The following is a 112685-nucleotide window of genomic DNA, read 5'->3' on the forward strand; positions in this document are numbered from 1 at the left end:
GCCTGCCGCCAGCGTTCAATCTGAGCCATGATCAAACTCTTCAATTAAAGATTTGATGCTCAATGAATATCTGAATTGCTGCTATTTCTAGTGCACTTCACAAATCATTGAAAAACAATATTTTTTGTTTCTCAATCGACTGCGAGTGCCCACACAGTTTGCTTGATAAATTGTTAAAGAGCGTGACCGCTTTCGCTGGTCAGGGCTGCGTATTCTACGCAACTCTTGGTGTTCGTCAAGCGTTGATTTGAACTTTGTTTTGTTCGCTTTCAACGTTTGTGACCGTTGGCGTGTTGCCCCGTGTCAGTGGGTGCGCATTATAGGGAGCCGCGGATTTTGCGCAAGGGCTTTTTTGATAAAAACACGCCCTTTATCGCCAACCGCTCAACAACCCAGCAAAACCACATGTTAACCACAGAGTTATACACAAACTCCGCCTTTCCGACATCATTAGTGGACAATTTTTCACCAACAAGACCACTGTGAATGGCCCTTGATCACGTTTATATCAAGGAATAAACACTTCACCGAGGTCATGAAGCCCGATTGAAGCTATGCTGTGAGCGTGGTGTGCCATTTTTTACGTTTATTCATAAGAGACTCTATCATCAATGAAGCTACTCCAGCGTTATCCTCTTATTTGTCCCGTGTTGCTGGCCCTGCTTGGCGGCATACTGATCGCGTTTTTTACCGCATCCTCTTACGCACTTTGGTTTGGCTTTGGTGTGCTGGTTGGCGGTGTCGCCGTTCCGCTGCTCACCAAAGCCCCTGCTGACCGGGAAACGGCGACAGTGACGCTTTATGTTGGCAACTTGCCTTACCGTGCCAATGAGGCCGTGGTCCGGAATTTGTTTGAGCAGTTCGGCCAGGTGCTGTCAGTAAGACTGATGAAAGACAGAAACACCGGCAAACGCCGGGGTTTTGGTTTTGTAGAGATGCCGGAAAGTGAAGCTGGCAAGGCCAAAGAGGCCCTGAACGACAGCGAGTTCCAGCAGCGGACCTTAAAGGTCAGGGAAGCAAACGAACGTAAAGAAGAAGAAAACGATTCTTCTGACTGAGGGCTCAGCCTACGAACCGAGTAATGTCCTCAAATCCCTCCTGAGCAAAAGCACGGCCTTGGCTCCGTGCTTTTGCTGTTAGTTCTGTGCAATACACTTTACCGGCAGGCCCCTCTGCAACAGATGACTGCAACAACAGATCGGCAACCCGACGGGCAATCGCTTCGCCGGAGTCCATCAGTTCGACCCGAGGCAGACACTGGCTCAACTCACCAGCAAGCAATGGAAAATGAGTACATCCCAGCACCAGTACATCGGGGCCACCTTTATCTCGCCAGGGTGCAAGAATGCGGGAAAGACGGGTGATATCGACACGCTGGCCAGCCAGTTTATCTTCAGCCATTTTTACCAGTTCGGTCGTTCCCAGCATGGACACTTGCATATCAGCAGCAAAACGCTGTACCAGATCAGCCGTATAGCGGCGAGACACGGTACCCGGCGTAGCCAGCAGACCAATATGACTCAGCCCCTGCGAGCGGCAGTACTCTGCCGCCGGTTTGATGGCCGGCACCACTCCCACCACAGGAATATGCAGACGATCGCGCAGGGCTGGCAGCACATAAGTACTGGCGGTGTTGCAGGCAACCACCACAATATCAATGTTGTAATAAGGCACAAAAGAGGTCAGCAACTCGATCACCCGTTCCACCAGGCGAACCTCGCCCAGCTCTCCATAGGGAAAACAGGCATTATCGAACAGGTAGAAATACTGATGTCCCGGTAGTGCACGGTGTACCTCCCGATAAACGGAAAGGCCGCCCATACCGGAGTCAAAGATAAGAATGTTTGCCACTGACTGCCCTCGCTGTGCAAGGACGACATCATAACGCTAACGCTCTAAAAAGAAAAAAGCCGGCGCTGAGGCCGGCTTGGAACAGAACACCATGATCATCAGAAGCGGTAGTCGGCACCGACGTAGAACTCCATATCGGGCGCATCGTAGCCATCAACGACCTGATAATCCTTATCGAACAAATTATTGATCTTGCCGTTCAGGGTCAGGCTGGAGGTCAGCGGGTAGCTGGCCCCGATATTCCAGACAGTATAGGAAGGCATAACAACATTGCTGTAAGCACTGTCATTACGCTCCCCCACATAAAGCGCCTGAGCAAACAGGTTGGCATTTGCTACATCAATGTCACCAGTCCAGCTGAACTTGTTCTTGGCACGGCGTGCCAGCTGAAGACCATTATTGTTTTCATCTTTTGCATCCGTGTAATCATAACTGAAGACATGGTGCACAGGGCCGGTATCCACATTGGCAATCAGCTCAACACCCTTGATAAGTGCATCGGTGTTTTTCGTTGAGTTAACGTAGCCCCCCTGATACACAATCAGGTTATCAATCTTGTTGCGATACAGGTTTACCTGCCAGTCAACCAGTTCATAGTCACCGCTCAGGCCAAGCTCCCAGTTTTCAGATTCTTCGGGCTTCAGTTCAGTATTACCACCATACCCATACAAATTACTGAAAGTAGGTGCCTTGAAGGCGGTCCCATAGCTCAGCGTCACCTTGTGATGTGCAGGCAATGCCAGGGACAGGGCACTCTGCCAGGTACCATGAGTATCAAATTGCTCGTTGTCATCAACTCGCCCTGTCAGCTCCAGTGACAAGGGGGCCCACTGATGAAACACTGACGCATATACACCGGTATTATCCCGCTCCCGCGCATCGGCAGCGGTGCTTTTAGCCTTCAGTCTGTCCTGCTGCCAATCCATTCCGGTTAGCACATAACCGTGATCGGAATAATGGTACTGGAACAGACCGTCAATACGGGTTGTTGCCGTGTTGATAATACCGGCAGTATGACGGCCCTGCTCTTTGTTCCAGTCTTCGGCCTCATACTCGCCATAGCCGGCATTCAGCTGACCAGACAGCTGGTCACCTTTATATTGCAGGCCGGCGTCTACCTGATAGGCTTCGGTATGATTCTGATCAGAGCCAGCCGTTATCCATACCGGCTCGTAATAGTCATACTCAAGATTATTCTCCCAACCATTAAAGTTGGCGTTGGCGGTCCAGTACGGATTCAGCTGATGCTCAATACCCAGTGTCAGGGTTTTGCTGTCGAAGCCGTCCCTGTCAGTCTGACTATTGCCGGGGATCACATCAAATCCCCGGGTTTCCCGGTAGCCGCCAGCCAATTGCAGACGAGTAGCTTCGGTTACCCAGCGGTTAATGGAAACATCAGCCGCATAGTAATCATTGCTGCCGGCAGTTATCCCCACCTTGGCAGTATTAACCTGTGACGTGGTGATAATATTCACAACACCGCCAATCGCCTGAGAGCCATAAATGGCGGCCCGCGGGCCACGAATATATTCAATACGCTCTACGTTACTGACCGGAAGCTTGCTGAAGTCCACATTACTGGAAACCATCTGTGCCAATGGCCGGCCATTAAACAATACCAGTACATGATCAGAGTTGGTGCCACGCACAAAGAGACTGGAGCCCTGGCCAATTCCGCCATACTGGGAACCAAACTGCATACCGGGCAAGGTTTCCAGCAAATCTACCAGAGAACGAGGCTGACGCCGTTCAATATCTGCTTTGGTGATTACTTCCACCGGGGCCAAGGCACTGGTAAGCGGCTGCTCTACCCGGTTGTAAATGGTAATATTAGTGGGGTCTGTTGAATTCTGGGCAAAGGCGACCCATGGCAACAGTGCGGTTGCCAGCAGCTTTTTGGACATGTTCTTCCCTAGTTCGCGTAGTGAGGCCCACAGGCCTTGTGATTCTCTCTTTGGCAGGTATTCGGACTTAAAGGCTCGGACAAGTTGCCCTCCTACAGCGACGGCTTCCCACCTTACGGCAGTGCCCGGGTTACCCCATGTCGCTTTCGTTCCTTTTTACCGCTGCGCGCCAGCTCCGGATTTACACCGGATTCCCGTTTACGCCTGTCGGCACCAAAGCGCAGGCATTATAAAAAAAGGTTAACTGAGTGTATATGTATGAATGGTAAGGATTAGCCGACAGTGCAGACGCTTGTGAAATTTGAACCAGCTCCCACTCACAATTCATTTACATATATTTAACCACACTATATTTGATAGCCTTTCCTTTCGGTCACCTACTATTGAAATACAAACCTCAGGGAGAGAACATCATGGCCAGCGATTCCGACAATCATTCCAGCAATAAGTCCACCGAAGCTCAGAGGGGGTTACATGAACTCTACCGGGAAGACCCCATTAGCGCCGACCAACAGCTTTGGGGCCGTGAAACCGATCCGGGCAGCCGCCGCGGTTTCTTAAAACGCAGCGGGCTGCTGGCCATGGCAACCGCTCTGGGTGCCAGTATCCCCTTTGCCAAACACATGCCGGCAGGACTTATTCCCGCCGCATTTGCTCAGTCCGATGAGCCCTTTGCCTTACCGGGCAAGGAAGGCCTCACCGTGCTCAATGACAGGCCCATTAACGCAGAAACACCGCCTCATTTGCTGGATGATGAAATCACACCGGCCAAACACATGTTTGTTCGTAACAACGGCCTGTTACCCGACATAAAAGCACTCAACCCGGATAACTGGACGCTGGAAATTGCCGGTGAGTCCTGTGAAAAACCAACCACCTTTACCATTGCCGAGCTCAAGGAACGATTTGAACACCACAGCTATCAGCTGACGGTAGAGTGCGGCGGCAACGGCCGCAGCGAATACGTACCAGCAGCCAGCGGCAACCAGTGGACCACAGGAGCCGTCGCCAGCCCCAAATTTACCGGGGTACGGTTACGGGATGTGCTGGAAGCTTGTGGTATCAAGCAAGATGCCGTTTATATTGGCTATTATGGTGGTGATTTACACCCCAGTGGTGACCCGAGCAAAGCATCGATTTCCCGGGGAGTACCCATGTCCAAGGCACTGGAAGATGAAACCCTGATCGCCTGGGCCATGAATGACGAAGATATGCCCGTGCTTAACGGACACCCCCTACGACTGGTATGCGGCGGCTGGCCCGCTTCCACCTCGGGCAAGTGGCTGAAAAAAATCGTTATCCGTAATCAGGTACACGACGGCAACAAGATGGCTGCACCCTCCTACAGTGTGCCCAAATATCCGGTGGCCCCAGGCACTCAAGTACCGAACGAAGACATGGAAATCATCGAATCCATGCCGGTGAAGTCATTGATCACCTTTCCTGCAACCGGCATTACTCATACACAGGGTCAGCCTCTGGCGGTGCGGGGCCATGCCTGGGCCGGCGATCTGGAAGTTAACGAATTGCATCTGTCCATCGATTTTGGGGCTACCTGGCACAAGGCAGAACTGCGCAAGCCGGCCAATCGACTTGCCTGGCAACACTGGCACAGTGAACTGACCTTTCCTGAAAAAGGATATTACGAAGTCTGGGCCAAGGCCGTGGACAGCGAAGGTACAGCACAGCCTATGGTAGTACCGGGCTGGAACCCCAAAGGCTATCTCAACAATGCCTGTCATCGTATTGCGATACAAATCGTTTAGGAGGCTCCAGCATGATACGCACTGCCGCACTGGGATTAATGATAGGGCTGGCCAGCAGTCCGGGCCTGACCGCCGAACAGGATCCCCAAACCGGTTTTATTATCGCTCCCGGCTGGGAGACGGTACGCAATAACTGCATTGCCTGCCATTCATCCAAACTGGTGACGCAAAACAGCGGCAGCCGTGAACACTGGTTGTCACTGATTCGCTGGATGCAGGAAAAGCAGGGGCTGTGGCCCTTCGATGCCAAAACCGAAGAGACCATCCTGACCTACCTTAGCAGCGCCTACGGCCCGAAAGAAGGAGCACGCCGGCCACCACTACGGGCCGCTCAATTGCCAGAAAACCCCTATCGCCAGCCGCCAGCTCAGTAATTGACACTGATGTAAGGCTCTTCTTCCACATCTAACCTGGCCTTGATAACCACGGTCAGCACAAAAAAGAAGTTGGCCAGCACATTGGCAAAACGGGGCAGGGTTTCTTCGAAAGCTCTGCCCTCCTCCTCCAGCCGAACCAACATGCGGACTATCTTTTTACCGGTACAGCGGCACAGGTGCAGATATGTCACCGGCAGCGGGCCGCGCGGCAATACAAACCCCGTAACCCTGCCCTCTGTCTGTTGCCGGTAATGACTGTACCGACCTTTAAGCCACTCAATATCCCGCTCAAAAATTCCGTTTTTCCCCCGAACCGACCCATTGAGGTTATAAATGAGCGGTTGCAGCTGCTCAAGGTCAAGACGGATGTCATCACAACCCTCGGGCAAAGCCGCCAGCACCACACCGACATGGCAGCACAGTTCATCGGTAAGAATTTCATAATCACAAGTCAGACGGGTTTCATAGATAAAGGGATAACACCATTCCCGTAAATCCTCCGGCTTCGGTCTTCGCATGAGTTTGCTTCCTGAAAGAAATAGGCTGGTTGAAGTCTGGCAAACACGGCGCGGCCACCAGTACACCTGCGCCAACTGGACAAATCCGCCGCAACCCGTAGAATTTGCGCTCCGTTTTAAAGTGAGGCATGTCATGAGCACCCTAGACCACTACCAGGCTCAACTGGATGAAAAAGCCGCCCGGCTGGAGCAAATTTTTGCTCCCTTTAACCCGCCCCGTCTGGAAGTGTTTGCCTCCGAGCCCGAGCACTACCGTATGCGGGCCGAGTTCCGGGTGTGGCATGAAGGTGACGACCTCTACTACATCATGTTCAATCAGGCTACCCGGGAAAAATACCGCATTGAGCAGTTCCCCGCCGCCTCACGGCTGATTAATACCACAATGCCATTACTGCTGGAGGCTCTGCGCCCCAATCCGGTGCTGCGGCGCAAGCTGTTCCAGATAGACTTTCTGTCCTCTCTCAGCGGTGAGCTGGTCATCAGCCTGCTCTATCACCGTCAGCTGAATGAGGACTGGCAGGGCGCCGTGCAGGAGCTGCGCGTCTTTCTGCAAAGCCACGGTATTGAAGCACACATCATCGGCCGCGCCAAAAAGCAGAAACTGGTGCATGACCAGGATTATGTGGTGGAGAAACTGCAGGTAGCCGGCAAGGAGCTGGTGTATCAGCAGGTAGAAAACAGCTTCACTCAGCCCAATGGCCGAATGAATGAAAAGATGCTGGGCTGGGCACTGAACGTAACTCAGGACGCCAGCGGTGATTTGCTGGAGCTTTACTGCGGTAACGGTAACTTCTCACTGGCCATGGCGACAAACTTCCGCCGGGTTCTGGCCACTGAAATTTCCAGTTCGTCGGTGAAATCAGCCCAGTACAACATCGCCGCCAATGCCATAGATAACGTCACCATACTGCGCATGTCGGCAGAAGAGTTCACCCAGGCCATGCGCGGCGTGCGCGAGTTCCGCCGGCTCCAGGGCGTCGACCTGCAAAGCTATGAATGCAATACCATACTGGTGGACCCACCCCGGGCCGGACTGGATAAGGACACGGTACAACTGGTGCAGGAATACGAGAATATCGTGTACATCTCCTGTAACCCGGACACCCTCCGTCAGAACCTGGAGAGCCTCAGCCAGACTCATCAGATCAGCCGTTTTGCACTGTTTGACCAGTTCCCTTACACCCATCATATGGAAGCAGGTGTCTATCTGACGCGAAAATAGATAGGGGAAGTTGCCGGCATCCAGTAACGAAAAAGGGAAGCTCCGGCTTCCCTTTTTATCGTCGGCACTCGAGCTCAGGCCAAAAAAAGAGGAGCCGAAGCTCCTCTCTGACCTGCCCGGACGGCTTAGTCCAGCATGTAGTTGGCCGGCAGCTCAATACGGGCCACGCCGGATTCCACGGCGGCAACGGCCACGGCACGAGCCACTCGGGGCAACAGGCGCGGATCCATCGGCTTCGGAATAACGTAGTCTTTACCAAATTCCAGCGCCTCGTCACCGGAAGCAGTCAGCACTTCCTGCGGCACCGGCTCTTTGGCCAGAGCACGGATCGCCTCAACAGCAGCCACTTTCATCTCATCGTTAATCCGGCTCGCACGCACGTCCAGAGCACCACGGAAAATGAAGGGGAAGCACAGCACATTATTTACCTGGTTAGGATAGTCGGAACGACCGGTGCCCATCACCAGATCCTGACGGGTGGCATGAGCCAGTTCGGGCTTGATCTCCGGATCCGGGTTGGAACAGGCGAAAATAACAGGGTTCGGCGCCATCAGCTTGATCGCTTCAGCCGGCAACACATCCGGGCCAGACACACCGACAAATACATCGGCATCGGTGATAACGTCTTCCAGGGTACGCTTGTCGGTGTTATTGGCAAACAGCGCCTTGTACTCGTTAAGATCGTCACGACGGGTATGGATAACACCGTTACGATCCAGCATATAGATGTTTTCACGCTGAGCGCCACACTTAATCAGCAGCTCCATACAGGCAACGGCAGCAGCACCGGCACCCATACACACAATATGTGCATCGGCGATGTTCTTACCCTGAACTTCCAGCGAGTTAATCAGGCCGGCAGCCGTCACGATCGCAGTACCGTGCTGGTCATCGTGGAATACGGGCACGTTGCAGCGCTCGATCAGTTCACGCTCAATTTCAAAGCACTCGGGTGCTTTGATATCTTCCAGGTTGATACCACCAAAGGTGTCAGCAATGGACTCAACAGTCTGGATGAACTCTTCGGTAGTGCGGTGTTTCACTTCGATATCAACAGAGTCAAGACCGGCAAAGCGCTTAAACAACAGAGCCTTACCTTCCATAACGGGTTTGGAAGCCATGGGACCCAGGTTGCCCAGTCCCAGAATAGCGGTGCCGTTGGAAATAACCGCGACCAGGTTGCCTTTCGCTGTGTATTTGTAGGCATTTTCCGGATCGGCGGCGATTTCACGTACCGGCTCGGCTACACCCGGGCTGTAGGCCAGCGCCAGATCCTTGGCGGTTTCCGCCGGCTTGCTGATTTCAACGGAGATTTTGCCCGGCTTGGGGAAAGCATGATAGTCGAGCGCTTTTTGACGAAAGTCGGTCATTTTGCGAGTACCCTGATGCGGTTGTAGACATTTATTTGATTGCACTGTGAACAACTTTATCACAATGTTTATACAATGTGATATTAATCAACTTTTTTCACCTTGCCCAGTCCGATCCACTTATTTTTCACGGTAAAACTGCCAGGGATGATTCAGCCAAAGCAGCCAGCCTGAGTGACGCTGGTGAACCCTGCCGCGCACAAACAACCGATCGCCGGGCTCAAGCCGGCGCAGGATACTGAGCGCTGCAGCAGGCAGCTCTCGGCCGGCCCGGAGCTTCAGCCCGCTTTCACTCATCAGTGTGACACCATGGCGATAGGTATGGATGCCTTGCACTGTTACCAGCAGATACTGCCAACCGGGATTTACTGGCGCTGCCGGTATCGCACCGGACCAGATACCTTGTTGCTGCCCGCGGGCATGCTGCTCGGCCTGCAGCAGACACGACCAGTAATGGTGATTAGGCTCAAATAACATCAGTTCGCCCAATCCCTCTGCCAGCATGTTTTTTACCAGCAATTGCCCGTCATTTGTCAGTGGATAAGCCAAAAGGCGACCATAATCATCACGCCTTTTTGACGCAAAAACCAGTTTCATATGACTCCCTTCAGGTAATTTATTACGCAACCACTGCCGGGCTTTCCATGCACCGGGCTCAGGCGCAAAACGCCCGTTTTTGTATAATTCCGGCGTATCTATACCTATAAAGCGAATACGTCTACCACCAGCCAAATGGACAGTATCTCCGTCTATTACTTTTTTAACACGTGCAGTTTCATACTTGGTGAAAAGTGGGCAGGCGGAGAGGGCCTCAAACGAGAATAAAAGAAGCAAAAAAAGGCACAGCGAAGTCAGCATGGCGGCATACCGGGGTCGGTCAGGCCTGAGTAACCATGGTAGAAAAGGAACGGCAACGCAAATTACAGACAATAAAAAAGCGCCCGCAGGCGCTTTTTTAAACCGGTAAGACAGCTTATTTTTTGCTGCCCAGTACGCCGAAACGCTTGTTGAAGCGATCAACGCGGCCGCCGGTGTCAAGAATCTTCTGCTTGCCGGTAAAGAAGGGGTGGCAAGAAGAGCAAACGTCCAGGTTCAGATCATGGCCCAGAGTAGAGCGGGTTTTGATCTCGTTACCGCAAGAACATTTGGCAACAATTTCTTTGTATTCCGGATGGATACCTTGTTTCATGGACAACCTCTGTCAGTAGGCCGTGTCGCTATCTGATCCTGAGCCAGACACCACACGAGTGATACACGTTTTGTGAAGGGTGCGAATAATATAGGATCGCCTTTTTTCAGGCAAGGAAAATGCGGATGAAAAAATCAGCAATAACGCCACCGGCAGCCCAAGCCTTGCTACGGATAGTGCTGCCCGTACCGCTGCGCCGGGAGTTCGATTATCTTTGTCCGCTGCCATTGCCTGCCCCGGGCTGCCGGGTAAAGGTGCCTTTTGGCAACCGGACTCTGGTAGGGCTCGTGTTGTCCCATCCGCAACAAGCCGACATTGATATGTCCCGCATCAAACCGGTAACCGCTGTCATCGACAATACACCGGTGCTCTCCGAAGCCGAACTGCAGTTACTGGCCTGGGCGGCGCAATATTATCTGCACCCTCCGGGAGAAGTATACCTGCAAGCCCTGCCCACCCTGTTACGCAAGGGCGAGGATGCCGGCTACAAGCCGGTAGAGATCTGGCATTTACTGGAAGGCGACAGCAGCACACTCAGCCGGGCAATCAAACAACGCCAGGCCTATGAACTGCTGCAACAAGGCCCCATGACCCCGGGTGAGCTGGCAGCCCGGGGGGTCACTTCTGCCACGCTGAATGCGCTGGCCAAAAAACAACTGGCGGAAAAGCGGGAGTGCCTGCCTGATCGCATCGACTGGCACAGCCATATCCACATTAATGAGGATGGAAAACCACGCCTGACCACGGAGCAGGCACTGGCCGTCAGCCTGCTGCAACAGGCCGGCGGTTTCAGCCCCTTTTTGCTGGAAGGCATTACCGGCTCGGGCAAGACAGAAGTCTATTTGCAGGCCATGGAGCCGGTATTAAAAGCGGGTAAACAGGTGCTGGTGATGGTGCCGGAAATTGGCCTTACTCCCCAGACCATCGCCCGCTTTCAGCATCGCTTTCCCCTGCCGGTGTGCACCCTGCACTCGGCCATGAACGAACGGGAGCGGCTGGATGCCTGGCTGGCCTGCAAGGATGGCAGCGCCGCCATTGTTATCGGCACCCGTTCTGCCCTGCTGACTCCCTTTGCCGGGCTGGGGTTAATTATTATCGATGAAGAACACGACAGCTCTTTCAAGCAGCAGGACGGCTTTCGCTATCATGCCCGGGATCTGGCGCTGCTGCGCGCCCGCATGCTCAACATTCCCATTGTGCTGGGCTCGGCCACCCCCAGCTTTGAGAGTCTGCACAACGCCGCTTCCGGCAAGTATCAGTTACTTACCCTGAGTCAGCGCCCGGGCAGCGCGACGGTTGCCGAACATCTGCTGCTCGACAGCCGCCATGTGCAACTGGAAGCCGGGCTCTCCCCCCAGTTGCAGCAGCTGATGGCGGAAGAACTGGAAAAGGGCAATCAGGTAATGCTGTTTCTCAATCGCAGGGGCTATGCCCCCGTTCTGCTGTGCCACGACTGTGGCTGGCTGGCAGACTGTGAACGCTGTGATGCTCATTATACCTGGCACAAGAGCGGTAACCGGTTGCACTGCCATCATTGCGATCATCAGCGTGCCAAGCCCCCCCACTGCCCGCAATGCGGCAGTCTGCAACTGGTGGGCACCGGCCTTGGCACCGAGCAGGTAGAGCAGGCGCTGGCCATGCTGTTTCCTCAATACAGCACCATTCGTATCGACCGGGATAACACCCGGCGCAAAGGCAGCTTTGAGCAGCACCTGGAAGGAATTCGTGCCGGCAAATATCAGATTTTGATCGGCACCCAGATGCTGGCCAAGGGACACCATTTCCCCGATGTAACCCTGGTCGCCATGCTGGATGTGGACGGCGCCCTGTTCGCCGGAGATTTTCGTGCCGCTGAACGTCTGGCCCAGCTGTATATTCAGGTAGCCGGACGAGCCGGCCGGGCCAGCAAACCGGGGCGGGTTGTATTGCAGACCCATCATCCGGATCATGCCCTGCTGCAGGATCTCGCCAATCAGGGCTATCGCCATTTTGCGCAAACCGCACTGGAAGAACGACATCAGGCCGGATTGCCGCCCTACAGTTATCAGGCGCTGTTTCGCTGTCAGGCGACTCAGGGAGAAGCCTGCCGGGAATTCCTGGTACCGCTTGCCCAGCAACTGATCCCGGCTCTGCCAGCCACCGTACTGTGCCTGGGGCCATTCAGTGCCCGCATGGAACGCAAGGCCGGACAATATCGCTATCAGATGCTGCTGCAGGCAAGTAACCGGCGGGATCTGGCCAGTGCCTGCCGGCGGGCACTGGCTATTACCGACACCCTTGCTGCGGCCCGCAAAGTACGCTGGTCACTGGATATGGATCCGCAGGAATTGTGGTAAGGCTGCCAGTGTCTGCAGACAGTAAAGAGAGGAGGATCAATGCCGTTGGCCGGGCCGGGGATCCGGCGAGATCATCGACAACAGAAAGGTCAGCGCCCGGCGGCAACTGGGTTCATTCATCAGCAACTGGGTATAATCATTCTTGATCGGCAGTACTTCCAGCCAGCGCTGAGTTACCCAGGCCGCATCCTGCCAGCGGGGCTCGGGATGCAAGTCAGCCAGTTCGGGATATTCATCAAACACTTCCTGTAGTTTGTCGGACAAGATCTGCTCCACCGGAGACAGACGACACGAACGCCAGTTATCGAGCAATTCCACATCAGCCCGCAGCAGGCCATCCTCTTCTTCGACCAACTCCCGTATACGAAACCGTTCGGTGGCTTCCACGGTAATGCCCAGCATGCCGTCTTCCAGCGTATAAAAGTCCACAATTTTTACCCTGGCACCCAGCATGTACAGGTCACCTTGGCCATTGTCGTCAGGATCTTCCAGCATACCGATACCAAAGCCGCGGTCATCCTTGCCGGCTTCGGCGATCATACGCACATATCTCGGCTCAAAAATGCGCAGGGGCACCCTGCCTTCCGGCAGTAAATGCAGGGTCAGAGGTAGCAATGCCAGTCTCATGGACAACTCCTTGGTTACTCGCTTCAGCATGAGCAGTGAATACAGCTTTTGCCAATCGGTGGCCCCCAAAGCGCATAAAACCCATGCCGGAGGTGCTATGAAACATGACCCGTCAGACCTTATACGGCTTTCAGATAACCGCTACGGCCGCTGCAAGGTAGTTTTTGACGCTGGTTATGAGTAGAATTTGGGCCCCTCAGGTTTTCTTCGACCTTGTCTCAAACTTTGGTGAACAGATAATGAAAGAACATATTCAAGCGCTGCTTGAGCAGACGGTCTCTACTCTCAAGCAACAAGGCAAACTGCCTGCCGAGCTGGAGCCCCGTATCCAGGTAGACCGCACCAAAGACAAGGCTCACGGCGATCTGGCCACCAACCTGGCGCTGCTGCTGGCCAAACCCGCCGGCCAGAACCCCCGCGCCCTGGCCCAGCTGCTGGTGGACAATCTGCCCGCCTCCGAGCTGGTGGCCAAAACCGAGCTGGCCGGCCCCGGCTTTATCAACTTCTTTCTCGACAGCGCCTGGCTGGCCCGCCAGGTAGACACCATGGTGGCCGACGAGCGCGCCAATGTGCCGGCAGCCGAGCAACCACAAACCGTGGTGGTGGACTACTCCGCCCCCAACGTGGCCAAGGAAATGCACGTAGGCCACCTGCGCTCCACCATCATCGGCGACGCTGTGGTGCGAACTCTGGAATTCCTCGGACACAAGGTGATTCGCGCCAACCATATCGGCGACTGGGGTACCCAGTTCGGCATGCTGATCGCCTACCTGGAAAAGCTGGAGCAGGAAAACCCGGATGTGCTGTCTTCCGGCCTGTCTGATCTGGAGCAGTTCTATCGCGAGTCCAAGCAGCAGTACGACGCCGATCCGGACTTTGCCGAGCGCGCCCGCAACTACGTGGTCAAGCTGCAGGGCGGCGATGCCTACTGCCTGAATATGTGGCAAAAGCTGGTTGACGTCACCCTGCAACACAACCAGCAAGTATACGACCGCCTGGGTGTGTCGCTGACCCCGGACAATGTCATGGGTGAAAGCATGTACAACCCCATGCTGGCAGACATCGTCGCCGATCTGCAGCAACAAGGGCTGGCAGTAGAAGACGAAGGCGCCCTGGTGGTGTACCTCGACGAATACAAAAACAAGGACGGTGACCCCATGGGTGTCATCGTGCGTAAAAAAGACGGTGGTTTTCTCTACACCACCACCGACATTGCCTGCGCCAAGTACCGTTACCAGCAGCTGGGAGCCGACCGGGTGCTGTATTTCATCGACTCCCGCCAGCACCAGCACCTGATGCAGGCCTGGACCATAGTACGAAAGGCCGGTTATGTGCCCGACAGCATGAGCCTGGAACACCATGCCTTTGGCATGATGCTGGGCAAGGACGGCCGGCCGTTCAAGACCCGCTCCGGCGGCACCATCAAGCTGGTGGATCTGCTCGACGAAGCGGAAGAGCGTGCCGCCGCCCTGCTGGAGCAGAAACAGACCGATCTCAGTGCCGAGGAAAAGGCTCAGGTAGTGAACCGGGTGGCCATGGCCGCGGTGAAATACGCCGATCTGTCCAAGAGCCGCACCACCGATTACATCTTTGACTGGGACAATATGCTGTCGTTCGAGGGTAATACCGCCCCCTACCTGCAGTATGCCTACACCCGGGTGCAGTCCATCTTCCGCAAGGCCGGCGTCAGTGCCGACGCTCTGGCAGGCAAGGTGGTCATCGAAGCTCCGGCGGAAGAAGCCCTGGCCCAGAAGCTGGTGCAGTTCAATGACACCGTCAAGTCGGTGGCCGACAAGGGTATGCCACACCTGCTGTGCCTTTATCTGTATGAGCTGTCCGGCGCCTTTATGAGCTTCTACGAAGCCTGCCCCATCAACAAGGATGGCGTGTCCGCCGAAGCCCGAGCCAGCCGTCTGCGGCTGTGCGCCGCTACCGCCAAGGTGCTGCAACAGGGCTTGTCTCTGCTGGGCATCGATACTCTGGAGCGTATGTAAGCCATGCCCAGGGATTATGTTCGCCGCAGCCCGCCCCAGAAAAAGGGGGGTAATAAACCGCGTACCGGCAGCCGCAGCCGTGCGCCCGAGCGGCGTACTCCCTGGCTGGCCATCATCTTTGCTGTGCTGCTGCTGGGTGGCCTTGGCTATATCATTTTCCTGATCAAGGGTTCTGCCGGTCAGCCACCGGCGGCAACCCCACCGCCAGCAGCTCAACAGCCCCCTCCCGCCCCGGCCAAAAAGGTTAATCCCATCGATCAGAAGCCGGTGGAGAAGTGGCGCTATATCGAACAGCTGGAAAACAAGGAAATTGTTGTCAGCACGCCCAAGCCTGCTGAAGAGCGCAAAAAGCCCGATGCCAAGCCCAAAATTTATTATATGCAGTGTGGCTCGTTCCGTTCTTCGGCCCAGGCCGAACAACTGAAAGCCCGCATTGCCTTTCAGGGGCTGACCTCGGAAGTAAAACGCAGTGAAGGCAGCAACGGCGTCTGGTACCGGGTCGTCATGGGTCCGTACGACAGCAAGCGCAAGGCAGATCAGGCCAAACACAAAATGAACAGCATCAATACCAGCTGCATTGTGTTACAGGGCTGACGCAAACGCGCAGTACCACACAGGGAGCGATGCATTCGCTCCCTTTTCATTTCTCTCCCACAGCGCTTGCCGGATACCGTTCAGAACGTCAGTCATCAAGCTCAAGCCGCAGCCAACTGTCTATCAAGACTGAGGGTACAGGGTTGAAGTTTTCCTCACCCGCCCCCATCTTCGTGAACATGACATTCTCGCCGGCCCGGCCGGCAACACCGTCAAGTGAGGTTCACAGTGACAACAATCGTTTCAGTTCGCCGTAACGGCAAGGTAGTTATCGGTGGCGATGGCCAGGTTTCCCTGGGCAATACCGTAATGAAAGGCAACGCCCGCAAGGTACACCGGCTGCACAACGGTAAGGTACTGGCCGGTTTTGCCGGTGGCACCGCCGATGCCTTTACTCTGCTGGAACGCTTTGAAGCCAAACTGCAGGCGCATCAGGGCAACCTGGAGCGCGCCGCCGTAGCATTGGCTAAAGACTGGCGGACCGATCGCGCACTGCGCCGTCTGGAAGCCCTGCTGGCGGTAGCCGACGCTAAACACTCCTTTATCATTACCGGTAACGGCGACGTGGTGCAGCCTGAACAGGACCTGATCGCCATCGGCTCCGGGGGCCCCTTTGCCCAGTCCGCCGCCCGTGCTCTGCTGGAAAATACCGATATGGATGCCCGTGATATTGTGGAAAAAGCCCTGACCATTGCCGGTGATGTATGCGTCTATACCAACGGCAACCAGACCATTGAAGAACTCAGCTACGACCAGTAACACGAGCCACCGCAACAGGATTGAGATTATGTCTGAAATGACCCCGAGAGAAATCGTTCACGAGCTCGACCGTTTTATTGTCGGCCAGAATGAAGCCAAACGCGCCGTTGCCATTGCCCTGCGCAACCGATGGCGTCGCATGCAGCTCGAACCCGAGCTGCGCCAGGAAGTCACCCCTAAAAATATTCTGATGATTGGCCCGACCGGTGTGGGTAAAACCGAGATAGCCCGTCGCCTGGCCAAGCTGGCCAATGCGCCTTTCATCAAGGTAGAAGCGACCAAGTTCACTGAAGTGGGCTATGTTGGCAAGGAAGTCGACTCCATTATTCGTGATCTCACCGATGTTGCCATGAAAATGGTGCGCGAGCAGCAGGTGGACAAACACCGCCATCGCGCCGAAGAAGCTGCCGAAGAGCGGGTTCTCGACGCCCTGCTGCCCAACCCCCGCAATACCTGGGGTGAAGAAGAAAAAGCCGATAACAGTGGCAGCCGCCAGCTGTTCCGCAAAAAACTGCGGGAAGGTCAGCTCGACGACAAAGAAATTGAAATCAACGTAGCTGCGCCGCAAATGGGTGTGGAAATTATGGCTCCTCCGGGCATGGAAGAGATGACCAACCAGTTGCAGGGCATGTTCCAGAACCTGGCCGGTAATACCAGCAAGCAACGCAAGATGAAGATCAAAGAAGCCTTCAAACTGCTGGTAGAAGAAGAAGCGGCCAAACTGGTCAACCCGGAAGAGCTGAAAGAGCAGGCCATTCATGCGGTGGAAAACCACGGCATCGTGTTTATCGACGAATTCGACAAAATCTGTAAGCGCGGCGAAAGCTCCGGTCCCGATGTGTCCCGTGAAGGCGTTCAGCGGGATCTGCTGCCGCTGATTGAAGGCAGCACCGTCAACACCAAACACGGTATGGTGCGCACCGATCATATGCTGTTTATCGCTTCCGGTGCATTTCAGGTGGCCCGTCCGTCGGATCTGATCCCTGAGCTGCAAGGACGCCTGCCTATCCGGGTGGAACTGAGCTCGCTGACCTCTGAAGACTTTGAACGCATTCTTACCGAGCCCAACGCATCGCTGACCGAGCAGTACAAGGCGCTGCTGGCTACCGAAAACGTGAACGTCGAGTTTACCGATGACGGCATCCGCCGCCTGGCCGAGGCCGCCTGGCGGGTGAATGAGACCACCGAAAATATCGGTGCCCGTCGCCTGCATACCGTGATGGAGCGCTTGCTGGACGAACTATCCTTTGAAGCATCCGACAAATCCGGAGACACCATCACCGTGAATGCAGATTACGTGGACCGTTATCTGAAGAATCTGGTGGAAGACGAAGATCTGAGCCGCTTTATTCTCTGATCCTGCTGTTTACGGGAGCGGTCACATCATTGTGATTGAAAACCGCTCCCGCCTCTTTATACTGGAGCTATCTTGTCTTCAGGCGTGGCTGATTCAATGGAATACAATACTTCTGAACTGTGCGATACCTACATTGACATGGTCGACGTGGTCGAGCCCATGTTTTCCACTTTTGGCGGACGCAGCTCTTTTGGCGGCGTGGTTGCAACCGTCAAATGCTTTGAATCCAACGGCCTGATCCTTGAGGCAGTAAAACAAAATGGCGTGGGCCGGGTACTGCTGATCGACGGCGGCGGCTCATTGCGTCGCGCCCTGATAGATGCCGATATTGCCGAAACGGCAGCGGAGAACGGCTGGGAAGGCATTGTCTGCTACGGCTGTGTGCGGGAAGTGGACGCACTGGAAGACACCGATATCGGCATTCAGGCACTGGCTTCCATTCCGGTAAGTGCCGACGACAGTGATATTGGCGAGCTGGATGTGCCGGTCAATTTTGGCGGTGTCACCTTCCTGCCGGAAGATCATCTCTATGCCGACACCACGGGGATTATTCTCTCTCCCGAGGCTCTGGACATCGAGTAACCTCCTTTCAGCAATAAAAACGCCGGCAAATGCCGGCGTTTTTATTAGGTCATAGCGAATTAATTAAACGCTTTCTTCTACCTGGTCAATTTTGCCCAGCAGCGCTTGCAGGCGTTCCTGCCAGGCTTGCTGTTGCTGACGAAGTTGCTGGTTCTCGTTACCCAGCTTACCGTTTTGTTCTTTCAGCTCGTCAACTTCCATCTGCAGCAAAGAGATGGTGTCTACCGCAGCCTGGATTTTGGCTTCCAGCTTTTCCAGTACATCAAAAGACATGTTCTAACCCCTGTAAATCACATTAACCGGCCATTCGCTGCCGGCCGGCTCCACACCATCGAGCATACCTTGGCCCCGGGGCGACAACAAGATGCCGAATGAGGCGGAAGCCCGATTGCCGAGAAATTATGCCGGGCAGGTCATATTTGTACGTCAGATATTCTGACTCATATCCAGAGAAGGCTTGTCAGAGCCAGGCCGTCCGACTACCCGGGCCGGCACGCCAGCGACGGTAGTATGTGCCGGCACCGGATCCAGTACCACACTGCCGGCACCAATTTTGGCACCCTTGCCCACTTCTATGTTGCCCAGAATCTTGGCTCCGGCACCTATCATCACTCCTTCGCGAATTTTCGGATGACGATCGCCACCTTCCTTGCCGGTTCCCCCCAGGGTCACACTCTGTAAAATGGAGACATCGTCTTCAATCACCGCTGTTTCCCCAACCACAATACCGGTGGCGTGATCAAACATAATGCCTTTGCCAATGCAGGCGGCCGGATGCACATCCACGCCAAACACCACTGAAATCTGATTCTGTAAATACGTAGCCAGCGCGCGGCGGCCGTGATGCCACAACCAGTGGGCAATGCGGTACCCCTGCAGGGCATGAAATCCTTTCAGATACAGCAACGGCGTGGAAAACAAATCCACAGCAGGATCCCGCTCCTGAACGGCGCAAATATCCGTAGCCACCTTGTCCAGAATGGCAGGCTCCTGATCCAGTGCCCCCTCAATGATTTCCCGCAAACAGATGGCCGGCATAACGTTGCTGTCCAGTTTGTTGGCCAGAATAAAACTCAGAGCACATTTAAGGGTGTCATGGTTGAGAATGGTGGAGTGAAAAAAGCTGCCAAGCATGGGCTCTTCCGCAATCATACGCTGAGCTTCTTCACGAATACGCAACCAGGTTCTGGATTGAATGCCGTCTTCCATGGGTAAAACCTTGTTTTTAAAATGTATGTTCACTCGCTTTCGAGCCGGGTTTCGAAAGGTACTACCGACACGGGATCCATGTGGATGATGATATCGGCGTCGGGAAACAGCCGCCGCAGTTCACGCTCGGCTGTGTCGGCAATGACATGGGCACGGACCAGGGGCAACTGATCATCCAGCTCCAGATGCAGCTGAATAAAACGGGTCCGACCCGACCGCCGGGTACGCAGGTCATGCAGCCCCCTCACCCCTTTCACTGCCAGACAGCACTCCATAATGCGCTTTTGCTCTTCATCAGGCAACCGCCTGTCGAGCAACATCTGGGCAGAGTCGTAGCCGATTTTCAGCGCACCATACAAAATATGTGCGCCGATCAAGATAGCAAACAGGCCATCGGCCCAATACCAGCCATACCAGGACAACACAATGGCCAGCAGCACGGCAAGGTTAAGCAGTATATCCCCCCGGTAATGCAGCTGGTCAGCCTTGATGGCCAATGACTGAGTACGACGAATCACATACTGCTGAAAGGTAATCAGCAACAGCGTCAGCCCCAGTGACAACACCATCACCCAAATACCCGTGGCGGCATGAGTCACCGGCTCGGCATTCAACAGGCGTGCAATACCGTTAATGATCAGAAACACCGCTGAGCCGCTGATAAAGGCCGACTGGGCCAGTCCCGCCAGCGACTCTGCTTTACCATGACCAAAGCGGTGATCTTCATCGGGCGGCACCAGCGCATAGCGAATGGCCATCAGGTTAATCAGCGAGGCACTGATATCCAGAAAAGAATCGGTGAGTGAGGCCAGCATACTGGCAGAGCCGGTATAAAACCAGGCGATGAGTTTGGCGATAATTAACAGCCCGGCAACCAGGGTGGCAGCGATGGCCGCCGTGGTTACCAGACGAGAATAAGATGTTGTCATAAACCGGCCGGAATGTGCGTTTGAACTATTATAACGCTGGCCAGATTATCGTCAGGAGTTTTTGCGCAAAAGACGACCTCAGGCGAGATCGCACATCAGCTCTTCCAGCTCTTCCCGGCTCTGTTCCAGTAGGTGATACAGCTCAAAGGCATCCTGGGCGGACAGTGAAAGACACACCGGAGCACCGGCCACATCTTCACATATCACCACCATGCCCCGCTTCCCCCGGCGAAACAGCACGTGCTCAGCATCGACAGTGAAGTGCTGCCGTCGCTCAGCGACCTCAACTTCCAGCTCACCACCGGGGTGCAATAACATGTTCGCTTTCGCCGGATGAGCATCTGTCAGGACATAACTGCACTTTTTGATCAACATGAACCTATCCTCCCTGGGTGCCAACGCCTGCGACCAAGTGTAGGTCAGGCTGCTCAATAAACAACCAGGGAGAATGAATATTATTTACGGTTACCGGATGACGGCCGCCGCCCCTGCGAACCCTTGCTGTCGCCAGGCTTCGTAGCTGATCACCGCCACCGCATTGGACAGGTTCAGGCTGCGGCTGTCGGGCTGCATGGGGATACGGATGCGACAGCCGGCCTCAATACCCGCCAGCACGTCGTCGGGCAGACCACGGGTTTCGGGGCCAAACAGCAGGACATCTCCGGGCCGGTAGCAAGCTTCGTGATGATGGCGGCTTCCCTTGGTGGTACAGGCAAAAATACGCCGCCCGGCCATGGCCTGTACAAAGGCATCATAATCCTGATGCACGGTGATCTGACCATAATCGGTATAATCGAGCCCGGCCCGGCGCAAGCGCTTTTCATCCAGGCTGAACCCCAGCGGTTCAATCAGATGCAGCCGGCAACCGTTATTGCGCACCAGGCGCATGATGTTGCCGGTGTTGGGGGCAATCTCCGGCTCATAAAGGGCTATTTCAAACATTCATTTATCTCTTTGCAGACGGCACAAAAGCACATCGCTCATCCAGCTGCCACCAGGCCCAGGCCAGCGTCAGGCCCCGGGCCGCCATAAAACACAACATGGCCAGCCACAGCGCATGATTACCCATGCTCTGGCTCAGCCACCATACCGGAAAAAACACCCCCAGAGCAGACAGCAGCATCATATTGCGCATGGCCCTGCCTTGAGTGGCACCAATAAAAATACCATCCAGCACAAAGCACCAGCAGGATACCAGCGGCATGGCCACCAGCCAGGGCAGAAAACCATAGGCCTGCTGCCGCACGGAATAAATACTGGTGATCTGATCGACAAGCTGTTTGCCAGCCAGCCAGAACACCAGGGTAAACAGTACCGCCACCAGGCCCCCCCAGAACAGATTAAGCCCGCAGGCCAGCCGGAAATGCCGCCGGCTGCCCCGACCGATGGCCTTGCCCACCATGGCTTCTGCCGCATAGGCAAAGCCATCCATGCCGTAGGAGATAAACATGAGAAAGTTCATCAGCACGGCGTTGGCCGCCACTACCGAATCCCCCAGCCGGGCAGCCTGAAAGGTCATGAATACAAAGCTCAGTTGCAGGCAGAGTGCCCGGATAAAAATGTCCCGGTTCAGCCCCAGCAGGCGGCGAAAGGCTGTGGCGCTCAGACTATTGCGCCAGAACCCCATGGCCAGCACAGTGCCGCGCCGCTTAAGCGTGCGCCACACCAGCCAGAACCCCAGTGCGGTGGCGGCATAATCTGCCAGCACTGAGGCCGCCGCAGCTCCCTGCACCTGCCAGCCCAGCCCCACCACAAACCAGACATCCAGCACAATGTTGGCCCCGTTAGCCAGGATCAGCAGCCACATGGGGGCTCTGGCATTCTGGTTACCCAGCAGCCAGCCCAGCAGCACCAGGTTGGTGAGCGCTGCTGGTGCACTCCAGATGCGCACACTCACATATTGCCGGCCATAATATTCCACTTCGGCGCTGGCACCGGCCAGCTGAAAAGACAGCTCGATAATGGGGGTTTGCAGCAGTAATAAACCCAACGCCAGTATCCAGGCCAGCACCAGCGCCCGGATCAGTACGGCCAGCAGTTCCTGCTCATGGCGGGCACCAAACGCCTGGGCGGCAAGTCCCGTGGTAGACATGCGCAAAAAGCCCAGTAAGAAAAACAGCAGGCTGATTACTGTGGCCCCCACGGCCACGCCACCCAGATAATATGCCTGCTCCAGGTGACCGATCACCATGGTGTCGACCAGCCCCAGCAATGGTACAGTAATATTGGACAGCACCATGGGCATCGCCAGAGCAAATACCTGGCGATGCCGGCGGGCACTCATAAAGGAAGTGTTCAAGAACTGCTCGATATCAGAAAAAGTCAGCCACGCCAGCGGGTTACAATGCGCTCAAAGTCCTGTAACAACAGCTGGCCATCCACCAGCGGAATACCGCTGCCTTCATCAAATACCGGCCGGAACGACGCATGTAACTCACCGTTGGGATTCACCAGCGATACGGATGCGGAGTGGTCCACCAGATAGTCCTGTTGGTCACGCTCATGCACCCCATAAATCAGACCCAGCTGCTGCACGGCAGGCATCAGCTTGTCATGGCCGGCGGTGGCGGCAATAAATGCCGGATTAAAGTGCGCAGTATACGCCTTGAGTCGTTCGGGCGTATCCCGGTCGGGATCCGCTGATACAAACACCACCTGCGTTTTACTGCTCAGCTGCAACAGCTCCGGATAGATACGGCCCAGATCCGACAGCGTGGTCGGACAGATATCCGGACAAAAGGTATAGCCCACAAACACCAGGCTCCAGTGATCCTGCAAACGCGCCTCGGTAAAGGGCTGACCCTCGGCATCGGTCAGGGCAATACCGCTCAGCGGCCTGGGTTCGGGGTAAACGACCACGGCCTCGGTCAGGGTATTGGCCCGGTTGTTATACCAGGCAATGCCGCTCAGGGTACCTGCTACCAGCAGGGTCAGCGCCAGTAACCAAATCAGCTTGCTTGTATTAGCCATAGTCTATCCAGTGATCCGCCAGAATAAGAACAAAAAGCCACATCAGGTGACTGATTGAAAAGCGGAAACATTGTAATGCGGTTTGCGGCCCGGGTCTAAACTTGAGCCGCCATGCCCACTGTATAAAACGCAGATTCAGCGCCAGCGAACCCAGCAGATAGGCTGGCCCCGACATGCCCGTTATCCAGGGCAGCAAGCACACCAGAGTGAGCAGCAAGGTATAAAGCAGTACACAGGTCTTGGTAAATTCAATGCCGTGAGTCACCGGCAGCATGGGAATATCGGCTTTGGCATAATCATCCCGCCGGTGAATGGCCAGCGCCCAGAAATGCGGCGGCGTCCAGGTAAAGATAATCATGACCAGCAGCAACGCATGACCATGAAACTCACCGCTGACCGCCGTCCAGCCCAGCAGCGGCGGCATGGCACCGGCCAGGCCGCCAATCACGATGTTTTGTGGGGTGGCCCGTTTCAGCCAGACGGTATATACCACCGCATACCCTAACAGTGATGCCAGCGTCAGCCAGGCGGTCAGGGCATTCACCAACACCAGCAGGATAACCAGCCCTGAGGCCGACAGCACCAGCGCAAAGGCCAGTGCGTTGGTTGTGGCCACTCGCCCCTGCGCCACCGGCCGGTGATGGGTGCGGGCCATTTTGATATCAATGCGCCGGTCCAGCACATGGTTGATGGCCGCCGCCCCGCCAGCCATCAGGCCAATGCCCAGGGTTGCAGCCATCACGGTGAGCACCGATGGCAGTACCTCGGTGAGAAACATGCCAACCACGGCGGTCAGCAAAATCAGCGCCACCACCTTGGGTTTGGTCAGTGCGAAATAGTCCCGCCAGACTCGTATTCCCGTTGCGGACAATGCCAGGCTTCTTGCCATTTTGCCTCCCTGAAGCGCCCCAGGCGCTCTCCCGTTCCCGTTAACATCAACAGCAGCACCGCAGCGCCGCCGTTATGGGCCACCGCCACCCAAAGTGGCAGATGCAGCATCACATTGGCCACACCCAGAGCCAGCTGCAGCAACACCATCAGACCAATAGCCCGGCCAAATCCCCGTAACCCCGGCCGCCCATTCAGCCGCCAGGCCAGAGTCAGTAATATGCCAGCGGTGAACACGGCCCATAACCGGTGAGCCGCATGAATGGTGGCCCGTTCCTGCTGGCTGAGCACCCCGTACTGATAGGTCTCTGCCGGCATTCCATGGGGATGAAAGGCGCTCCACTGCCACTGCCCCAGCCAATCGCCCTGACACACCGGCAGTTCGGTGCAGGCCATGGCGGCATAATTGGCGGCAGTCCAGCCTCCCAGGGCAATCTGTAATATCAGTGCTGCCAGCGCCAGCCGGAACACACCGGCCAAGCCGCCCACCTCAGGCCTGGGCCCGGAATACGCACGATGCCGGCACCATAACCAGAACAATAGCGACAGTATGGTAAAACCGCCCAGTAAGTGCCCCATCACCACAAAGGGCATCAGATTCAGTGTCACCGTCAGCATACCCAGCGTCGCCTGCACCAGTACCAGCACCAGCAAGATCAAGACCGGCCAACGGTAACTGCGATAAACACATTTGAACGAGCAGAGCGCCATCAGCAAAATGGTCAGCCCGAGAGTGCCGGCGGCGTGGCGGTGGATCATCTCATTACGAGCCTTGGTTACTTCAAGCGGTGCCGCAGGAAAGCGCTCGGCAGCCAGGGCATGTTCACCGGGAGTGGCGGGTACATAATGAAAACCATAACAACCGGGCCAGTCAGGGCAGCCCAGGCCGGCATCAGTCAGCCGTGTCCAGGCTCCCAGTACCACGACAATCAGCGTCAGCACAAAAGCAAAGCCGCACAGCTTTCGCATAATGCCTCCTATCCGGCCCGGGAATATTTAAGCAGACGACGTAGATCCTCCAGCAGCGCCTTGCCGGTATGACGGTTCTGCCCGGCATCCGTCGCCATAGGGTAACGCATCACCAGCAGACCCGGCGGATCGGCAATATATACAAACCCTGCCTCCAGCAGCCCGCCGGCAGGCTGCTCCGTCACCATTACCCGGACTTCATCCCGGCCCAATGCCAGATCCAGGTTATTGAGCATGCGTTTGGCCGGAGCACAGTAGTCACAAGGATCGTCTGTCACCAGCACCAGCCGCCATTGCCCGGCAGCACTGATATTGCCCTGCACCCATTCTCCATGGCCCCGCACACCCGGCGTAAACCACCCCTGACTCAGCACCAGCGCGGCCAACAGAGGGGGGAGTAAAAAGACGGCTATCAGGCCCAATACCGGTTTATGCTTCATGCTGCCTCCGATACCACCACCACGCCAGCAGCCAGATCGCAGCCGTCATGGCAAACCACTGCACCGCATAGCCAAGGTGTTTTTCCGGTCCCATCACCACGGGCTGCCAGTCCCCGTTTTCCGCTCCGGTTTTCAGCACCATGGGCAACACCGGCTGTCCCCAGCGCGCCGCCAGCAGACCGGGAGCCAGGCTGCTCACCCGGCGGGCCTCAGGCTGATGTTCACCAAAGCTGAGCGGCGGTTGCCAGGGCCGGATAAGTACACCGGAAAGGTGTACCGGGCCGTCTTCCGGAGGTTCTGTTGCGGGTAGCAGGCTGCGGTCGGTACTGGCCGGCCACCAGCCCAAGTCGACGGCCAGCAATCCCTGAGCAGTTTGTAACGGCATGATCCGACGATAGCCGGGACGGCCATTTTCCGTCTGGTTATCAAGAAACAGCTCCCCACCGGCCAGAAACACCCCGCCGACCTGCAGCCGGTAACCAAAAGGACGATCCATCGCCAGTGCCTCTTTGAGCTCAAGCTGCACATCGCTACGCTGCTGCCATTCCTGCAGCAGCTGCTGTTTCTCATCGGCCCGGGATAACTGCCATATGCCCATGAACACCATCAGCCCGGATACGGCTGCGGTTAATACCAGTAATCCACCGCGTTTTCCTATACTCAAGGCTCACATCCTTTTGTTACGCCGGTATATATGCTGTTTAAATCACTGATTTTGCTTTTATTATTTCTAGTTATCGGCAACCTGATGCTGGGACTCAAAGCCATGCTCAGCCGCCAGGATCCGGCCCTTATGGCCCGTTATATCGGCCGCCGGCTATGGTTTGCCGTCCTGATTGTTCTGTTACTGGTCCTGGCCCTGAGCACCGGCCTGCTGACGCCCAACCCGACGCCACATTAAGATTCGTATGGATACTCACAAAATATAGACGAAGATAAACAGGCACAACCAGACCACATCTACAAAATGCCAGTACCAGCTACTGGCCTGAAAGCCAAAGTGCTGGGCCGGCGTGAAGTGCCCCTTATTGACCCTGAGCCACATAATGAACAGCATCAGGGTGCCCAGCGTGACATGAGCCCCGTGAAAGCCGGTAAGCAAAAAGAAAGTGTTGCCGTAAATCCCCGAATCAAGCCGCAGCCCCAGCTCCTCATAAGCATGCACGTACTCCCATATCTGCAGGCTGAGGAACAGAGCACCGAGTGCTACCGTTGCTCCCAGCCAGGCCTTCAGCCGGCTACGCTGTTGCTGCAACAGCGCCAGATGCGCTGCATGCACAGTGACCGACGACGTCAGCAGGATGATAGTGTTAATCAACGGCAGCCCCAGCCAGCCCATGGCGGTGGTTTCCATGCCTCCAGGGGTCGTCAGCAGTGGCCAGATGGACTCAAATTCCGGCCACAGTACCTCGTGGGTCATGGCGTTGTTACCGGCCCCCCCCAGCCAGGGCACCGCCAGCACACGCGCATAGAAGAGCGCACCAAAAAAAGCACCGAAAAACATGACTTCCGAAAAAATAAACCAGGCCATTCCCTGGCGGAAAGAGCGGTCCATCTGCTCGCTGTATAACCCCTGATGGGACTCACTGATCACATTGGAAAACCAGCCAAACAGCATCACTGTCATCACCAGCGTGCCGGCAGCAAATACCACCGGACCGGCAATGCCGCCCAACCCTGCCGACCACAACCCTGCCCCCGCAGCCAGCAGAAACAGCCCCAGAGCACCGGTCAGGGGCCAGGGGCTTTGCGCCGGCACATAGTATTTTTCCGTTTTGACCGCCATCATTGCCTCCTTGTCAGCCTTGTCCGGCCGCCTGCTCACTGATGTCGTAAAGGGTGTAGGACAGGGTGAATACTTCAATATCAGCGGGCAGCGCTTCATCCACATAAAAGGTCATGGGCATGACTGCCTGAGCCTGGCCATCGAGGGGCTGCTCCTGAAAACAGAAACATTCGGTTTTACGCAAATAGCCCGCTGCCCGTCCGGGTGATACCGAGGGTATGGCCCGCAGCACCTGACTACTGATGCCCGGATTGGTTACGGTAAAGTCCACTCTGTGCATCTCTCCCGGATGTACACTGAGGCGCTGTACCGAGGGCATGAACTCTCCTCTCAGGCCGGCACTCTGATAGGTAACAAACTCCACCGTCACGCTTCGCTGTTCATTCACACTCTGTGCCGCCACCGCCGCCGTGCTGTCGGTTTTGCCATTCAGTCCGGTAATATCACAAAACACGTCATACAGCGGCACCAGGGCAAAGCCAAAGCCAAACATGGCAAGCGCCAGCAGTCCCAGATTTCTGGCTTTTGTACCGTTGTTCATCACTTCACCTCAGGCGGCGTATCAAAGGTGTGATAAGGGGCCGGCGACGGCACTGTCCACTCCAGCCCTTCGGCACTCTCCCAAGGACGGGCTTCAGCCCGGACACCGCCGCGAATACACTTCACCACAACCGCCAGCAGCAGCAACTGCGACAGACCAAAGGCAAAGCCACCGATGCTGACCAGCGCATTGATGTCGGCAAACTGCAACGAATAGTCGGGAATACGCCTGGGCATACCACCGAGCCCCAGGAAATGCATGGGAAAGAACAAGACGTTTACGGACACCACCGAGCACCAGAAGTGCCATTTGGCCAGCCGCTCATCAAACATATGGCCAGTCCACTTGGGCAGCCAGTAATACACCCCGGCCAGTACCGAGAAAATAGCCCCGGTAACCAGCACATAATGGAAGTGGGCCACCACAAAATAGGTATCGTGATACTGAAAGTCCGCCGGTGTAATGGCCAGCATCAGGCCGCTGAAGCCACCGATGGTGAACAGCACAATAAAGGCCAGAGCAAACAACATGGGCACTTCAAAACTGATGGAGCCCCGCCACATGGTCGCCACCCAGTTGAACACCTTGACCCCGGTCGGCACCGAGATCAGCATGGTGCAATACATAAAGAACAGCTCGGCTGCCACCGGCATGCCCACGGTAAACATGTGATGCGCCCATACCAGAAAGCTGAGCCCGGCAATGGAGGCGGTGGCGTACACCATGGAAGCATAACCGAACAAACGTTTGCGGCTGAACGTCGGTACGATGGCCGAGATAATGCCGAAACTCGGCAGTATCATGATGTATACCTCGGGATGACCAAAGAACCAGAAAATATGCTGGAACATCACCGGGTCCCCCCCCCCGGCGGCGTCGAAAAAGCTGGTGCCGAAATATTTGTCGGTCAGCACCATGGTGGCGGCACCGGCCAGCACCGGCATCACCGCAATCAGCAAGAAAGCGGTGATAAACCAGGTCCAGCAAAACAGGGGCAACCTCATCCAGGTCATGCCCGGTGCTCGGAGGTTCCAGATGGTAACAATGACGTTGATTGCTCCCATGATCGAGCTGATCCCCATAATATGAATCGCAAATACAAACAGGGCGGTGCTGTCAGGGCCATAAGTGGTAGACAGCGGGGCATAAAAGGTCCAGCCGAAGTTGGGACCACCGCCGGGAACAAACAGGGAGCCCAGCATCAGCACAAAGGCAAAGGGCAATATCCAGAAACTCCAGTTGTTCATGCGTGGCAGCGCCATGTCGGGCGCACCGATCATCATGGGAATCATCCAGTTGGCCAGCCCTACAAATGCAGGCATGACGGCACCGAAGATCATCACCAGACCATGCATGGTGGTCATCTGGTTAAAAAAGTTAGGCTCCACCAGCTGCAAACCTGGCTGAAACAACTCGGCCCGGATCACCATGGCCATGGCCCCGCCCACAAAAAACATGGTCAGACTGAACAGCAGATACATGGTGCCGATGTCTTTGTGGTTGGTGGTAAACAACCAGCGGCCAATGCCTTTGGCCGGCCCGTGATGATGCTCATTATCCGCCAGGTGAATATCCGCGGTTTCCGTGCGATCCATCTGTGCCATGCTGCCCCCTATTGTCCCTGCCGGGCCTGGTGAATATCTTTGGGCTGCACCAGATCACCGGTGTTATTGCCCCAGGCATTGCGTTCAAAGGTGATCACCGCTGCCAGCTCTTTCAGTGCCAGCTGTTTATCAAAACTCTGCATGGCGGTTCCCGCCTTGCCGTGCAGCACAATATCAATGTGCGCAGCCTTGTCTTTCAGCACCAGCTCGCTGCCTTTAAGCGCCGGAAAGGCTCCGGGAATACCTTCACCGCTTGCCTGGTGGCAGGCAGCACATGCCTTCTGATAAACCTGCTCGCCCAGTGCCATCAGCTCTTCCTTACCCATGTTCATGGCCAGCAGTTCCTGCTCGGCGGCTTTGGCTTCGGCCTGGCTGGCCTTCATCTGTGCCAGCCAGCCGTCAAACTCTCCCGGCGGTCTGGCATCCACCACAATGGGCATAAAGCCGTGATCCTTTCCGCACAGCTCAGCACACTGCCCCCGGTAAAGCCCCGGCTCATTAATTCGGGTCCACGCTTCGTTGATAAAACCCGGCACGGCGTCTTTTTTCACTGCAAAAGCCGGCATCCACCAGGAGTGAATAACATCGTCGGAAGTAATCAGAAAACGCACCTTGCGATCCGTCGGCAACACCAGCGGCTGATCCACTTCCAGCAGGTAATTTTCGCCCTTGTTAATCCGGCCCCTGATCTGCTCCGGCATGGTGGCCAGCAGGCTGTAGAATTCAACGCCCTCGTTAAAATAGCGGTAATGCCATTTCCACTGTGAGCCGGTGACCTGCACGGTCAGATCCGATGCGGAGGCATCTTCCATGGCCACCAGGGTTTTGGTGGCAGGTACGGCCATGGCAATCAAAATAACGAAGGGAATAATGGTCCAGAGAATCTCGACTTTGGTGCTTTCATGAAACTGGGAGGCCTGCGCTCCCTTTGACTTGCGGTGGTGAATGATGGCCCAGAACATAATGCCGAATACCACCAGTCCGATAACGGCACAAATGGCCAGAATGGTCATATGCAGGCCATATACCTGCTGGCTGATATCGGTGACCCCTTCGGTCATGTTAAGACGTGTCTGCGCTTGCGCAGGCAAAAGTACCAGTAGTGGCAACAGCGGCAAAATAGGCTTCACGTGCACCCCCAATTGTTTCGTCCTGTAAACCGGAGTACTCGGCGGTTTTATCCAAATGACTACATGCTTCCATTCGGCTGGTTTAAGTAAAGCAGCAGTTAAGGAAATGTAAAATATAAAGATTTGGGGACTGGGGACTGGGGACTGGGGACTGGCAGGCCAGGATAAAACACGGCCTGCCGGTTTAGACAACGTTATCAGAAGTCTCCGTTGCGGATAACCCCCACCGCCAAGCCTTCAATAATCAGCTCCTGGGTGCGCAGATCAACCTCAATGGGCGCGAGCTCTTCGTTTTCGGGCAACAGACTGACCTTGCTCCCCTTACGCTGAAAACGCTTTACGGTCACTTCATCGTCAAGGCGGGCCACCACTACCTGGCCGTTACGGGCTTCCTGAACCTTGTGTACTGCCAGCAGATCACCGTCCATAATGCCGATGTTTTTCATACTCATGCCCTGCACCCGGAGCAAAAAGTCAGCAGATGGATGGAAAAGAGCAGGATCCAGCTGATAGTGGCTTTCAATGTGTTGCTGAGCCAGAATGGGTTCGCCCGCCGCCACCCGTCCAATCAGCGGCAACCCCGGCTCATCTTCAGCCTCTTCACCGGCAAGGCGAATTCCCCGGGAAGTACCGGGCATGATTTCTATCACCCCCTTTTTGGCCAGCGCCTTGAGGTGCTCTTCAGCAGCATTGGCAGATTTAAACCCCAGCACCTTGGCAATTTCCACCCGCGTGGGCGGCATACCGGTTTGCTGAATATGATCCTTGATGATGTCCAGCACCTGAGACTGGCGGGAAGTTAGGGCCTTCATGATGAAACCTGTCTGTTTATACAGTTAACTGTCAGTATATCCAGTAATCATCACAGAGCAAGCCCTGAGCATTCCGGGCGGCTGTCTCTGCCGCCCCCGAGCCGATTACACGCTGACTACCACAGCGCCAGCACCAGGCCGGCGAAGATCGCCATACCGGCGTAGTTGTTGTTAAGAAAGGCGCGAAAACAGGGCATCCGCTCCCGGTCACGGATCAGCCGCTGCTGATACACAAACAACCCTGCCGCCACCAGCAGACCCCAATAAAAGGAGGCCGCCAGTTCAAACACACCGCCCGCCGCCGCCAGCAGCAGCAAGGTCGCCAGTTGCAGCAAACCGACAATAAGCTTGTCACGGCGACCAAACAGAATGGCGGTGGATTTCACCCCGATTTTAAGATCATCGTCCCGGTCCACCATGGCGTACATGGTATCGTAGGCCACGGTCCAGGTCAGGTTGGCAGCAAACAGCAGCCAGAGGCCGGCTGGCAGTTCATTGGCCGCCGCAGTAAAGGCCATGGGAATGGCCCATGAAAAGGCAATGCCGAGAAACAGCTGAGGCAGGTGCGTATAGCGCTTCATAAAGGGGTAAAGCGCCGCCCAGAACAGCCCTGCAAAGGCCAGACCAATGGTTAACAAGTTGGTGGTCAGCACCAGCACGAAGGAAATCCCCACCAGCAGGGCGAAAAAGCCCAGCGCCTGGCGCTCGGTCAGCTCACCCGAAGGCAGTGGCCGGGCATGAGTGCGTTTGACATGACCGTCGATATGCCGGTCAGCATAGTCATTAATGACGCAACCGGCAGAACGCATGGAGAATACCCCGGCCACAAATACCACCAGCAGCCAGAGCGAGGGCATGCCATTGGCAGCAATCCACAATGCCCACAAGGTAGGCCACAGCAGCAGCAACGTACCAATGGGCTTGTCGAGCCGGGCCAGCGCCATATAGGCGCGCCAGCGCGGTCGTGAAGGAGTTGTCAGGGTGGTCATTATACTGTGTCCTGATAAGGTGCCGAATCCGGCAGAAAAAGTTCGGTAACCAGCACCCGGGCGCAGCCTGTGCTGAGAGCAGAGCGGCGGGCCCAGGGCATGGCCGCGGGCATCTCCGCCGCCAGGCCGGCATGGTTGGTCAGGCGCTGATATTCTTCTGGTGCCAGTTGAGCCAGTTCAAACGGCGTTCGCACCAGATCCGGGCTCTCAAACATCAGCTCGCCCAGCGCTCTGGCACCAAGCCCGGTCAGGGCCGGCAGCGCTTGCTGAGTCGCGGGTGAATAAAGCGAGGTGGCATATACCCAGGGTGTGTCATCACAGCGCAGCAACACTTCCCGGCAATATCCCTGCCGGGCCTCGAGCAGCACAGCCTGCTCGGGTGTCAGCGGGCGTAATACCTTGTCGGCCAGTACCTGTACTCGAAACTGCCGGCAATGGCGTCGCAGCAACCTGGTCAGAGAGCCCGGCTCATGCAGCCAGCTCTGCAGTGCCGGAGATGCCGGTGGTTCCTGCCCCCAGTGCCAGTGGCTGTCGGAGCTGGGTGTCATGGCTGTATCATGAAGTAACAAAGACATAAAAACGTACAGAATCCTGCTTGGCGGCTGTCGGTTCACCGCTTTTTCGGGCCGGAATACAGAAAACGGCCGATTGACTTGACCGCACCGGCAAATATTTAAACAATGCCCGCTCGATTACTTATCGGAGACTCACATGTTTCGGTCTGCTGCCTTTTGCCTGCTGCTGGCTTTGTCTGCCACCCTCAGTGCACAGGAAGAACCGGCGGAGCCCGCCGGGCCCATATACTACACCATGACGCCGGACATTATTACCAACTACCAGAACGCGGAACAAAACCTGGGTTATGTCAGGGTTGCAGTGGATTTAATGCTGGAGCGACCGGAGCAGTTGCCCCTGGTGGAAGAGAATATGCCGCTGTTACGGGACGCCCTGAACGATCTGCTGGCAGAGAAAAACCGTCAGGAAATCCGCTCTTTGCCGGCACGTACCGAGCTGGCTAACGAAGGCCGGCAGCGACTGAACGATCTGCTGCTGCAGGAAACCGGCCAGACGCCGGTGCGGCGGGTATTATTCACTACCTTTCTCTATCAGTAACCATTCGCCGGTTGTCCAGCCAGGCCTGAAACAGGCCAATCACGGCACCACCCAGGTGCGCCATATTGGCCACCGGGGTACCCAGCATATCGGCAAAGCCCAGCACCAGCCAGATGACCATAAACACCGCCATACCATCGGGCAGACCAATGCCCCGGGCTGGGTTCAGGCGCCCGCTCAGCCACACATAGGCCAGCAGGGCATACACCACCCCCGACAGACCGCCAAAGCGCGGGCCGCTGTCCCAGAACTGCAGCAAATTGGGTAGCACCGCCGCAACCAGAAGCAGTACCAGCAGTTTGCCGCTGCCCAGCCGGCGCTCTACCATCCCGCCCAGATACCACCACCAGAACAAGTTAAAGACCAGATGCATCAGTGAAAAATGCATCAGTGCCGGAGTGAAGGCTCGCCAGAACTGTACACTCAACAGCTCGCTCAGACTGGCAGGAAAGGACAGCACGCCAAACATCGGCAGCCCCAGCCAGCTCAGTCCGTATACCGCCAAGCAGGCCAGCAACACCAGCAGGTTCACCGGTCCGGTCTGGTGCAGCAGATCGCTTAACCAGCCACGCCGGTGAGAGTTGTCGGCAAAGCGCACATGACTGTCTCCCCGTTTCCAGGAGGCTTCCTGATAACGGGGGTGCAGCGGTTCGGCCAGAAAACGTTTTACTTCCCGGTGCGCTTCTTCAAAGCGGGTTTCATCCACCAGCCAGATATGCACATGACCATTATCATCCAGGGTCAGTTCACAATGCAGGCCGGCTTCTCCCAGATAATCCACAAAGGCCTGCGCCCGGCGCGGATCATCCAGCACCAGCAGCGCCTTCACGAGGCCTCTACCACTGCCTGAGTGCGCCGCCAGGCCTCAAAACCCCCATCCAGGCTGTAGACCTCTTCAAAACCCTGGTTAACAAGATACTGGGCAGCGCCCTGGCTGCTGATACCGTGATAGCACATCACGATCACCGGCGTGTCGTAATCCACCTCATTGGTAAAACTGACCAGGCTGTCGTTGGTCAGGTGAAAAGCCCCTTCGGCATGAGCCTGGGCAAAAGAGCGGGGATCGCGGATATCCACCAGCCGGGCCCGGCCTTCGCTCAGCATAATGTGCGCCTCATCCACCGAGATATGGGCAAACTGTTCCATAAATTCCTCCTCAACAATACGGAAGCCAGTGTACCCAATTCGGCCTCAGCCGCCCAGATAAGCATTGCGAACCCGCTCGTTCGCCAGCAGTGCAGCACCGCTGTCGGCCAGCACCACCCGGCCGTTCTCCAGCACATAGCCGCGATCGGCCAGCTTCAGCGCCTGATTGGCATTTTGCTCTACCAGAAAAATGGTCATGCCCTTTTCATCGCGCAGCCGGGAAATGGTGTCAAAGATCTGATTAATAATAATGGGGGCCAGCCCCAGGGACGGCTCATCCAGCAGCAACAGCCGCGGCTTGCTCATCAGCGCCCGGCCAATGGCCAGCATTTGCTGCTCTCCTCCGGACATGGTGCCCGCCCGCTGATGACGGCGCTCCTGCAGCCGTGGAAACATGGCAAACACCTCGGCCATCAGCCCGGCATGCTCACGCTTATCCACAAAAAAACCACCCATATGCAGGTTTTCTTCCACCGTCAGCCGGGCAAAAATACGCCGGCCCTCCGGCACAATCGCGATGTCCCGACGCATAATGGCGGCCGTATCCAGCCCGGTCAGATCCTGGCCTTCGTACACCACCCTGCCCCGGCTGGGCCTGGGGTCACCACAAATACTCATCATCAGGGTGGTTTTACCGGCTCCGTTGGCACCGATAAGAGTGACGATCTCCCCTTTTTCGATGTGTACGGTCACGTCTTCCAGCGCCTGAATCTTGCCGTAGTGGGCACAAATATTATCGACATGCAGCATCAGGTTTCTCCCAGATAGGCCTTGATCACATCGGGATGGCTGCGCACCACCTCGGGATTGCCATCGGCCAGAGGCCGGCCCTGATTCACCACATAAATATGGTCAGAAATATCCATGACCAGCTTCATGTCATGCTCAATCAGCAGCACGCTCACGCCTTCATTGGTACGAAGATCCTGAATCAGGTGGTTCAGCTCCTGAGTCTCAAAAGGGTTTAATCCGGCCGCCGGCTCGTCCAGCATCAGCAAGCGGGGCCTCGCGGCCATACAACGGGCAATTTCCAGACGGCGCTGCTGACCATAGGCCAGATTACCCGCCGCCCTGTTGGCAAACTCGGTCAGGTTCACCTTCTCCAGCCAATAATGGGCACGCTCCAGACCTTCCCGCTCGGCACGACGGAACCCCGGCGTTTTCAGCAGGCCGGCGATAAAGTTGGTATTAAGGTGGGCATGCTGGGCCACCAGCAGGTTTTCCAGCACCGTCATCTCTTTAAACAGACGCACATGCTGGAAAGTACGAACCATGCCCAAACGTGCAATTTTATGACCAGGCAGGCCGGCAATGGCCTGCCCATAAAAACTCACCGAGCCGCCGCTGGGCCGGTAAAATCCTGACAGGCAGTTAAAGATGGTCGTTTTCCCGGCTCCGTTGGGGCCGATAATGGAGATGATTTGCCGCTCTTGCATGACCAGCGCCACCCCATCTACCGCCACCAGGCCGCCAAAACGCATGGTGAGCCCGGATACATTCAGCAACTCACTCATGATTTCAGCTCCATGTGGGGACGGTGCATGGGCAACAGCCCCTGAGGTCGCCAGAGCATCATCAGCACCATCAGCAGGCCAAACAACAGCATGCGATATTCGTTAAATTCCCGGGTCAGTTCCGGCAATATGGTCATGATAATGGCCGCCAGCACCACTCCAATCTGGGAGCCCATGCCCCCCAGCACCACAATGGCAAGAATAATGGCCGACTCTATGAACACAAACGACTCGGGGCTGATAAATCCCTGCCGGGCGGCAAAGAAACAGCCGGCAAAACCGGCAAAGGCCGCCCCTATGGTAAAGGCACTGAGCTTGATCAGTGTCGGGTTCAGCCCCAGAGAACGACAGGCGATTTCATCTTCCCGCAGAGCTTCCCAGGCCCGCCCCAAAGGCATACGCAACAGCCGGTTAATGATAAAGATGGTCAGCACCACCAGGATCAACGCCAGCAGGTAAAGAAAAATCACCTTGTAGCCCGAGTTGTAGGCAATGCCGAAGAACTCATGAAAGGTACTGTCACCCCGGCGTTCAAATTCCAGCCCGAACAGAGTGGGCTTGGGAATGCCGGCAATGCCGTTGGGACCACCGGTCACCTCGGTCATGTTATTGAGCAGGATGCGGATAATTTCACCAAACCCCAGGGTCACGATAGCCAGATAGTCCCCGCGCAGCCGCAGCACCGGAAAGCCCAGTAAAAAGCCGGCCAGTGCTGCCAGCGCACCGCCCAGCAACAGGCAGGTCCAGAAATCCAGCCCGAAATAGGCATTCAGCAGGGCATAGCTGTAAGCCCCCACCGCATAAAAGGCGACATAGCCAAGATCGAGCAAGCCGGCCAGCCCTACCACCACGTTCAGGCCCAGCCCCAGCATCACATAAATCAGCGTGAGCGTGGCAAGATCCACCGCACCACGCGAGCCCATAAATGGCCACACCAGCAGGGTGGCCAGCACCAGCACGGTGACAATGCGGTACAGCCAGGGCTGCTCTTCCGGTGCCGGAAGGGCAAAACTGCCTTTGCGATCAGACAGATAACGGAAAGGTCTACGCCACTGCTCGGCAAACAGCTGGCCCAGAAACACCAGTCCGGCTCCCAGCGCCAGCCATTCCCAGCTGGCATCGAACCGGTTGGAAACCACCAGCCGGGTGCCTTCAGTTTCCAGACGGAACCCCAATAGCCAGCCCGCCAGCAGTAAAAACAGCCCGGCGGCAACAAGAGAAGGTTTAAGTCGGCTCATACCTTTTCCACCTCCGGTTTACCCAGAATGCCGGTCGGCATAAACAGCAGCACAAAAATCAGCAGACCAAACGACACCACATCCTTATATTCGGTGCTGAAATAAGCACCGGTCATGGCCTCGGTTACCCCAAGCAGCAGGCCACCGAGCACAGCTCCGGGAATACTGCCAATGCCCCCCAGCACCGCCGCCGTAAAGGCCTTGAGCCCGGCAATAAAACCAATGTAAGGGTTGATCACCCCGTAATAAGAGCCAAGCAACACCCCTGCCACCGCTGCCAGGGCGGCCCCGATCACAAAGGTAAGAGCAATAATGCTGTTGCTGTTAATACCCAGCAGGTTGGCCATTTTCAGATCTTCGGCACAGGCCCGGCAGGCCCGTCCCATCCGGGAGCGGGAAATAAACAGCGACAGCAGGGTCATCGCAATAAAAGTAACGACAAAAATAATCAGCTGCATATAAGACAGACTGGCCTGAAAACCCTCGCCGCCAAAGCTCCAGCCCCCTGGCAACAGGGGAGGAATGGCAATATCCCGGGAGCCTTGTGCCAGACGCATCATGTTCTGCAGAAAGATGGACATGCCAATCGCCGAAATCAGCGCGATCAGCCGTTTGCTGTGACGTAGCGGCCGGTAAGCCACCCGTTCAATGGAATAGCCATAAACACTGGTGATGATAATACTGACCAGAAACGCAGAGCTCAGCAGCAAAACCGTACTGTCAATGCCCAGCATGGCCAGTGCCGTCATCACCATAAAAGCGGCATAGGCCCCGATCATGTATACCTCGCCATGGGCGAAGTTAATCATGCCGATAATGCCATACACCATGGTGTAACCAATGGCGATCAGAGCATAGGTACTGCCGATGGTGAGGCCGTTTAGCAGCTGCTGAATAAAATAAAGAAGGGGCTCGGACATACAACCTTTCCTTGTCGTAGCACGGTGAGCGCCGTCAAATCAGGCGGGATACCCCCGCCTGTTGACGATGAAATATCTTGTCGTGGTTAAAGCTGAGTGGAAGAGCCGTCTTTGTGCCACTCAAACACCCCGAACTCAAAGCCTTTGAGATCCCCTTTTTCATCCCAGGACAGCGGCCCCATTACGGTTTCAACCGGTTCGGAGCGCAGCGCCGTAGCCACGGCTTCCGGATCGGCTCCGGCGCGCCGGATGCCTTCGGCAATGGCTTCTACCGCCGCATAAGTGGTCCATACAAAGGGCCCGGTAGGATCTTCTCCTTTCGCCTGAATGGCCGCAACGATATCGGCATTCGCCGGATCCAGATCGTATTTCTTGGGCAGGGTGACCAGCAGACCTTCCGAGGCATCGCCGGCAATGGAGGTAATATCTTTATGCCCTACGCCTTCCGGCCCCATAAAGCGGGCACCAAACCCTTTTTCCGCAGACTGACGCAAAATCAACCCCAGCTCAGGGTGATAGCCGCCGTAGTAAACAAAGTCCACCTGCTCTCGCTGCAGCTTGGCAATCAGCGCCGAGAAGTCCTTGTCACCGGAGGTAATGCCTTCATAGGCCACGACATTGGCGTCGACCTCTTTCAGGGCATCACGCACACTGGAGGCCAGGCCTTCGCCATATTGTTTTTTGTCGTGAATAATTGCGATACGCTCAGGCTTGACCTTGTCTGTGATATAACGCGCCGCGGTAGGTCCCTGCGCACTGTCGAGACCGATAGTGCGCATCACAAATTCAAGACCACGCTCGGTAATGGCAGGGCTGGTGGCCGCCGGAGTTACCATCAGAATGCCTTCATCATCGTACACATCGGAGGCCGGCAGGGTGCTGTCGGAGCACAGGTGACCCGCCACAAATTGAATGCCGTCGTTAACAATGCGGTTAGCCACCGCCACTGCCTGCTTGGGATCGCAGGCATCATCGAACTCCACCGCTTCCAGGGTATGCTCCCCGAGCTTGCCCGATTTATTGAGCAGTTCCACCGCCATGCGACCGCCGGTAAACTGCATGTCACCATACTGCGCAACCGGACCGGTAATGGGACCGGCAATGGCGATTTGAATCGTGTCGGCGTTGACAGAAAACGCAGCGCCATATCCCAGGGCCGCAAACACCGCCAATGCGACCGCCTTTTTATTCCTTGTCACCATACGAACATCCTCTATTCGAACAGGGCGGCCGGAACGGCTCCGGCCGTCTTCCACAGTTCTAACCCCTGTACGAAATTAGCACAAGAGGAAAATGCTTCGAATGGGACCAAAAACACGCCGGTAACCACGGAGACCACCGCCATGATGAGCTGCGAACAGCACGACTATCTTGAAATTGCCTGCCTCTACCACTACGAGATCCGCTTAACCCTGACCACAGGTAAACACATTACCGGTATTGCACTGGACACCTGCCGTAATGAAAACAAAGAGGAATGCCTGAAACTGAACACGGGCCAGCAAATATACCTGCTGCCGCTGCCGGACCTGGTCAGCATGACCGCCACCAGGCCCAACCCGCACTTTCAGCATATCGACTTCAGCTAGGCGGTAACACCTTCGCGGACGGTGCCCTGACTGGCAAAACAGCTGCTGTCGTAATACAGCAACCCGTGCCGACGGGCCAGCGGTGCCAGCCGGCGAGCAATTTGCCGGCCCATGCGCTGGCCGTTGCGACTGGTGTAGTCGGCATCAAACTGCATGGCCGGAGGTGCCGGCAGCGCCTCGGGCATGGCGGCAGCCAGCGGCGGCGACAGTACCTTGCAGATCAGCTCACTGACCACCCGGTTGACTGCCGAGCCCACGCCGTAACCCTGCCACTCCGGCAGCAGATACAGGCTGTTCAGGGTCATTTCCAGTGCCGGTGTCGGCCGCTCTGCGGGAATATCCAAGGCAAAGCTCAGCACCCAGTTGCCCACCATACGCGGCTGTTCATGCTCATGGTCCAGCAGGGCCACATTGCAGCGATAGTCCATGCCAAAGTCGTGAATACGCGGAGCAGCATCAGCCCATTGTTCTTCCGGGCGGGTCTCGCCCCAGAACAGGGGCCGGGGCGCATAGATATCTTCATGCTCGTGCAGGGCGCTATGACGAAATCGCTCGAACAAGGGCCTGTGCTCGGGGTGATGCCAGTCCATCAGCTGTAAAGACAGCCGGTCCAGCCATTCGGGAAATAACCAAGGGTAATCGTAAAATTCATCACGCAGCTGTGTGTAATCCAGAAGGTGATTCAGGGTCCAGTGACCGCGGCTGAGATAGCCGGCCTCACGAATAAAGGTGTGCTTGAGGTGTTTGAACAGGGGATAAGTATCGGCGGCCACTCGCCGGCGCTGATGTTGGGCAGGCATTAGGTAAACCACCCCTTCTCGCTGTATTCACCGGTGGCCACACACAGCAGGGGCCGCGCCGCCAGGCTGATACCGCCCGGTCGTTCACAATGAGAAAACTGCATAGGCTTTGTCTCCGTTTTTGACACAAAGCAAGGTATTGTAAAAGCCGGTTTGCCCATGTAAAGGCCGGGCGGATTACTATTCGCCGAAATCCATCGACAGAAATAATCGGCGATAGCCGGTGGGCACCGGCGGTGAACGGTGCCACAGGCCGTAGCCTTCCTGCCCCTGCCAGCCTTCACCTTTCATCAGCGCCACGTCTCCTGCCATCAGTTGCTGCCACTGCTCAGGCTCCTCGCCATTTTTCTCCAGCAACTGGTCCCGCTGCGGTGTATTCAGCCAGTGCGTGCCCGGACCGCAATAGGTAGTGACCAGCCGGCAGGGCAGCCGGTCGGTATGAAAACGCGGGCACATGGCGGTTTGCAGACTGGCCAGCCGCACTCCTACCCGTTTCAGCTCAAACAGGCAGGCAAACATTTCCGCCAGCTGCTGTATATCACCCACCAATGCCTGACGACCCGGTAACTCCGGTAATTTCCCGGTCAGCCCCTCTGCCACCCTTTCGGGCGGCAGCAGCTCGCGCACACTGATGCGACTGTCTGCCTGCAACAACCGCTGTACATAGCTGTTCACCTCAGCCGGCAGCGGGCGTTGCCACACCGCCAGATTGCAACCAGGCTGATAGATATTCGTAAAAACGGCAGGCTGACTGGCGATAGCGGTACGGGGTAACGGCAGTTCAGTAATGCTCATGACCAAAGTTCCTTGCTGATACACGGAATGAATAATTCGTGTTATGTTATAACAACTAAAATCATCATAAACCATGGTAAGCAAGCGGAGCAAACATCATGTCCAGCGATTCCCCCCTTCCCGTCACCGTGTTGTCCGGTTTTCTCGGTGCCGGAAAGACCACGGTCCTGAACCATATTCTTAATAACCGCCAGGGTCTGCGGGTGGCTGTTATCGTCAATGACATGAGCGAGGTGAATATTGATGCAGCCACCATACAGCAGCAGGTAAGCCTGCATCGGGGAGAGGATCGGCTGGTGGAAATGAGCAACGGCTGCATCTGCTGTACCCTGCGCGAGGATCTGCTCCAGGAAGTGCGCCGGCTGGCCACCGAGAACCGCTTCGACTGCCTGGTGATCGAGTCTACCGGCATCTCTGAGCCAATGTCGGTGGCCGAAACCTTCACCTTTGAAGGCGAGGATGGTCAGTGCCTGAATGATGTTGCCCGGCTTGATACGCTGGTAACAGTGGTGGACGCGGTTAACTTTCTCGCCGACTTTCAGGCTGCCGACGCCCTTGCCGAGCGGGGCGAAAGTCTGGGCGAGGAGGACGAACGCAGTGTGACCGATCTGCTGATAGAACAGATAGAATTCTGCGACCTGCTGCTGGTGAACAAGACCGATCTGGTGACGGCAGCGCAACTGGCGGAGCTGACCTCCATCCTCACCCGGCTCAACCCGGAAGCAGAGATCCTGCCCATTAGCCAGGGTCGGGTGCCGCTGAACAAACTGCTGGCCACACAACGCTTTAACTTTGAACGAGCCGCCAATGCGCCCGGCTGGCTGCAGGAACTGCGCGGCGAGCACACCCCGGAAACCGAGGAATATGGCATCGGCAGCTTCGTCTATCGCGCCCGCCGTCCCTTCCACCCCCAACGCTTCTTCGACTTTCTGCACCGGCCCCGGGAGCAGGGCCGGCTGCTGCGATCCAAGGGTTTTTTCTGGCTGGCAAGCCGCCCGGATCTGGCCGGTCAGTGGAACCAGGCCGGCGGCATCGCCTACCATGGTGGAGCTGGCCTGTTCTGGCAGGCGGTGCCCGAAGAAAACTGGCCCGAGGAGGAAGAAAGCCGGGAGCACATTATGGCCAGTTGGGCCGAACCCTATGGCGACCGCCGCCAGGAACTGGTATTTATCGGCCAGGGACTGGACCAGAGCGGGTTGTGTAGCGAACTCGACACCTGCCTGCTGACCGATGCAGAGATGCTGCCGGGCCCCGGTGCCTGGCAGCGGCTGCCCGATCCCTTTCCGGCCTGGGAGTAGACGGCGCAAAGGTCGCTGACGCACAATAACCGCCATTGTTAAGCCGTTGAGTCCGTTCAATGAAAACCAATCTGATCACCCGTGCCGGCTGGCATAAGCTGGATGAGGAGCTTAAATACCTGTGGAAGGTGGAGCGTCCCGCCGTCACCCAGTCGGTATCGGAAGCCGCCGCCCTCGGCGACCGCAGCGAAAATGCAGAATATATCTACGGTAAAAAGAGGCTACGGGAGATTGATCGCCGGGTACGCTACCTGATGAAACGGCTGGAAGCAGTTAAAATCATCGACCACGACCCGCGCCAGAACGGCAAGGTGTTTTTTGGCGCCTGGGTGGAGCTGGAAAATGAGGAAGGCGAGGTGGTGCGTTACCGCATTGTCGGCCCTGATGAAATCGACACCAAAAACAACCACATCACCATCGACTCCCCAATGGCCCGGGCGCTGATCGGCAAGCAGACCGACGATGAAGTGCAGGTAAAAACACCGGCAGGAGTAAAAGAGTGGTACATCAATAAAATTCAGTACCAGCCTTTTGAACAGGAGTAGTCGCCGTCAGCCCCGCTACTCCAGCCAGCGATACAGGGTGCGGCGGGTAATCCCCAGAATATCCGCCGCCCGCCGTTTGTTGCCCCCGGTGGCCGTCAGCACCCGGTGAATGTGCTGACGCTGAACGGTCTCCAGGCTAGGCAGGGTGTCGGCGTCTTCCGGTAATACCCCGTCGCTGGTTACCGGTTCAAATACCGGCCCGGCCTGCTCAAGAATACGCTGAGGCAGGTGCTGCACTTCAATCAGCCCGCCATCACAGAAGGTCGCCGCACGCTCCACAGCATTTTGCAGCTCCCGCACATTGCCCGGAAAGGAATATTGCTGCAGCAAGGCCTGCGCCTCATCACTGAAGCCTTTTACACTGCGCTGCTGACGGGCGTTAAACCGGGCCAGAAAAAAGCCCGCCAGTCGTTGAATGTCATCTCCCCGCTCCCGCAAGGGCGGAATTTGCAACGCAAAGGTTTCCAGCCGGTAAAACAGGTCCTCCCGGAAACTACCATCGGCAACCGCTTCCGTTAGATTGCGATTGGTCGCGGCAATAATGCGCACATCCAGCTGAATTTCGTGGTCACTGCCCACCGGCCTGATTTTGCCGTCCTGCAACACCCGCAACAGCTTGGCCTGCAGCGGCAACGGCATTTCGCCCATTTCATCCAGTAACAGGGTGCCGCCGTCCGCCTGCTGAAACAATCCGGCACGCCGGCTTTTTGCCCCGGTAAAGGCACCCGCCGCATGGCCGAAAAACTCACTTTCCATCAGTTCACCGGGAATGCCACCACAATTCACCACCATATAGGGGCCTTTACTGCGTGGGCTTTGCTCGTGCAGGGCCCGGGAAACCAGCTCTTTGCCGGTACCGCTCTCTCCCTGCACCAGCACGGGACCATCCGCCGTGGCGACCTGACGGATCTGATGGAACAGCTGCTGCATCGCCGGGCTCTGCCCGATAATGCCGTTAAACTGCTCCATGGCCAGCATATTCCGGTACTGCTGCACCTCGCTGCGCAGGCGGCGGTTCTCCAGCAGGCGGCTGACGGTCAGCAGAAAATGATCCATTTCCAATGGCTTGGTCAGGAAGTCATCGGCACCGGCCTGCAGCGCTTTCACCGCCTGCTGTACCGAGCCAAACGCCGTAATGATTAACACCGCCGGGGGCATTTCCTGTGCTTTCAGTGCCGGTAACAGACTGAGGCCGTCCTTGCCCGGTAAACGCAGGTCGCTTATCAGCAGATCCGGCGATTGCGTCTGCAGCCAGTGCAAGCCCTGCTCCGCATCGCCGCAGGACGTCACCCGGTAACCTTCTGCCTCCAGTTCTTCTTCCAGCAGCTCCCGCAAGGCGCTGTCGTCTTCCACCAGCAAAATATGTTCAGACTTTGCCATGGCTATGCCTCCTTTGACGGTCGGTTCAGGGGCAGCAACAAACAGGCTTCACAGCCGCCCTCGGCACGGTTCGCGATGGTAAAGTCTCCCCCCTGCTCTTCCGCTACCGCCAGTACAATGGCCAGCCCCAGCCCGGTCCCTTCACCCGGTGATTTAGTAGTAAAGAAAGGTTCGGTCAGGGTGTTTGCATCATGACCTTCAGGCAGCCCGGAACCGTTATCGGTAACACAGATTTTCAGCCTGTCATTATCCAGAGAGGCAGCAATACCAATATGCTCTGCGCCTGCCTGTAACGCATTACGTAATAAATTCAGCAACGCCAATTCAAGCCGTCCCGCATCCGCCGGAAACAGGGGAAGATCCGACTCAGCCTGTGGCGTTAACCGGCAACCCTGCGCCTCCAGCTCCGGAACCATGGCAGCCGATACTTCCTCTATCAGCCGGGCGGCAGACAGCCTGCGTGGCTGGGTGGCGGCAGGCCGGCAATAGTCCAGTAAATGTCGCACTGTACGGGTAAGTCGCTGCACCTGAGAACGAATTCCGCTCAGGTTGCGCTGCTGCTGTTCATTCAGGCTGCCGGCTCGTTCCAGCCGTCGGGCCCGGCCGTCTATCACACTTAAAGGCGCCCCCAGCTCATGCGCAATGCCCCGGGCCATACTACCGATAGCGGCCATTTTTTCATTATCCTTCAGCTGCGCCAGCAGCCGGGTTTCCGCTGCCCTGTGAGCATCCAGACTTTGATTGGCCTGCTCTATACTGTCCAGCATCTCATTCAGCCCCAGCGCCAGGCTGGCTACCTCCTGTGGCCCGTTTAATGCCGCCCGGTGTGACAAGTCGCCATTTTTTACCCGGTTCATATGATTCAGCAACCGATCCACATGACGGCCCACACCGCCGTAATGCCCCAGCAACACGCCGGTCAGAATAACCAGGCTAAACAGCCCCCAGCTTGCCCAGGCAATTACGCTGAACTGCCGCCAGGCGCGATCAAAGTCACTGGCCCGGCGCGAGATCTGAATCAACCCCCGGATTTGGCCTGCGGTATCAAACACCGGCAGAAAATGTGAAAAAAGACGCTGGCCATCCACCCGGTTAAACGCTTCCTGACTTTCCCCGGTAAAACGAATACGGGCCGGAATGGTACTGGCAGACAAATCTTTCACTGAAAAGCCGGCAGCAGCAATGCGGGTACCGTTGACATCAAATACCGAGGCACCGTACACCTCCCCCAGCACAAAGACCGAGCGCAAGGCCGCAGCCACCGCGGCCATATCGCCGTTATTGACTGCATTGGCAATGGGAATGCTGATGGCCCGCCCCAACAGCTCCAGATCATTTTTCAGCCGTTGTTCCTGATACTGGTTTGCCTGATCCAGACCAAAACGCATACCCAGGGCGGTAAGCAATACCAACGGCAGCACCACAAACAGCAGCAGGGTGCGCTGCAGGCCGCTGATTCTCCACCAGCGCACTCGGGCGGGTGTGTTATTTCTGAACGAGTTATTTTTGCTCATGTGTCATATATATACATACCGAATCATAAAAACAATACGCCCTTGACTTCCATTACCACACCATAAAATATAATTTCATTTGATATCAACAACTTAAATAAAAATGAAATACTTGGCACGCTTCATGTATTAGTGAGAGTACTTTCAACAAGAGGAGTGCTTTTATGACTAAGCTCAAAACCTTGACCACTGCCATCGCCTTTGCCACTTTCGGTATGACCGCCACCGCAGCCATGGCACAGCAGGCGCCGGCACAGGCACCACAGGGTAGCGCACAGGCACAACCATTTGAGCAAGGCCAGCAGTCAGGGCAGATCACCGACGGCGAACTGAAAAAGTTTATAAAGGCCAATGAAGAAGTCGCTCAGGTGCGGGACGAATTCAGCCAGAAGCTGAACCAGGAAAACGATCAGCAAAAGGCCCAGGAGCTGCAGATGCAGGCTCAGGAAGAAATGCAGAAAGCCGTAGAAAATAACGATCTTGATGCTTCCACTTACAACACCATTGCAGCCCGCCTGCAAACGGATCCTGAATTGCAAGATCGCCTCAGCGCACTGCAATAAATGACCATCATCATAGCGGGGCCTTCGGGCCCCTTTTTTGTTGGACGCCCCCACCCCCGCCAGTTTCACTCCTCTTCTTTAGCCGGCCTTTCTGTTTCATAATGCCCGCCCTGCTTTCTTTACTAATGCAAGCCGGGCGAGCACCCGCTGCCGGAGCACATGCTGATGAACATCATTAATCAAACCCTGGCCAATGAACTGGCCGTTTCCCGGTCGCAGGTAGATGCGGCCATCCAACTGCTCGACGAGGGTGCCACGGTTCCCTTTATTGCCCGTTACCGCAAAGAGGTGACCGGCGGGCTGGATGATACCCAGCTGCGTAATCTCGACAGCCGGCTGGGCTATCTGCGCGAGCTGGAAGACAGACGCGCGGTGATCCTTAAATCCGTGGACGAGCAGGGTAAGCTGAGTCCTGAGCTCAAAACCGAACTGCTGGCTGCCGACACCAAAACCCGGCTGGAAGATCTCTATCTGCCCTACAAGCCCAAGCGCCGTACCAAGGGCCAGATTGCCATTGAAGCCGGCCTGACTGCCCTGGCCGATACCCTGTTCAACGATCCCGGCCAGGACCCACAGGCGCTGGCCGAGCAGTTCGTCAACGCAGACGCCGGCGTGGCCGATACCAAGGCGGCGCTGGACGGTGCCAAGTACATACTGATGGAACGCCTGGCCGAGCAAGCGGATCTGCTGGAGGCAGTACGCAGTTACCTGCAACAGCATGGTCAATTACAGGCCAGGGTGATCGAAGGTCAGGAGCAGAGTGGTGCCAAGTTCAAGGACTACTTTGAGCATCAGGAAGCCATCAGCAAAGCCCCCTCGCACAGGCTGCTGGCCATGCTGCGCGGCCGCAACGAGGGCGTGCTGTCATTGGCGCTGGTGGTCGACACCGAGGCCGAACGCCATCCCTGCGAAAGCATTATTGCCCGCCATGCCGGCTGGCAGGACCAGAGCCGTCCCGCCGACAAATGGCTGGCCGGGGTGTTCAGCTGGACCTGGCGGGTCAAGCTGTCGCTGCAGATGGAAACCGAACTGCTGGGCCAGGCCCGGGAGCGGGCCGAGGAAGAGGCCATCAAGGTGTTTGCCCTTAACCTCAAAGACTTGCTGATGGCCGCCCCCGCCGGTGCCCGGATCACCATGGGGCTGGATCCGGGCATTCGCACCGGGGTGAAGGTGGTGGTAGTGGACAACACCGGCAAACTGCTGGAACACGCGACCGTATATCCTTTTCAGCCTCACAATAAAGTGGAACAGAGCCTGCGTACCCTTGGCGAGCTGTGCCGCAAACACAAGGTCAGTCTGGTCAGTATCGGCAACGGCACCGCCTCGCGGGAAACCGAGCGGCTGGTAGAAACCCTGATGAAACAAAGCCCGGAACTGAAACTGCAAAAGGTAGTGGTCAGCGAGGCCGGGGCATCCGTCTATTCTGCTTCGGAGCTGGCCGCCAATGAATTCCCCGAGCTCGACGTTTCCCTGCGCGGTGCCGTGTCCATCGCCCGCCGGTTGCAGGATCCGCTGGCCGAACTGGTGAAAATCGATCCCAAAAGCATTGGCGTGGGTCAGTATCAGCACGATGTGTCACAGACCCAGCTGGCCCGCAATCTGGAGGCGGTAGTGGAAGACTGCGTGAACGCCGTGGGCGTGGACGTAAACATGGCTTCCGCCCCGCTGCTGGCCCGGGTATCCGGCCTGACCCCAACGCTTGCCCAGAATATCGTGACCTGGCGCGATGAGCAGGGTGTGTTTGCCGATCGCAAACAGCTGCTCAAGGTGCCCCGTCTCGGCCCCAAGGCCTTTGAACAGTGCGCCGGTTTTTTACGTATTCAGGGTGGCCGAAACCCGCTGGACGCCTCCGCAGTACACCCGGAAGCCTACCCGGTGGTAGAACGCATGCTGGCAAAGCTGCAGCAACCGGTCAAAGAAGTGCTGGGTAATGCCGGACTGCTCAAGACCCTGGATGCCCGCGATTACACCGACGACCACTTTGGCCTGCCTACGGTGCGGGATATTCTCGGAGAACTGGACAAGCCCGGCCGGGATCCCCGCCCCGAATTCAAAACCGCCCGCTTTATGGACGGTGTGGAAAAGCCCGCCGACCTTATTCCCGACATGGTACTGGAAGGCGTGGTGACCAACGTCACCAACTTCGGTGCCTTTGTCGATATCGGCGTACATCAGGACGGTCTGGTGCATATTTCGGCGCTCACCGATCGTTTTGTGCAGGACCCGCGTGAAGTGGTCAAAGCCGGCGACATTGTCCGGGTCAAGGTGCTGGAGGTAGATCTGCAGCGCAACCGCATTGCACTGACCATGCGCCTGGATCAGAGTGCCGCCGACCATGCCGAAGGCAAGAGTGCACCACGCCGGGATGACCGTGGCCGCAGCAACAAACCTGCAGGTCAGAGCCGGCCCCGCCCGGCACGCCGGGAGCAGCCGGCTCCGCAAGGTGCCATGGGCGCAGCCCTGGCCGCGGCCCTGCAAAAGAAAAAATAAGGCGGTTGTCATCAGGACACCAACGCGGGCCCTGGCCCGCACTACGCCTCTGTCGTCATGCCCTCGTAAAGAGGGCATCTACCATGATGTACTGCCGTTAATAACATCATTGCTCAGCAGAAAGACATGGTGCCGCAGTGGGCCGTGCAAATTCTACCGACGGCGGACTAAAGGAGCCTCAGTCCCCATGCGACTCGATAAATTTATCTGTAAAAGCACCGAGCTTAGTCGGACCGGGGCCAGACAAGCCATCCAGGCCGGCGAAGCCCGGGTCAATGGTGAAGTCATCACCAATGAGGCCGCCCAGGTACATGAAAACAATCATATTACCCTCGGCGGACAGCAGCTGGAGCCACGCCCTTTCCGCTATCTGATGATGCATAAACCCGCCGGCTCCCTGTGCTCTAATGTCGATGGCAGCTACCCGTCGCTGTTCCGGTGGCTGCATGTCGAGCGGCCCGATGAACTGCATATCGTCGGCCGCCTGGATGCAGATACCACCGGTCTGGTGCTGCTCACCGATGATGGCCGCTGGTCATTTAATATCACCCGGCCCGAGCAACAATGTGAAAAGGTGTACCGGGTAGGGCTGCGGGATCCGCTGGTTGCTAATGTAGCCGATCGCTTTGCACAAGGGCTGCTGCTGCAGGGAGAAAGCAAACCCACCCAGCCGGCGGTACTGGCACACATCGGCCCCCGGGAAGTGCTGCTGACCATTACCGAGGGGCGCTTTCACCAGGTAAAACGCATGTTTGCGGCGGTCGGCAACCGGGTGCTCAGCCTGCACCGGGAACAGATTGGTGGTATCCGGCTGGATGTCCCCCTGGGTCACTGGCGAGAGCTGACACCAGCTGAAATCGAAAACGCCTGAACCGGAGGATTGACCTCCGTGCGGTTACGCTGGCGGAAAACCTGCATCCCTTATCAAACCCGGGTAAGATGCAAATGAACCTTCACTCAATATTCGGAGCCCCAGCCATGCATATTGAACTCGTCCCTTTCGACAACAAGCACCAGCCGGCCATTCGCGGGGTACGCAATGCCGTGTTTATTCAGGAACAACGTATTGATCCCGGACTGGAATATGATGGTCTGGACGAAAACGCCGTTCATGTGCTGCTGAGCATTGATGGCCAGTGGGCTGGCACCGGCCGTTTGCTGGACGATGGCCACATCGGCCGCATCGCGGTACGTAAAGAGTTTCGTGGCCTGGGGCTGGGGGCAAAAGTGGTGCAGGCGCTGGTGGATGAAGCGGCCCGGCAAGGTCACACCCGGGTGCATTTAGGTGCACAAAAATACGCCACCGGCTTTTACCGGAAGCTGGGCTTCACTCCTTACGGGGACGAATTTCTTGATGCAGGCATAGTACATATCTCCATGGAAAAAGCCCTGGGCTAGCCCTGTCACAGAATGGAAATAAGTTTTTCATATTATATGCTTAGTGAAACTTTATGCTGCCCAACAAGCAGTAATGCCGAGTGAAGTCTCGCTAACAGTTTGTTTTGCATTCTAATTAAATTTCACTTTTTCGCGCCTTTTCTATACAATTGGCGCGTTCATGCATTGAACAAAGTGAATTGATGAACGTTTCCAACCTCAGCTTTACCGAGCAAAGGCTGGTCGCCGGCCTCAGTGGCGGTTTCCTGCTCCTCTTCGTAATTCTCGCCTTTTTCGACCTGCCACAGATGACCCAATGGATCAACCAGGGTTTTGCCTGGACCGTTGATGTATTCGGTCCTCTGTGGCAGGTGTGGATGCTGGCCAACCTGGTGATCGCCCTGGTACTGGGCCTTACCCGCTATGGCGATATTCGCCTGGGCGGTAACGTCGCCCCCGACAGCTCCACCTTTCGCTGGCTGGCGGTGATCATGTGCACCCTGCTGGCCGGTGGTGGCGTATTCTGGTCCGCTGCCGAGCCCATGTATCACTATGTGACCACGCCACCGCTGTTTGCCGACAGCGAATCCGGCGTATCGGCAGTATCCGCCGCCCTGGCGCAAAGCTTTATGCACTGGGGCTTTCTGGCCTGGGCGGCGCTGGGCACCCTGTCGGCCATTGTGGTGGTGTACGCCCACTATCACAAGGGCCTGGCCATGCGCCCGCGCACTCTGCTCTATCCGCTGCTGGGAGAGAAAGTGGAGAGCCACTGGCTGGGCACCCTGGCCGATGTGGTCTCCATTATCGCCGTGGCTGCCGGCACCATTGGTCCCATTGGTTTTCTGGCCACCCAGCTGGGGTTCAGCTTTGAGGCCCTGCTGGGCTGGGAAAACAACTATGGTCTGCAGCTCGCCATTCTCGGCGGCCTGGTACTGATCTACACACTCTCTGCATCTACCGGCATTGAAAAAGGCATTCAGTGGCTGTCCAGCGCCAACGTGGTGCTGGCAGTGATATTGCTCGGCATTATTCTGCTGGCCGGCCCGGGCAACTTCATTATCGATTCCTTTCTCAACGGCATGGGTACCTATCTGCAGGACTTTATGCCCATGGCCCTGAACCGCCAGGACGATGCCTGGCTGGGCTGGTGGACTCTGTTCTTCTGGGGCTGGTTTATCGGCTACGGCCCCATGATGGCACTGTTTATTGCCCGAATTTCCCGCGGCCGCTCTTTACGTGAACTGGTGATGGCAGTGGCGGTCATGGCGCCGCTGGTCACCAACTTCTGGTTTGCCAGCATTGGCGGTGCCGGCATCTTCTACGAGCAGGCAGCCGCCGGCGTGGTCTCCGCACCGTTGCAGGAAAGCGGCTTGCCCGCGGCACTGCTGGCCGTTACCCAGCAGCTGCCCCTGGCCGAACTGATGGTGCCTGCCTTTCTGATACTCACGGTGATCTTTGTCGCCACCACCGGGGACTCCATGGCCTATTCCATTTCCATGGCCATCAGCGGCGATCACACACCACGGACCCGCCAGCGTATTTTCTGGGCGCTCACCATGGGATTGGTCGCCGCGGTGCTGCTGCGTATGGGCGAAGGTGGCATCAATGCACTCCAGTCCTTTATAGTGATCACCGCCGCTCCGGTGTCGCTGCTGCTGTTACCGGTACTCTGGACCGGCCCGCGCATGGCCCACGCCATGGCCTATGAGCAAGGCATAGTGACCCAGGCTCCGCGCAGCAAGGTCGCTGCCAGCAAAAGTACGACCTGAGCCCTACGGTGGGGGCTGACAGGCCCTCACCGTACCAGAGCATTAAACGTGCAACAGTGCTTCCTTTCCATCCGTATTTAGACAGATTAAAGGTGGTGCTTGGAACCAAACTTGTTCTATCTTGTCTGGGTTATGGCCTATACAACACGGAGCGACTCATGTCCTGGACCCCACAACAACTGCACGATCTGCTGGCCAAACGCCAAGGCTGGCATTGTTCACTTGAAAGCGATTCGTTACTGATCACCAACGAAGAAGGGCTGGAAGCCTACCTGGCGGTGTCCGGCGAGCAAATTATTGTCGAGACACTGCTGTTCCCCGCCAGTGTGGTGACCGATACCGCCGCCCTGAACGACACCATTCTTCGCACTCATCAGCTGTTTCCGCTGACCACGGTGGGCATCAGTCACATCAAGGGCGACGATTATTACATCGCCTTTGGTGCTCTGTCGTCGGGCTCAAAGGAAGAGAGCGTGCAGATTGAAGTGGAAACCCTGTTCCGTAATACCGAAGCCTTTCTCGAGCTCTATCAGGAGCATCTTCAAGGAGTAACCTCATGAGCGTATGGAAAAAACTGGTTACCGCCATCAAGGGTGGAGCCAATGAAGCCGCCGAAGCCGTCGCCGACAGTCAGGCCCTGCGCATTCTGGAACAGGAAATTCGTGAAGCCCGGCAGGAGCTGCGCCGCTCCGACGAAGCGCTTACCAGCATCATGGCCAAGCGTAAACTGGCACACCAAAAAGTGGATGCCATCCGCACCAGCATTGCCGAGTATGAAAGCCATGCCCGGGCTGCCATGACCAAGGAAAACCGCGAACTCGCGCTGGAATGTGCCCAGCGGGTGAGCGAGCTGAAAAACGAGCAGGATGCAGAGCAAGCCTACCTGGATCAGTTCACTGCCTCTGAAAGCACCCTGAAAGACAACATCAGTACTGCCAGAAACCGCCTGCGCCAGCTGGAACAGCAACTGGATGTGGTCAAGGCCACCGACAGTGTGCAAAAAGCTCAGGCAGCAGTCTCATCCCGCCATACCGGTGCCAACTCCCGCATGAAAACCGCGGTGGAATCGCTGGATCGCATTAAGCAGAAGCAGACACAGCGTCAGGCCGAGCTGGATGTGGCTGCAGAGCGGGCTGCCACCGAAAGCGGCGATGCCCTGGAGCAAAAGCTGAAGAGCGCCGGCATTACCGGCAGCCAGTCGGCCGGTGCCGAAGACGAGCTGGCCCGGATCCTTGGCAAATAGTATGTTTGACTGGCTGAAGAAGAAAATGCAGCCTGTCCCGCCTCAGGCAGAAGCGGCCCCGGAAGTACTGGGGCTGCGTCTGGGCGGCGGCCTTGAGCTGGATGCCCTGCGGCTGTCACTGCTTGAGAGCCAGGTTACCTTTGAAGGAGCCGCCAGCACTCAGATCATTCAGGCGGTAGGCCGGGTGGTGCTCGACGAGAGCCACCAGTTGCTGCGTTTTTACACCGACGATGACGGCTTTGTGCAGGTACTGCTTAATGGCGGGCTCACCGATGACTGCGTATCCGAAGTCAAACTCTGGTACTTTTACCGCACGCAACCGGTGGACGATGATGCCGGCTGGAACACACTGCTGACCAGCAAGCTGGTGCAGCCCGACTGGGATCTGGACGGACAAAGATTCACCAGAGCCTGGGACAACACCCAGCCTGTGGCCATGACCGAAACCACCTGGTTGCAAAACGGCAGCCGCAGCGATACCGATCAGTTTGTGATGCTCTATGAACGCCCGCTGGATAACGGCGAAGCAGAAATGCTGATGGTCGCCGGCGAGGAAAAAATCAACGGTAACCGGGCCGAACGCAGCCTGGTGCTGGCCACCGGCATTGATCTGGGCCCGACCGATTTTCGGTTTGTGAGCTGATGCGGTACACGGCCGGTGCCAGTTTCAAACGCAGACTCGCCGTAAACCCTTCCCTGGGGGCTCAGCTGCGCCACCCCTGGCGCAGAGGGTCTGCTTACTGAATAGCGGCACCGACCTCACCTTTGAATGCAAACCAACATATAAGGATACCCATGGACGCCTTACTCACTTCCCTCTCGGGCCTTGGCCCGTTTTTACTCTACTTTGCCATGTCCATTGCCATGCTGCTGCTGTTCAAGTGGCTGTATGTCCTGATTACGCCCTATGATGAGTGGCGTCTGATAAAAGAAGATCAGAACCTGGCGGCGGCCATTGCGCTGGTAGGTGCTTTTGTGGGGTTCTCACTGGCGGTGGCCAGTGCCGCAGCCAACTCGGTGTCACTGCTCGACTTTGCCGTATGGGGTGTCGTAGCACTGGTCGCCCAGCTGCTGGCCTTCGCCATTGTGCGGCTGATGTTTCTGCCCAAGGTGGCCGAACGCATTAACCAGGGCCAGGTCTCGGCCGGTGCTGTGGTTGGCGGTCTGTCAGTGGCGGTAGGTCTGCTTAACGCTGCCTGCATCACTTACTGAGTGAGGTGTCTATGAAACGCTCCCGACGCCAGCTGTTAACCCGAATGAGCCAACGTATCGGCAAACCGGCAGGAGCCGCCATCGCTGGCTCCGTGCTGCTCAGTGCCTGTGGCCAGAGTGATCCCGACGTGCTGGTGTATCAGTCACCGGAAGACTGCAGCAATGCCAACCCGGAACAGGCCGAGCAATGCCAGGCAGCCTATCAGCAGGCCCTGGCTGAATCCGCCGATACCGCCCCCAAATATAACCGTCAGCACGACTGTGAAGCCGACTTCGGCGGCGGTAACTGTGTGCCCTATCAATATCAGGGTAACAGCTGGTTTATGCCCGCCATGGCCGGTTTCATGTTTGGTCGCATGCTCGACCGGGATCGCTATATTCACCATCCGGTATACACCTCGTATAACCCCTATTCTCCCTACTACGGTCACTGGACCACAGCAGGGGGATACCGGATGGGCAAAGCCAGCTACGGCAAACGCATGCCGGTGAGCCGGGAAGCCCTCAAGCCCAAACCCAAGGTCACCCGCACCATCTCCCGGGGCGGTTTTGGTTCATCGGCTCAGGCCAAAAGCAGCTGGAGCAGCAGCAAAAAATCAAGCAGCCGTTCCCGGGGCTGGGGCGGCTGATGCTGCGGGTAGGTCACACTGAACGCCCTCACTGGAGAGCGCAAGCCGAGCAGCTGGGCTTTGGCTTCCACACCATGTATGGCGAGCCCTACTGGGATGAAACCGCTTACTACCAGTTCACTCTGGCCCAGATAGAGCAGGACATTGAAGATCCTACCGCCGAGCTGCATCAAATGTGCCTGGAAGTCGTGGACCGTGTGGTTCGCGACGAACGACTGTTGCGCCGCTGCGGTATTCCCGAGGCTCGCTGGCAGGAGGTGGCTAATTCTTGGCACAGGGGCGATCCCAGCCTCTACTCCCGGCTGGATCTGGCCTACGACGGCCGCGGCCCGGCCAAGCTTTATGAAAATAACGCCGACACCCCTACCAGCCTGTTTGAAACCGCCTTCTGGCAGTGGCTGTGGCTGGAAGATAACGTGGATGCGGGCCGGCTACGCCGGGATGCGGATCAGTTCAATCTGCTGCAGGAGCGGCTGGTGGCACGCTTTGCCCGACTCGCTCAGGAGCATGCCGGCCAGCGGCTGCACTTCGCCTGCTGCAAGGACACCGTTGAAGACAGGGGCACAGTACAGTATCTGGAGGACTGTGCGCGGGAAGCCGGACTCGACACCGGCTTTGTATTTATGGAGGACATCGGCCTGGGTGAAGGCGGCTGGCTCACCGACAGTGCCGATAACACCATCGACTGGCTGTTCAAGCTTTACCCGTGGGAATTTATGTTTGAAGAGGCATTCGCGGCCCACCTGACCAGCAGCCGGGTCAGCTGGCTGGAACCCATGTGGAAGTCAGTGCTGTCCAACAAGGCCCTGCTGCCACTGTTATGGCAACAGTTTCCCGGCCATCCCAATCTGTTACCCGCCTATTTCGGCGACGATCCTGCCCGTTCGCAACTGCATGAATATGTGCAGAAACCGCTGTTCTCCCGGGAAGGAGCCAATATCCGCATTGTGCGTCACGGCGAGGTAGTGGCCGAAGTCGACGGCCCCTATGGCGAAGAAGGCGTTATTATTCAGGCATGGCACCCGTTACCGGTGTTTGGCGATCGCCATGCCCTGGTGGGCAGCTGGCTGGTAGACGACGCCCCCGCCGGCATCGCCATGCGCGAAGACATCAGCCCGATAACCCAGGATCTTTCCCGTTACCTGCCTCATGTGATCCTCGGCTGAACCATCTCGGCTTAAAACAATGAGGTCACAAAAAAAAGCGCGCATAGATAGGGTTGTGATCCGACACTCCGGGCATATTGATGGCTTCCGCCGAGCGCAGGAACAGATCCCGGTAAAAAATGAAATCCAGCGGCTGGCGCAGGTAACTTTTCACATGATGGGCGTTTTCCATCACCGCCTGACGCAGGCCGGTGGCCCGGCAGAACTGACGCAGATACAAACGGCGCTGACGGCTCCAGACGTTAAAATCACCGGCCACGATTAAGGGGCCGCTGTGACGCAGCAGTTCGGTGCGCAACAGCTCCATTTCGTTCAGAAACAGGCCGGCATGGACAAAATTAATGGCATGCATATTCACCACCAGCAGGGACCCGTAACCGGGCAGCGGGTGACGAGTCAGCATCAGGCTTTTGTGGGTGGCAAAGCGCAGTTCCCGGCTCTGGCTGAGCAACGGCTGCACATCATCAAAGGCACAGCGTCCGGCGGTGAGCACACCAAACAATTGCGTGCGGGTCTGCATATTGGGGGACACCGCCCAGGACCAGCCGTCCAGCCAGCTGTCTCCCACGGGAGCCAGCCGGGCTTCCTGTAGCAGCAGCAGGCTGGTCGCATAACGCTCAGTCAGCGCGGCAAGGCTGTGCTGAAAGCGCACATCCTGAGTCAGTTTCTGGGCGTTCCAGCACAGCACGCCCAAGGTGTCACCGTCCAATGAGCGGTGCTGGTGCAACAGCTGGCTGGGAGTGACACGAGGCCTCAACATACTATTTTTCACTCCTGCAACAGGGCACGTTGGCAAAGTGTAGGCCAGCACCGGCAAGAACCCGAGCTGGCAGCTAGGCTTTAAACACCATTGTATTGCCGGATAACCCCTGTGTCTGCCGCTCTTCCCTTACTTGCCATCCCCATGGGTATCGACACTCACCAAGAGCCGGTGGTGTTTCTGCGTGCCGACAGTGAAGTCTGCCGCGCCGAGGGCTTTATTGCCAACACCCGGATTCTGGTCTGTGTCAACAGTCGCAGCCTGATCGCCACCCTGAATGTGGTAACCAATGAGGTATTACCGGCCCGGCATATCGGGTTTTCCCGCATTGCCTGGGAACGCTTGGCGCTGAGCGGCAACGAGAAGGTCACCGTACGCCATGCGCCTGTGCTGCATTCCATGAGTGCGGTACGCAAAAAGATGTATGGCCACACGCTGTCGGAAAAGGAAATGGACGACATCATTACCGACATCAGCCAGCATCGCTACTCCGACATGCAAATTGCCGCCTTTCTGACCGCCGGTGTCGAGCGGCTCAATACCGATGAAATTATCGCCCTCACCCGCGCCATGGTAGACAGCGGTAAACGCCTGACCTGGCCGAAACGACTGCAACTGGTCGACAAACACTGCATTGGCGGCCTGCCCGGCAACCGCACCACCCCCATAGTCGTGGCCATTGCCAGCGCCGCAGGCCTTATTATGGCCAAGACCTCGTCCCGGGCCATCACCTCCCCCGCCGGTACCGCCGACACCATGGAGGTACTGACCCGTGTGCATCTGGATCTGGCCGAAATCCAGGCCACAGTGAGAAAAGCCAACGCCTGCCTGGCCTGGGGTGGTGCCGTTAACCTGAGCCCGGCCGATGACATGCTGATTCGCATTGAACGAGCACTGGATATCGACGGTACCGGCCAGATGGTCGCTTCCGTGCTGTCAAAGAAAATTGCCGCCGGCTCGACTCATGCCCTGATCGATATACCGGTGGGCCCTACCGCCAAGGTGCGCAGTCAGCCCGACGCTGAAGCCATGAGCCAGTTGTTTGAAGCCGTAGGCCGGGCACTGAAACTGAAAGTGCGTTGCCTGATCACAGAGGGCTCTGAAGCCATCGGCTATGGTATTGGTCCGGCGCAGGAAGCAATAGACGTGCTGGCGGTACTACAGAATCAGCCCGCTGCTCCCGCCGATCTGCGTGAGCGGGCGCTGTTACTGACCAGCAACCTGCTCAATATGGCGGGCAGGGGCAGCCTCGGAGCAGCCGAAGTGCAGGCCCGGGAGCTGCTGGAGTCAGGCAAAGCCTGGGCGCAGTTCCAACGTATTTGCGAAGCGCAGGGCGGCATAAAACCCATTCCCGAAGCTGCCTGTTCATTACAACTGGGCGCCCGCCACAGCGGTACCCTGCTGGCCATGGACAACCGTCGCCTGGCCCGGCTGGCCAAACTCGCCGGCGCTCCCAACACCCCCGCCGCCGGCCTGCGGCTGCACGCCAAGCTGGGGCAGGCCCTGGCCATGGGCCAGCCGCTGTTTACCCTCTACGCCGACAGCCAGGGCGAGCTGGACTACGCCGCCGACTATTATGAGCACAATCATGATCTGTTCATGATTGGAGAATCGCCATGACGCCACTGTTATTTTCCCTGCCGAAAGACCATGCGCTATTCACCCCGCTGTGCAAAGGCCTGCCCGCCATCGAAGGCGGGCTGGAGTTCCGCCGCTTTCCCGATGGCGAAAGTTATCTGCGGGTATGTTCGGACATTGAACCGGGGCAACCGGTGATAATACTGGCGGACCTGTCCCGCCCGGATGCGCGCTTTCTGCCCCTGTATTTTTTATGCGATACCCTGAAAGAACTGGGTGCCGGCCAGGTGGGGCTGCTCGCCCCTTATCTGTGCTACATGCGCCAGGACACCCGTTTTCACCCCGGTGAAGCAGTCACCTCACGCAGCTTTGCGCACCTGCTCTCGCACCGGTTCGACTGGCTGCTGACGGTGGATCCGCACCTGCACCGTTACCATGCCCTCAGCGATATCTACACCATTCCCGCTACCACCGTACACGCCACGCCCCTGCTGGTCGACTGGTTGCGAGCTCGCAGTGAGCCTCTGCTGCTGGTAGGGCCGGACGCCGAAAGCGAGCAATGGGTATCAGCCCTTGCCCAGGCCAGCGGTCATCCGTTTGTGGTGGGCAGCAAACAGCGCCGGGGAGACAGGGACGTGCACATTCGCTTGCCGGATTTGTCCGGTTACCACCGGCACATTGCCATTATGGTGGACGATGTTATCTCCAGTGGCCAGACCCTGCTGCGGTGCGCCCGTGCCCTGACCGATGCCGGCATTGAGCGCATCGAAGCTGCAGCCATTCATGGGCTGTTTGCCGATCGCATCGAAGACCAGCTGCAGAACGCCGGGGTGCAAAGACTGATCACCACCAACTCGGTGTCCCACCCCTCCAATGGCCTGGATCTCACCCCCCTGCTGCTGGAACCGTTGCGGCAGTTGGCCCGGCTGGCGGATAACCGGCCCCCTACCCCAGACAACCAGGCAGGAGCAGACATATGAAAATTACCTTTCTCGGTGCCACCCAGACGGTAACCGGTTCCAAGTATCTGGTGCGCAGCGACGACAAACAGATACTGGTAGACTGCGGTTTGTACCAAGGTTACAAATGGCTGCGCCGGCGCAACTGGCAACCGCTGCCACTGGATGTCGGCAAGCTCGACGCCATTGTCCTGACTCACGCCCACCTGGATCATTCCGGCTATATTCCGGTGCTCTACAAACAGGGTTACCGGGGCCCGGTGTATTGCCACCCGGCTACCCGGGATCTGTGCGACATCCTGTTGGGCGACAGCGGCCACCTGCAGGAAGAAGATGCCGGCTACCTGGCCCGGCACCAGCTGAGCAAGCATGAAAAACCCGACCCCCTGTATGATCGCAAAACCGCCGAGTACAGCATGAAACTGTTCCGGACACTGGACTTTGACCAGCCCCAGCAGGTGGGAGACATGCGCTTCTGGCTGCAGCCAGCAGGGCATATTCTCGGCGCCGGCAGCCTGATCCTGGAATGCGACGGAAAAAAAGTAGGCTTTTCCGGTGACGTGGGCCGCCCCGACGATGTGTTTATGCGCCCGCCCCGGCCCCTGCCGGCACTGGACCTGCTGCTGCTGGAGTCCACCTACGGCGATCGACGCCATGAGCCTGGAGACCCGCTCGAGCAGCTGGCTACACTAGTCAACGACACCGTGGCCGCCGGCGGCGTCATGCTGATCCCGAGCTTTGCAGTAGGCCGGGCCCAGACCCTGCAACACCTGTTGGTGCGACTGATGGATGAAGGCCGTATTCCCAGGCTCAAGGTGTTTCTCGACAGTCCCATGGCCATTGAGGTGGGAGAAATCTACCAACGTTTCGTGGATCAGCACCGGCTGAGCCAGGCCGACTGCCACCGCCTGGGCCAGGTCATCACCCCGGTGCGCAGCGTGGAAGACTCCAAAGCCCTGGCCGACGAGGTCTATCCCCATATCATTATCGCCGGCAGCGGCATGGTCACCGGCGGGCGTATTCTGCATCACATGAAACGACTGCTGGGGGATCACCGTACCACTCTGCTGCTCACCGGTTACCAGGCCGGCGGAACCCGCGGAGCCAAGCTGTCACAGGGCTGCGACAAGGTGCGTATTCATGGCGACTGGTTCGACAACCGGGCACGAATAGAGCGGCTGCACGGCCTGTCGGGACACGCGGACTATGTGGAACTGGGGCAATGGCTGGCAGCCTCTGAACTGGCCGAAGACACCGCCATCGAACTGGTGCATGGCGAACCTGAAGCACTGGAAGCAATGCGCGACTACCTGCGCCAGACTACCCGGTTTGAGGTCAATATCGGAGAGTACGAGCGCATCCTGACGCTCTGAAAAAAGGCCGGTACGGCGGCGGCTGCACCGGCCAAATGGGAGAAACAGTAAGACGATTTACAAATTTATCACCAGCAAGACTTCAGGCCCGGTACGAAAGTCCAGTGCCATGGTCACGCTGATGGCGGTGATGGTAACAATGGAAAGCACAAACACGCGGCGGGCCCAGCCCAATTCCTCGGCACCCCGGCGATAGCCGTTAAAGGCCATCACCAGCCACCACAGGCTGGTGGCACAGGCCACGGTCATAAAAGTGAGGCCGGTGTAGCCGCTGAGCGGCAACAAGGCGGTCACCAGGCAAAACAGCGCAATATAAAGCACGATCTGGCGCCGGGCCTTGGCCACCCCTTGCGCCACCGGCAACACCGGAATGTTAGCCGCCGCATAATCCTCATAGCGGAAAATGGCGATGGCGTAGGAATGGGGCATCTGCCACAAGCTGAACATCAGCAGCAAAATGGCGGCACCGGCATCAAACTGGCCGGTCACCGCGCAATAGCCCACCACCGGCGGCACCGCCCCGGACAGGCTGCCCACCAGGGTGCCGTAGACCGAAGCGCGCTTCAGCCACAGGCTGTAGAAGCCCACGTATACCGCATAGCCAAAGGCGGCAAAGCCGGCAGCCACGGCATTGGTGAACCAGGCCAGCAAACCGAAACCCAGCACGCCCAGCACCAGCCCGTAAACCAGCGCCGTGCGTACCGGCAGCTCGCCGGTCACCGTCACCCGGTTTTGGGTGCGGCGCATACGCGCGTCAATATCACGGTCGATGCAGTTGTTGACGGCACAGCCGGATGCTACCACCAGCGACAGTCCTATCAGGGTGGCCCACATCAGCGACCAGTCGACGTCGCCGCGGGCGGCCATGAAAAAGCCGCCGGCCACCGAGATCAGGTTGCCCATGATGATGCCCGGCTTGGTGACCTTGAGGTAAGGCCGAATCATAAAATGCCCCTTGGGATGAACCCGTTAACCTGTGTTGTGTGCGTAATCAGCTCATTCCCGGCCCGCCGAGGCGGGCCGGGAATGAGGCATCAGTACATCATCATTTCGTTGGCACTGATGATGATCCACACCGACAGCCCTACCACCATCACGATGATGAGGGCGGAGAACAAAAAGGCCACGGTGTTTTCCCGACTGCTGGGCTTAAAGCTCAGGTGCAGGAAGTACTTCAGGTGCACCACGATTTGCACAATAGCCAGCAACACGACTGTGGCCAGGGTTGCCCCCAGGCTCAGCTGGCCGGTCATCACCGCCCAGAACGGAATGGCGGTCAGGATCACCGACAACACAAAGCCGGTCAGGTAGGATTTCACACTGCCGTGATCCACGGCGTCATGATTACTCATGCCATTCCCCCCATCAGATACACCACGGTAAACACACAGATCCACACCACGTCGAGGAAGTGCCAGAACATGCTCAGGCAACCCAGACGGGTCAGGGTACGAGGGCCGGTGCCCCGCTTCATCAGCTCCACCATCAGCACCAGCATCCACACCAGGCCGGCGGTCACGTGCAGACCGTGCATGCCCACCAGGGTGAAGAATGCGGTGAGGAAAGCGCTGCGTTGCGGGCCGGCACCTTCGGCAATCAGGTGATGGAACTCATACAGTTCCATTCCAATAAAGCTGGCACCCAGCGCAAAAGTCACCAGCAGCCACAGCAGGGTCAGGCCCCGCTGGTGGTTGTGGCCGGCCAGCATGGCAAAGCCGTAGGTGATGCTGGAGACCAGCAGCACCGCGGTCTCAACCGCCACGAACTTGAGATCGAACAGTTCACGGCCGCCCGGACCACCGGCGGTGTTCATGTACAGCACCGCATAGGTGGCGAACACCGAGGCGAACAGCAGGCAGTCAGTCATCAGGTAGAGCCAGAAACCGAACAGGGTATTGCCCCCGGTGTCGTGGTGCTCTTCTTCGTGGTGCAGCTGCACCTGTTTGAGATCGACGGATACGGCTTCCATCAGGCCTCCTTCATCACGTTACGCTGGTGTGCCTGCTCGATGCGCTCAACCTCGTCGGGCTGCACGTAATAGTCGGTGTCGGTGTCATAAGCCCGACACAGAAAGATCACAAAGCTGGCCACCAGACCAGCAATCACCATCCACCAGATATGCCAGATGGCACCAAAACCGGCGGCGGTGGCGGCGGCGGCAATCAGCACGCCACAGGCGGTATTCTTAGGCATGTGAATGGGCTGGTAGTCGCCCTGCACCTTGTGGGCGGTACCCTTTTCCTTCATGTCGGTAAAGGCGTCGATGTCACTGACGTGAGGCAGTTTGGCGAAATTGTAGAACTGGGGCGGTGAGCTGGTGGACCACTCCAGAGTGTGGCCGTTCCAGGGATCACCAGTCAGGTCCTTGTTCGCTTCACGGTCACGAAAGGCGGTATACAGCTGGTAGAACTGCACCACTATGCCAACAAGAATAAACACGGCGCCCACGGCGGCCAGGTACAGCCAGAAGTTCCAGGCCGGGTTGTCGGTGCTGTTGAGGCGTCGGGTCATGCCCAAAAAGCCCAGCACGTACAGCGGCATAAAGGCCACGTAGAAGCCGATTTGCCAGCACCAGAAGGACACCTTGCCCAACTTCTCATCGAGGTGGAAACCCATGGCTTTCGGGAACCAGAAGGCAAAGCCGGCCAGGTAGCCGAACACGGCACCACCGATGATGGTATTGTGGAAGTGGGCGATCAGGAACAGGCTGTTGTGCAGCACGAAGTCGGCACCCGGTACCGCCAGCAGCACGCCGGTCATGCCACCAATGGTAAAGGTGGTCATAAAGCCTAAGGTCCACAGCACAGGTACCGTCATGCGCAGACGGCCGCGGTACATGGTGAACAGCCAGTTGAACAGCTTCACCCCGGTGGGCACGGCGATGATCATGGTCATCACGCCAAAGAAGGCGTTGACGTTAGCGCTGGAGCCCATGGTGAAAAAGTGGTGCAGCCACACGATAAAGCCCAGCACCGAGATGGCGCCACTGGCCCAGACCATGGAGTTGTAACCAAACAGGCGCTTGCCGGTAAAGGTGGAGATCACCTCGGAGAAAATACCAAAGGCCGGCAGGATCAGAATGTACACTTCGGGATGACCCCAGGCCCAGAACAGGTTGATGTACATCATGGCGTTGCCGCCGGCGGCGTTGGTGAAGAAGTGGAAATCCAGGTAGCGATCCAGGGTCAGCATGCCCAGTACCGCGGTCAGGATGGGGAAGGACGCCACGATCAGAATGTTGGCCCAGGTACAGGTCCAGGTGAAGATCGGCATCTGCATCAGCTTCATGCCCGGGGTGCGCATTTTGAACACGGTCACCAGGAAGTTAACCCCGGTCAGCAGGGTACCGATGCCCGATATCTGCAGGGCCCAGATGTAGTAATCGACCCCCACACCCGGGCTGAAATCCAGCTCGGAAAGCGGCGGATAAGCCACCCAGCCGGTCTTGGCGAATTCACCCAGACCGAGGGAAATGTTCACCAGCACGGCGCCGGACACCGCCAGCCAGAAGCTGAGGTTGTTCAGAAAGGGGAAGGCCACGTCGCGGGCCCCGATCTGCAGCGGCAGCACAATATTCATCAGGCCGATCATGAATGGCATGGCCATAAAGATGATCATGATGACACCGTGGGCGGTGAAAATCTGGTCGTAATGCTCGGGCGGCAGGTAGCCGTCGGCACCATTGGTAGACAAGGCCAGCTGAGCCCGCATCATAATGGCGTCGGCAAAGCCGCGGATCAGCATGACAAAGGCCAGAATGATATACATGATGCCCAGTCGCTTGTGGTCCACCGAAGTGATCCAGTCGCGCCAGAGCACGCCCCATTTCTGATGACGGGTAACCAGGAAAGCGATCACCACGGCGGCAATGGCCACCACGCCCAGGGTCACCATGATAATGGGCTCATGGTAGGGCACGGCATCGAGTGTGAGTTTACCTAATAACGACATATTATTTCTCAGCCTCCATCATGGTGCTGGCTGACAGATGATGTGGGTGCTCATCGCCCGCTATGGGGTGATGATCCTGCATGAACTTCATCACCACCTTGTGGAACAGGCCCTGGCTGACATCGCCAAAGTATTCCACCGGGTGGTGTTCGCTGGGCTCAGCGAGCTGGTTATAGGCCACCATGTCGAGGATGTGCTGGTCGGCTTTCACCTTCTCTACCCAGGCCTCAAATCCGGCTTCGTCCCTGGTGGCGATGGCGTCAAACTGCATGCCGGTAAAGCCTTCGCCGCTGTAGTTGGCAGAGATGCCATCAAAGCGGCCCGGCTCATTGGCGATCAGATGCAGCTGGGTCTCCATGCCCGCCATGGAATAGATCTGACTACCCAGTTGCGGAATGAAAAACGAGTTCATGGTGGTGTCGGAGGTAATGCGGAATTCCACCGGTACATCGGTGGGGAACACCAGCTCGTTGACGGTGGCAATGCCCTGCTCCGGATAGATGAACAACCACTTCCAGTTGAGTGACACTACCTGAACCACCAGGTGATCCTTGTCGTGTTCAAGCTTCTTGTACGGATCCAGCTCATGGGTGGATCGCCAGGTGATGGCGCCCAGGACCACGATGATGATGATGGGAATTACCCACACCACGGTCTCAATTTTGGTGGAGTGAGACCACTTGGGTGCATAGATCTCGTTGCGGCCTTCCCGGTATTTCCAGGCAAAGTACAGCGTCATCACGATCACCGGCACCACCACCAGCAGCATCAGACAGGTAGCGACGATGATCAGGTACTTTTCGTCGGCGCCGATCTGACCCTTGGGGTCCAGCACGCCGCCCTCACAGCCGGCCAGCATCACGGACGCCGCTCCTGCCAGCAGCAGGTTAACTAACTTTCGAATAAACAAAGGAAACCTTCCCCTATCCCTAAAGGTGCGAGCTTGCCGCCAGGCGGCAAGACCATTTATGAGTCTCGAGTGTGACTCGATGACAGGATCGGACAGAGGTCTGCCGGTCGCGTTATGAAACAGCGACCGGTCTCAAATCTGTTCAGATCCCCAGGGAAAAGCAGGGGGGAGCGCGGCAACTGTGAGCCCGAAGCAGGGCCCGGCGCGATTTGGGAGCAGCAGAAAAAGAAGGTTTGGGCTGGGTCAGCCGGGGCCAGTTAAAGGTCTGCAACAACAGGTGCAGCAATAGCAGCAGCCACTGCAGCAACTGAGGTGCAAACACCAGCAAACTGGCGCACAACAGCGCTTTCATGGCCTCAAGAGGCTGCAGATCTGCCAGCTGGGCCTGGAATTCAAATACCTCGGCCGACAGCCCGGTCCAGCTCAGTAGCCAATCGCCTACCAGCTCCAGCACCATGATGGCCCCGAGAATGCCAAAACCACCCATGCCGGTTCGTGGCAACGACGTCAGGTCGTGCCATCTCTCGGCTATGGACAGGTGCAATATAGGGCTCACGAGCAGTTTCCGTTGGTGTTAACTGTAGCTAAATAAGCGATGCGGGAAAAAAGGCCGCTTTTTTGACCGCGAAAGGCTACCAAACTTTGATCCAGCACACAACTACGGTGCTTATTTCAAGCTATCTACAGCACCACTTTTATCGCCAGTGCCAGCAATACCAGGCCACTTAGCTTATCAATCACAAATGATTTTTCACGTAGCCAGCCCAGTACCGGCCCGCGAGACAGCAACAAGGCCACCAGCACATACCAGAGCGCATCAATGCCGCCGGCGGTGAGCATCATGATGCCGCCCTGCTGCCAGCCGGTATCGGCGCGCACAAACTGGCTGAACAGGGCCACAAAGAAAATGGCCAGCTGAGGGTTAAGAAAGGCCACCATAAAGCCCTCAAAAGCACCCTGCCGGCCGCGTACGACATGGCCACTTTCCCCTGTAACTGCCGGCTGTGGCTTCGCCAGCAAGGCCTTGATGCCAAGCCAGGCCAGAAAGGCGGCACCACCGTAGCGAATAATATCGAATAACAGCGGATTGCGGGTGATCAGCAGGGCCAGCCCCAGGGCGGTGATCAGGGCATAGAGCCCCACCCCCAGGCCGTGCCCCAGGGCGGTAAGTACACCGTGACCCTGACCACCGCGCACCGTATTGCGGATCACTACCGCCAGACTGGGGCCAGGGCTGATGGCCCCCATAATGCAGATGGCCGCCAGAGCCAGCCAGCTGGAAAATTCCATGCTCTTTCCTCATTGTCGTTATTTCCGCCATATCTTATGACAGGGCAAGGCGGTTCTTTAAGCATAATTTGGTGTCGCTATTGAGTTTGGCCCAACAGGCTTCCTACACTGTGCCCCCTGATAGTCATTTGCTCTGGAGTTTTTACGATGCGCTACGACTGGATACTGTTCGACGCCGATGACACTTTATTCCATTTCGATGCTTTTACCGGCCTGAAGCGTATGTTTACCCGCTTTGACGTACACTTTGATGAACAGGCATTTGTGCATTTTCAGACACAGAGCGAACCTTTATGGGTCGCCTACCAGAACGGTGATATCGGTGCCGCAGAGCTGCGCCATCGCCGCTTTGCGCCCTGGGCAGAACGCCTGACGGTCACCACCGACCACCTGAACGATATGTTTATGAGCACCATGGTAGAGGTGTGTAGCCTGCTGCCCGGCGCGGGTGATCTGATTGCATCACTGCAAGGCAAGGCACATCTGGGTATTATTACCAACGGCTTTGCCAGTATGCAGCAGGCCCGGTTACAGCGGGCAGGCTGGCAGCACACCTTCTCACCCCTGGTGATATCGGAAGAAGTGGGCGTAGCCAAACCCCATAAGGACATTTTTGAACACGCTCTGGCACTAATGGGCCAGCCGGATCGGGAGCGGGTGCTGATGGTAGGCGACAACCCCCACTCCGATATACTCGGCGGCCTGAACGCCGGCCTGCACACCTGCTGGCTTAACACTCAGGGCGCGCCCGCCCCCAAGGGCATTACCCCACACCACCAGGTGGCTTCTCTCAGCCAATTGCAGGAGTGGCTGCTGGAGGCATGAGTTCTCGTATTTCTGAAGCGCCGTGCAATATTCGTTGCCTGAAAGACCGTGCAGAATGAAGCATCAGTGCAGTTGCACTCCACCGACACGCTACAAGTACCTCCATGTAACGCTCGAAAATGCCATCCCTGGCATTTTATGGTCGGCTACGGCAATCCCCACTGCTGCTTCGGGCAACATCGCCGTTGCCTGTTCGCGGCCTGGCAGCGCCGAGCCTGCCAAGGAGGGCAAAGGGTGTCTGCTTCGCCGCGCCCTTCGCGCCAGGGCCGAAAATTGCTCCTGCATATTCGGTATTCCCGCCATCCCTGGCGGTCAGATGCGCGACGGAGGCTACATGGGGCGAGCAGACTCGCCGTGACGAAATGTTTCAACCCGACCGAACATTCAGTATGTTCGCAGCGGGTTGAAACATTGAGTGGCATGTCATCACGGCGTGCCGGAGAAGCTGTACGCTTTGACCGACGATGATGCACAATGCTGACAATATCTAGGCCCACAACGCAAAAAGGCAGCCCGAAAGCTGCCTTTTTGCGTTTCCTGCTACCTGTTAACGGCGGTTGCCGCGGTAAGCAGGGGACGAGTTCAGAACCATGTGACGGTTCACGTCCTTGTACAGCAGGTAACGGAAGCGGGTCGGGCCTGCGGCGTAGCAGGCCTGCGGGCAGAAGGCACGCAGCCACATGTAGTCACCGGCTTCAACTTCAACCCAGTCCTGGTTCAGGTGGTAAACGGCTTTACCTTCCAGCACGTACAGGCCGTGCTCCATCACGTGGGTTTCGTCGAACGGGATCACACCGCCAGACTGGAAGGTCACGATGTTAACATGCATGTCGTGACGCAGGTCGGTCGGATCGGTGAAGCGGGTAGTCGCCCACACGTCATTGGTGTCCGGCATGGAAGTCGGCTCAATGTCGTTCTCATTGGTTACGAAGGCTTCCGGCACATCGATGCCATCTACAAACTCATAGGCCTTACGCAGCCAGTGGAAACGAACCGGCTCACCACTGTTGTTCTTAACGGTCCAGTTGGCACCCGGCGGCAGGTAAGCATAGCCACCCAGATCCATATGATGTTCTTTGCCTTCCAGTGTCAGGGTCATTTCACCTTCAACAATGAAGATAACGCCTTCGGCACCGGCATCCAGCTCGGGCTTCTCGCTGCCACCATTGGGAGAAACTTCCATGATGTAATGAGAAAAAGTCTCGGAGAAACCACTCATCGGGCGGGCGATAACCCACAAACGGGTTTCATCCCAGAACGGCAGGAAGCTGGTTACGATGTCGCTCATTACGCCTTTCGGGATCACAGCGTAAGCTTCGGTGAACACGGCACGGTCGTGGATCATCTGAGTCTGCGGGGGCAGACCGCCCTTGGGGGCATAATAGGTATTACGGGCCATTACTTCGTCCTTTATGCTTGATGGTTGGACATTGCCAACGACAGCAGCCCGGCCATGGATAGGTACCGCACTGCCTAAATGCTGAACATACGGATTGTAGAGCATGGCCGGATGATTTATAAATTAAATAACCCAATGAGGACCAGTGCATTTCCCACTACCAGGACAAAATGACTCAATTGACAACTCTCGATCCGGTACTGCTGCGCAGCTTTGTGGCCGTAGTGGACACAGGAAGCTTTACCCGCGCCGCCGACAGCACCCATCTTACTCAGTCCACCGTGAGCCAGCAGGTACGCAAGCTGGAGTCCCAGCTGGGCTGCGAGCTGCTTAACCGCAAAGGCCGCTATATTACCGCCACTCTGGAAGGGGAGCGGGTACTCAACTACGCCCGCCGTATTCTGCAGCTGATGCAGGAAGCCGTGGCTCAGACCAGCCTGAGCATAGAACAGCAGAAAATACGGCTGGGGGTGCCGGAAGACTTCGCTACCCACGCCATCATGCCCGCTCTTTCCGCCTTTGCCGATCAGTATCCCGGGATCCGGCTGGAAGTAAAAAGTGGCCTGTGCAGCGATATCTGGCGGGAGTTTCAGCGCGGCGAACTGGATCTGGCACTGGTCAAACAACGCCCGGGCAGCGTGCCCGGGCTGGCCAGCTGGCCCGAGCCGCTGTGCTGGATAGACGGCCTCGACAGCAACAACCTGGCCAGCCATCCGGTGCCGCTGGTGACGTTCCCCATCGGCGGCCTGTACCGGGGCGAAATGGCGCATACCTTTGACCGGCTGGGGCGCAGCTGGCGGCTGGCTTACGTAAGCACCAGCCTGTCGGGGGTGTGCTGCGCAGTTGAAGCAGGCTTTGGCGTGTCGCTGCTGCCCCGGCGTCTGGTTACCGCCAACCACCGTATCCTGAACGAAGCCGATGGCCTGCCGGAGGTGCCGGATCTCGAGCTGACCCTGCACGCCCAGGATAAGTTATCGGCCCATTGCAGGTTGCTGGCCGAGCGGCTTATCAGCGCCTGCAATGACACCTGCCGGCAATAACAATGAGAGTCAGTCCTGTCTGATATGCCTGTTGCTGCCCTGACCATGCAGCTCTTGCCAGAGATCAAACACGGCCGTTTTTTCTTCCAGCGGCAGCTGCTCGGTTGTAATACCCTGCTCACCAAACGGCTGCTGCATACGTTGATAGAGGTATTCGGTCGACCAGCCATAGCGTTCCCCCACCTCATCGCCGGCGCAATAGATCAGCCGCGATACTCCAGCCTGGATCATGGCCGCCATGCACATGGCGCAGGGCTTGCCACTGGCATACATGGTACTGCCCGGAAACAATGACTGCCGGTGTGCCCGGGCAGCGTTACGCAACGCCTGAATTTCGGCATGGGCGGTGGGATCGTGCTCCACATAGGTCTGGTTCACTCCTTCCGCCAGCACTTCACCGTCTTTTACCAGCATTGCGCCAAAAGGCTGACCGCCCTTGCTCACGTTGTCCCGTGCCAGTGCGATGCTCGCTTTAAGATAATCCAGATCTGCCATCACGCTTTCTCCCATATAAAACGACGGCCAGTTGGCCGCCGTAGCGTGTGAAAAAACCGGCATCATAGCCCGGCAAAGCGGCCGGTCAAGGTTCAGGTCTCGGCAAAAATACTTTTCAGATTCAGTGTCTCTTCAATCGGGGGCTCCAGCTGCAGCTGTGCTTCAATTTCATTGAGATGGTCAATCATCAGCTGCACAGCTTGCTCGGTATGATGCCCGGAAATGGCATCCAGCAGATCATTATGCTCACTGCAGGAAAGTCCGCCATGATGATGCGCCTTACGGGCCCCCCTCTGATACAGAGCCACAATCAGCGAAGAGCGGGGAATGATTTCATGCAGAAATGAGGTCAGTACCGGCTTGTTGGCCAGCTTGCCAATCAACAGGTGAAATTCGCCCGACAGGCGAATACGCAGGCTCTGATCCTCCTGTGCCATGGCCTGATGTTCCTTTTCCAGGTGTTCCTGCAGCAGCTTTTTCTCACGCAGGGTGCATTTGTTTGCCAGCTCCCGGACCAGTTCGGCCTCGATCAGCCGGCGGGCCTGAAAAATATCCCGGGCCTCTTCCGGCGAAGGCTCGGCCACAAAAGCGCCGCTGTTAGGTACCAGGTTAACCAGTTTATGATAGGACAGCTGCAGCAGCAGCTTACGTACAAACCCTCTGCTGAGTTCAAAGGTTTCGCACAACTCCTCTTCCTTCAGCCGGGTACCCGGTAACAGCTTGTGGGCAACAATCGCCTCCCAGATCCGCTGATAAACCTTGTCCAGTTCCGTGTTTTTATGATTCATGGGTTTGTCCTGTGTGCTCGGTCTGGCAGACACGCTATGCCCTCACTGCCGTCCCGTTAATCACGGCGAAAACGGCCGCCTTTTAACCTGAGATTAACATGGCTTTGTATTGTCAACAATCATGTACCAATTCGTTAAAAACAATCAGATCGTCCTGGACAGCAATGCCTTGATGACCTTAGTCCGCTTCCCGTGACCTCACCGGCTCAGATGCTCACCAGCGCCGCACACTCAGGCGGCACCAACCGCAATAATACAGCACCTCATCATGTCGGTCTCCGCTTCGGGATCAACCTCGCAGGCGATACCGGCAATATCCCCCGGACATCCGGCCACAAATGGGGCCAACACCGAATGAAACTGGCAGAGTCAGGTCCGCAGCACTAGCATTTTAGTGATGCATCACGCCCAACAGACACACATCGGGCAGTGATGAAGCATGGATTGCATCATAACAAGGAAGCTTCTGCATGAATGCCAAACTCACAACCCCCCTTGCCGGGTGCCTGGTGTCACTACTGGTGGCATTTTCCACCCAGGCCGTTCCCAAGTTCAACAACAACCCCGACAACCTGCCTCCCGGACGCTTAAAAAGCCAGATAGAAAAGCTGCCCTACCCCGCCCAGCTGCGAGCCTTGGAATGGCTGGAGCAGCTCAATGTTCCAGCCCAGGATTTCGAGTTTTTACATGCCGATCAAGACGGCGCCATCTTCTATGCAGATACGATACTGCCGGAGCCCACTGACAATGACAGCACAGATGAGTTGGCCGCACCGCAGTCGGTGGCACCGGAAGATACCTTTTTTCTGCACAGCCGTCCCGGTGCCAGTAAAGTAGTCTTCCTCGACTTTGACGGCCATGTGATCAGCGGTAAGGCCTGGGGCAATGGTGCCACCTTTTATGCCAGACCGTACGATACCGACGGCAGCCCGGACAGCTTCAACGACACCGAGCGCAGCCGCATCGCCGAAATCTGGCACCGTCTCGCCGAAGATATGGCCCCCTTTGATATTGATGTCACCACCGAAGATCCCGGTGCATTCGGCCCCAACACCGGCCATATATTAGTCACCGAAGGCCGCGATGAATTCAACACTGCCATGCCCTCTGAAAACGCCGGCGGAGTGGCTTATGTGAACGTCTGGGGCCGCAGCAACTATGAGTACTACTTACCGGCGCTGGTCTATGCCGATAACCTGGGCCCCTACAAAACCACCTCCATCGCTGAAGCGGCAAGCCACGAACTCGGCCACAACCTCGGACTCAGCCATGATGGCACCTCAGCCACCAGTTACTACCGTGGTCATGGTTCTGGCTATGTTTCCTGGGGACCCATCATGGGCGTAGGCTACAGTACCCAGGTAACTCAGTGGAGCCGGGGCGAATACGCCGATGCCAATAACAATGAGGACGATCTGCAGATCATCTCCGGCAAGCTGGGCAGGCGCGCCGACGATCACGGCAATAACCTGACCAGCGCCACTCTGCTGGTAGCCGATACCTACGGCAACATTGGCTCCACCTCTCCGGAAATCGACCCCGGCAATCTGGTGCCGGCCAACAAGGGCGTGATTGAAACCCGCCAGGATCACGATGTGTTCTGGTTCGACACCGAGGCAGGCAATGTGTCCCTGACGATCATCCCCGCCTGGGACAGCTTTTATAACGACAACCACCGCGGTTCCAACCTCGACGTTCAGGCCAGCCTCTACGATGCCCAGGGTAACCTGGTTATCCGTGCCGATCCGCAAAATGACACCATGGCGCAGCTGGATAAAACCCTGATGGCAGGCCGTTATTACCTTGAGATCACCGGTACCGGCAACAGCGTGACTCCCTACAGCGACTACGGCAGCCTGGGCATGTATTTCATTTCCGGCACCCTGGTCTCCACCCAGGACGATACCACAGCCCCTATGCCGAATCCGGCCGGCTGGTGGGCTACTCCCCCCACGGCACAGGGCACAACCCAGATCGATATGGTGGCAAATCCGGCCAGTGACGATTCCGGCATGGTGCAATATCAGTTCCTGTGTGTTGCCGGAGGTCCCGGCTGCAGTAACAGTAGCTGGCAAAGCGACACCGGCTATAGTGCCACCGGGCTGCAGCCCGGCACCAGTTACAGTTTTCAGGTCAAGGCTCGAGACCTGTCCGGCAATGAAACTGCCCTCTCGGCGGTCCGTTCGGCAACTACCCAGAGCGGCAACCGGCCGCCGGTGGCGGTGGATGACAGTGCCCAGGTCATACTCGGCAGCTTGCTGAGTATCGATGTGCTCGCCAACGACAGCGACCCCGACAATGATGAACTGAGCATCAGCGACTACTCTCAGGGCTCCAAGGGCTCGGTGGCACTGGTCGATAACCAGCTTGTGTATACCAGTATCAGCAAGCGCGGTGGCGACAGCCTGACCTACACCGTCAGCGATGGTGAACTGACCGCAACCGCCACGCTCAGCATCACTATCAGCCCCAGCGGTCAGGGAGACGGTGGTGGCGGTGGTGGCAAATGTCATCCGAAAAAAGGCTGCTAAGCCTCTATCACAACGTAAAAAAGCCCTGCATAAGCAGGGCTTTTTCATTCAGGGACGGGCTCAGCTCTTGGCCCGGGGGGCCAGGAAGTAGTAGAAAAGACCTCCCAGGGCCGCGCCAATCATCCAACCATAGCCGTTGAGATCACTCAGCGCCGGCACCCAGACGGTGGCAATGGAGAACACCGCCGCCATGGCAAAAGCGAGAATTGCCTTCTTGTTCCAGCCATTCTGGTAGAAGTAGGCACCGTTGGGATCCCGGGAGAACAGCTCCTGCATGTTCAGGTTCTGCCGTTTGATGATGTAATAGTCCACCACAATAATGCCGTAGAATGGGGCCACGATGGCACCCAGCGCATTAACGAAACCGGAAATACCCATCTGGCTTATCACCGCCACCCAAAGTCCACCCACAAAGAAGGCCACCACGGCGGTGATAAGACCACCAATGCGGAAACTGATCGCCTTGGGAAACAGGTTGGCCAGGTCATAGGCCGGCGGAATGAAGTTGGCCACCAAATTGATGCCTACAGTAGCGGCAAAGAAGGTCAGGGCGGCAATGATCGTCAGCGGCAGGGAGTCGACCCTGTCCACAATATCCGACGGGTTAGTCAATGCTTCACCAAACAGCACCAGAGTGCCGGCAGTAATGATCAAGGCAATAAAAGAAAAGAACGCCACGTTCAGAGGCAGCCCCACCAGGTTGCCAATTTTCATCTGTCGCTCGCTGCGTACAAAGCGGGTGAAGTCACCGAAGTTAATCACCACAGCGGCAAAATAGGCCACCATGGTGCCCACAATGGCAGAAAAGGCTGCCAGATCACTGCCCTGATAGTTACCGCCGCCATCAAAAATGGTGGCCACCGCCGGCAGCAGCTGATCACCGGCCTGATACCAGACCACAATCATCAGCACCAGCATCACCACATACACCAGCGGACCGGCCCAGTTCAGAAAGACGGTGATCTTCTCAATGCCCTGCCAGAACAGGGCTATCTGAAATACCCAGACCAGCAAGAACGACAGCCAGGCGGTACCCGACATGCCAAGGAACTCACTGTCGCTGGTGCCAAACAGGGCGGTGAGCAGCAGGGTGACGGCCGTGGAAGCGAAATAGGTCTGCACCCCATACCAGAATATACCGATAATGGCACGCAGCAGGGCCGGAAAGTTCGCACCGCGTACTCCCATACTGGAGCGGATCATCACCGGGAAAGGAATACCGTATTTAACGCTGGGCTTGCCGCTCAGGTTAACCAATACCATAACAATAAAACCGGCCAGAATAATGGCCGCCATCACTGCCCAGCCGTTCAGGCCGTAACTCAAAAACAACGAAGCGGCCAGGGTATAGCCGAACAGGCTCTGAATATCATTGGACCAGACATTAAAAATTTCGAACCAGCCCCAGCGCCGATCCCTGTGCTTGATAGGGGCAAGATCCTCGTTATAAAGCAGCGGATCATGATGGGTTATTTCAAGTTGCTTGTCATCCATGCATTTATCTCCTTTGAACACTCGAAAAAATCATCTTTCCGCTAGCGTTGATGGCAACCATGGCCATATAGCTGACAGCAGCAAGACACCACCAGTGGAGTATCGAAATTTACCTGCAGCCACAGCACCGATTCAGTCGGTAATATAAAGCGTAGTCACCCAAGCTCCAGCATACTATTCAGCAGGGCCAAGACAACCAGCCTTTTCTCAAACAACATTAGGCTACAGAATCAGATAAAGCCGCTAACATTAAGTAAGCAGCTTTATTTTATAGCTCCCTGGCTATATATCTTTATGGAAAAGTAAAGCTATTCGATAACAGCAATCGCTGAGCGCGCAGCAGCATTGACTGCCACTAATAAAGGCACTTCAGACTTGGGTTGCAGTCTGATTGCTGAAGCCGATAATGGCCCCCCGCCCATAATTACCGCTTCCGCATCACCCTGCTCAATGGATGCCTGCACTGCCATTGCTAATGCGGCATCAAGATGTTCAGCAGAAGCAACCAGTTTCATTGGATCGCCTGGTGTTACCTGAACGCCTCGGTACAGGTGGCCATAGCCCAATTCATCAGCCTTACTTTGAAATGAGGCCAATAATTTTTCATCCGGTGTAACCGTAACGATGCCAAAAGCCCGACCGCCACGAGCAGCTTCATGAAAAACTTCCTCACCAATGCCAAATACCGGTATAGACACTCTGGCGCGTAGCTCCTTCAGCCCTGGATCACTGAATGCAGACACGATCAGCGCAGCGACCTGGTCATCAGCAGCCGCTTCTACGCCCAGTGCAACAACGCCGCTCACCGCATCTTCCATATCCTGAGGAGTGGTCAGTAAGGCGGGGGCACTCTTATTACTCAAACCTTTCACATTGGCTCGCCCGGCTACCTCTTGCTGGACAAGTTCGGTCATTGACCTGGTAGCTTTTGAATTTGAATTAGGGTTAATCAGTACAATCGTTTTCGTAATCCCCTTTTCACTTTGCTGAACACGTTCGACTTCAGACTTAGCTTGAACCACAGATGCTGCCAGTAAAAAAAACGGAATCAGTATTTTACTTGTTTTTTACCAATAAATGATGACTGACATACACACATGACAACTATCTCCCTTAATTATCAAAAAACAGCTCCCCTAATACAGAGAACTCCTTTTACTGACTGTGTATTAATCAATAATTTCTTACTCTTTAATACCACTCCTTACACCTGGAAAAGGAAGGCCTGTTACCAGACCTTCTCTCCATATTATTTACGGAAGCGCTGGCAGGGCTGCCAGTACTGCATCAGCAGATAATAGGTCAGACCGGCTGGCACCAGGCTGGCGTACCAGGACACCGAAGAAAAGGTCAGAGCCACCACGGCACCGGTCAGGGCAGCGATCACTGCCCCATAGTTTACGCCCTTGTAAGGACCATTTTCGTCATACAGCTTGTCGATATCCAGTTTGCGGCGACGCAGGATAAAGTAATCCACCACCATCACCGCAAAGATGGGGCCGAGGAAGGCCGAATAGGTCTGCACAAACAGCTGCAGGCCGGCGGATGATTCTTCCTTCACCAGTTCCCAGGGGAAGGTACAGAAGGCCAGCAGCCCCACCAGAATAGTGGAGGTACGGAACTTCAGCTTGAACACATCCATCAGAATATAGGTGGGCGGCACCACGTTGTTAAGGACGTTGGTGGTCACCTGGGCAAAAGCGATAAACAGCAGCGTAATCACCAGCAGCGGGGTGTTATCTACTGCACTGGAGAACACCTGAATCGGGTCGGACACACCGGTGGCACCGGACACCATCAGGCCAATCAGACCCATAAACAGGGTACAGGGGAGAATGGACATGGCGTAGATAACGGTAAGCAGGCCGGGCTTGGTGCCTTCCTTCAGCTCACGGGAATAGTCACTCACGTTCAGCATCATGGTGCTGTAAATACCGAGGAACAGCATGGTCGCGCCCCAGAAGGGCATGCCCCAGGTTCCTTCCATATTCACCAGGTTGGCGGTAATTTCATCGCCATAGCGGTTAATCACACTCCAGAACATATACACCAGTGCCAGCAGAATAAAGCCGCTACCCACGTTTTCCAGCCACTTGATGCCCTGGAAGCCGAAGATGGACAGACCAATCTGCAGGAACTGGAACAGCACGAAGAACAGCACCAGATTATCGAAGCCAAACAGGGTGGCCGATACCGCATTCAGGGCACCGGCGCCTATCCAGCTCTGAAAGCCGTACCAGACAATGGCCGGCACCGCCCGTACCAGACCAGGAAAACGGGTACCGGAAAAACCAAATGCGGCCCGGGCCTGCACCATAAAGGGAATGCCGTATTTGTAGCCGGCAGCACCATTCAGGGCCAGCGCAATGCCGATTACAAAACAACCGATGGCGATGGCCACGGTCGCCTGCACCAGATTAAGAGTGCCAACGATACTGGAACCCATGGTAAAGGTACCGATAGACACACAGCCACCAAACCAGGCCAGCAGGTAAGAGACCCGGCCCATAATGCGATGCTTCTGGGGAGCCAGGGATTCTTCTCCGGCCTTCTTGTCGTGCCCGGCGGTCTGGGCCGGTTCGGCCTTGCCGGTATCCATAGGAATGGCGGTTTCGCTGTTTACATTCTGAATAGCCATAGTTTAGTCCTCGGTATTCCATCACGTGAAGGCGTTACCGCCCTCTTCTTGCCCGGCCGTCGCTGGCCAGGCACCTACGGGTGGGCTCAGGCAATTTTCAGCCCCTTGCCCGGCACGGCCAGCTCGGGGCGTGGCCAGTTAAAAGTCAGCACCTTACTGGTGCCCAGTTTCATGTCCACCATGGCTTCGCACAGCTTGACTGCCGCCACGGTGCCGTCAATCACCGGAATACCGATCTCCTGTTCGATAAACTCCCGGTAAGCAGACATGCCGGCACAGCCCAGCACGATGGCCTCTGCCTTGTCTTCTTCCATGGCCAGACGACATTCGGCAATCACTTTGGCAATAGCAGTATCGGGTGATTCGGCCAGATCCAGCACGCGCATGGGGGTAGTGCGAATACGCTTACACTGTTCGTTAAAGCCGTAACGGCTGACCAGGTGCTCGGTCATAAAACGCACGCGGGGAGCCGTGGTCACTATGCTGAAGCAGGCTCCGACCATGCTGGCCATGTGAAAAGCAGCCTCGGCAATCCCCAGCACCGGCTTGTCGGTCAGCTCCCGTGCCGCATACAGCCCGGGGTCGCCAAAACAGGCCAGCACATAGGCATCAATGTTTTCTTCCCGGTCACCCTTGGCTACTTCTTCCAGTACGCCGGGCACCGACAGAGCCTCGTCGTAAAAGCCTTCAATGGAAGCAGGACCACTGGCCGGACTCACAGCCAGTACCTGGGTCCCGGGGCGGGCCACACTGTCGGCAAGTTGCTGCAGCGCATCGGTAAACGCCTGGGTGGTATTGGGGTTGATGATCTTGATCCGCATACAGACTCCTTGTTCACATAAAAACATAAAAATCGTTAACGATGATGATTATGTTTCTTTCGTTAACGATCTGTAAACTTTTTTGTGAGCTATATATCAACCACCAAGAAAGGCCTCATTGACAGCAGCAGGATCTATTGCTAACGAACAAAAATAGTTAAAAATTAACAACTTAAATAAAAATAGAAATATAAACCCCGCCATCAGAAATGAAATAAATCATCAAATGAAGCAATAGACATCTACATAAAATAAAAAAATTGTTATCAATTTTGTGAGCTTTAACACGTAAAAGGCAATAAAAAACCCTCCTGGAGGAGGGTTTGGAGTGTATCAGTCAGGCTGTTCTGTCAGTATTCAGCGTTGTGATAAACGTTCTGGACGTCATCCACATCGTTGAGCATATCAAGGAAGCGTTCCATCTGGGCGACATCGTCACCGCTGATTTCCACCGTGGTCTGAGGAACAAACTGAATCGCATCCACCTCGAAGTCGATGCCTGCAAACGCTTCGCTCAGGGCCTGCTTGGCCTTGAAATATTCAGTCTGCGGTGCAAATACGGTTATCTTGCCGTCCTCCAGCTCGATATCGGTGACATCCACATCGGCCATCATCAGCGCTTCCAGCACGGCTTCTTCATCGTCACCGTCAAATACCAGAATGGCACAGTGATCGAACATGTGACTCACGCTGCCAGAGGTACCCAATTTGGCCTTAACCTTATTGAAGCACTGGCGCACATCGCCGATGGTACGGTTGGGGTTGTCGGTAAGGCAGTCGACAATCACCATACTGTTACCCGGACCAAAGCCTTCGTAACGGGCAGGTGAGAAGTCTTCACCGGCACCACTGGTGGCCTTTTGCAGGGCTTTTTCAATCACGTGAGTAGGAACCTGATCTTTCTTGGCACGGTCAATCAGACCGCGCAGACTCAGGTTGCCATCAGGGTCGGCACCACCCGCTTTGGCGACCACGTAAATTTCGCGGCCGTACTTGCTGTAGACCTTGCTCTTGGCATTGGCGGTCTTGGCGATGGATTCTTTGCGGTTTTGATAGGCTCTGCCCATGACGTGATCTCGTTGTTCAACAAAAAGAGCACGAATTTTACACACAGAGCCGGATTATTTCTATTTTCAGTAACCGGCAAATTCCTCGGTGCGTATCCTGTCTGCAGGCACACCAGCCTCTGCCAGCATCAGCCTCATCGCGCTCACCAGAGCGGGAGGGCCGTCCAGGTAATAGAGCGGAGACTGCACACCGGGTACATAACGGCGCAGCAAGGCCACATCTATGTGCCCTTTTTCACCCTGCCAGCTGTCGCAAGCGGTCATGACCGGCACCAGTGTCACGGTTGTGTGACCAAGCACTGCCCGCTGCAATTCACCCAGAAAGGCGGCATCCTGCGGCCGTCGGTTGGCATACAGCAGAGTCACCTCCCGTTGCTCCGTAAGCGCCTGCAGCAGCATGCTTCGCACCGGGGTAATACCAATGCCGCCAGTTATAAAGACCAGCGGCACAGTGGTGTCGGCGGGCAGGGTAAAGTCGCCGTAAGGGCCTTTAAGCGTCAGCACCGTACCGGGCTGCAAACCACCCAACACCCGTTTGAAGGCGGTATCCCGTAACCGGGTTGCCACCATCAGCTCCGCCTCTGCCGGCCCGGAGGCCAGAGACAAAATGCGGCCATTGCCTTCATCATCCGTTTCCGGCGGATTCTGCAGCACCAGCCGCACACACTGGCCGGCCTTGTACTCAAAGCCGTCGGGCCGCCCAAAAAATAATGCCAGAGTCCCCTCAGCCACCTTTTCTGTGTGCGTGAGCGTAACGTCATAAACAGCCATCACAAGGCTCCGCTGTGCTCAGACTTCCACATCCAGCACGGCGTCTGCCTGCCCGAGCTGATCGTGGTAACGCCGGTTAATGACCTCCAGCCGACGGCTCATGCCCGGACTGGTACCAATCAGGCAAATGGCTCCCTGATGCAGGCTGAGCCAGGCCTCAAAGGCTTGCTCGCGCCGGCCCCGCTGCCGTTGCCGATCCCGCTGACGAATGGCCGTATAGGGCTGGACTGCCCGGATCACCGGTATAGCCGGGCGACGTATATTATCCGCCTGAACCGCCTCGGTCGCAGGCTGTGCAGGATTGGGCGGCATATTGGGCAAAATTACCGGTATGGCCATGCTGATATCCTCAACGGCAGTATTGCCTGATTGCTTTGACTATAGCTCAGCCCGTGCTCACAGACAGCCATGACCATCAGCCCTGCTTATGCAGAAAACCGCGAATGGAGTCGGCGGTGGCCTCAGGGTGAGAAATAAAGGGGGCATGAGAGGCTTTGGGCTCAATATGGCGGTGGCTGGCCGGTGCCAGCGCATCGGTTAACGTGGCCGCCTTGTGTGGCACCAAACCATCGAGCCGGCCGTAAAGCCGCAGCAATGGCATGGTGAGCTGTGCCAGCTGTGCCCGCAAGTCCACCTCTCCCAGCAATCCAAGACCCGCCGCCAGGGCCTGCGGATCCGGTGCCGGCCGGCTGGCCAGACTGTCCCGCAGCCGGCGAATATCGTCCCGGGCATGCTCGCTGCCCATGGCCTGTAACGATAAAAAACGATTGATCACCTGCTGATGACCCTCAGCCAGTTGCTGCTCAAAACCGGCCAGCACCTCGGGCTTGATGCCGGGCCAGGCATCTTCACTGACAAACCGGGGGGAACTGGCCAGGGTAATCAGCGCGCTGACCCGCTCCGGGGCCTGCAGTGCCGCCTGGGTCGCCACCAGCCCGCCCAGAGACCAGCCCAGCCAGGCGGCCCGCTCAGGCACCACGGCCAGCACACTGCCGGCCCACTCTGCCAGCGTGCTGCCTGCCGGCAGGGCCTTGCTGTGGCCAAAGCCAGGCAAGTCCACAATATGCAGGCAAAAGTCAGCTTCCAGCCGCTCTGCCAGCTGCTGCCAGACAGCACCATTCATACCCCAGCCGTGCAGTAACACCAGGTCCGGACCACGCCCTTGTTGTTCTGTATATACACTCATTGCATGTTTCCTTATCGCGACCGTTCCATGATAAAGCGCCTGCTCACCCAATTACAGTCCGGGGCCTTGTGGCAGGGCCAGTGCCTGCTGTGCCGGCAGGACTGCCATGACATGCCGCTGCTGTGCGGGCTCTGCCGCCGGGATCTGCCCGCAACAGACTTTCCCTGCCCGGGTTGTGCTTTACCGCTGCCGGTCAACGATGCTTACTGCGGACACTGCCAGAAACAGCCCCCGCCCTGGCAGCGAATGCAGGTACTGGCTCCCTTTGAAGCACCATTTAACCGGCTGCTCCATGATCTTAAATACCATGGAAAAAGGCTGAATGCCTGCCTGCTAGGACAATTGCTGGCCGATGCCTTGCAACCCCCCTGGCCCGACGCCGTACTGCCGGTCCCCCTGCACTGGTGGCGACGGTTACACCGGGGTTACAACCAGTCGGGTGAAATCGCCCGGGGCCTGCACTCATCCCTGAACCTGAACGTAGATCACCGGCTGCTGCAGCGGATACGGGCCACTGCCTCACAAACTCACCTGAACAAAACCGAGCGCAGGAAAAACCTTACCGGGGCCTTTACTGCCGGCCCTTGCTCTCATCGCCATGTGGCATTGCTGGACGATGTCATCACTACAGGCGCGACCATGACTGAGCTAACGCGGCTGTTACACGCTCAGGGGGTGGAAAAGGTAGAAGTATGGGCAGTGTGCCGAACTCTTGAACACTGACCGCTATTCAAAAACCGGCAACAGGAGTATGATTAAAAGTTGAGTTGTTTAGTCAGGTTTATGAGGATAGCGATGATTACGATTTCCGAAACCGCCCAGGGGCACTTCTGTAAACTGCTGTCACAACAGCCGGAAGGCACCAATATTCGCGTATTTGTGGTTAACCCCGGCACTCCCAATGCCGAGTGCGGCGTTTCCTACTGCCCTCCCGATGCAGTGGATCCTGAAGATGTTCATCTGCAGTTTGATGGTTTTGAAGCCGTGGTTGATCCTCAGAGTGCGCCTTTTCTGGAAGCAGCCGAAATTGACTTTGTCACCGATCAGATGGGTTCCCAGCTTACCCTGAAGGCTCCCAATGCCAAAATGAGCAAAGTACCCGACGATGCTCCCCTGGCCGACCGGGTAGAATATGTTCTGCAGTCCCAGATTAATCCCGGGCTGGCCAGCCATGGTGGTCAGGTGGTGCTCACCGAGATCACCGAAGACGGCCTGGCCATTCTGCAGTTTGGCGGCGGCTGTAACGGCTGCTCCATGGTGGATGTCACCCTGAAGGAAGGCATTGAGAAGCAGCTGCTCGAACTGTTCCCGGGTGAACTGTCCGGCGTGCGTGATGCTACCGAGCATCAGCGCGGCGAACACTCTTACTACTGAGTCCCGCCCGAAGCAAAAAAAGGAGCCCAAGGGCTCCTTTTTATTTGTGTTTACTTCAGGAGCGGCTATTCCGCCTTGCGATCCCGGCTCAGCAGGGCAATGGCGGCTTCCTTGGCGTTTTTGCCTTCATACAACACCTGATAAACCTGCTCACAAATCGGCATTTCCACGCCGTGACGGGCGGCCAGCTCGTGTACTTCGGCAGCGTTGCGGTAGCCTTCCACCACCTGACCAATGTCGGCCATGGCCGTTTCCACGCTTTTACCCTGCCCCAGAGCCAGACCGAAACGGCGATTACGGGACTGATTATCGGTACAGGTCAGTACCAGATCCCCAAGTCCGGCCATCCCCATAAACGTATCCTGCTGGGCCCCCAGGGCCACCCCCAAACGCTGCAGTTCAGCCAGGCCTCGGGTAATAAGCGCCGTGCGGGCATTGGCTCCAAAGCCCAGGCCATCGGCCAGACCGGCACCAATGGCGATCACGTTTTTCACCGCGCCGCCCAGTTGCAGCCCTACCATGTCGTCGTTCAGATATACCCGGAACGACCGGCCGCAATGCAGCAAGTCAGCCAGATCTTTGCCAAATTCAGGCTCGGTGGAAGCCAGTGAGATAGCGGTAGGCAGTCCCATGGCCAGCTCTTTGGCAAATGTCGGCCCTGACAGTACCGCCAGCGCCCGATCCTCTCCCAGAATATCCCTGGCAACCTGCTGCAGCAGGTTGCCGGTGGCCGGATCCAGTCCCTTGGTGGCCCAGGCGATACGACTGTCAGGTCGCAAAAACGGCTTTATTTTGTGCAACACATCGGCAAACACATGGCTGGGTACCACAATCAGCAGGTCGCGGCTGGCCTGCACTACCCGCTGCAAGTCGGCATCCGGAACCAGACTGTCGGGAAATGCCGCATCGGGCAGAAATACCTTGTTGCAACGATCCGCCGCCAGTGTGCTCACCTGCTCGGGCCGGTGGCTCCACAGCAGGGTACGGTGGCCATTGCGGGCAAGGGCAATAGCCAGGGCCGTGCCGTAAGAACCGGCCCCCAGCACCGAAATGGCAGCGTGTGACATCAGGCGTCGGCCTGCGGAGCCTGCTGTTGCTGAGCCCGTTGCATGTGCGCAGCGAACAGGGCATCGAAGTTAACCGGCGCCAGGTTCAGCTGCGGGAAGGAGCCCTTGTTGACCAGACCGGATACGGTTTCACGGGCATAAGGGAACAGAATGTTGGGGCAGAAAGAGCCCAGGCAGTGAGCCAGCTGAGCATCAGCCATGTTGCCGATAGTAAACACACCAGCCTGCTGAATTTCACACAGGTAAACGGTTTCGTTCTCATCCATGTTGCAGGTGACGGTCAGGGTCAGTACCACTTCAAACACATTGTCGCCCAGACGGGTGCTTTTGGTATCGAGATCCAGCTTAACTTCGGGTTTCCATTCTTTCTGGAACACCACCGGCGTGCCCGGTGCTTCGAAGGAAACGTCTTTCAGGTAAATACGCTGAATCTGGAATTCTACCTGCTGTTGCGCCTGAGTGTCGGCACCGTTTGCTGCTTCAGCCATGAAACTATCCTTTTACTCAATGGGTTATAAAAAATTAACGCTTGGTTGTAACCGGCAGGTTCTGAGTACGCCAGTCGGTCATGCCGCCGCGCAAAGTATGCACCTGACTGAAACCAGCCTTGCTCAGCAGACGACCGGCACCGGAAGTGGTCATGCCACTTTCGCACACCAGCACCAGCGGCTTGTCTTTATACTTTTCAATCAGGTTCAGATTGTTGGCCTTAAGCTGACTGTTGGGTACGTTAATGGCACCGGCAATGTGGCCCTTGCGGAACTCTTCCGCGGTACGAATATCAACCACGGCGGCATTCTGCTTATTGATCAACATCACCGCTTCCTGAGCCGGCACAACCTTAACCTTGGACAGACGGGCAATGACAAAGGTGTATAACACCGCCATGACCAGACCCAGCCAGACCATGGTCAGCAACGGATGCCGGGCGGCAAAATCAAGGTACTCTTGCATGATGATACTTCTTGCGTTTCGAAAGACGGAAAAGCCCGAGTATACATGGGGACACGCCAAATAACAGCCGCCCGCCCCTGCTCAAATGCGGGCCGGATCACCCAATGGTAAATCCCCCCCCCTTGCCTGGTGACCAATTCGGCAATTGTAGTAAAATGACACACAAGTTTCAGTTGCTCGCTTAAAGCTTTCAAATAACAACATAGGGTTACACCATGAACTCGACCAAAAAACCCCTGGTACTGCTGATTCTCGACGGCTGGGGGTACAGCGAAAAAACCGAACATAACGCCATTCACGCCGCCCATACACCAGTACTGGACGGCCTGATGAAAAACCGCCCTGCTACGCTGATCTCCACTTCTGGCGACGATGTAGGGCTGCCCGATGGGCAGATGGGCAACTCCGAAGTGGGCCACGTCAATATTGGTGCCGGCCGCATTGTCTATCAGGACTTTACCCGCATCGGCAAGGCTATTAAAGACGGCGATTTTTTCACTAATCCGGCACTGACCCAAGCAGTAGACAATGCCGTCGGCAAAGGCCGGGCCGTACATATCATGGGCCTGCTGTCTCCCGGTGGCGTACACAGCCATGAAGATCATATCGCCGCCATGATTGAGCTGGCCGCCCAGCGAGGTGCCGAGCACATTTATCTGCACGGCTTTCTCGATGGCCGGGACGTGGCTCCTCGTTCAGCCAGGAGTTCACTCGAACGTTTTGACGGTTTGTTTACAAAACTGGGCAAGGGCCGGCTGGCCTCCATTGTTGGCCGTTACTACGCCATGGACCGCGATAATCGCTGGGAACGAGTGCAGTGCGCCTATGATCTGCTGACTCAGGCCAAGGCCGGATACAGCGCGCCTTCCGGTGTAGATGCCTTGCAGGCCGCCTATGACAGGGATGAGAACGACGAATTCGTTAATGCCACCGTTATCGGCGAGCCGGTCACCATGCAGGATGGCGATGCGGTCATCTTTATGAATTTCCGTGCCGACCGTGCCCGGGAACTGACCCGCGCCTTTGTGGAAAGCGATTTCACCGGCTTTGAGCGTGAGCTGCACCCGGCGCTGGCCGACTTCGTCATGCTCACCGAGTATGCCGCCGATATCCACACCAGCTGTGCCTATCCACCGGTTCGGCTGGAAAACACCCTGGGCGAGTGGCTGGCAGCCCATAACAAAACCCAGCTGCGCATCTCGGAAACCGAAAAATATGCTCACGTCACCTTCTTCTTCAACGGCGGTATAGAAGAGTGTTTCAGCGGCGAACAGCGCACGCTAATCCCCAGCCCCAAGGTGGCCACCTACGATTTGCAGCCGGAAATGAATTCCGAGCAGCTTACCGACAAACTGGTGGCAGCCATTGAAGGCGGCGAGTTTGACGTCATTATCTGCAACTACCCCAACGGTGACATGGTCGGTCATACCGGTGTGTTTGAAGCGGCCGTAAAAGCCTGCGAAGCCGTCGACCGCTCCATTGGCCGGGTAGTATCGGCACTGGAAAAAGTCGGAGGTGAAGCACTTATCACCGCCGATCACGGTAATGCCGAGCAGATGGTGAATCCGCAAACCGGCCAGGCGCACACCGCCCATACTAATCTGCCGGTGCCGCTGATCTACATTGGCCGGGACGCCGCCCCGGTGCAAGGTGGCCGGCTGTCGGATCTGGCCCCCACCATGCTGACCCTGATGGGCATGGAGATTCCGCCGCAAATGACTGGCAAGCCACTGATGGTTCTGAAATAATCACAGCCCTATGGGCACGCAAAGACTGATTGTTTCGTTATTGCTGAGCACCGGCCTGATGGCCGGTGCTTGCGCATGGGCGGATGAAAACAAGGATCTGAGCAACGTTAAAGGCCAGATTGCCAGCCAGCAGAAAGACATTAAGGCCCAGCAACAAGAACTGAAGGCCCTGCAACAACAACTGGCAAAAGATGAAAAGGCCATTTCAGCCCTGGCCCGGGAGCTGAACCAGACGCAGAACAAACTGAAAAATAATGAACGGGAGCTGGCCCGGCTAGATAAAGAGCACAGCTCCCTGAACCAGCAGGCCGATGAGCAACGCCAGCAACTGGCTACCCAGCTGCGCGCCGCCTACCAGAACGGACGTCACGACTACCTCAAACTGTTGCTCAACGGCCAGGACAGCAATGACATCGATCGCCTGCTGCATTACTACGCTCACCTCAATCAAGCCCGGGCCGACGCCTTACATACACTGGCAGACATTCGCCGCCGGCTCGCCGACAACCGCCGCCAGGCCGAACGCAGCCGTGCTCAGCTGAAGGACTTACTGGCAGGCCAACAAAAACAGCAACGCTCTCTACAACAGCGCCAGAATGAACGTAACCAGACGGCCAAAAAAATAAATGCTCAGCTGGAGCAGGACAACCGCCGGCTGGCCAACCTGCAGCAAGCCGCCAGTCATCTGGAACAGCAGATCAAGGCCGCCGCCGAACGGGCTGAGCGGGATCGCCTCGAACGGGAACGCCGTGAGGCCGCCAGCCGCAGCCAGGCCCGCCCGTCTGGCCACACGCCCGTGGTCGCCAAAACTCAGGGTAACTTCGGCGGTCTGGCCAAAGGCAGCCTGCCCTGGCCACTCAAGGGCAAACTGCAGCACCGGTTTGGTTCGGCCCGCACCAGCCAGCTTCACTGGAAAGGGCTGCTCATCGGTGCACCGGCTGGCAGGCAGGTCAAGGCCGTGGCCAACGGTCAGGTAGTGTATGCCGACTGGCTTAACGGTTTTGGCATGGTGATGGTTATTGATCACGGCAAGGGCTATTTAAGCCTGTATGGTCACAATCAGTCATTATTGCTGGGCCCGGGCGACAAGGTCTCGGCCGGCCAAGCCATTGCGCTGAGTGGCGAAAGTGGTGGTCAGGACAAGCCCGGGCTGTATTTCGAAATCCGCTACCGGGGCAAGGCCATCGATCCTCTGCCCTGGCTGCGCCGGGGCTGAGCAGGCTCAGGACGTCGCCGCTTCCAGTTCACTGATCAGCCAGATAGCATTTTCGCGACTGCTGCCACAGACCTCCATGTCAGGCTGAAAGCGGGCGCATAATGCCGGCCGCTCGGGCCGGCCAAACAGCTCGCAGCGCATATCATCCAGCAGATGAGCGCAGGGCACTCCTGCCGGTTTGCCATTTGGCATCCCCGGCAAGGGTGTATTGATGCTGGGCGCAATACAGCAGGCTCCGCAACCCGGACGGCACTCCATCAGCTTTCTCCTTCAGCAGGTGGCAGCAGCGAGACCAGCGTGGCCACATGGCCGTCGTGTACCCCCTGCTCAGTCAGCGCCTCTGCCAGGTTGAGCAGGTACTCGCGGTTGCTGCCACTCGGGCCATGAGCGTGGGCTATCTGTGCCGCCATCTCCGCCGGGGGAGCTTCTCCCAGAAAAGCCGCGTTGTGTTCAGTGGCAAGATATATCAGCCCCTCTTCGGCACGCCCGTGTTCAAACTTCACCGCCACCCGTTCCCGCAGATAACCGTTCTTCTCCCTCAGATCAAGCCCGGCCAGCACACCAGGCTCGATGCGATAGGCCATGCCATGGCAAAGTGCGTCCTGCTGACGGACCAGGGTGGCCACCCTGCCCGGTGCCGCCGGCGTACCCCGATGATCGTGAGAGCCCTGCCAGAACCGGCGCGTCCAGCCTTCAACATATGCCGGCCGGCGTTCAATAAAGGGAAAATCGGCTTTCCAGATCAGGGAGCCGTAGCCAAACAACCAGAAGCTGTCGTGCCGGTCGAAATGGGTCATGGCGCGGTTATACGCCCGGGTATCGAAACTCATTGCTGACATCGCGGTAAAAAACACCGCATCATCATGCCCCCGACGGCCGCATTTGTCGAACCCGGTGGCATGATAGAATCGTGATTTTTACCAACAGGGAGCGACATCATGCGCCTTACCGTACACCGGCTTACTCACCTTCCCGAACAACATCATCACCATGCCAGGCACATCTTGCAGGGCCGTTCTTTACCAGCAGATCAGCCTTTTCTGCTGGCTACCTTTAATGACCGCGCCGTTGCGCTGGCCTGGCGTCAAGGTGAGCAAGTAATCTTCTTTGCTGTGCGCGATATCACCCGCCGCCGGGGTGTTGGCAGCGAGCTGCTACGCCAGCTGAAGGAAGATGCCAAAGCCGACGGCTGTACCCGGCTTGAGCTGTCGCTGAGCTCGGTACCCGCCGAGCAGGCAACCGGTCTTGCGGACTTTTTTACCACTGCCGGCTTTAACCGTAACAAGGGAGTGCTAAGCTGTTCCTTGTAGTCCTAATGGCCTGATCTTAAAGGGGGAAGTAACCGTGAAGATGCGTACTGAACAAGATTCCATGGGCAACATTGAGGTCCCTGCCGATGCACTGTACGGTGCCCAGACCCAGCGAGCTATCAATAACTTCCCCATCTCGGGCCAGCCCCTGCCAGCTGGCTTTATTCATGCTGTGGCCGCCATCAAGGCCGCCTGTGCCCATGCCAACAGCGAACTGGGCCGGCTGGACAAGGACAAGGCCGACGCCATTCTCCAGGCCGCCCACGGAATCATGCAAGGTGAGCACGACAGCGCCTTCCCGGTGGACGTCTTTCAGACCGGCTCGGGCACCAGTACCAATATGAACGTCAACGAAGTACTGGCCCACCTTGCCAGCGCCGGCCAACCTGTACACCCCAATGACGATGTCAATATGGGCCAGAGCTCCAATGATGTGATCCCTTCTGCCATTCATGTCAGCGCCGCCCTCGCCCTGGGCCGGGAACTGCTGCCGGCCCTGCACCAGCTGGAACAAACCATTCTGGGCAAAGGCGAAAAGCTACAGCAGCAGGTGAAAACCGGTCGCACTCACCTGATGGACGCTATGCCCCTGCGTTTTGATCAGGAGCTGGGCGGCTGGGCCACCCAGGTGCAGTATGGGCGCGACCGGCTGCAGGGTATGCAGAGCCGGCTGCAGCAACTGGCGCTCGGAGGTACCGCCATTGGCACAGGCATTAATGCCGACCCACGCCAGGCCCGGCTGGCCTGCGCCTACCTGAACCAGCTTACCGGTCAGGCCTTTTGCCCGGCAGAAGACTACTTCTATGCCCTCAGCAGTCAGGACACCGCAGTGGAGCTGTCGGGGCAACTGAAAACCCTGGCGGTGGCACTGATGAAAATCGCCAACGATCTGCGCTGGATGAATTCGGGCCCGCTGACCGGCCTGGCCGAAATTCAGCTGCCGGCGCTGCAGCCGGGCTCATCCATCATGCCCGGAAAAGTAAACCCGGTCATACCCGAAGCAGTGGCCATGGTGGCGGCACAGGTCATCGGCCTGGACGCCGCCAATACGGTGGCAGGGCAGTCGGGCAACTTTCAGCTTAATGTGATGCTGCCGCTGGTAGCCAGTAACCTGCTCACCATGATCACACTGCTGGCCAACAGCGTGCCGCTACTGGCCGATACCATCGATGGCTTTACCCTTAACGAAGCGCACCTCAATGAAAACCTGGCCCGTAATCCCATACTGGTGACAGCACTGAACCCGGTGATCGGTTATGCCAAGGCGGCGGACATCGCCAAGAAGGCTTATGCGGAAAACCGCCCCATTGTAGAAGTGGCGCTGGCAGAAACAGAGCTGTCCGAAGCCGAGCTCCGCGAACTGCTGGATCCCGCCGCGCTAACCCGGGGTAGCCAGCAGGAGAAAGGTTAATTTAAGCCCGCAATGCGCAGCAGCAGCGCAGTTGCGTTCCACCGACACGCTTCAAGCCCTTCCATGGGGCGCTCGGCAATCTTCACTGCTGCGTCGTCAGGCCCAGTGTCGCCGGCTAAATACCGTCACTCCGGCAAAGGCCGGAGTCCAGAGCATGATGGCACGACCAGGGGCGGATTATGTCGTCGTCTGAAAAGTGGATTCCGGCTCAAAGGCCGGAATGACAGTCTGTAGGTACCAATTTACTTCGTGGAGCTTCAGCGCTGCCTGCTCTCGTAAAGCCAAGTTCCACCTCCTCGTTCCCACGCTCTGTGTGAGAATGCATAACGGAGCCTGTAGGCAAAAGCCTCAACACTCAAGCGGCACCAGGGGTGCCGGGTAATCCAGTAGCCGCTCGCCACGCTGGTGACTTTCTACCTGCTCCGGGGTCACAGCGCCCAGCTCGGGCAACCACTGGTACAGGTGAATAAGCTCAGGATCATACTGTCGCCACTGGCGGTGTGGGTTGAAGTGCCGGCCATGATGCGGATCATGGCCGGCGCCTGAAATGTAGGCCCAGTTGCCCCAGTTGCTGGCCACGTCAAAGTCCAGCAGATGCTGTTCGAAAAAGCGCGCGCCCAATCGCCAGTCCAGCCCCAGTTCGTGAATAAAACAGCTGGCCAGGTTCTGCCGCAGGCGATTGGAGCAAAACCCCGTGGTCATAAGCTCTTTCAGGCCAGCATCGATCATGGGCCAGCCGGTGCTTGCCTCACACCAGGAGTGCCAGTATTCAGGGTTAAACGCGCCCGGCATCGCCTTGCCGGTCAGACCGTCTGCCGCGAACAGCTGGCTGCCATGCACTCGCAACGACCAGTGAAAATATTCCCGCCACAGCAGCTCAAAGCGCAGCCAGTAACTGTGCTCATCGCTGCCCCATTGCTGCTCATAGGCCAGGATTCGATGCCATACGGTACGGGACGACAGGCAGCCCCAGGCCAAGGCGGCACTCAAATGACTGGAGAAATAGCGGCCGGTGAGCCCATTACGGCTGGCCTTGTAATGAGCCAGGGCCCGGCGCTCAAATAAATAGTGATGCAGCCAGTGCTCCGCGGCGGTTTCGCCCCCTTGCCAGGCCGGGTGGGCGGACTCTCTTGGCATGGCCGGCCAGTCAATACCGGTCATGAAGGGACAATTGGCCGCCTGCAATCGGCCTAGGTCAGCCGCCGGTTGTGGTGTCGGCACCGGCCAGGCCGGGGATTTTTCCACTTGCCGGCGAAAGCCACTGAAGCTGGCGGGAAAGTCATAAAATAGGGAGCTGACCTGCTCAGGGCTAAACAGCGGCTGCGCCTCGAAAGTTTGCACGTTTATGCCAGCGTCACGCAGCCGGGCCAGCCAGCCGGCCTCTTCCGGTGCCTGAGCCGCATGGGTCACCAGCTCAAAGGGCTGCAGGCGATGCCAGGCCAGCAGTAACTCGATCGGCTCGCCTTGCAGCAGGGTGAGCCGAAATGTTGCCAGCCGCTCGCTCAGGTCTGCCAGCGACTGCTGCACATAGGCCGCCTTGGCCGTGCCCAACCGGTGCAGCCCGGTGGCATCGGTCCGCCGCCAGTGCGCCGGCAGGATAAACACTGCCGCCGTATCCCCTGAGTAATCCGCCAATTGTTGCCAACCGGCATGATCTTCAAGCCGTAAGTCATTGCGTAACCACAACAGCCGCATGGCTTTCTCCCATAAAAAAGAGCCCGGTATGTTGACCGGGCTTCTCATGGCTGTCGTTCACTGCTGCTTACTTGGCTTCGCTCTTGCCGTCGTAGCGTTGCTGCCATTCGGCCAGAATGGCGTCACGCTGCCCCGCCGCCCAGGCGAAATCGTTGTCGATCATCACGCCGGCCGGTTCTTCAGGGAAGTACTGCACCGGCTGAGCCACCCCCGGCAGTCCCACTACCGCAAAGCTTTGGTTATACAACTCGTTGGCCTGGCGGGTCACCGCAAAGTCCAGCAGCTTTTGCGCCGCCGCCTGCTGGTCGGAGCCTTTGACGATGGCCGCGGCTTCCATTTCCCAGCCCACTCCTTCAGTGGGGAAGATCAGCTCCAGGGGCGCGCCTTGCTGCTTGAGGCTGGCACCGCGGTAGGCCATGGAAATACCGATGGTCGCCTCACCCGAAGCCGCCTGCACGCAGGGCTTGGAGCCGGAGTGGGTATAGTTGGCGATGTTCTGGTGCAGACCATCCATATAGGCCCAGCCCTGCTCTTCACCGAACTGCTGCAACCAGGCCGATACATCGAGGAAGCCAGTACCGCTTGAGGCCGGATTGGGCATCACAATATGGCCCTGGTATTCCGGTTTGGTCAGATCCTGCCAGCTGGAAGGCTTGGTCAGGCCGTGTTTCTCGGCTTCGATGGTGTTATAGCAAATCACCCCCAGCCAGGCATTCATGCCAACCCAGTGCGGCGTTTCGCGAGGGTCGCGGAATTCCGGCGACAGCTGGTTAAGACCGGCCGGCGCATAAGGTTCCAGCATATCCTGCTGCTCCATCAGCATCAGGCTGGTAGCGGCCAGTCCCCAAATCACGTCGGCCTGGGGGTTTTCCTTTTCCGCCAGCAGACGGGCTGTGATGATGCCGGTGGAATCACGTACCCAGCGAATGGCAATGTCCGGGTTTTCCTGCTCAAAGGCGGCCTGATAGCTCTTCAACTGATCCAGCTCCAGCGCGGTGTAGACGGTCAGCTCGGTCTTGGCCTGAGCGCCGGCAGCGGCCAGGGTCAGCAGCAGGGCCAGGGGGCTCTTCTTCAGCATGATTTATCTCCAGTTGGTATATACCAAAAAACAAACCCAGCTTAAAAGTAACGTATGACAGTCCGGTGACAGTTCCGTGAAAAAATGAGTAACTGCCGCCATCCCACATTCGCCACCGGCCAAAAAGAAACGGCCGGGCAAGCCCGGCCGCATCATGACGGTGATGTTCCCCCGCCGGCGTTAACCGGCCAGTGCCACCAGGGTCAGGCCACTCAGGATCAGCGCGACCCCGGGCAGCTTGCCGCCCCGGTGCGACTCCCCCAGCCACCAGACACCGAGCAAGACCCCCAGGGGAATGCTGAGCTGGCGCAACGCCACCACATAGGATACCTGGCTGGCCAGGGCAAAAGCCCACAGCACCAGACTGTAGGTCAGTCCCATCATGATGCCGGTGAGCATGCCCGGCCGGGCCGCGCTGCGGGCAGTCTGCACCAGGCTGGAACGAAACCGAGGCCACAGCAGCAACGGCAAAGAGTGACCAGCACCGCCATCACCTGCAACCAGAGATAATACAGCGCCAGGCTCTGTTGGCCGTGCAGCCCCTCCAGCCAGTCCCGCAGCAGGGTGATGGCATGGGCGTCGATCAGGCTGTAACCACTGGTGCCAACGGCCGCCAGCAGAGCCAGGGCACAGCCCGGGGTCAGGTACTGACCCGGCCGCCACTGCCGCAGGCTCAACACCGGCAGCAGCAGACACTGGGTCAGGTTGGCCAGCCAGAAAAAGGCGTAGCCGGGACTGGCCCTTTTGCCGAGCAGGTTCCACAACGCATGCAATGCGGCGGAGCACAGCACCAGCAACAGGGCCAGCGGCGACATCAGGGGCGCTCGCCCCGGGCCAGACGGCCGTTAATGTCGTCGATCACCCCCGGCAACTCAGCAATAGTGTCAATCACATAGTGGGCACCAGTACCGGCCAGGCGGGCATAGGCCTTGCTGCGCAGACGCTGCTGCTCACCGGGTGCCAATGCCTGCCAGTCTTCCAGCGACAGTCCCACCTCGTTGCCGGACACCGCCAGCGCCACCGTCCACATGCCGGCGTTCAGACCTTCCTCGATCCCCACACCAGTGTCATCCACCTTGACGCAGGCCTGCATGGCGCCCGCTTCCAGGGCACAGGCGGCCCGCAGACTCATTTCCGGCCAGGGCCGGCCGCGCTGCACGTCACTGGCAGTGATCACCACTTCGGGGGCATAGCCCTGCTCGGCGGCCCGCTGCACCAGCTCGACGATCATGTCGCGGCTGTAGCCGGTGTTGGCACCCAGGCGAATGCCGCGGCCGGTGAGCTCACCGGCCACCTCGGCCATACCCGGGATCAGCACGGCGCTGTCGCGAATGCACTCGATCTGGATCTGCACGAAGTCCTGATAAAGGCGATCGATTTCCGCCTCGCTCGGCGCCTCGCCCTTGATTTGGAGCCAAGCCGCACGAATGCGGGGCATGGCCAGCATCTGGCAAATATGCTCGCGCTTTTCGCTGCCCATGGGGGCACGGCACTCGGCCAGGGTGACCTCGATACCTTCGCTGGCAAACAGCCGCTGAAAGGCGCGGATCGGCGCCATGGAGCCAAAATCCACCGTGGTGCCGGCCCAGTCCATGATCACCGCTTGCACGGCACCGGTGTAACGACGTTCAAAACGATAGCTCATTGTGGTTTCCTCATTTACCAGAAAATTACGTCTTCAATGGCCGCCAGCAGGCCGGCCACATCCTGTTGATACACTTCGCCTATGGTGCCGATACGAAAGCAGTCCACCGCCGACACCTTGCCCGGATAAATCACATACCCCCGCTCCTTCAGGCCCAGATAAAAACGCTTGAAGTCGTAGGACGCCGCCTCGGGCGCGGCGAAAACGGTGATCACCGGAGACTGCCAGTCGCGTGCCACCAGCGGCCGAAAGCCGAGCCGCTCCATGCCGGCAACCAGCGCGCGCTGGTTGCCTTGATAGCGCTGATGACGGGCAGCCACGCCCCCTTCCCGCTCCAGCTCGGTCAGCGCCTGGGCAAAGGCGCGCACCACATGGGTCGGCGAGGTAAAGCGCCACTTGCCACCCTGGCGCTCCATGCACTGCCACTGGTCGAACAGATCCAGGCTGACCGAACGGGCTTGCCCCTCGCACTGCGCCATGGCCGCTTCCCGGGCGATGATGAAACTGAATCCAGGCACGCCCTGAATGCATTTATTGGCGCTGGAGATCAAAAAGTCGATGGCCAGTTCACCCACCTCCATGGGCACACCGCCAAAGGAGCTCATGGCGTCCACGATCAGGGTCTTGCCCGCCTGTTTGGCCGCCCCGCACAGCTCGGCCAGCGGGTTAAGAATTCCGGTGGTGGTTTCACAGTGCACAAAGGCCACGTGGCTGATGGCCGCGTCCGCCGCCAGTGCCCGGCTCAGCAACCCGGCCGACAGCGGCTCGGTCTCCGCCACTTCCACGGTGGCCAGGGGCAATCCCAGGCAACGGGCGATGTCGGCCATGCGCCGGCCATAGGCACCGTTGATCAGCACCAGCAGCTTGCCCTCGGCAGGGACCGCCGAGCCCAGTACCGACTCCACGCCGGCGGTGCCGCTGCCCTGCATCAGTACACTGGTATAGCCCGGCTGACGGGTGGCCAAACGCACCAGCTGGCGGCGAATGGGCTGCACCACGCCCTGGTTGTAGTCGTCGTCCCAGGTACACCAGTCCTTCATCATGGCGTCGCGCACAGTGGCGGAGGTGGACAGAGGGCCGGGGGTCAGCAGCAGATAAGGATTGTTCACGTTCACTCCTGGTATATACCAAATTTAAAAACACGATAGACGCACTGTCGAAACGGAGCAAGACGGCAAGCCACACTGCAATAAAAAATTCATCTTACACAGGCCTGTCCATCCCCGTCGGCAGGGGTAATAATGGCAACAGATTTCAATGAGTTGACGACGACCACACCACCCCTGCAACAACGCAACTGGTGTAGTCCATATGGAAGGACCAATGAGCAAACCCCATTACCAACAGATCAGCGACAGCATCGAGGCCCAGATCCGCAGCGGCGCCCTGCTCGCCAACAGCAAACTGCCCTCGGAGCGCCAGCTCAGCGATGCCTTCGCCACCACCCGGGTCACCCTGCGCGAAGCCCTTTCCCGACTCGAAGGCAAGGGCCTGATCTACCGCGCCAACCGCCGGGGCTGGTATATCACACCAAGCCGGATCAATTATAATCCGACCCAGCGGCTGCCATTTAACGAGGTAGTATCAGGACAGGGCCGTCGACCCGATACGCACATTCTGGCCCAACAACTGGCACCGGCCGAGCCGGCGGTACACAAGGCACTGGGGCTGGCCCCCCTCACTCCGCTGCACCGGGTACGCCGGCTGCGCTCCATTGATGGGCATGCCGTGCTGCTGGAGGAGAACCACTTGGATCCGGCCCGTTTTCCCGGGCTCGAGCGTCACGATCTGAGCCGCTCCCTGACCCGGCTGTTCGAGCAGGAATACGGCGTGCGCATCGCCACCATGGAGCTCAACATGTATCCGCTGGCGCTGGATGAGGAACGGGCTCAGGCCTTGGGCGTGGCCACCGGCGCGGCCGCCCTGTTTATCAGCCGGCTGTCCCGGGACGAGGCAGGAAGGGTTATCGAACTGGACTGGGAATACTGGCGCCACGACGCGCTCAATATTCAGCTCTCGGTATAAGCGGGAACATGGCTTTTTCAATAAAGTGTCATACCATCGTCACATAGACTTTGTAGATTGCCCCAAACTGGTCTAAACCAGATGAGGGTAATCTGATGACATATCTAGCAATTGACAATGTGGTAAAGAACTTCGGTGACTTCCGCGCACTCAAAGGCGTCAGTCTGACCGTGGAAGAAGGAGAGTTCATCTGTTTTCTCGGCCCCAGCGGCTGCGGCAAGACCACGCTGCTGCGCGCCATCGCCGGCCTGGATCTGCCCAGTGACGGCCGCATCGAGCAGGCCGGCCGCGATATCACCCAGGCGCCGCCGGAGCAGCGCGACTTCGGCATCGTGTTCCAGTCCTACGCCCTGTTCCCCAACCTCACCGTGTATCAGAACATCGCCTTTGGCCTGGAAAACATACGCCTGCCCAAGGCCGAGATCCAACACAAGGTCCAGTCACTGCTCGAGACCATCGGCTTGCCCGGCAGCGGCAGCAAATATCCGGGGCAGCTCTCTGGGGGGCAGCAACAGCGGGTAGCGCTGGCCCGGGCCATCGCCCTGTCACCAGGCCTGCTGCTGCTGGACGAACCACTGTCGGCGCTGGACGCCCGGGTGCGCGTGCAGCTGCGCGCCGAGATCAAACGGCTGCAACGGGAACTCAAGGTCACTACCATCATGGTGACCCACGATCAGGAAGAAGCCCTGGCCATGGCCGACCGCATCGTGGTGATGAACCATGGCGAAATCGAGCAGATCGGCACCCCTGAGGAAATCTACTACCAGCCCGCTACCCCCTTTGTGGCCCGCTTTATCGGCGCCATGAACTTCTATGCCACCGTCGCCGATCACGACGGCCGCCTGAACCTGGGCGAGCATACCCTGCGCCGCCAGGTGACCCCGGGCAGCCGACATTTGCTGGCCTGGCGGCCGGAGCTGACCCGGCTGGCGGGCGCCGGCGAAGGCCCGGCCCTGCGCGGGCATATTCGGGAGCTGTCTTTCCTCGGCGCCTTTATACGGGCCGAAGTGGCGGTAGACAGTCACCCTGAGCCAATTCTGGCCGATCTGTCAGCCCGGGACTGTGACCTGCGCCGGCTGCAACCGGGTCAGGAAATCGCTCTGGCGCTGCCGCTGGAACACACTCACCTGTTCAGCGAGGCCAGCGCATGACCAGCCTCAGCCTGCCCCGGCCGCTGAGCTGGGATGACAAGCTGCAGCGTGGCCTGCTGACCCTGGCCTGTGTGCTGTTTCTGCTGGCCCTGGTGCTGCCGCTGGGGCAGATACTGCATACCGCCCTGGTGGACGACCAGGGCCGGTTCGCCGGCCTCGGTAACATTCGCCGTTACCTGGCCACGCCGGCCTTGGGCCACTCGCTGCTCAACACCCTGACCATGGGCCTGCTGGTCACCGGTCTGGTCACCGGACTGGCGTTTCTCTACGCCTACGGCCTGACCCGCACCCGGCTGCCGGCCCGCACCCTGTTCAAGGTGGTGGCCATGGTGCCGATACTGGCACCGTCACTTCTGCCGGCCATCAGCCTGATCTACCTGTTCGGCAACCAGGGAGTACTGCGCCACTGGCTCGGCGGTGAAAGCATCTATGGCCCCATCGGTATCGTTCTGGGGCTGTCGTTCTGGGCTTTTCCCCATGCGGTGATGCTGCTCAGCACCGCCATGGGTGCCACCGATGGCCGCCTGTTCGAGGCCTGCCGGGTACTGCGTGGCGGCCCGGTGCGCGCCTTTTTTCAGGTCACCCTGCCCGGCATCAAGTATGCCCTGCTCAGCACCCTGATGGTGGTGTTCACCATGGTGATCACCGACTTTGGCGTGCCCAAGGTGATCGGCGGCCAGTATTCCATGCTGGCCACCGACATCTACAAGCAGGTGGTGGGGCAGCAGAACTTCACCATGGGCGCCCTGATCAGCACCCTGTTGCTGCTGCCGGCCCTGCTCGCCTTTGCCGCCGACAGCTGGCTGCAGCGCCGCAACAAGCAGTTGATCGACAGCCGCTCCCTGCCCTACCAGCCCGAGCCCAATGCCTGGCGTGACGGCTTTTTCCTGCTGTTCTGCAGCCTGATTGCCCTGGCCCTGCTGGGCGTGATCGCCATGGCCGCCTACGCTTCCCTGGTGCAGTTCTGGCCCTACAACCTGGACCTGAGCCTGGATCACTACCGGTTTGATCTCATCGACGGCTGGCAAGCCTATGGCAACTCGCTGCGCATGGCCGGCCTGACCGCCCTGTTTGGAACCCTGATCATTTTCCTGGCCGCCTACCTAGTGGAGAAGGGTCAGGGCCAGGGCGGCCTGCGCAAGCTGCTGCACGGCCTGGCCATGGTACCCCTGGCGGTGCCGGGACTGGTGCTGGGCCTGGCCTATATCTTCTTCTTCAACCAGCCGGGCAATCCGCTCAAGGTACTGTACGGCGGCATGACCCTGCTGGTGGTATCGACCATAGTGCACTTCTATACCGTCGGGCACCTCACTGCGATCACCGCGCTCAAACAGCTGCCGGCGGAAATCGAGGCCGTGGCCGCCTCGCTGCGCATCAGCCGGTTCAAGGCCATGTGGCGAATAAGCCTGCCCATGTGCCTGCCGGCGGTGCTGGACGTGGCCATCTACCTGTTCGTCAACGCCATGACCACGGTATCGGCGGTGGTGTTCCTGTACGGCCCCGACACCATGCTGGCCTCCATCGCCGTGCTCAACCTGGACGACAGCGGCAACATCGCCCCGGCGGCCGCCATGGCCATGCTGATTTTCATCACTGCCCTCGGCGCGAAGCTGCTGCACCTGGCCGCCAGCCGCGGCCTGCTGCGTCTGACCCAAGGCTGGAGACAAAAATAATGACCACCCCCCAACGTCCTTACTGGCTGCAACAGGCCCTGGAACAGGAGCAACCGGCCCCGGCCATACCGCTGCAGGCGCATGTCGAGGCCGATATCTGCATCATCGGCGGCGGCTACACCGGACTGTGGAGCGCCATTCAACTCAAACAGGCCGAGCCGGCACTCAACATCGTCGTGCTGGAACGGGAGCTGTGCGGCAGCGGGGCTTCTGGCCGCAACGGCGGCTGCCTGCTGACTTGGTCCACCAAGTATCCTTCACTGTGTCGCCGCTATGGCGCGCAGGAAGCAGCCCGTCTAGTGCGAGCTTCGGAGCGGGCGGTACTGGAAATTCGGGACTTCTGCGAACAGCACAGCATCGACGCAGAGTTACGCATTGACGGCACCTGCTACACCGCCACTAATGGTTTCCATAGCGGCGCCATGGACAAGCTGGTGGCCGGACTGGAACGGGAAGGACTGAACAGCTGGTCAAGACTGGACGAGAGTGAACTTTTGGCACGCACCGGCTCCGAGGCCCACCTTGAGGGCCACTTCTCACCGCTAGCCGGGTCGGTACAGCCGGCCTTGCTGGTACGAGGTCTGCGCCGGGTGGCGTTATCCATCGGGATCACCGTTTATGAACATACTCCCATGACCCGGATGGAACGCAGCCAGCCCACCCTGATCGAAACCCCCCACGGCAGTGTTACTGCCAATAAAGTCATCCTGGCCCTTAACGCCTGGACCCCTAGCCTGTTCAAAGAATTCGACAAACACTTGGTACTGGTTTCATCAGACATGGCGATCACCAACCCGGCACCAGCCGAACTGAAACGCCTGGGCCTGAACCATGGTGCCGCCGTGGTCGATGGCAGAACCTTTGTGCACTACTACCGCTCTACCCCTGACGGCCGATTAATGCTGGGCAAAGGCGGTAATATGTTTGCTTTCGGCAACCGCCTGCATAAGGCCTTTGATCAACCAAGCCGCTACCAAACCATACTGAAGAGAGCGTTGCAGCGCTTCTTTCCCGATCTGAAAACCGGTATCGCCGCCACCTGGACCGGGCCATCGGATCGTTCCGCCACCGGCTTGCCGTTTTTTGGTCGGCTTGAGGGGGACAGCGATATCTATTATGGTCTGGGCTACTCCGGCAACGGCGTGGTGCAGAGCCTGCTGGGTGCCAAAATCCTGACCAGCCTGGTACTGGGTCGAAATGACGACTGGACCCGATGCGGCCTGGCACAAGGGCCGCAGGGGCAATTTCCACCAGAGCCGGTACGTTGGCTCGGAGCCATAACGGTACGTAACGCCATTCGCCGCAAAGAAACCGCCGAAGACAGGGGGCATCAGCCCTGGCCTTGGGACCGCTGGCTTGCCCGTTTTGCCGATACAGCCGGCAAGGCCGACAAAGAGACCTGAATATAAAAAAGGGATGCTGCTGCATCCCTTTTTTGGCCGGTATGGACGCGTTACAGGATAATGTCCTGCAGCTTGGGATCCTTGCGCGACAGAATATGAGTGGAGCGAATACGGCGCACAGTGCGGGATTTGCCCCGGATCACCAGGGTCTCGGTGTGCGCGTAATTGCCGTCACTGCTGATACCTTCCAGCAGATCCCCTTTGGTAATGCCGGTGGCAGCAAAGATAACGTTGTCGGTGCGAGCCATGTCTTCCAGCCTGAGCACGGTACCCACTTCGATACCCATTTCCTTGCAACGCTCGATTTCGGCCTTGCCGGCAGCCAGGTTTTCTTCATCCGGTCCTTTCACTTCGTAGCGAGGCAGCAGACGGGCCTGCATATCACCGTCGAGGGAACGTACCACAGCAGCAGAGATAACCCCTTCCGGTGCACCACCCACGCCGTAGAGCATGTCAACTTCGCTTTCCGGAATACAGGCCAGAATAGACGCAGCTACATCACCGTCAGGAATGGCAAACACCCGCACACCCAGAGCCTGCATGGTCTTAATAGCTTTATCATGACGGGGCTTGGCCAGGGTGATCACGGTAAAGCGAGACAGCGGCTTGTTCAGCGCCTTGGCCACCGATTTGATGTTCTGCTCAATGGACTTGCTGAGGTCGATGGCCCCCTTGGCCTCCGCACCCACGATAAGCTTTTCCATATACATGTCGGGAGCACGCAGAAAAGCACCCTTTTCGCCCACGGCCATCACCGCCAACGCGTTGGACTGCCCCATGGCGGTCATGCGGGTACCTTCTATGGGATCAACGGCAATGTCGACATCATCCCCGCCAAGGCCGACTTTTTCACCAATATAGAGCATGGGTGCTTCATCAATCTCACCCTCACCGATCACTACTTCGCCGCTGATTTCTATTTCGTTCAGCACATGACGCATGGCCGCCACGGCAGCACCATCGGCAATGTTCTTGTCGCCCCGGCCCAGCCATTTGTAGCCAGCCAGAGCAGCGGCTTCGGTGACCCGGGAGAATTCGATGGCCAGTTCACGTCTCATGAAAATTTCCTACACAGTAATTTATTATTCATCACCCAGAATACGCTGGCGGAATACACGGTATACATCGGGGATTTGATCCATGCCCGACACGCACATATCCAGATCGTGCAGCCGGCCGTCTTTGATGCCGTAAACCCAGCCGTGCACCGACAGGGATTGTCCCTGCTTCCAGGCATTCTGAACAATGGTGGTGTGACAAAGGTTGGCCACCTGCTCAACCACGTTCAGCTCACACATATAATCTTCCCGCGTTTGCTGATCTTCAATGGCACTGAGCGCTTCTTCGTGCTTATGGCAGATGTCCTTGATATTGCGCAGCCAGTTGTCAATGAGCCCCAGCTCCTTGTTCTGCATGGCAGCCAGTACACCGCCACAGCCGTAATGGCCGCAAATAATGATGTGCTTCACCTTAAGCACTTCAACGGCATATTGTACCACCGACAGACAGTTAAAGTCCGTATGCACCACCAGGTTCGCCACATTGCGGTGTACGAATACGTCGCCAGGCAGCAGCCCGGTCAGCTGGTTAGCGGGCACCCGGCTGTCGGAACAGCCAATCCACAGATATTCCGGTGCCTGCTGCAGCGACAGCTTTTCAAAAAAGGAGGGATCTTCCGCTTTAATGCGTTCAGACCAATCGCGGTTATTGTCAAACAAGTGCTTCAGCATTCTCATGATACTACCTGCCGTTCTGTCTCTGATATTTAAAAGGTAGGCGGAAAAAAGGCCCCATGGGGGGCCTTTCAAACACCGATAATCCACTGCAGCTGATCATGAATCCATGGCAGCTTTCAGTTTTTTCAGTGCCGTTTTCTCCAACTGACGAATGCGTTCGGCGGAAACACCGTATTCGTTGGCCAGGCTTTGCAACGTCGTCTTGTCGTCCTCATCCAGCCAGCGGGCCTGAATAATATGCTGGCTGCGCTCATCCAGGGTTCTCAGTGCAGCACGCAGCCGCTGATTGGCAGAATGCTCCCAGTTGGCTTCTTCGACCTGGGTCGCCACATCTGAGCTTTTGTCTTCCAGGTAGTGCACCGGTGCAAAGCTGCCTTCGCGATCATCGTCATCTGATGCCAGATCAAAGGCCTGATCCTGAGCGCTCATCCGAGATTCCATTTCCAGCACTTCAGATGCAGAGACGCCCAAATCCTCAGCCACCCGGTTCACTTCCTGCTGATTAAACCAGCCCAGACGTTTTTTGGACTTGCGCAGATTGAAGAACAGTTTGCGCTGGGCTTTGGTGGTCGCCACCTTGACTACACGCCAGTTGCGCAGCACATACTCGTGGATTTCGGCCTTAATCCAGTGCACTGCAAAAGACACCAGGCGCACACCCACACCCGGATCAAAACGTTTTACCGCCTTCATCAGGCCGATATTGCCCTCCTGGATCAGATCCGCCTGGGGCAGGCCATAGCCGGCATAACTCTTGGCAATGTGCACCACAAAGCGCAGGTGCGACATAACCAGCTGACGGGCCGAACTCAGGTCGCCCTCATTCTGCAGGCGCTCTGCCAGAGACTTTTCTTCCTCCGCGCTGAGCACGGGAATAGTGTTCACTGCCTGGATATAGGCCTCCAGGCTGCCTTGGGGAACCAGGGCAAAATGGCGCTGTAAATCTGTCGTCATCAAACTCGTGTTCATTACATGACTCCGTATAAACGGCTTCGGTTGCTTGCTTTGCAATGACTTTGTCGACTCCCCCGGCTGATTGCCGGTGGGTGAAAATTTATGGATTTACCATCAAAAGTCAAGGGAAGCACCGGTTTGTGCTGCCCCCATAAGACCACAGTCTGCCCTTATGGTTCAAGCCGGCTCGATCGCTCTTATGTGACGACGCACGGAAAAACCGGATGCCATCAGGCTGAGCAGAGTACCAGTCAGCACCAGCAGCAGGCTTTCATTCAGCCCAAGCCCGAGCAATTCAAAGCTGCTCTGGTAAAGCGCAGCCAGCGCGTTGACCTTGTTACTGAGCCAGACCACCATGACCAGCGTCAGCCACCAGGCCAGCAGACCGCCGATAATGCCGTACCAAAGCCCCACATAGAGGAAAGGCCGGTGAATAAAACCGTCAGTCGCCCCCACCAGCTTCATCACTTCAATCTCATAACGACTGCTGAGAATATTAAGCCGCAGCGTATTGCTCACCACCAACAGCACGCCGGCCAGCAGCAACACGGCGATGCCGACCACGGCCTGACGCAGCAGGTCGACAATACCCGACAGCCGGGCAAGCCAGGCCATATCCAGCCGCGCAGTCGCAACCAGGGGCTCTGCATTCATGTCGGCCAGCAGCAATTCAGCCGCTTCGGGCAGGCGGCCGCTTTCCGACAAATTCAGGATAAGCACCGCCGGCAACGGATTTTGCTCAAGCAGATCCAGAGCCTCGGCAAAACCGGCGGCACCACTGAAGTCTGCCAGGCCCTGCTCCGGGCTGATGTGGATAACCTGCCGGATCTCACTCATGCCCTCCAGCCTGGTCTGCAATGCCTTAATGTCGCCGTCGTTGGCATTCTGCTTCAGGTACAGGCTGATCTGGGCCTGACTCTGCCAGAAACTGCTGACCGACTCGGCGTTTTTCAGCAAAACGTAGAAACTTGCCGGCAACGCCAGACTGACACCGAGCACGGCAATGGTCATCAGCGAGCTTAATGGCGTACGCCACAGTTCACCCAGGCTGGCAAACAGTTGCCGCAGGTGGTCCACCCAATACATGGCCAGACGCTGGTGCCAGGCCAGCTTATGAATATTGCTCATGCCTGCTCCTCCTGCATACGGCCGGCGTTAAGGCACAGGGTACGATAACGCTGAGCATTGATCAGGCCGGTATCGTGGGTCGCGATCAATACACTGACCCCTACCCGGTTAAAGGCCTCAAACAGCCGCAGAATATCCATGGACAGCTCGGGGTCCAGGTTACCGGTAGGTTCGTCTGCCAGCAGCAGTAATGGCTTGTTAACAATGGCCCGGGCAATGCCCACCCGCTGTTGCTCACCGCCCGATAACATGGGTGGGAAATAACGGTCCTTGCCGTGCAGGCCGACCTTGTCCAGGGCGGCTGATACCCGCCGCTGAATATCATGGTGACTGTAGCCTTCAATCACCAGCGGCAGTGCCACATTGTCGAATACGGTGCGCCCCTGGATCAGATGATGATCCTGAAAAATCATCCCGATGCGCCGGCGCACGAAGGGAATATCGCGACGGGCGATACGGCTGACATTCTGGTCATTAAAAAACACCTGACCATCAGTGGGCCGCTCCATGACGCTGATCAGTTTGAGCAGGGTGCTTTTACCGGCCCCGGAGTGGCCGGTAAGGTATGCCATTTCACCCTTCTGCAAATGAAAGCTGACCTTTTGCAGCGCCTGAAAGCCGCCGCTGTATACCTTGCTAACCTGCTCAAAGCGGATCATTTAGTCTTCCCGGCTGAATAGCGCCTCAATAAATTCAGAGGCATTAAAAGGACGCAGATCATCGATTTGCTCACCCACGCCGATATAGCGAATGGGAATGCCAAACTTGTCGGCCACTGCAAAGATAACGCCCCCTTTGGCGGTACCGTCCAGTTTGCTGAGGGTAATACCGGTGATGGGCACAGCCTCATTGAAAATTTTGGCCTGACTGAGCGCATTCTGGCCGGTGCCGGCATCCAGGGTAAGCATGATCTCGTGGGGCGCGGCAGGGTCAATTTTCTGCATAACCCGCACGATTTTCTTCAGCTCTTCCATCAGGTGTGCCTTGTTCTGCAGGCGACCCGCAGTATCGGCAATCAGCACATCAGCCTTGCGTGCTCTGGCGGCCTCCACCGCGTCATAAATCACAGAGGCAGCATCGGCACCGGTATGCTGGGCAATCACCGGAATATTGTTGCGCTCACCCCACACCTGAAGCTGTTCTACCGCCGCAGCGCGGAAGGTATCGCCGGCAGCCAGCATCACCGATTTGCCTTCGGCCTGGAACTGACGGGCCAGCTTGCCGATAGTCGTGGTCTTGCCTACGCCGTTGACACCGACCATCAGAATAACGTACGGCCTGTGCTCACTGTCGATCTTCAGCGGCTGATCCACCTTGGCAAGAATGCCACCCATTTCTTCCTTCAGCAGCTCATACAAGGCTTCACCGTCCTTGAGCTGCTTGCGGCTGGCCTGACTGGTCAGGTTATCGATGATCGACATAGTGGTTTCCACGCCCAGATCCGCAGTCAGCAGCTGGGTTTCCAGCTCTTCGAACAAATCATCATCGATTTTCTTGCCCCGGAACAGGCCAAAGAAGCCCGATCCCAGATTTTGCCGGGTTTTAAGCAAACCCGCTTTAAGGCGGGCAAAAAAGCCTTTTTTGGGGGCCTTGGCGGCGGCTTCAGCAGCCAGACGCTCCTGCTCGGCAGCTTCAGCTTCGGCTGCCAATCGGGCCTCTTCCGCTGCTTTGGCTTCGGCCGCCAGACGGGCTTCTTCCGCTGCCTTGGCTTCGGCCGCCAGACGGGCCTCTTCCGCTGCCTTGGCTTCGGCCGCCAGACGGGCTTCTTCCGCTGCCTTGGCTTCGGCCGCCAGACGCGCTTCTTCCGCTGCCTTGGCTTCGGCCGCCAGACGGGCTTCTTCCGCTGCCTTGGCTTCGGCCGCCAGACGTGCTTCTTCCGCTGCCTTGGCTTCGGCCGCCAGACGCGCTTCTTCCGCTGCCTTGGCTTCGGCCGCCAGACGGGCCTCTTCCGCTGCCTTGGCTTCGGCCGCCAGACGGGCCTCTTCCGCTGCCTTGGCTTCGGCCGCCAGACGCGCTTCTTCCGCTGCCTTGGCTTCGGCCGCCAGACGCGCTTCTTCCGCTGCTTGCGCTTCGGCTGTTAAACGCGCTTCTTCCTCGGCTTTCGCGTCCGACTCCACCACATCCTGGGGGATTTGCTGTTCCTGTGCTTCTTCCGGCTGTTCATCTTTCTTTTTGCCAAAGCCCAGCCAGGAGAAAAAACCTTTTTTCGCCATTATTGCCAATACTCGCTGTTGTTCGGGACGATTAGGGCTGGCCGTTAATCGGCCGCTTCATTAGAATATACGCCCCTTAATGGGTGCAAAACCGCCTTATACTAGCACTTTATTGAAAGACGGCGAAACGAGATGGCAAAAGCAAAACCGGGAAAAAAAACTCCACCGGCCACAGGCCAGATAAGAATTATCGGCGGTCAGTGGCGTGGGCGAAAACTGCCGGTGCTGCACAGTGAGGGGCTCAGGCCGACCACAGACAGAATCAAAGAGACGCTGTTTAACTGGCTGATGTTTGATATTCGCGATCGGCGTTGCCTGGATTTGTTTGCAGGAAGCGGCAGCCTGGGATTTGAAGCCCTGTCGCGCCATGCGACCGAGGTCGTGCTGGTAGAAAAGGACGCCACCGTGGCTGCCCAGCTCAAACGCAACCTGGCCACATTACCGGCCGCACCGGGTACTGTGGTGCAGGCTGACGCCGAGCAATATCTGCAACAGGCGGCACAGCCCTTTGACCTGGTGTTTCTCGACCCCCCCTTTCACAAGGAACTGTTACCCAATGTCTGTGCCTTGCTTGAAGCCAATGGCTGGCTCAACGACGGTGCCCTTATTTATATCGAGCGGGAACAAGGGCTGGCACTACCTGCCCTTCCCGCCAATTGGCAGCTATATAAAGACAAACAAGCCGGCCAGGTCACTTATCAACTCTACCAAAGGGAGCAAATGTAATAATGAAGGTACTCAACCTGCTAATGCGGCTGGTCATGCTGGTATTCTGGGGCGGTATTATTTATGCCCTGCTCGGACCCGGTTTTGCTGAGGCCGGCTCCACGCCGCTGATCCTGGGAGCCGTTGTACTGGTGATGCACATACTGCAGATGCTGATGCTGAAACAGGTGTCCAGCCTGCTTAACCCCAGTACCGTTGACTACCTGGAAGTGCTGGTATTCGGTTCCTTTGCCATGCACCGTCACCGGACCCGTCTGAAAGAACTGAGCGAACAGCAGAAACGCTGAAACTAGCGTTCCGGGCCTTCGGGTCCGGAACCACACTGCCAGCAAACCTCAAAGCTGGCGTCATTTTCTTCGCCGCATTGTCTGCAACGCCAGCTGCGCCCGCCTTGCTGCTGATAGCCCTGTATAAACTCCCGCGCCTGCTGCCAGTCATTTGCCTGCACCAGCAAGGTCACCCGAGCCACATCCATCGGCAACTCTCCCAAGGCCCCCGACAGTGCTTCACCTTTCAGTTGCACTGCCATACCACGGCTTTCCAACGCCCCTTTGAGGGTATGTGCTTCCAGGCTGTTGGCAGCCTCAAACACCACAATCCAGTTACTCATTCGGCCCTGCCAGACACAATAGAAAAAGGGGGTGACGTCATGTCACCCCCTTTTGGGTTGTCGTATGGTTAATCCTTAAACCAAGTTGCTCCCTGCAATCCCTGACAATACCTTTTCCTTAAGGCGATCCTCTTACCGTTCCGTCGGCGTGTCCTTATGGTCATCCTGACCGCAGTTCATCCTGAGCTGCATGACTATCTCCGTCCGGGGAGGTGTCCCTTACCGCATCCTGCGGTGATCCTTTCGCCGTTCCTGGCAGCCGGTCTTTCCTGACCAACTTTCCTTGCTCCTTGCACCACTAACTATAGAGAACTTTCCCTTTGCCTCAAGCCGACTGTCTGAGAAAAAAGAATACATTTATGCAAAGCCGGGCAAAGAATAAAGTTAACCAGTTGTTTTAAAACATAAAACACACAAAACACGACGTCAAATCTGCATACGAAAGCGCCTTCTCCCACACTGAACGTGAGAGATCTCTTACAATCATGCAGGGCATTATCGTCATGCTATTTCACAACAACAAAAACAGTGGCACGTCTGACGGGGCTTTCTTAGGATAAACTTATCTATTAAAGGAGGCTTTATGAACCAATCGGAATTATCCTCTCCACTGGCCACACCAGAGTGGCTGTCTCAACATCTCGATCATGCAGACCTGGTCGTACTGGATGCCAGCTGGCATATGCCCGCCAGCGGCCGTAATGGCGTTGAAGAATGGCGGCAACAACGTATTCCCGGTGCCCGTTTTTTTGATTTTGATGGCCGCATTAAAGATCAGAACACCAGCCTGCCGCACATGCTGCCCGATGAAGCCCTGTTCAGCAGCGAGGTTTCAGCACTCGGCATCAGTAATGATCAGACAGTGGTGATTTACGACAGCCTGGGGCTGTTTGCCGCCCCCAGAGCCTGGTGGATGTTCCGTGCCATGGGGCACAGTAAGGTGGCGGTACTGAATGGTGGCCTGCCCGCCTGGATAAAAGCCGGCATGCCACTGGAGCAAGGGGAGCCCGCTGCAGTGAAGCCTGGTCGGTTTAACGCCCGGTTACAACCTGGCTGGATTGCCGACGCTAATTCAGTCGAGCAAGCCCTGCTGAGCGGAGAACATGCTGTACTGGATGCCCGCAGCCGCGAGCGCTTCAGCGGTGCCGCTGCCGACCCGCGTCCGGGTGTGCGCGCCGGTCATATGCCCGGAGCACTGAACCTGCCTTTTAATAAGGTGCTGACTGACGGCAGCATGCGACCTGCTGAGCAGTTGCGCGCACTCTTCGCGCCTTTGCTCGACAATAAGCAAAAGCTGGTATGCAGTTGTGGGTCAGGCGTAACAGCAGCCATTCTGGCACTCGCTGCAGAGCTGGCAGGTTACGAGAACATTGCCGTTTATGACGGCTCCTGGAGCGAATGGGGCGCCTCGGCTCACCTGCCGGTCGACAAGGATACCTGAAGGACGGAGGGCTGCTCTTACTGAGCGAAAGACAAACAAAAAACCCGCCATATGGCGGGTTTTATTCCGAAAGCAAACAGATTACTTCTGCGCTTCGGCCTCGGGCACCGGACGCTCGGCCACTCCCATCTTGATGGCCAGCCAAATCACCAGCACCAGGGTGATCATCACCGACAGATAGTTAGTACCCATTTCCGGAAACTGGGTGCGCAGAAACGCAGAATAACCAAATACACCCACCAGGAAACTCAGCAGAGTACAAACCGGGGTGTCACCTTCCATCGGCGCGCTCAGATACTCCTGATACAGCACGTATGCTGCCAGCGCCAGAGAAATGATGGGGAACACGGAAAACGCCAGCTCGCTTACGCTCAGGGTGGCCAGTGTAGCGTTACCACACAGACCTACCAGCAGCGCCAGCAGAATGGGTTTACGGCGAACATTCTTTTTTCCAGACATAGTAATCCTTCCTGATTTAGGCCTAGAGCCGTTTTGCCTTGTTATATGCATCTGCGCCCTTGGCGATCATACGCAGTTGCAGAATCATGCGCTCCGCCAGCACGGCACGCTCTTCTTCGTTCATGTCCAGCGCATCGGCACCGGCACTGAACACTAGGGTGACCATGGCCTGAGCCTGAGCCTCGGCATAGTCACGGCTGGTCTTCTGCTTTTCTTCAAGGTAGTCGGTAAGCTCAGCAGTGAAGTGCTGTATCTCCCGTGCTACCGCCTGGCGAAAAGCGGCAGAAGTGCCCGACCGCTCCCGTAACAACAACCGGAACACATCAGGGCTATTATCGATAAATTCCATAAAGGTTTTTATCGAAATTTGTATCACACTACCGCCATCGGCAATGCGCTGACGTGCCTGACGCATTAACTGACGCAGCGTCAGGCCGCCTTCGTCTACCAGAGTCAGCCCCAGCTCTTCCATATCCTTGAAATGACGATAGAAAGAAGTGGGAGCCAGCCCGGCTTCACGGGCTACCTCACGCAGGCTCAAGCCGGAAAAGCTGCGCTCGGCACTCAACTGACGAAACGCCGCTTCTACCAGAGAACGGCGAGTCTTTTCCTTTTGTTGTGCGCGAACACCCACGACACACCACGCTAAAATCTTTAATGGCCGGATCATACCCTGTTTATGGCAGAGCAGTCAGCCCCGGTCGGCTAATTTATGATGATTCCCATTAATGATGTCAGAGGCGCCGAACCGAAAAACACCAAGAGGCAGCGCTTTCTT

The 112685-nt window shown here is 57.3% G+C and carries 120 protein-coding genes and 1 riboswitch; of the genes, 45 read left to right on the plus strand and 75 right to left on the minus strand.

Features of this window, described 5'->3' with window-relative positions:
- Positions 1 to 611: 611 nt before the first annotated feature.
- Positions 612 to 1058: an RNA recognition motif domain-containing protein gene (locus B6S09_RS11270; RefSeq protein WP_094278593.1), complete on the plus strand. Its 447-nt coding sequence runs from the start codon at positions 612 to 614 to the stop codon at positions 1056 to 1058.
- Positions 1059 to 1062: 4 nt separating this feature from the next.
- Here B6S09_RS11270 and murI read toward each other — a convergent pair whose 3' ends face one another.
- Positions 1063 to 1851, minus strand: a complete 789-nt coding sequence (murI, locus tag B6S09_RS11275) for a glutamate racemase (protein ID WP_094278594.1) — start codon at positions 1849 to 1851, stop codon at positions 1063 to 1065.
- Between the two features lie 98 nt (positions 1852 to 1949).
- Positions 1950 to 3755 (minus strand): TonB-dependent receptor domain-containing protein, encoded by a 1806-nt coding sequence (locus B6S09_RS11280; protein WP_094278595.1) that lies wholly within the window; start codon positions 3753 to 3755, stop codon positions 1950 to 1952.
- Between the two features lie 35 nt (positions 3756 to 3790).
- A riboswitch (cobalamin riboswitch) is annotated at positions 3791 to 3988 on the minus strand.
- A 180-nt stretch (positions 3989 to 4168) separates the two neighbouring features.
- On the opposite strand from B6S09_RS11280, the gene B6S09_RS11285 reads away from it, so the two are divergent.
- Both B6S09_RS11285 and B6S09_RS11290 read left to right on the plus strand, forming a co-directional pair.
- The gene (locus B6S09_RS11285) at positions 4169 to 5521 is read left to right on the plus strand and encodes a sulfite oxidase (protein ID WP_094278596.1); all 1353 of its coding nucleotides are present in this window, start codon (positions 4169 to 4171) and stop codon (positions 5519 to 5521) included.
- A gap of 11 nt (positions 5522 to 5532) precedes the next feature.
- A complete protein-coding gene (locus B6S09_RS11290) occupies positions 5533 to 5895 on the plus strand; it encodes a hypothetical protein (protein ID WP_094278597.1) in 363 nt (120 codons plus the stop codon).
- Here the strand turns inward: B6S09_RS11290 and B6S09_RS11295 are convergent.
- Positions 5889 to 6416, minus strand: coding sequence for a cobalamin adenosyltransferase family protein (locus B6S09_RS11295; protein ID WP_094278598.1), 528 nt, complete (start codon positions 6414 to 6416; stop codon positions 5889 to 5891). The genes B6S09_RS11290 and B6S09_RS11295 overlap by 7 nt on opposite strands.
- A 133-nt stretch (positions 6417 to 6549) precedes the next feature.
- Here B6S09_RS11295 and trmA point away from each other — a divergent pair, with 133 nt between their 5' ends.
- Positions 6550 to 7638, plus strand: coding sequence for a tRNA (uridine(54)-C5)-methyltransferase TrmA (gene trmA, locus B6S09_RS11300; protein ID WP_094278599.1), 1089 nt, complete (start codon positions 6550 to 6552; stop codon positions 7636 to 7638).
- Between the two features lie 125 nt (positions 7639 to 7763).
- On the opposite strand, the gene B6S09_RS11305 is transcribed toward trmA, so the two are convergent.
- The 3 genes from B6S09_RS11305 to rpmE form a co-directional block, all read right to left on the minus strand.
- Positions 7764 to 9008 (minus strand): malic enzyme-like NAD(P)-binding protein, encoded by a 1245-nt coding sequence (locus tag B6S09_RS11305; RefSeq protein ID WP_094278600.1) that lies wholly within the window; start codon positions 9006 to 9008, stop codon positions 7764 to 7766.
- A gap of 120 nt (positions 9009 to 9128) precedes the next feature.
- Complete coding sequence (locus tag B6S09_RS11310) at positions 9129 to 9866, minus strand: thermonuclease family protein (protein ID WP_094278601.1); 738 nt, start codon at positions 9864 to 9866, stop codon at positions 9129 to 9131.
- Between the two features lie 115 nt (positions 9867 to 9981).
- The gene (gene rpmE, locus B6S09_RS11315) at positions 9982 to 10197 is read right to left on the minus strand and encodes a 50S ribosomal protein L31 (RefSeq protein WP_019934806.1); all 216 of its coding nucleotides are present in this window, start codon (positions 10195 to 10197) and stop codon (positions 9982 to 9984) included.
- Between the two features lie 125 nt (positions 10198 to 10322).
- On the opposite strand from rpmE, the gene priA reads away from it, so the two are divergent.
- Positions 10323 to 12533, plus strand: coding sequence for a primosomal protein N' (priA, locus tag B6S09_RS11320; RefSeq protein WP_094278602.1), 2211 nt, complete (start codon positions 10323 to 10325; stop codon positions 12531 to 12533).
- Positions 12534 to 12569: 36 nt separating this feature from the next.
- Here priA and B6S09_RS11325 read toward each other — a convergent pair whose 3' ends face one another.
- Positions 12570 to 13160: an LON peptidase substrate-binding domain-containing protein gene (locus B6S09_RS11325; RefSeq protein ID WP_094278603.1), complete on the minus strand. Its 591-nt coding sequence runs from the start codon at positions 13158 to 13160 to the stop codon at positions 12570 to 12572.
- Positions 13161 to 13399: 239 nt separating this feature from the next.
- On the opposite strand from B6S09_RS11325, the gene argS reads away from it, so the two are divergent.
- From argS to rraA, 5 genes are all read left to right on the plus strand, one after another.
- Complete coding sequence (gene argS / locus B6S09_RS11335; protein ID WP_094278605.1) at positions 13400 to 15154, plus strand: arginine--tRNA ligase; 1755 nt, start codon at positions 13400 to 13402, stop codon at positions 15152 to 15154.
- Between the two features lie 3 nt (positions 15155 to 15157).
- Positions 15158 to 15748 carry an SPOR domain-containing protein gene (locus tag B6S09_RS11340; protein ID WP_094278606.1) on the plus strand — a complete coding sequence of 197 codons (591 nt, stop codon included), beginning with the start codon at positions 15158 to 15160 and terminating at the stop codon, positions 15746 to 15748.
- A 228-nt stretch (positions 15749 to 15976) separates the two neighbouring features.
- Positions 15977 to 16507 carry an ATP-dependent protease subunit HslV gene (gene hslV / locus B6S09_RS11345; RefSeq protein WP_094278607.1) on the plus strand — a complete coding sequence of 177 codons (531 nt, stop codon included), beginning with the start codon at positions 15977 to 15979 and terminating at the stop codon, positions 16505 to 16507.
- Between the two features lie 28 nt (positions 16508 to 16535).
- Complete coding sequence (gene hslU, locus B6S09_RS11350; RefSeq protein ID WP_094278608.1) at positions 16536 to 17864, plus strand: ATP-dependent protease ATPase subunit HslU; 1329 nt, start codon at positions 16536 to 16538, stop codon at positions 17862 to 17864.
- Positions 17865 to 17960: 96 nt separating this feature from the next.
- Positions 17961 to 18446: a ribonuclease E activity regulator RraA gene (gene rraA / locus B6S09_RS11355; RefSeq protein WP_094278609.1), complete on the plus strand. Its 486-nt coding sequence runs from the start codon at positions 17961 to 17963 to the stop codon at positions 18444 to 18446.
- Between the two features lie 63 nt (positions 18447 to 18509).
- On the opposite strand, the gene B6S09_RS11360 is transcribed toward rraA, so the two are convergent.
- The 11 genes from B6S09_RS11360 to B6S09_RS11410 form a co-directional block, all read right to left on the minus strand.
- Positions 18510 to 18719: a cell division protein ZapB gene (locus B6S09_RS11360; RefSeq protein ID WP_094278610.1), complete on the minus strand. Its 210-nt coding sequence runs from the start codon at positions 18717 to 18719 to the stop codon at positions 18510 to 18512.
- 153 nt (positions 18720 to 18872) lie between these two features.
- A complete protein-coding gene (cysE, locus tag B6S09_RS11365) occupies positions 18873 to 19655 on the minus strand; it encodes a serine O-acetyltransferase (protein ID WP_094278611.1) in 783 nt (260 codons plus the stop codon).
- Between the two features lie 29 nt (positions 19656 to 19684).
- On the minus strand, positions 19685 to 20584 hold the full coding sequence (gene fieF, locus B6S09_RS11370) for a cation efflux pump FieF (protein ID WP_094278612.1): 900 nt from the start codon (positions 20582 to 20584) through the stop codon (positions 19685 to 19687).
- Between the two features lie 78 nt (positions 20585 to 20662).
- Positions 20663 to 20959 (minus strand): hypothetical protein, encoded by a 297-nt coding sequence (locus B6S09_RS11375; protein ID WP_094278613.1) that lies wholly within the window; start codon positions 20957 to 20959, stop codon positions 20663 to 20665.
- 90 nt (positions 20960 to 21049) lie between these two features.
- Complete coding sequence (locus B6S09_RS11380; RefSeq protein WP_094278614.1) at positions 21050 to 21526, minus strand: tRNA (cytidine(34)-2'-O)-methyltransferase; 477 nt, start codon at positions 21524 to 21526, stop codon at positions 21050 to 21052.
- Between the two features lie 4 nt (positions 21527 to 21530).
- Positions 21531 to 22868 carry an MATE family efflux transporter DinF gene (dinF, locus tag B6S09_RS11385; protein WP_243832868.1) on the minus strand — a complete coding sequence of 446 codons (1338 nt, stop codon included), beginning with the start codon at positions 22866 to 22868 and terminating at the stop codon, positions 21531 to 21533.
- 38 nt (positions 22869 to 22906) lie between these two features.
- Positions 22907 to 23554 carry an SCO family protein gene (locus tag B6S09_RS11390; RefSeq protein WP_094278616.1) on the minus strand — a complete coding sequence of 216 codons (648 nt, stop codon included), beginning with the start codon at positions 23552 to 23554 and terminating at the stop codon, positions 22907 to 22909.
- A complete protein-coding gene (gene cyoE / locus B6S09_RS11395) occupies positions 23547 to 24443 on the minus strand; it encodes a heme o synthase (protein WP_094278617.1) in 897 nt (298 codons plus the stop codon). The genes B6S09_RS11390 and cyoE (B6S09_RS11395) overlap by 8 nt, the downstream gene beginning before the upstream one ends.
- A complete protein-coding gene (locus B6S09_RS11400; protein ID WP_094278618.1) occupies positions 24380 to 25411 on the minus strand; it encodes a COX15/CtaA family protein in 1032 nt (343 codons plus the stop codon). The genes cyoE (B6S09_RS11395) and B6S09_RS11400 overlap by 64 nt, the downstream gene beginning before the upstream one ends.
- 8 nt (positions 25412 to 25419) lie before the next feature.
- Positions 25420 to 25851: a redox-active disulfide-containing membrane protein gene (locus B6S09_RS11405; RefSeq protein WP_094278619.1), complete on the minus strand. Its 432-nt coding sequence runs from the start codon at positions 25849 to 25851 to the stop codon at positions 25420 to 25422.
- Positions 25841 to 26515, minus strand: coding sequence for an SURF1 family protein (locus tag B6S09_RS11410; protein WP_094278620.1), 675 nt, complete (start codon positions 26513 to 26515; stop codon positions 25841 to 25843). The genes B6S09_RS11405 and B6S09_RS11410 overlap by 11 nt, the downstream gene beginning before the upstream one ends.
- A gap of 30 nt (positions 26516 to 26545) precedes the next feature.
- Between B6S09_RS11410 and B6S09_RS11415 the strand changes: the two genes are divergently transcribed.
- Positions 26546 to 26752, plus strand: coding sequence for a DUF2909 family protein (locus B6S09_RS11415; protein ID WP_094278621.1), 207 nt, complete (start codon positions 26546 to 26548; stop codon positions 26750 to 26752).
- A gap of 15 nt (positions 26753 to 26767) precedes the next feature.
- On the opposite strand, the gene B6S09_RS11420 is transcribed toward B6S09_RS11415, so the two are convergent.
- From B6S09_RS11420 to B6S09_RS11450, 7 genes are all read right to left on the minus strand, one after another.
- Positions 26768 to 27640 (minus strand): cytochrome c oxidase subunit 3, encoded by an 873-nt coding sequence (locus tag B6S09_RS11420; RefSeq protein ID WP_243832867.1) that lies wholly within the window; start codon positions 27638 to 27640, stop codon positions 26768 to 26770.
- 10 nt (positions 27641 to 27650) lie between these two features.
- The gene (locus tag B6S09_RS11425) at positions 27651 to 28178 is read right to left on the minus strand and encodes a cytochrome c oxidase assembly protein (protein ID WP_094278623.1); all 528 of its coding nucleotides are present in this window, start codon (positions 28176 to 28178) and stop codon (positions 27651 to 27653) included.
- Positions 28178 to 29773 carry a cytochrome c oxidase subunit I gene (gene ctaD, locus B6S09_RS11430; RefSeq protein WP_208321780.1) on the minus strand — a complete coding sequence of 532 codons (1596 nt, stop codon included), beginning with the start codon at positions 29771 to 29773 and terminating at the stop codon, positions 28178 to 28180. The genes B6S09_RS11425 and ctaD overlap by 1 nt, the downstream gene beginning before the upstream one ends.
- 17 nt (positions 29774 to 29790) lie before the next feature.
- Positions 29791 to 30912 (minus strand): cytochrome c oxidase subunit II, encoded by a 1122-nt coding sequence (gene coxB, locus B6S09_RS11435; RefSeq protein ID WP_341802692.1) that lies wholly within the window; start codon positions 30910 to 30912, stop codon positions 29791 to 29793.
- A gap of 197 nt (positions 30913 to 31109) precedes the next feature.
- On the minus strand, positions 31110 to 31724 hold the full coding sequence (lexA, locus tag B6S09_RS11440) for a transcriptional repressor LexA (protein WP_094278625.1): 615 nt from the start codon (positions 31722 to 31724) through the stop codon (positions 31110 to 31112).
- Positions 31725 to 31840: 116 nt separating this feature from the next.
- Positions 31841 to 32713 carry a 4-hydroxybenzoate octaprenyltransferase gene (gene ubiA, locus B6S09_RS11445; protein WP_094278626.1) on the minus strand — a complete coding sequence of 291 codons (873 nt, stop codon included), beginning with the start codon at positions 32711 to 32713 and terminating at the stop codon, positions 31841 to 31843.
- Entirely contained in the window at positions 32713 to 33261 is a 549-nt protein-coding gene (locus tag B6S09_RS11450; protein WP_243832866.1) for a chorismate--pyruvate lyase family protein, read from the minus strand. The genes ubiA and B6S09_RS11450 overlap by 1 nt, the downstream gene beginning before the upstream one ends.
- 163 nt (positions 33262 to 33424) lie before the next feature.
- Here B6S09_RS11450 and B6S09_RS11455 point away from each other — a divergent pair, with 163 nt between their 5' ends.
- A complete protein-coding gene (locus B6S09_RS11455) occupies positions 33425 to 33826 on the plus strand; it encodes a flagellar basal body-associated FliL family protein (RefSeq protein WP_094278628.1) in 402 nt (133 codons plus the stop codon).
- Here the strand turns inward: B6S09_RS11455 and glpG are convergent.
- The 7 genes from glpG to B6S09_RS11490 form a co-directional block, all read right to left on the minus strand.
- On the minus strand, positions 33807 to 34655 hold the full coding sequence (gene glpG, locus B6S09_RS11460) for a rhomboid family intramembrane serine protease GlpG (protein WP_094278629.1): 849 nt from the start codon (positions 34653 to 34655) through the stop codon (positions 33807 to 33809). The two genes, B6S09_RS11455 and glpG, sit on opposite strands and share 20 nt — an antisense overlap.
- Positions 34652 to 34972 carry a thiosulfate sulfurtransferase GlpE gene (gene glpE, locus B6S09_RS11465; protein WP_094278630.1) on the minus strand — a complete coding sequence of 107 codons (321 nt, stop codon included), beginning with the start codon at positions 34970 to 34972 and terminating at the stop codon, positions 34652 to 34654. Before glpE ends, glpG begins: the two co-directional genes overlap by 4 nt.
- A 45-nt stretch (positions 34973 to 35017) precedes the next feature.
- Positions 35018 to 35722, minus strand: a complete 705-nt coding sequence (locus B6S09_RS11470) for an ABC transporter ATP-binding protein (RefSeq protein WP_094278631.1) — start codon at positions 35720 to 35722, stop codon at positions 35018 to 35020.
- A complete protein-coding gene (gene livG / locus B6S09_RS11475; protein WP_094278632.1) occupies positions 35722 to 36486 on the minus strand; it encodes a high-affinity branched-chain amino acid ABC transporter ATP-binding protein LivG in 765 nt (254 codons plus the stop codon). The genes B6S09_RS11470 and livG overlap by 1 nt, the downstream gene beginning before the upstream one ends.
- Entirely contained in the window at positions 36483 to 37724 is a 1242-nt protein-coding gene (locus tag B6S09_RS11480; RefSeq protein WP_094278633.1) for a high-affinity branched-chain amino acid ABC transporter permease LivM, read from the minus strand. The genes livG and B6S09_RS11480 overlap by 4 nt, the downstream gene beginning before the upstream one ends.
- Complete coding sequence (livH, locus tag B6S09_RS11485) at positions 37721 to 38644, minus strand: high-affinity branched-chain amino acid ABC transporter permease LivH (protein ID WP_094278634.1); 924 nt, start codon at positions 38642 to 38644, stop codon at positions 37721 to 37723. The genes B6S09_RS11480 and livH overlap by 4 nt, the downstream gene beginning before the upstream one ends.
- A gap of 86 nt (positions 38645 to 38730) precedes the next feature.
- The gene (locus B6S09_RS11490) at positions 38731 to 39846 is read right to left on the minus strand and encodes a branched-chain amino acid ABC transporter substrate-binding protein (protein ID WP_094278635.1); all 1116 of its coding nucleotides are present in this window, start codon (positions 39844 to 39846) and stop codon (positions 38731 to 38733) included.
- A gap of 141 nt (positions 39847 to 39987) precedes the next feature.
- Between B6S09_RS11490 and B6S09_RS11495 the strand changes: the two genes are divergently transcribed.
- Positions 39988 to 40233 (plus strand): Rho-binding antiterminator, encoded by a 246-nt coding sequence (locus B6S09_RS11495; protein WP_094278636.1) that lies wholly within the window; start codon positions 39988 to 39990, stop codon positions 40231 to 40233.
- Here the strand turns inward: B6S09_RS11495 and B6S09_RS11500 are convergent.
- Together B6S09_RS11500 and B6S09_RS11505 are read right to left on the minus strand one after the other, a co-directional pair.
- On the minus strand, positions 40230 to 41033 hold the full coding sequence (locus tag B6S09_RS11500) for a hypothetical protein (RefSeq protein WP_094278637.1): 804 nt from the start codon (positions 41031 to 41033) through the stop codon (positions 40230 to 40232). The two genes, B6S09_RS11495 and B6S09_RS11500, sit on opposite strands and share 4 nt — an antisense overlap.
- A 180-nt stretch (positions 41034 to 41213) precedes the next feature.
- The gene (locus B6S09_RS11505; RefSeq protein WP_094278638.1) at positions 41214 to 41828 is read right to left on the minus strand and encodes a DUF1826 domain-containing protein; all 615 of its coding nucleotides are present in this window, start codon (positions 41826 to 41828) and stop codon (positions 41214 to 41216) included.
- A gap of 98 nt (positions 41829 to 41926) precedes the next feature.
- Between B6S09_RS11505 and zigA the strand changes: the two genes are divergently transcribed.
- Together zigA and greB are read left to right on the plus strand one after the other, a co-directional pair.
- Complete coding sequence (gene zigA, locus B6S09_RS11510) at positions 41927 to 43126, plus strand: zinc metallochaperone GTPase ZigA (RefSeq protein ID WP_094278639.1); 1200 nt, start codon at positions 41927 to 41929, stop codon at positions 43124 to 43126.
- A gap of 59 nt (positions 43127 to 43185) precedes the next feature.
- Positions 43186 to 43671 (plus strand): transcription elongation factor GreB, encoded by a 486-nt coding sequence (gene greB / locus B6S09_RS11515; protein ID WP_094278640.1) that lies wholly within the window; start codon positions 43186 to 43188, stop codon positions 43669 to 43671.
- Between the two features lie 15 nt (positions 43672 to 43686).
- On the opposite strand, the gene B6S09_RS11520 is transcribed toward greB, so the two are convergent.
- On the minus strand, positions 43687 to 45051 hold the full coding sequence (locus B6S09_RS11520; RefSeq protein ID WP_094278641.1) for a sigma-54-dependent transcriptional regulator: 1365 nt from the start codon (positions 45049 to 45051) through the stop codon (positions 43687 to 43689).
- 2 nt (positions 45052 to 45053) lie between these two features.
- Positions 45054 to 46565 (minus strand): sensor histidine kinase, encoded by a 1512-nt coding sequence (locus B6S09_RS11525; protein ID WP_094278642.1) that lies wholly within the window; start codon positions 46563 to 46565, stop codon positions 45054 to 45056.
- 164 nt (positions 46566 to 46729) lie between these two features.
- Between B6S09_RS11525 and B6S09_RS11530 the strand changes: the two genes are divergently transcribed.
- The 11 genes from B6S09_RS11530 to B6S09_RS11580 all read left to right on the plus strand — a co-directional run bounded on the left by B6S09_RS11530 (position 46730) and on the right by B6S09_RS11580 (position 57014).
- Positions 46730 to 47128 carry a DUF4168 domain-containing protein gene (locus B6S09_RS11530; protein ID WP_094278643.1) on the plus strand — a complete coding sequence of 133 codons (399 nt, stop codon included), beginning with the start codon at positions 46730 to 46732 and terminating at the stop codon, positions 47126 to 47128.
- A 165-nt stretch (positions 47129 to 47293) separates the two neighbouring features.
- Positions 47294 to 49618, plus strand: coding sequence for a Tex family protein (locus B6S09_RS11535; RefSeq protein ID WP_094278789.1), 2325 nt, complete (start codon positions 47294 to 47296; stop codon positions 49616 to 49618).
- A 187-nt stretch (positions 49619 to 49805) separates the two neighbouring features.
- Complete coding sequence (locus B6S09_RS11540) at positions 49806 to 50489, plus strand: pseudouridine synthase (RefSeq protein WP_094278644.1); 684 nt, start codon at positions 49806 to 49808, stop codon at positions 50487 to 50489.
- Between the two features lie 107 nt (positions 50490 to 50596).
- Entirely contained in the window at positions 50597 to 51016 is a 420-nt protein-coding gene (locus B6S09_RS11545) for a GNAT family N-acetyltransferase (RefSeq protein ID WP_094278645.1), read from the plus strand.
- A 182-nt stretch (positions 51017 to 51198) separates the two neighbouring features.
- Entirely contained in the window at positions 51199 to 52764 is a 1566-nt protein-coding gene (locus B6S09_RS11550) for a BCCT family transporter (RefSeq protein ID WP_094278646.1), read from the plus strand.
- Positions 52765 to 52922: 158 nt separating this feature from the next.
- Positions 52923 to 53324 (plus strand): YjfI family protein, encoded by a 402-nt coding sequence (locus B6S09_RS11555; protein WP_094278647.1) that lies wholly within the window; start codon positions 52923 to 52925, stop codon positions 53322 to 53324.
- Positions 53321 to 54007: a PspA/IM30 family protein gene (locus B6S09_RS11560; protein ID WP_094278648.1), complete on the plus strand. Its 687-nt coding sequence runs from the start codon at positions 53321 to 53323 to the stop codon at positions 54005 to 54007. Before B6S09_RS11555 ends, B6S09_RS11560 begins: the two co-directional genes overlap by 4 nt.
- Before the next feature lies 1 nt (position 54008).
- Entirely contained in the window at positions 54009 to 54650 is a 642-nt protein-coding gene (locus tag B6S09_RS11565; RefSeq protein WP_094278649.1) for a YjfK family protein, read from the plus strand.
- Positions 54651 to 54802: 152 nt separating this feature from the next.
- A complete protein-coding gene (locus B6S09_RS11570; protein WP_094278650.1) occupies positions 54803 to 55219 on the plus strand; it encodes a DUF350 domain-containing protein in 417 nt (138 codons plus the stop codon).
- 11 nt (positions 55220 to 55230) lie between these two features.
- The gene (locus B6S09_RS11575) at positions 55231 to 55848 is read left to right on the plus strand and encodes a DUF1190 domain-containing protein (protein ID WP_094278651.1); all 618 of its coding nucleotides are present in this window, start codon (positions 55231 to 55233) and stop codon (positions 55846 to 55848) included.
- Positions 55848 to 57014 carry a glutathionylspermidine synthase family protein gene (locus tag B6S09_RS11580; RefSeq protein ID WP_094278652.1) on the plus strand — a complete coding sequence of 389 codons (1167 nt, stop codon included), beginning with the start codon at positions 55848 to 55850 and terminating at the stop codon, positions 57012 to 57014. The genes B6S09_RS11575 and B6S09_RS11580 overlap by 1 nt, the downstream gene beginning before the upstream one ends.
- 25 nt (positions 57015 to 57039) lie before the next feature.
- Here the strand turns inward: B6S09_RS11580 and B6S09_RS11585 are convergent, their stop codons facing one another.
- Positions 57040 to 57774: an endonuclease/exonuclease/phosphatase family protein gene (locus B6S09_RS11585; protein WP_094278653.1), complete on the minus strand. Its 735-nt coding sequence runs from the start codon at positions 57772 to 57774 to the stop codon at positions 57040 to 57042.
- A 111-nt stretch (positions 57775 to 57885) separates the two neighbouring features.
- Here B6S09_RS11585 and B6S09_RS11590 point away from each other — a divergent pair, with 111 nt between their 5' ends.
- From B6S09_RS11590 to B6S09_RS11600, 3 genes are read left to right on the plus strand one after another with little or no spacing between them, the layout of a single operon-like run.
- The gene (locus B6S09_RS11590; RefSeq protein ID WP_243832865.1) at positions 57886 to 59394 is read left to right on the plus strand and encodes a thymidine phosphorylase family protein; all 1509 of its coding nucleotides are present in this window, start codon (positions 57886 to 57888) and stop codon (positions 59392 to 59394) included.
- Positions 59391 to 60332, plus strand: coding sequence for a ribose-phosphate diphosphokinase (locus tag B6S09_RS11595; protein ID WP_094278654.1), 942 nt, complete (start codon positions 59391 to 59393; stop codon positions 60330 to 60332). Before B6S09_RS11590 ends, B6S09_RS11595 begins: the two co-directional genes overlap by 4 nt.
- A complete protein-coding gene (locus B6S09_RS11600) occupies positions 60329 to 61684 on the plus strand; it encodes an MBL fold metallo-hydrolase (protein ID WP_094278655.1) in 1356 nt (451 codons plus the stop codon). Before B6S09_RS11595 ends, B6S09_RS11600 begins: the two co-directional genes overlap by 4 nt.
- 57 nt (positions 61685 to 61741) lie before the next feature.
- On the opposite strand, the gene cyoE (B6S09_RS11605) is transcribed toward B6S09_RS11600, so the two are convergent.
- The 7 genes from cyoE (B6S09_RS11605) to B6S09_RS11635 all read right to left on the minus strand — a co-directional run bounded on the left by cyoE (B6S09_RS11605) (position 61742) and on the right by B6S09_RS11635 (position 67835).
- Positions 61742 to 62629 carry a heme o synthase gene (cyoE, locus tag B6S09_RS11605; RefSeq protein WP_094278656.1) on the minus strand — a complete coding sequence of 296 codons (888 nt, stop codon included), beginning with the start codon at positions 62627 to 62629 and terminating at the stop codon, positions 61742 to 61744.
- Positions 62630 to 62718: 89 nt separating this feature from the next.
- Positions 62719 to 63036, minus strand: a complete 318-nt coding sequence (gene cyoD / locus B6S09_RS11610; RefSeq protein ID WP_094278657.1) for a cytochrome o ubiquinol oxidase subunit IV — start codon at positions 63034 to 63036, stop codon at positions 62719 to 62721.
- Entirely contained in the window at positions 63033 to 63653 is a 621-nt protein-coding gene (gene cyoC / locus B6S09_RS11615; protein WP_094278658.1) for a cytochrome o ubiquinol oxidase subunit III, read from the minus strand. Before cyoC ends, cyoD begins: the two co-directional genes overlap by 4 nt.
- Positions 63653 to 65635: a cytochrome o ubiquinol oxidase subunit I gene (cyoB, locus tag B6S09_RS11620; protein ID WP_094278659.1), complete on the minus strand. Its 1983-nt coding sequence runs from the start codon at positions 65633 to 65635 to the stop codon at positions 63653 to 63655. Before cyoB ends, cyoC begins: the two co-directional genes overlap by 1 nt.
- Position 65636: 1 nt before the next feature.
- Entirely contained in the window at positions 65637 to 66545 is a 909-nt protein-coding gene (gene cyoA / locus B6S09_RS11625; protein WP_094278660.1) for a ubiquinol oxidase subunit II, read from the minus strand.
- Between the two features lie 142 nt (positions 66546 to 66687).
- Entirely contained in the window at positions 66688 to 67101 is a 414-nt protein-coding gene (locus B6S09_RS11630; protein WP_243832864.1) for a hypothetical protein, read from the minus strand.
- A gap of 125 nt (positions 67102 to 67226) precedes the next feature.
- Positions 67227 to 67835 carry a LysE family translocator gene (locus B6S09_RS11635; RefSeq protein ID WP_094278662.1) on the minus strand — a complete coding sequence of 203 codons (609 nt, stop codon included), beginning with the start codon at positions 67833 to 67835 and terminating at the stop codon, positions 67227 to 67229.
- A gap of 147 nt (positions 67836 to 67982) precedes the next feature.
- Between B6S09_RS11635 and yjjG the strand changes: the two genes are divergently transcribed.
- Positions 67983 to 68660 (plus strand): pyrimidine 5'-nucleotidase, encoded by a 678-nt coding sequence (yjjG, locus tag B6S09_RS11640; protein ID WP_094278663.1) that lies wholly within the window; start codon positions 67983 to 67985, stop codon positions 68658 to 68660.
- Between the two features lie 547 nt (positions 68661 to 69207).
- Here yjjG and B6S09_RS11645 read toward each other — a convergent pair.
- On the minus strand, positions 69208 to 70059 hold the full coding sequence (locus B6S09_RS11645) for a bifunctional allantoicase/(S)-ureidoglycine aminohydrolase (protein WP_094278664.1): 852 nt from the start codon (positions 70057 to 70059) through the stop codon (positions 69208 to 69210).
- Positions 70060 to 70229: 170 nt separating this feature from the next.
- Here B6S09_RS11645 and B6S09_RS11650 point away from each other — a divergent pair, with 170 nt between their 5' ends.
- Complete coding sequence (locus B6S09_RS11650) at positions 70230 to 71099, plus strand: LysR substrate-binding domain-containing protein (RefSeq protein WP_094278665.1); 870 nt, start codon at positions 70230 to 70232, stop codon at positions 71097 to 71099.
- Between the two features lie 9 nt (positions 71100 to 71108).
- On the opposite strand, the gene B6S09_RS11655 is transcribed toward B6S09_RS11650, so the two are convergent.
- Positions 71109 to 71594, minus strand: a complete 486-nt coding sequence (locus tag B6S09_RS11655; protein ID WP_243832863.1) for a nucleoside deaminase — start codon at positions 71592 to 71594, stop codon at positions 71109 to 71111.
- 92 nt (positions 71595 to 71686) lie between these two features.
- On the minus strand, positions 71687 to 72382 hold the full coding sequence (locus tag B6S09_RS11660; RefSeq protein ID WP_094278666.1) for a GntR family transcriptional regulator: 696 nt from the start codon (positions 72380 to 72382) through the stop codon (positions 71687 to 71689).
- A 470-nt stretch (positions 72383 to 72852) separates the two neighbouring features.
- Here B6S09_RS11660 and B6S09_RS11665 point away from each other — a divergent pair, with 470 nt between their 5' ends.
- Positions 72853 to 74913, plus strand: a complete 2061-nt coding sequence (locus B6S09_RS11665; protein WP_094278667.1) for an Ig-like domain-containing protein — start codon at positions 72853 to 72855, stop codon at positions 74911 to 74913.
- Between the two features lie 60 nt (positions 74914 to 74973).
- Here B6S09_RS11665 and B6S09_RS11670 read toward each other — a convergent pair whose 3' ends face one another.
- From B6S09_RS11670 to bioH, 8 genes are all read right to left on the minus strand, one after another.
- Positions 74974 to 76407, minus strand: coding sequence for an NCS1 family nucleobase:cation symporter-1 (locus B6S09_RS11670; RefSeq protein WP_094278668.1), 1434 nt, complete (start codon positions 76405 to 76407; stop codon positions 74974 to 74976).
- Positions 76408 to 76715: 308 nt separating this feature from the next.
- On the minus strand, positions 76716 to 77429 hold the full coding sequence (locus B6S09_RS11675; protein ID WP_243832862.1) for an aspartate/glutamate racemase family protein: 714 nt from the start codon (positions 77427 to 77429) through the stop codon (positions 76716 to 76718).
- A 227-nt stretch (positions 77430 to 77656) separates the two neighbouring features.
- Entirely contained in the window at positions 77657 to 79045 is a 1389-nt protein-coding gene (locus B6S09_RS11680; protein WP_094278669.1) for an NCS1 family transporter, read from the minus strand.
- An 86-nt stretch (positions 79046 to 79131) separates the two neighbouring features.
- Entirely contained in the window at positions 79132 to 79866 is a 735-nt protein-coding gene (locus tag B6S09_RS11685; RefSeq protein ID WP_094278670.1) for an aspartate/glutamate racemase family protein, read from the minus strand.
- A gap of 350 nt (positions 79867 to 80216) precedes the next feature.
- Positions 80217 to 80933 carry a YebC/PmpR family DNA-binding transcriptional regulator gene (locus B6S09_RS11690; RefSeq protein WP_094278671.1) on the minus strand — a complete coding sequence of 239 codons (717 nt, stop codon included), beginning with the start codon at positions 80931 to 80933 and terminating at the stop codon, positions 80217 to 80219.
- A 66-nt stretch (positions 80934 to 80999) separates the two neighbouring features.
- Complete coding sequence (locus tag B6S09_RS11695) at positions 81000 to 81704, minus strand: ferredoxin--NADP reductase (RefSeq protein WP_094278672.1); 705 nt, start codon at positions 81702 to 81704, stop codon at positions 81000 to 81002.
- An 18-nt stretch (positions 81705 to 81722) separates the two neighbouring features.
- Entirely contained in the window at positions 81723 to 82043 is a 321-nt protein-coding gene (locus tag B6S09_RS11700) for a hypothetical protein (RefSeq protein ID WP_094278673.1), read from the minus strand.
- A gap of 76 nt (positions 82044 to 82119) precedes the next feature.
- Positions 82120 to 82890 (minus strand): pimeloyl-ACP methyl ester esterase BioH, encoded by a 771-nt coding sequence (gene bioH / locus B6S09_RS11705; RefSeq protein WP_094278674.1) that lies wholly within the window; start codon positions 82888 to 82890, stop codon positions 82120 to 82122.
- A 27-nt stretch (positions 82891 to 82917) separates the two neighbouring features.
- On the opposite strand from bioH, the gene B6S09_RS11710 reads away from it, so the two are divergent.
- A complete protein-coding gene (locus B6S09_RS11710) occupies positions 82918 to 83613 on the plus strand; it encodes a ComFC family protein (RefSeq protein WP_094278793.1) in 696 nt (231 codons plus the stop codon).
- 72 nt (positions 83614 to 83685) lie between these two features.
- Positions 83686 to 84264 carry a Fe-S biogenesis protein NfuA gene (gene nfuA / locus B6S09_RS11715; protein ID WP_094278675.1) on the plus strand — a complete coding sequence of 193 codons (579 nt, stop codon included), beginning with the start codon at positions 83686 to 83688 and terminating at the stop codon, positions 84262 to 84264.
- A 65-nt stretch (positions 84265 to 84329) separates the two neighbouring features.
- On the opposite strand, the gene gpsA is transcribed toward nfuA, so the two are convergent.
- Genes gpsA through B6S09_RS11730 form a run of 3 tightly spaced genes read right to left on the minus strand, consistent with a single transcriptional unit; the run spans position 84330 to position 86285 of the window.
- The gene (gpsA, locus tag B6S09_RS11720; RefSeq protein ID WP_094278676.1) at positions 84330 to 85331 is read right to left on the minus strand and encodes an NAD(P)H-dependent glycerol-3-phosphate dehydrogenase; all 1002 of its coding nucleotides are present in this window, start codon (positions 85329 to 85331) and stop codon (positions 84330 to 84332) included.
- Entirely contained in the window at positions 85331 to 85819 is a 489-nt protein-coding gene (gene secB, locus B6S09_RS11725; protein WP_094278677.1) for a protein-export chaperone SecB, read from the minus strand. Before secB ends, gpsA begins: the two co-directional genes overlap by 1 nt.
- A gap of 34 nt (positions 85820 to 85853) precedes the next feature.
- The gene (locus B6S09_RS11730; RefSeq protein ID WP_094278678.1) at positions 85854 to 86285 is read right to left on the minus strand and encodes a rhodanese-like domain-containing protein; all 432 of its coding nucleotides are present in this window, start codon (positions 86283 to 86285) and stop codon (positions 85854 to 85856) included.
- A 215-nt stretch (positions 86286 to 86500) separates the two neighbouring features.
- Between B6S09_RS11730 and gpmM the strand changes: the two genes are divergently transcribed.
- Both gpmM and envC read left to right on the plus strand, forming a co-directional pair.
- On the plus strand, positions 86501 to 88033 hold the full coding sequence (gpmM, locus tag B6S09_RS11735) for a 2,3-bisphosphoglycerate-independent phosphoglycerate mutase (RefSeq protein WP_094278679.1): 1533 nt from the start codon (positions 86501 to 86503) through the stop codon (positions 88031 to 88033).
- A 10-nt stretch (positions 88034 to 88043) separates the two neighbouring features.
- Entirely contained in the window at positions 88044 to 89249 is a 1206-nt protein-coding gene (gene envC, locus B6S09_RS11740; RefSeq protein ID WP_094278680.1) for a murein hydrolase activator EnvC, read from the plus strand.
- Positions 89250 to 89255: 6 nt separating this feature from the next.
- Here envC and B6S09_RS11745 read toward each other — a convergent pair whose 3' ends face one another.
- The gene (locus tag B6S09_RS11745; protein WP_094278681.1) at positions 89256 to 89507 is read right to left on the minus strand and encodes a YkgJ family cysteine cluster protein; all 252 of its coding nucleotides are present in this window, start codon (positions 89505 to 89507) and stop codon (positions 89256 to 89258) included.
- The gene (locus tag B6S09_RS11750; protein ID WP_166670339.1) at positions 89507 to 90079 is read right to left on the minus strand and encodes a gamma-glutamylcyclotransferase; all 573 of its coding nucleotides are present in this window, start codon (positions 90077 to 90079) and stop codon (positions 89507 to 89509) included. The genes B6S09_RS11745 and B6S09_RS11750 overlap by 1 nt, the downstream gene beginning before the upstream one ends.
- 108 nt (positions 90080 to 90187) lie before the next feature.
- Between B6S09_RS11750 and B6S09_RS11755 the strand changes: the two genes are divergently transcribed.
- Both B6S09_RS11755 and B6S09_RS11760 read left to right on the plus strand, forming a co-directional pair.
- Positions 90188 to 90559, plus strand: coding sequence for an acetyl-CoA sensor PanZ family protein (locus tag B6S09_RS11755; RefSeq protein WP_094278682.1), 372 nt, complete (start codon positions 90188 to 90190; stop codon positions 90557 to 90559).
- 34 nt (positions 90560 to 90593) lie between these two features.
- Complete coding sequence (locus tag B6S09_RS11760; protein WP_424991651.1) at positions 90594 to 91970, plus strand: class II fumarate hydratase; 1377 nt, start codon at positions 90594 to 90596, stop codon at positions 91968 to 91970.
- A gap of 348 nt (positions 91971 to 92318) precedes the next feature.
- Here the strand turns inward: B6S09_RS11760 and B6S09_RS11765 are convergent, their stop codons facing one another.
- The 6 genes from B6S09_RS11765 to phnW all read right to left on the minus strand — a co-directional run bounded on the left by B6S09_RS11765 (position 92319) and on the right by phnW (position 97521).
- Positions 92319 to 93665 (minus strand): DASH family cryptochrome, encoded by a 1347-nt coding sequence (locus B6S09_RS11765; protein ID WP_094278795.1) that lies wholly within the window; start codon positions 93663 to 93665, stop codon positions 92319 to 92321.
- A gap of 67 nt (positions 93666 to 93732) precedes the next feature.
- A complete protein-coding gene (locus B6S09_RS11770) occupies positions 93733 to 94743 on the minus strand; it encodes a putative 2-aminoethylphosphonate ABC transporter substrate-binding protein (RefSeq protein ID WP_094278684.1) in 1011 nt (336 codons plus the stop codon).
- A 180-nt stretch (positions 94744 to 94923) separates the two neighbouring features.
- Positions 94924 to 95142, minus strand: a complete 219-nt coding sequence (locus tag B6S09_RS11775; RefSeq protein ID WP_134114003.1) for a hypothetical protein — start codon at positions 95140 to 95142, stop codon at positions 94924 to 94926.
- A complete protein-coding gene (locus B6S09_RS11780) occupies positions 95124 to 95558 on the minus strand; it encodes a hypothetical protein (RefSeq protein ID WP_094278686.1) in 435 nt (144 codons plus the stop codon). The genes B6S09_RS11775 and B6S09_RS11780 overlap by 19 nt, the downstream gene beginning before the upstream one ends.
- On the minus strand, positions 95558 to 96388 hold the full coding sequence (gene phnX, locus B6S09_RS11785; protein WP_094278687.1) for a phosphonoacetaldehyde hydrolase: 831 nt from the start codon (positions 96386 to 96388) through the stop codon (positions 95558 to 95560). The genes B6S09_RS11780 and phnX overlap by 1 nt, the downstream gene beginning before the upstream one ends.
- A gap of 14 nt (positions 96389 to 96402) precedes the next feature.
- The gene (gene phnW, locus B6S09_RS11790) at positions 96403 to 97521 is read right to left on the minus strand and encodes a 2-aminoethylphosphonate--pyruvate transaminase (protein ID WP_424991652.1); all 1119 of its coding nucleotides are present in this window, start codon (positions 97519 to 97521) and stop codon (positions 96403 to 96405) included.
- 190 nt (positions 97522 to 97711) lie between these two features.
- On the opposite strand from phnW, the gene B6S09_RS11795 reads away from it, so the two are divergent.
- From B6S09_RS11795 to B6S09_RS11810, 4 genes are all read left to right on the plus strand, one after another.
- Positions 97712 to 98413, plus strand: a complete 702-nt coding sequence (locus B6S09_RS11795) for a UTRA domain-containing protein (RefSeq protein ID WP_094278689.1) — start codon at positions 97712 to 97714, stop codon at positions 98411 to 98413.
- Positions 98414 to 98508: 95 nt separating this feature from the next.
- A complete protein-coding gene (locus B6S09_RS11800; protein ID WP_094278690.1) occupies positions 98509 to 99564 on the plus strand; it encodes a putative 2-aminoethylphosphonate ABC transporter ATP-binding protein in 1056 nt (351 codons plus the stop codon).
- Positions 99561 to 101237: a putative 2-aminoethylphosphonate ABC transporter permease subunit gene (locus B6S09_RS11805; RefSeq protein WP_094278691.1), complete on the plus strand. Its 1677-nt coding sequence runs from the start codon at positions 99561 to 99563 to the stop codon at positions 101235 to 101237. The genes B6S09_RS11800 and B6S09_RS11805 overlap by 4 nt, the downstream gene beginning before the upstream one ends.
- A complete protein-coding gene (locus B6S09_RS11810; protein ID WP_094278692.1) occupies positions 101237 to 102640 on the plus strand; it encodes an FAD-dependent oxidoreductase in 1404 nt (467 codons plus the stop codon). Before B6S09_RS11805 ends, B6S09_RS11810 begins: the two co-directional genes overlap by 1 nt.
- Before the next feature lie 50 nt (positions 102641 to 102690).
- Here the strand turns inward: B6S09_RS11810 and glpX are convergent, their stop codons facing one another.
- The 6 genes from glpX to ftsY all read right to left on the minus strand — a co-directional run bounded on the left by glpX (position 102691) and on the right by ftsY (position 108671).
- Positions 102691 to 103698 (minus strand): class II fructose-bisphosphatase, encoded by a 1008-nt coding sequence (glpX, locus tag B6S09_RS11815; protein WP_094278693.1) that lies wholly within the window; start codon positions 103696 to 103698, stop codon positions 102691 to 102693.
- 24 nt (positions 103699 to 103722) lie between these two features.
- Positions 103723 to 104376 carry a carbonate dehydratase gene (can, locus tag B6S09_RS11820; protein ID WP_094278694.1) on the minus strand — a complete coding sequence of 218 codons (654 nt, stop codon included), beginning with the start codon at positions 104374 to 104376 and terminating at the stop codon, positions 103723 to 103725.
- Between the two features lie 96 nt (positions 104377 to 104472).
- The gene (gene rpoH / locus B6S09_RS11825) at positions 104473 to 105330 is read right to left on the minus strand and encodes an RNA polymerase sigma factor RpoH (RefSeq protein WP_094278796.1); all 858 of its coding nucleotides are present in this window, start codon (positions 105328 to 105330) and stop codon (positions 104473 to 104475) included.
- Between the two features lie 177 nt (positions 105331 to 105507).
- Positions 105508 to 106458: a permease-like cell division protein FtsX gene (ftsX, locus tag B6S09_RS11830; RefSeq protein WP_094278695.1), complete on the minus strand. Its 951-nt coding sequence runs from the start codon at positions 106456 to 106458 to the stop codon at positions 105508 to 105510.
- Positions 106455 to 107117, minus strand: a complete 663-nt coding sequence (gene ftsE / locus B6S09_RS11835; protein ID WP_094278696.1) for a cell division ATP-binding protein FtsE — start codon at positions 107115 to 107117, stop codon at positions 106455 to 106457. The genes ftsX and ftsE overlap by 4 nt, the downstream gene beginning before the upstream one ends.
- Positions 107118 to 108671, minus strand: coding sequence for a signal recognition particle-docking protein FtsY (gene ftsY / locus B6S09_RS11840; RefSeq protein WP_094278697.1), 1554 nt, complete (start codon positions 108669 to 108671; stop codon positions 107118 to 107120).
- Positions 108672 to 108803: 132 nt separating this feature from the next.
- Between ftsY and rsmD the strand changes: the two genes are divergently transcribed.
- Complete coding sequence (rsmD, locus tag B6S09_RS11845; RefSeq protein ID WP_094278698.1) at positions 108804 to 109397, plus strand: 16S rRNA (guanine(966)-N(2))-methyltransferase RsmD; 594 nt, start codon at positions 108804 to 108806, stop codon at positions 109395 to 109397.
- Between the two features lie 2 nt (positions 109398 to 109399).
- A complete protein-coding gene (locus B6S09_RS11850; protein WP_094278699.1) occupies positions 109400 to 109684 on the plus strand; it encodes a DUF1145 domain-containing protein in 285 nt (94 codons plus the stop codon).
- A gap of 2 nt (positions 109685 to 109686) precedes the next feature.
- Here B6S09_RS11850 and B6S09_RS11855 read toward each other — a convergent pair whose 3' ends face one another.
- Positions 109687 to 110007, minus strand: coding sequence for a putative signal transducing protein (locus B6S09_RS11855; RefSeq protein WP_094278700.1), 321 nt, complete (start codon positions 110005 to 110007; stop codon positions 109687 to 109689).
- Positions 110008 to 110590: 583 nt separating this feature from the next.
- On the opposite strand from B6S09_RS11855, the gene sseA reads away from it, so the two are divergent.
- A complete protein-coding gene (gene sseA, locus B6S09_RS11860) occupies positions 110591 to 111448 on the plus strand; it encodes a 3-mercaptopyruvate sulfurtransferase (protein WP_094278701.1) in 858 nt (285 codons plus the stop codon).
- 81 nt (positions 111449 to 111529) lie between these two features.
- On the opposite strand, the gene B6S09_RS11865 is transcribed toward sseA, so the two are convergent.
- On the minus strand, positions 111530 to 111907 hold the full coding sequence (locus B6S09_RS11865) for a YijD family membrane protein (RefSeq protein WP_094278702.1): 378 nt from the start codon (positions 111905 to 111907) through the stop codon (positions 111530 to 111532).
- Between the two features lie 22 nt (positions 111908 to 111929).
- Positions 111930 to 112541, minus strand: a complete 612-nt coding sequence (gene fabR, locus B6S09_RS11870) for an HTH-type transcriptional repressor FabR (protein WP_094278703.1) — start codon at positions 112539 to 112541, stop codon at positions 111930 to 111932.
- Positions 112542 to 112685: the final 144 nt, after the last annotated feature.

This window comes from Oceanimonas baumannii, from assembly GCF_002245495.1.
Taxonomy (GTDB): Bacteria; Pseudomonadota; Gammaproteobacteria; order Enterobacterales; family Aeromonadaceae; genus Oceanimonas; species Oceanimonas baumannii.

Coding starts and splice junctions, on each gene's coding strand:
- envC (WP_094278680.1), top strand. CDS start 88,044: ATGGGCACGCAAAGACTGATTGTTTCGTTATTGCTGAGCACCGGCCTG.
- B6S09_RS11310 (WP_094278601.1), bottom strand. CDS start 9,866: ATGCTGACTTCGCTGTGCCTTTTTTTGCTTCTTTTATTCTCGTTTGAG.
- B6S09_RS11285 (WP_094278596.1), top strand. CDS start 4,169: ATGGCCAGCGATTCCGACAATCATTCCAGCAATAAGTCCACCGAAGCT.
- B6S09_RS11550 (WP_094278646.1), top strand. CDS start 51,199: ATGAACGTTTCCAACCTCAGCTTTACCGAGCAAAGGCTGGTCGCCGGC.
- nfuA (WP_094278675.1), top strand. CDS start 83,686: ATGATTACGATTTCCGAAACCGCCCAGGGGCACTTCTGTAAACTGCTG.
- rsmD (WP_094278698.1), top strand. CDS start 108,804: ATGGCAAAAGCAAAACCGGGAAAAAAAACTCCACCGGCCACAGGCCAG.
- B6S09_RS11305 (WP_094278600.1), bottom strand. CDS start 9,008: ATGACCGACTTTCGTCAAAAAGCGCTCGACTATCATGCTTTCCCCAAG.
- B6S09_RS11655 (WP_243832863.1), bottom strand. CDS start 71,594: ATGGCAGATCTGGATTATCTTAAAGCGAGCATCGCACTGGCACGGGAC.
- B6S09_RS11405 (WP_094278619.1), bottom strand. CDS start 25,851: ATGAAGCATAAACCGGTATTGGGCCTGATAGCCGTCTTTTTACTCCCC.
- glpE (WP_094278630.1), bottom strand. CDS start 34,972: ATGGAACAGTTTGCCCATATCTCGGTGGATGAGGCGCACATTATGCTG.
- B6S09_RS11455 (WP_094278628.1), top strand. CDS start 33,425: ATGTTTCGGTCTGCTGCCTTTTGCCTGCTGCTGGCTTTGTCTGCCACC.
- B6S09_RS11850 (WP_094278699.1), top strand. CDS start 109,400: ATGAAGGTACTCAACCTGCTAATGCGGCTGGTCATGCTGGTATTCTGG.
- B6S09_RS11690 (WP_094278671.1), bottom strand. CDS start 80,933: ATGGGCAGAGCCTATCAAAACCGCAAAGAATCCATCGCCAAGACCGCC.
- trmA (WP_094278599.1), top strand. CDS start 6,550: ATGAGCACCCTAGACCACTACCAGGCTCAACTGGATGAAAAAGCCGCC.
- cyoB (WP_094278659.1), bottom strand. CDS start 65,635: ATGTCGTTATTAGGTAAACTCACACTCGATGCCGTGCCCTACCATGAG.
- B6S09_RS11645 (WP_094278664.1), bottom strand. CDS start 70,059: ATGGCCCGTAATACCTATTATGCCCCCAAGGGCGGTCTGCCCCCGCAG.
- dinF (WP_243832868.1), bottom strand. CDS start 22,868: ATGAGTGCCCGCCGGCATCGCCAGGTATTTGCTCTGGCGATGCCCATG.
- B6S09_RS11290 (WP_094278597.1), top strand. CDS start 5,533: ATGATACGCACTGCCGCACTGGGATTAATGATAGGGCTGGCCAGCAGT.
- B6S09_RS11570 (WP_094278650.1), top strand. CDS start 54,803: ATGGACGCCTTACTCACTTCCCTCTCGGGCCTTGGCCCGTTTTTACTC.
- ctaD (WP_208321780.1), bottom strand. CDS start 29,773: ATGGATCGCACGGAAACCGCGGATATTCACCTGGCGGATAATGAGCAT.
- can (WP_094278694.1), bottom strand. CDS start 104,376: ATGAGAATGCTGAAGCACTTGTTTGACAATAACCGCGATTGGTCTGAA.
- B6S09_RS11325 (WP_094278603.1), bottom strand. CDS start 13,160: ATGAGACTGGCATTGCTACCTCTGACCCTGCATTTACTGCCGGAAGGC.
- B6S09_RS11660 (WP_094278666.1), bottom strand. CDS start 72,382: ATGAATCATAAAAACACGGAACTGGACAAGGTTTATCAGCGGATCTGG.
- B6S09_RS11495 (WP_094278636.1), top strand. CDS start 39,988: ATGATGAGCTGCGAACAGCACGACTATCTTGAAATTGCCTGCCTCTAC.
- bioH (WP_094278674.1), bottom strand. CDS start 82,890: ATGAGTGTATATACAGAACAACAAGGGCGTGGTCCGGACCTGGTGTTA.
- greB (WP_094278640.1), top strand. CDS start 43,186: ATGAAAACCAATCTGATCACCCGTGCCGGCTGGCATAAGCTGGATGAG.
- B6S09_RS11280 (WP_094278595.1), bottom strand. CDS start 3,755: ATGTCCAAAAAGCTGCTGGCAACCGCACTGTTGCCATGGGTCGCCTTT.
- lexA (WP_094278625.1), bottom strand. CDS start 31,724: ATGAAGGCCCTAACTTCCCGCCAGTCTCAGGTGCTGGACATCATCAAG.
- B6S09_RS11680 (WP_094278669.1), bottom strand. CDS start 79,045: ATGGCTATTCAGAATGTAAACAGCGAAACCGCCATTCCTATGGATACC.
- B6S09_RS11650 (WP_094278665.1), top strand. CDS start 70,230: ATGACTCAATTGACAACTCTCGATCCGGTACTGCTGCGCAGCTTTGTG.
- B6S09_RS11525 (WP_094278642.1), bottom strand. CDS start 46,565: ATGAGCAAAAATAACTCGTTCAGAAATAACACACCCGCCCGAGTGCGC.
- B6S09_RS11340 (WP_094278606.1), top strand. CDS start 15,158: ATGCCCAGGGATTATGTTCGCCGCAGCCCGCCCCAGAAAAAGGGGGGT.
- B6S09_RS11520 (WP_094278641.1), bottom strand. CDS start 45,051: ATGGCAAAGTCTGAACATATTTTGCTGGTGGAAGACGACAGCGCCTTG.
- B6S09_RS11585 (WP_094278653.1), bottom strand. CDS start 57,774: ATGTTGAGGCCTCGTGTCACTCCCAGCCAGCTGTTGCACCAGCACCGC.
- B6S09_RS11380 (WP_094278614.1), bottom strand. CDS start 21,526: ATGTTTGAAATAGCCCTTTATGAGCCGGAGATTGCCCCCAACACCGGC.
- B6S09_RS11470 (WP_094278631.1), bottom strand. CDS start 35,722: ATGCTGCATGTCGATAATATTTGTGCCCACTACGGCAAGATTCAGGCG.
- B6S09_RS11600 (WP_094278655.1), top strand. CDS start 60,329: ATGAAAATTACCTTTCTCGGTGCCACCCAGACGGTAACCGGTTCCAAG.
- B6S09_RS11810 (WP_094278692.1), top strand. CDS start 101,237: ATGACCACCCCCCAACGTCCTTACTGGCTGCAACAGGCCCTGGAACAG.
- B6S09_RS11480 (WP_094278633.1), bottom strand. CDS start 37,724: ATGAGCCGACTTAAACCTTCTCTTGTTGCCGCCGGGCTGTTTTTACTG.
- B6S09_RS11450 (WP_243832866.1), bottom strand. CDS start 33,261: ATGACACCCAGCTCCGACAGCCACTGGCACTGGGGGCAGGAACCACCG.
- B6S09_RS11800 (WP_094278690.1), top strand. CDS start 98,509: ATGACATATCTAGCAATTGACAATGTGGTAAAGAACTTCGGTGACTTC.
- B6S09_RS11390 (WP_094278616.1), bottom strand. CDS start 23,554: ATGGCTAATACAAGCAAGCTGATTTGGTTACTGGCGCTGACCCTGCTG.
- rpmE (WP_019934806.1), bottom strand. CDS start 10,197: ATGAAACAAGGTATCCATCCGGAATACAAAGAAATTGTTGCCAAATGT.
- cysE (WP_094278611.1), bottom strand. CDS start 19,655: ATGGAAGACGGCATTCAATCCAGAACCTGGTTGCGTATTCGTGAAGAA.
- ftsE (WP_094278696.1), bottom strand. CDS start 107,117: ATGATCCGCTTTGAGCAGGTTAGCAAGGTATACAGCGGCGGCTTTCAG.
- argS (WP_094278605.1), top strand. CDS start 13,400: ATGAAAGAACATATTCAAGCGCTGCTTGAGCAGACGGTCTCTACTCTC.
- B6S09_RS11795 (WP_094278689.1), top strand. CDS start 97,712: ATGAGCAAACCCCATTACCAACAGATCAGCGACAGCATCGAGGCCCAG.
- B6S09_RS11360 (WP_094278610.1), bottom strand. CDS start 18,719: ATGTCTTTTGATGTACTGGAAAAGCTGGAAGCCAAAATCCAGGCTGCG.
- B6S09_RS11580 (WP_094278652.1), top strand. CDS start 55,848: ATGCTGCGGGTAGGTCACACTGAACGCCCTCACTGGAGAGCGCAAGCC.
- B6S09_RS11535 (WP_094278789.1), top strand. CDS start 47,294: ATGAACATCATTAATCAAACCCTGGCCAATGAACTGGCCGTTTCCCGG.
- B6S09_RS11770 (WP_094278684.1), bottom strand. CDS start 94,743: ATGCTGAAGAAGAGCCCCCTGGCCCTGCTGCTGACCCTGGCCGCTGCC.
- livG (WP_094278632.1), bottom strand. CDS start 36,486: ATGAGTGAGTTGCTGAATGTATCCGGGCTCACCATGCGTTTTGGCGGC.
- cyoC (WP_094278658.1), bottom strand. CDS start 63,653: ATGGAAGCCGTATCCGTCGATCTCAAACAGGTGCAGCTGCACCACGAA.
- gpsA (WP_094278676.1), bottom strand. CDS start 85,331: ATGTCACACGCTGCCATTTCGGTGCTGGGGGCCGGTTCTTACGGCACG.
- B6S09_RS11865 (WP_094278702.1), bottom strand. CDS start 111,907: ATGTCTGGAAAAAAGAATGTTCGCCGTAAACCCATTCTGCTGGCGCTG.
- B6S09_RS11780 (WP_094278686.1), bottom strand. CDS start 95,558: ATGTCGCCGCTGGCCCTGTTGCTGGTGCTGTGCTCCGCCGCATTGCAT.
- yjjG (WP_094278663.1), top strand. CDS start 67,983: ATGCGCTACGACTGGATACTGTTCGACGCCGATGACACTTTATTCCAT.
- zigA (WP_094278639.1), top strand. CDS start 41,927: ATGTCCAGCGATTCCCCCCTTCCCGTCACCGTGTTGTCCGGTTTTCTC.
- gpmM (WP_094278679.1), top strand. CDS start 86,501: ATGAACTCGACCAAAAAACCCCTGGTACTGCTGATTCTCGACGGCTGG.
- glpX (WP_094278693.1), bottom strand. CDS start 103,698: ATGAGACGTGAACTGGCCATCGAATTCTCCCGGGTCACCGAAGCCGCT.
- phnX (WP_094278687.1), bottom strand. CDS start 96,388: ATGAGCTATCGTTTTGAACGTCGTTACACCGGTGCCGTGCAAGCGGTG.
- B6S09_RS11505 (WP_094278638.1), bottom strand. CDS start 41,828: ATGAGCATTACTGAACTGCCGTTACCCCGTACCGCTATCGCCAGTCAG.
- B6S09_RS11295 (WP_094278598.1), bottom strand. CDS start 6,416: ATGCGAAGACCGAAGCCGGAGGATTTACGGGAATGGTGTTATCCCTTT.
- B6S09_RS11755 (WP_094278682.1), top strand. CDS start 90,188: ATGCGCCTTACCGTACACCGGCTTACTCACCTTCCCGAACAACATCAT.
- ubiA (WP_094278626.1), bottom strand. CDS start 32,713: ATGACCACCCTGACAACTCCTTCACGACCGCGCTGGCGCGCCTATATG.
- B6S09_RS11635 (WP_094278662.1), bottom strand. CDS start 67,835: ATGGAATTTTCCAGCTGGCTGGCTCTGGCGGCCATCTGCATTATGGGG.
- B6S09_RS11665 (WP_094278667.1), top strand. CDS start 72,853: ATGAATGCCAAACTCACAACCCCCCTTGCCGGGTGCCTGGTGTCACTA.
- B6S09_RS11710 (WP_094278793.1), top strand. CDS start 82,918: ATGATAAAGCGCCTGCTCACCCAATTACAGTCCGGGGCCTTGTGGCAG.
- B6S09_RS11530 (WP_094278643.1), top strand. CDS start 46,730: ATGACTAAGCTCAAAACCTTGACCACTGCCATCGCCTTTGCCACTTTC.
- rpoH (WP_094278796.1), bottom strand. CDS start 105,330: ATGACGACAGATTTACAGCGCCATTTTGCCCTGGTTCCCCAAGGCAGC.
- B6S09_RS11565 (WP_094278649.1), top strand. CDS start 54,009: ATGTTTGACTGGCTGAAGAAGAAAATGCAGCCTGTCCCGCCTCAGGCA.
- B6S09_RS11420 (WP_243832867.1), bottom strand. CDS start 27,640: ATGATGGCGGTCAAAACGGAAAAATACTATGTGCCGGCGCAAAGCCCC.
- B6S09_RS11700 (WP_094278673.1), bottom strand. CDS start 82,043: ATGGCCATACCGGTAATTTTGCCCAATATGCCGCCCAATCCTGCACAG.
- livH (WP_094278634.1), bottom strand. CDS start 38,644: ATGTCCGAGCCCCTTCTTTATTTTATTCAGCAGCTGCTAAACGGCCTC.
- B6S09_RS11775 (WP_134114003.1), bottom strand. CDS start 95,142: ATGCTCACCGGCATCATGATGGGACTGACCTACAGTCTGGTGCTGTGG.
- B6S09_RS11730 (WP_094278678.1), bottom strand. CDS start 86,285: ATGCAAGAGTACCTTGATTTTGCCGCCCGGCATCCGTTGCTGACCATG.
- B6S09_RS11855 (WP_094278700.1), bottom strand. CDS start 110,007: ATGAGTAACTGGATTGTGGTGTTTGAGGCTGCCAACAGCCTGGAAGCA.
- B6S09_RS11375 (WP_094278613.1), bottom strand. CDS start 20,959: ATGTTGATCAAAAAGTGCAGTTATGTCCTGACAGATGCTCATCCGGCG.
- sseA (WP_094278701.1), top strand. CDS start 110,591: ATGAACCAATCGGAATTATCCTCTCCACTGGCCACACCAGAGTGGCTG.
- B6S09_RS11805 (WP_094278691.1), top strand. CDS start 99,561: ATGACCAGCCTCAGCCTGCCCCGGCCGCTGAGCTGGGATGACAAGCTG.
- B6S09_RS11270 (WP_094278593.1), top strand. CDS start 612: ATGAAGCTACTCCAGCGTTATCCTCTTATTTGTCCCGTGTTGCTGGCC.
- B6S09_RS11490 (WP_094278635.1), bottom strand. CDS start 39,846: ATGGTGACAAGGAATAAAAAGGCGGTCGCATTGGCGGTGTTTGCGGCC.
- B6S09_RS11545 (WP_094278645.1), top strand. CDS start 50,597: ATGCATATTGAACTCGTCCCTTTCGACAACAAGCACCAGCCGGCCATT.
- B6S09_RS11555 (WP_094278647.1), top strand. CDS start 52,923: ATGTCCTGGACCCCACAACAACTGCACGATCTGCTGGCCAAACGCCAA.
- ftsY (WP_094278697.1), bottom strand. CDS start 108,671: ATGGCGAAAAAAGGTTTTTTCTCCTGGCTGGGCTTTGGCAAAAAGAAA.
- B6S09_RS11750 (WP_166670339.1), bottom strand. CDS start 90,079: ATGAGTTTCGATACCCGGGCGTATAACCGCGCCATGACCCATTTCGAC.
- B6S09_RS11595 (WP_094278654.1), top strand. CDS start 59,391: ATGACGCCACTGTTATTTTCCCTGCCGAAAGACCATGCGCTATTCACC.
- B6S09_RS11670 (WP_094278668.1), bottom strand. CDS start 76,407: ATGGATGACAAGCAACTTGAAATAACCCATCATGATCCGCTGCTTTAT.
- ftsX (WP_094278695.1), bottom strand. CDS start 106,458: ATGAGCAATATTCATAAGCTGGCCTGGCACCAGCGTCTGGCCATGTAT.
- B6S09_RS11765 (WP_094278795.1), bottom strand. CDS start 93,665: ATGCGGCTGTTGTGGTTACGCAATGACTTACGGCTTGAAGATCATGCC.
- B6S09_RS11560 (WP_094278648.1), top strand. CDS start 53,321: ATGAGCGTATGGAAAAAACTGGTTACCGCCATCAAGGGTGGAGCCAAT.
- hslU (WP_094278608.1), top strand. CDS start 16,536: ATGTCTGAAATGACCCCGAGAGAAATCGTTCACGAGCTCGACCGTTTT.
- B6S09_RS11695 (WP_094278672.1), bottom strand. CDS start 81,704: ATGGCTGTTTATGACGTTACGCTCACGCACACAGAAAAGGTGGCTGAG.
- B6S09_RS11500 (WP_094278637.1), bottom strand. CDS start 41,033: ATGCCTGCCCAACATCAGCGCCGGCGAGTGGCCGCCGATACTTATCCC.
- B6S09_RS11575 (WP_094278651.1), top strand. CDS start 55,231: ATGAAACGCTCCCGACGCCAGCTGTTAACCCGAATGAGCCAACGTATC.
- cyoD (WP_094278657.1), bottom strand. CDS start 63,036: ATGAGTAATCATGACGCCGTGGATCACGGCAGTGTGAAATCCTACCTG.
- priA (WP_094278602.1), top strand. CDS start 10,323: ATGAAAAAATCAGCAATAACGCCACCGGCAGCCCAAGCCTTGCTACGG.
- B6S09_RS11745 (WP_094278681.1), bottom strand. CDS start 89,507: ATGGAGTGCCGTCCGGGTTGCGGAGCCTGCTGTATTGCGCCCAGCATC.
- cyoE (WP_094278617.1), bottom strand. CDS start 24,443: ATGGCAAGAAGCCTGGCATTGTCCGCAACGGGAATACGAGTCTGGCGG.
- fieF (WP_094278612.1), bottom strand. CDS start 20,584: ATGACAACATCTTATTCTCGTCTGGTAACCACGGCGGCCATCGCTGCC.
- B6S09_RS11425 (WP_094278623.1), bottom strand. CDS start 28,178: ATGAACAACGGTACAAAAGCCAGAAATCTGGGACTGCTGGCGCTTGCC.
- rraA (WP_094278609.1), top strand. CDS start 17,961: ATGGAATACAATACTTCTGAACTGTGCGATACCTACATTGACATGGTC.
- cyoE (WP_094278656.1), bottom strand. CDS start 62,629: ATGATTCGGCCTTACCTCAAGGTCACCAAGCCGGGCATCATCATGGGC.
- B6S09_RS11540 (WP_094278644.1), top strand. CDS start 49,806: ATGCGACTCGATAAATTTATCTGTAAAAGCACCGAGCTTAGTCGGACC.
- B6S09_RS11415 (WP_094278621.1), top strand. CDS start 26,546: ATGCTGTTTAAATCACTGATTTTGCTTTTATTATTTCTAGTTATCGGC.
- secB (WP_094278677.1), bottom strand. CDS start 85,819: ATGGCTGAAGCAGCAAACGGTGCCGACACTCAGGCGCAACAGCAGGTA.
- B6S09_RS11400 (WP_094278618.1), bottom strand. CDS start 25,411: ATGCGAAAGCTGTGCGGCTTTGCTTTTGTGCTGACGCTGATTGTCGTG.
- B6S09_RS11685 (WP_094278670.1), bottom strand. CDS start 79,866: ATGCGGATCAAGATCATCAACCCCAATACCACCCAGGCGTTTACCGAT.